Genomic DNA, 115,343 nt, shown 5'->3' on the forward strand with positions numbered 1-115,343 from the left:
TTTATTAGACATTAGAATCAATATTTTATATAACTAGATAGACAATATTTTAACAAAAAATATTCTACTAATGTGAAGTTTCAATAACTAAACTTATTACTGTTGTGAATTAGAGCTAAATAATGCTTTTGTGAAGTTTTTTGCATTAAATACTTGCAGATCATCAATCTTCTCACCAACACCGATAAATCTAAGTGGTAATCCCATTTTCTTAGCTATTGAGAAGACTATACCGCCCTTTGCAGTACCATCAAGTTTAGTGATTGTTATACCCGTTAGGTTAACAATCTCATTAAATGCCTCAGCTTGACTAAGAGCATTACCACCAGTTGTAGCATCTACAACAAGCATTGTTTCATGAGGTGCAGAATCATCGACTTTTTTAATTACCTTAACAACTTTTTTTAGCTCTTGCATCAGATTATCTTTATTATGCAATCGTCCTGCAGTATCTGCTATTACTACGTCGATACCTCTAGATTTTGCAGAGCTTATAGCATCATAAATAACTGATGCGCTATCAGCTCCTTCTTTTTGATAGACAACTTGCGTATTATTCCTATCACCCCATTCTCGAAGCTGCTCAACTGCAGCAGCCCTAAAAGTATCTCCAGCTGCTAATATAACTGATTTACCTTCAGACTGTAGTTTTTTGGTAAGCTTACCTATAGTTGTTGTTTTACCTACGCCATTTACACCGACAATAAGTATTACATAAGGAGTATTTTCATGGTTAATCTGTAATGGTTTCTGACACGGCAAAATAATTTCTGTCAGTTTATCTTGTATTATTTCATTAAGTTTATCTGCTGTTTGAAGTTCATTTCTCGCAACTTTCCCGCGTAAATACTCAACAATTTCATCAGTTGCTTCAACACCAACATCAGAGGTTAAAAGTTGCATTTCGATATCTTCTAAAAGCTCATCATCGACCACCTTTTGACCCATAAGAATGGTGCTTAATCCGCTTCCAAACTTACTTGCTGTCTTTGATAGACCTGACTGAAGTCTTGAAAATAGTCCTTTTTTATTATCTTGTTCCTGAACTCTTTCTATCTCAGAAGATGATTGAGTTTCTTTCTTTTTTTTAAAAAACATCACTATACTCTAGAAAAATTATTATAAAATTTGACTACTCAAAATACTTATCTCTAAGCTTTGCTATTTTTTGGTGTAAAGGATCAAACATACTCACAATATTTTTAGATTTGATAAAGTGAACTTCTCCTTCAAAAGCAATCTCGTCGCCTGCTTGAGCATAAACCTCTAAAAGTTTATAACGTAAATCAATATTATTAGGGTTCTTCTCTAAAGAATCTTGAATTGTTATGCTTGCTTCAACATACTTCTCACTGTCTAAAAATTGCTCAACAAGCTCATTTACATATTGCAGCTCTTGCTCGGCTTGTTCTTTAGCATCTATCTCTTGAATTTCTGAATCACCACTATTACTTAAAAGCGATTCATCAGTACTAGTTTCAAACACAACTCCTCGTTCTGTTTTAACTACAATATTATTATCCCTATCCGTGTATAAATCATTTGCAATTTCAGCGAACTCATCACCTTCATTAATGTCTAAATTATCTTGATTATTATTCTCAGAATCCTCTAGATTAACTCCAGTTTGAGCACTAGAACTAGCCTTGTTAGAACTATTGAAAAAGTCGAATTCTTCCTGAGGGCTATTATGAGATTTTCGAGAGCTATAAAATTCATTACCTGACACAACAGGAGAAATACGTGACATCAAATGATCACGTTTCTTTCTTGATATGATTTCAAGCTCCTGCTCTTTTTTTGTACTTCTTGTTTCCCAAAATCTTCTACCAACAATAATAACTACTGCTAAAACTATAACATAAACTATAAATTTAAATAAAGACCCTAAAAACGAGAACGAACTTTCCTCATAAGATTCATTTTCTTGAATATCTGTTGGATTTATTTGGCTATCTAAATTACTCTTATATGATTGCTGAGTATTTTCTTCTCCAGGGATCAAAGTCGGAATTTTATCTTCACTTAATACATTTGGAGCTGATGAACTATCAGACTCAGAATCGCTTGAAACCATTGTTTGATCGCCAAGCTTAGGCGTAGTTGACACAGAAGAAGGTTGATTATACGAGCCTTGAATCATCTGGTTTCTTGTTAACGTTAGACCGTCCTCTACTTCGCCTTTTGTAGTAGGAATCGCTAGTTTATCACCAACTTTAATTCTATTATCGACAATCCCTGGAATCTCTGATTTATTTATACCCTTGATTGCATCTGTTAATTCCGAAGTACTTACACCATTTATTGAATGACTTTTGGCTATCTTATATAGATAGTCATTTGACTTGACTGTATATATTTCCATAGCAAAAACTGGCACTGCCATAGCTAATGCACATCCAACAGCAATAACCCTATTGATACCCTTAAACATCTAGCACCCTAATAAAATAATGAATAAATACTTGAAAATTATAGCACATTTTTTCTACTTAAAAAGTATATGATTCTAATGCTCTCTTGTAGCACTAAATATAATATCAGGATTTTTATCTTGAGCTAACTGCAAGTTAACTCCCGTTGGAGCAAGATATGTAAGATACCCAGCACCATCGTATGACAAATTAACTTCATATTTTTTCTTAAACTCATTAAGTTTTTTCTCATCATCACAAAAGATCCAGCGAGCCAAAGAAACATTAACACCTTCATAAGAACACTTAACGTTATATTCAGAAGCAAGACGCTGTGCAACCACGTCAAACTGCAATACACCTACCGCCCCTAAAACCAAGTCATTAGAAATCATTGGTTTGAAGACTTGCGTCGCTCCCTCTTCGGAAAGTTGTACCAACCCTTTTTGTAAAGCTTTCATCTTAAGAGGATCATTCAGTTTAACCCTCTTAAAAATTTCAGGCGCAAAGTTTGGGATACCTTTAAATTTAAGCTTCTCTCCTTGAGTAAAACTATCACCTATCTGTATACTACCATGGTTATGCAAACCAATAATATCTCCAGCATAACCCTCTTCAACTTGCTCACGTTCGCCGGCCATAAATGTTAAAGCTTTCGAAACCTGCATCATTTTACCAGTTCGCTCATGATAGATTTTCATGCCTTTCTCATACTTTCCAGAACAAATTCTAAAAAAGGCTATTCTATCACGGTGCTTATCATCCATATTTGCTTGTATCTTAAAGACAAAGCCTGTTAACTTATTCTCATCTGTATTTACAAGCCTTTCATTTGTCTCACGTGGCTGAGGTTCTGGTGCATAAGTTGTAAAGCCATCCATCATCTCTTTCACACCAAAATTTGCCAATGCTGTACCAAAATAAACCGGTGTTAACTCTCCCTTTAAAAAAGCTTCTTGATCAAATTCATGACTAGCACCACGAACCAAATCTATTTCCATTTCTAAATCATCAAACAGATCTGCGCCAATTTGATCTTTGGCATTAGCTAGACCTTTAACTTTCTTGTAAGGGTGAATTTCATGACCATGCCCACCTTCAAAAATGGTAACTTCATCATTATATAAGTCATATACACCTTTAAAAAATTTACCCATACCTATTGGCCAATTCATCGGTGCACACTTAATTTTCATAATATCTTCAACCTCATCAAGAAGCTCCAAAGGATCTCTTGTATCTCGGTCAAACTTATTCATAAATGTTACTATCGGTGTATCTCGAAGACGACAAACATTCATAAGCTTGATTGTTCGATCCTCTATACCTTTAACAGCATCTACAACCATCAAAGCAGAATCTACTGCCGTTAATGTACGATAAGTATCCTCCGAAAAATCCTCATGTCCTGGTGTATCAAGTAAATTTACAACTTTACCATTGTATGGAAACTGCATGACTGATGTCGTAATTGAGATCCCTCTTTCTTTTTCCATCTCCATCCAGTCAGATGTTGCATGAACGCCACTTTTTTTAGCTTTTACTGTTCCTGCTGTTTTAATAGCATTTCCAAATAAAAGCATTTTTTCAGTAATAGTTGTTTTACCAGCATCTGGGTGAGAAATAATTGCAAAAGTTCTTCTTTTTGCAATTTCTTTTAAAATATCATTCATAACTTATATTTTCTTACATAAATAAAACTAACAGAGATTTTACTAGAAATATTTTTATTTAAAACTAAAAATATTTATCTAAGATGGCGTAGATTTCTTTTTCGATAACATCTATAGACTGAGAAGCATCAATTTCATATGCATTATGATTTACTGCTACTAAGCTTTTGAAAGCAGCTCTTGTTCTATCAAAGAATGCTAAACCAGCTTTCTCAATTCTATCAGGAGAGCCTACTTTACCTGCTCTAGCCAATCCAATAGCAGGATCAATATCTAAATATATTATTAAATCAGGCTGACAATCTTTTAAGAATGTCTCATTAAGAACATTTAACTTATCAAAACCAAGCTCTCGGCCTCCTCCTTGATAAGCAATGCTAGACCAATAGAACCTATCTGATACAACATTAACTCCCTTAGTTAGAGCTGGGGCTATAAGATTTCTATAATGCTGTATTCTTCCAGCATAAATCATCAGTAGCTCACTATCCGGATGAATCTCTTCATCATAATCATTATGTAGAACTATACTTCTTAATTCTTCAGCCACTTTAGTACCACCTGGTTCACGTGTATATACTGCTGCTAAAGATTTAGAATCTAAATATTTCTTAATAAAACCAATAGCTGTACTTTTGCCAGCACCATCAAGACCTTCTATAACTATAAATTTTGACATATCTTTTTATATAAACAATCCAACAATCACTGCTGATAGAAAGCTGACTAGAGTAGCTCCATACAACATTTTTAAACCAAAAGCCCCAACTATCTCTCCAGATTTTTTATTCAAAGAATATATTGTACCAACAACTATTCCAATCGAACTAAAGTTTGCAAAAGATACTAGAAATACAGAAATAACCGCTTGAGTATGTAATGATAAATTAACCATATTATCTTTAACCATCAACATCGCCACAAACTCATTTGACACTAGTTTTGTACCCATCACCTTTCCAGCAAATAAAAGCTCACTTGCAGGAATATGTAGAACCCATGCAAATGGATAAAACAAATAACCTAGTAAGTTTTGGAATGAAATACCTAATATACTTTCAAAAACTGAATTTAGTGTTGCTATTAGAGCCATAAAACCAATTAAAATTGCCGCAACTACAACAGCTATTTTAAAACCATCGAGAATGTATTCACCTAATACTACAAAAAAAGCTCTTTTACTGTCTGTATCATAATCAACTTCTAATTCTTCATAACTAGATTCTTTTTTGTAATCATAAGGATTTATAATATGCAGTACAAAAAAAGTGCTTAGCATATTCATAATAATTGCTACACATACATATTTTGCATCTATCATAGTCATATATGATCCTAATATCGACAAAGATACTGTCGACATTGCCGTAGCTGCCATTGTATACAAAACATTTGGTGATAGATGCCCAATAATATTTTTATATGCTAAGAAATTCTCTGCTTGACCAAGTGATATTGAACTTACAGCATTAAATGATTCTAACTTACCCATGCCACTAACCTTGGATAATAAAAATCCAACGCCTCTAATGACTAAAGGTAAAATCTTAAGGTACTGTAATATCCCAATAAGCGCAGAAATAAAAACTATTGGCATCAAAACATTTAAGAATAAAACAAAACCATTATTCTCATTAGTATCAATATTGCCAAAAACAAATCTTACACCTACTTGAGATTTATCGATTAAAAAATCAAAAACATTGGCAAAACCATTCATAATGACAATACCAAAGCGCGTTTCTAACAGAATCACACACATCACTAGTTGTACAGTCATTATTATAAATAAAGAGCGATATTTAATAGCTTTTCTATCTGAGCTACAAATAAAAGCTAATAAAAAAACGACTCCCACTCCAAGAACGAAGAATAAAATTCTTGAGATCACAACGTTACCTTTATACTATTAATCCAACTACACATGCTGATAAAAAACTCACCAACACTGCCCCATAAAGAATTTTTAGGCTAAACTTCGAGACTTTAACTGATGCTTCTTTACTTAGTGCTTGAATCGCTCCTATTATTATCCCAATAGAACTAAAATTTGCAAAGGAAACCAAAAATACTGATATAACCGCTTTAGTATGTTCTGTAAACTGCTGTGATTGAGTACTCATCATCTGCATTGCCACGAACTCATTAGTTACCATTTTCGTACCCATTAATTGCCCTGCAGCGTGCAACTCATCACCATTAATATTAAGTATCCAAGCCATAGGATAAAACAAATAGCCCAACAAATCCTGAAAACTTAGACCAAATAGACTACTAAATATCGCATTTAACATCGCGATTAAAGCAATAAAACCAATAAGCATTGCTGAAACAATAACTGCAACCTTAAAACCATCTAATATGTACTCGGCAAGCATCTCAAAGAAGCCTTGCTTCTCTTCTTCAAATTCTTCATGCAATTTATCATAACTAAACTCTTCGGAAGCTTCATAGGGATTAATAATGTTTAACACAAAGAAAGTACCAAACATATTCATTACCAGCGCAACACATACATACTTAGGGTCTAATAATGACATATAAGCACCTGCAACTGCTAAAGATACTGTAGACATTGCCGTTGCAGACATTGTATACAATACATTTGAAGGAAGGTGGCCAATAATTTTTTTGTAATTAATAAAATTCTCTGATTGTCCAACTGCTAGTGAGCTAACCGCATTAAATGATTCTAACTTACCCATACCTGTAACTTTTGATAGAATCCAACCTATGCCCTTAATGACAAGAGGTAGTATTTTAAAGTATTGTAAAATACCAATCAGTGAAGATACTAGAACAATAGGCATTCCCACATTGAAAAAGAAGATGAAACCATTTTTAGACATATCAGTAAGATCACCAAAAATAAATGCTGACCCTTCATGAGCATAATTAAGTAAATTCTCAAAACCATCAGCAATAAAACCAACAACTTTTATACCTATCTGAGATTCGAGCATAAAAAAACCAAGAGCTATTTGTACGACCAAAATAACTACTAAATTTTTGTATCTGATTTTTTTTCTATCACTACTCCATATATATGCCAATATAAAAACAACAATAATACCCAATATAAAAAACAATATCCTAGTAGCCACTACTAATTTCTCCATTTAAAAGATTATCGAGCAAACCACTAACTCCGAATCTAAAAGTATCTGCTACTACATAATTATTAGACATAATCTCTTCCGCTAGTTTAATATATCCTAAGGCCTGAGCTTCATCTCTAATACCACCAGAAGCTTTAAAACCAGCTTGATACCCAGAGTTTTTTATCGTCTCTAAAATCACTTTAGCTGCTTCTAGGCTCGCTCCGTTTGGAGTTTTGCCTGTAGATGTTTTGACAAAATTAGCTCCATTTACTATCGCATCATGGCTTGCTTTACTGATTAAGTTATCTTCATTCAATTCGCCAGATTCAATTATGACTTTCAAGACACGATCTTGGCATACATTTTTGACTTTCTCGATCATATCACATGATTTTTGTGAATGACCTTTTTGGATATATTCATTATAATCAATTACTAAATCAATCTCATCTGCTCCTAATGATATAGCTTCTTTAGCTTCTGAGATAACTTCTTCAACTGAGCTATTCCCCTTAGGAAAATTAATTACAGTTGCAACTTTGAAATTACTACCTAAAGTTTTTTTAACTACAGGGACAAATTGTTTATAAACACATATTGCAGCAACTTCACCCAAAGAATTTTTAGCTTTTGCGCATAGCTTAACGATATCAGCGTCAGTGTCACTCTCACCTAACTGAGTCAAGTCCATTAATGATACTATCTTCTGTTTAGTTGTCATTATTAGCTCCAAATATTGACTTACCATAGTCTAGAGGCTCTATACCCATATAATCGGCAATTGTTTGACCAATATCCGCAAACGTATCTCTTGCTCCAATGAACTCTGCTTCGATATTTTTGCCCCATAATAAAAACGGCACACATTCTCTTGTATGATCTGACCCTGGTGCAGTTGGATCACAACCATGGTCTGCTGCCAGTATAACAATAGTATCTTCATCTAACTTAGCATCTAAGTCAGGGATCCTTGAATCTAAATACTCTAATGCCTTACCATATCCTTTAGGATCTCTACGATGACCATAGCTTGAATCTAAGTCAACAAAGTTTGTAAACACCAATGTATTTTCTTTTGCTGATTCATACTCTCTAATCGTATCATCGAATAACTCTTCTAACCCAGTTGCTTTTACTTTCTTAGATATACCTTGATTAGCATAAATATCAGCGATTTTACCTATTGAAACAACTTTACCACCTTGATTAGTTAACTTATCAAGTAATGTTGGCGCTGGTGGCAATATTGAAAAGTCTTTACGATTACCAGTACGAGTATATTCATCGGCAGACTCCCCAATAAATGGACGAGCAATAACCCTACCAACTTTCATTCCCATCTCATCAAGAATTTCTCTAGCTATTTTGCAGATATTCAATAATTTATCTAAACCATAATAATCTTCATGAGCAGCTACCTGAAAAACACTATCTGCAGATGTATAAACAATAGGCTTCTTAGTAACACAACTCTCACAACCATGCTCTTTTAGAACTTCTGTTCCTGATGCGTGCCCAGCATCTATAAAACCATCTGTAAGTCCAGCTCTTTCAACCCATTTATCAATAAACTCTTTGTCAAAATAGCCCTGATCACCTTTATTTGTGAAATAATACCAATCAAACATAACAGGCACACCAGCTAGCTCCCAGTGACCACTTGGTGTATCCTTACCTTTGCTAACCTCAGCACAATAGCCATACTTTGCATTTTCAATAACATCCACATGACCAACTTGTTGACTAAATTCTTTACATCTATTGTATTCAGCAGCTTTCAACAACCCTTTTTTTGCTAAATTTGGTAATTTAATACTCATACCATTATTAGTAAAGTAATCAACAATATGACCCAAAGTATCTGATCCCTCATCGCCAAAATCAGCAGCATCAGGTGCTTGCCCTATACCAAATGAATCAAATAATAAAATGACCGCTTTTTTATTCTTTAACATATCACTAAACACCTTTTTTGTTATTCTCTAGGAATGCAATTCTAATCCCGCGCAGAATTAAATCTGGGGATATCTCATCAAAGATTCCCTCATCTTTAAACAACCCAGCAAATCCACCTGTTGCTATAGTGTAAACAGGTGCCCCAAATTCTTTTAAACTTCTAGTTTTAAGCTCTCTTAAAGCTCCTAAATGACCATAATATAAGCCTGAGCGAATATTAGTTTTCGTATCATAACCTATAGCAACTTCTGGCTTGACAATAGTTATTGACGATAACTGTGAAGCTCCTTGACACAAAGCATTCAAAGAAAGTTTAATTCCCGGCATAATTGAGCCACTCAGATATTTCTTATCTTTAGTCACCAAATCAAATGTTGTTGCCGTACCTAAGTCTATAATTAATAAATCCTTATTCGGATAATCTGCTATAGCGCCGATACAACTAGCTATCCTATCAGCCCCAACTTGATGAGCCTCAACAGCTGTCATATCAAGATCAGTTGTTTCCATACTAATAAAAAATGGCTTCATACCAAAATATTTTATAACAGCAGAACCTAAAGAATAATTCAAATGAGGAACTACTGAAGATATCGCACACCCTTTGATCTTACTTAAATCAACTGAGTTCTCTCTTAATGCTTGTCTAAGAAACACTCCAATCTGATCCGACGTCGAATCTACTGATGAAGTTGCATATCTAATCTGAGAAATTATATTCTCACCCTCAAAAACACCAATGTGTATGTGAGAATTTCCCACATCCATTACTAGCAACATAAAACACCCTATAATTAATATACCTAATGTGCTTGATCCCAACTCTCACCCGAGTCGACATTTACCTCTAGAGGAACATCTAGTTTTACAGATGTCTCCATTATATTTTTTATTTTTGTAGTTATTTCATTAAGCCTGGCTTTTCTAACTTCAAACACCAGCTCATCATGAACTTGCATAACCATTTTTATATCATCATTATACTCTCGCAAAATCATTGTGTTAACATCTATCATAGCTTTTTTGATGATATCTGCAGCCGTACCTTGCATTGGAGCATTAATTGCCGCTCTTTCAGCAGCATTTCTTTGGATTACATTTTTAGAGCTAATATCTGGCAGGTATAATCTTCTTCCTAAGATAGTTTCAACATAACCATTTTGCTTTGCAAATTCTTTGGCTGTTGTCATGTACTCTTTTACACTTGGGTAACGATTAAAATAAACATCGATATACTCCTGAGCTTCTCCTCGTGGTATTTCTAATTGTTTAGCTAATCCAAAAGCACTCATTCCATAAATAAGTCCAAAGTTTATTGCTTTAGCCCTTCTTCTTTGTTCACTAGTAACCATATCAAGACTTATACCTAAAACCTCAGCCGCAGTAGCGCTATGAATATCTAAACCTTGATTAAAAGCTTTCAAAAGATTTTTATCCTTTGACAAATGCGCCATAATTCTTAATTCAATTTGGGAATAGTCTGCAGCAACTACACAAAATTCTTGTTCTGCGATAAATGCTTGTCTTATCTTACGCCCTTCGGGACTTTTAATAGGAATATTTTGTAAATTTGGATCTGATGAAGACAATCTACCAGTTACAGTTCCTGTTTGGTTGTACGAAGTATGAACTCGGCCATTCACATCAAGCATTTTCGGCAATTTATCTGTATAAGTATTTTTTAGCTTTGATAAGTGGCGATACTTCATTATTAAGGCTGCTATTTCATACTCTTCGGCTAATTGAACCAGAACTTCTTCAGATGTTGAAGCCTGACCTTTAGCTGTCTTTTTAACAGGAGGAAGACCCATTTTATCAAACAAAATTTCTCTTAACTGCACTGGAGAAGATAAATTGAATTCTTGACCAGCAAGATCATAACACTTAATCTCAAGCTCTTTGATAGAATCTTCAAGATTAGCACTCTGCTCTATAAGTTTAGCAGCATCTATCTTAACACCAATTTTTTCCATATTATTAAGAATAATAGTCAATGGCATTTCAACATTAGAATATAGACTATATAAGACTTCATCATCCTTTTGCATTTTCAAGAAATGATTATAAAGTCTAAATGTAATATCAGCATCTTCAGCAGCATATTTAGCCACTTTTTCTATATCTATTTGATCTAATGTCAATTGATTACGACCAGTTCCAGCTAATGTCGTATATGCGATTGGCTCAATACCTAAATGCTCTTTTGATAAGCTATCCATATCATGTTTACCACTACTTTTTAGCACATATGCCATAATCATAGTATCATTAACTTGATTAACTATCTTAACTCCATATTTTGACAAAACTTTTTCATCAAATTTAAAATTGTGAGCAACTTTAGACTTTTGAGAATCTACGAAAATAGGTTTTAAACTATCTAAAACAATCTCTAGTTCTAATTGCTGTGGAACTCCAAGGTATCTATGCTGCAAAGGAATATAATAAGCTCGACCCTCTTTTGCACAAAATGATAAACCAACAAGATTAGCTTCATAAGTATTCAGTGAATCTGTTTCTGTATCAAAAGCAAAACTACTGCTATTTTTTAACTCTTTGACCAAATCATCAAGTTGTTCTTTTGTCGCAACTATCTTATAGTCAATATCTATATTATCAGCTTGCGGTTTTGTTAATTTTACTGAAGATTGAATACTTAAATCTTTAAGTAAAGATTTAAATTCATAACGTGTAAATACCTCATATAGATACTCTTTATTTGCATTTTTACACTTTAAGTCTTCTATAGATAGATTAAGCTCCACATCGCACTTTATAGTCGCTAATTTATAAGATAATTTGAGTAGCTCGATATTATTGCGTAAGTTTTCACCTACCTTTCCTGTTATTTTATCCTGATTAGCAATTATACCTTCAATGTCTTGATACTCTTGTAACCACTTAATTGCAGTCTTAGGTCCAACCTTAGGTATACCAGGGATATTATCTGAAGAATCTCCCATCAAGGCTAAATAATCTATAATTTGATCTGGTCTAATTTGATATTTTTCCAACACCCCTGCTATATCAATAGTTACGTTTTTCATAGAATCATAAAGAACCACATTATCCGTAACTAACTGTGCCATATCTTTATCGCCAGTAGATATAATGACATCATAACCTTGTTGCTCAAGATCTCTTGCCAATGTCCCTATTACATCATCTGCTTCAACACCATCTTTTATTATCAATGGAAAGCCCATATTCTCGATAATTTGATGTAATGGCTGGATTTGCACCCTTAACTCATCATCCATCGCTTTACGATTTGCTTTGTATTCAGGATACATCTCATGTCGAAAGTTCTTACCTTTAGGGTCAAAGACTACTGCAACATACTCGGTATTATACATAGCAGGCAATTTCTTAAGCATATTAATCACACCTATAATAGCCCCTGTTGGCTCACCTTGACTATTAGTAAGGTTTGGTAAGGCATGATATGCCCTAAAAAGATACGATGACCCATCAACTAAAACAATTTTTTTCATAGATTTTGTAGCTACTTTTTTATCAGGTTAATAGTAATATATATGCTTTGGTATATCAAACTGATTTATACTCTAGACTTCCATTCTAGTGGCAAATTTTCAGCTTAACAGAATAATCAACAAAACTCTAAGGCTATATCAAGATACCACCAATTACTCTTGGCAAAATCTTTACATTTAATGGCATCCTTATAAGTCATAATAACTATCTGTTCAGGATCAAAATGCTCAAAATCCTTAGGCGTATATTTATGATGATCTCTGAAGATATGCTCATGGTAGATATTCACTCCAAGCTCATCCAGCGAGCTAAAAAATTTATCAGGGTTACCAATACCAGCAACAGCATCTATTGATTTACCATAGAAACTATCTATAGGTATGCTTTGTTTTGTTACAAGATTTACAAATTTTATCGCCTTGATTTTAGCTCTGACAATATTAGAATTATAATTTAATAACTCACTATAGTTTTGGTTATCAAGATTACCTATAGCGATTATTTGATCCACTGATTTTAGTCTTTCTACCGGTTCTCTGAGAGGTCCAGCTGGTAGACATAATCCATTACCAAACATCCTACTAGCATCGACTACTACCACCTCTTTAGTTCTAGCTAGTTTATAATGCTGCAAACCATCATCGGATATAATAACATCGGCATCAGGATAATTCTTTTCAATATATTTAACAGAATCAACCCTGTGTGGAGATATTACTATTGGCACCTTACCGCCTAATGCATCAAATAACATTGCCGGTTCATCACCACATACACTTGCAGGTGTCTTTGAGTCGACTTCAAAAGGATATTTTTCTGCCTTAGCGCCATAGCCACGACTGATTATAACTGGCTTCTTACCTTGCTCTAGGTATTGATTAGCAAACATCCTCACTACAGGAGTTTTACCTGTTCCACCAACGGAAATATTACCTACTATAATTACAGGAATTTTTGACTTATATTGATTATTCTGCAGCCTAATTTTACGATTATGAGCAATTTTTGAGAAAATAAAAGCGATAGGACTTAAAATATAACTAAGTATCCCTAGCTGAGGTTTATACCAAATGTTATCTATCATTAGTATTACTGAAGTCCTGATTGATATAGCCTAGTATAAAGTCCACCTTTCGCCAGAAGCTCTTCGTGCTTACCACTTTCAACTATTTTGCCATCATCCATTACTACAATCTTATCAGCATTCTCTACTGTGCTTAATCTATGAGCAATAACTATAGTAGTACAAGATTTAGTCAAGCTTTCTAATGCTTGTTGAACCACTCTTTCGGACTCATTATCAAGCGCACTTGTTGCCTCATCAAATATTAGCACTGGAGCATTTTTCAATAGAGCTCTAGCAATAGATAATCTCTGACGTTGACCGCCTGACAATTTAGAACCATTATTACCAATATTAGTATGAATACCATCAGAAAGCTCTTGAACAAACTCATAAGCATTAGCTCTTTTAAGAGCATCTACGACCTCTTCTTCAGAAACATCTCTTGAAAGTCCAAATGCTATATTATTAAATACAGTATCATCAAATAAGTGAACATTTTGCGAAACCATAGATAGATGCGATCTTAAGTTTTCTAAAGTCAAATCTCTTATATCAATATTATCCAATAATATTTGACCTTGCTGTTGAGTATAAAATCTCGAAATAATACTCGTAAGCGTTGTTTTACCACTCCCTGATTTACCAACAAAAGCAACTGTTTCTCCAGCTTCAATCTCTGTACTTACTCCATTAAGAACCTTATGATCTGCAAATGCAAAACTAACATCTTTTATCGTTACTTTGCCACTAACTTTCTCAATCTCTTTCTTGCCCGTCTCTTTTTCAGATGGATAATCTAAAATATAGAATATATCCTCTGTAGCGGCTACTGCCTTTTGTATAACTACGTTAACCTTAGTAAGATTCTTAATTGGTTTTAGAATGGCAGCAGCAGCAGCGAAAAATGATGCAAAAGAGCCAGCAGTTAACCAAGATGAGCTACCACCCTCATTAGTCCCAAAAATTGCTATTGTAAATAATGAAAAAGCAAGAACTAGTGAAGCAATAATCTGTATAACAGGAGACGTAAGAGCATCTAATGCAATTGTTCTAATTTGCTGAGAGTAAGTATAATCAAGATTTTTGAAAAACTTATTCTGCTGTTTTTGTTGCGCTCCAAAGATTCTAATTTCTTTATAATTCCTTATGGTTTCTTCAGCAATATGAGTCACATTCCCCATTGATGATTGAGTATTTCTACTTAAAGATCTAAATTTCTTGTTTATTATGGAGATAAATAATCCCAAAAATGGTCCTATAATTATCAGAAATAATGACAACTGCCAACTTGATACCACCATCACTATTATTAAACCTATAACAAAAGTACCATCTTGTACAACTGTAATAATAGCAGTTGAAGTAGCCTCTGTAACTTGATCAACATTATATAGAAGCCTTGAGATAATCTGACCTGAAGAATGCTTATCAAAGAAGCTAGCAGGCAGATTCATAAATCTCTTATAGATATCTTTTCTAAACTTATAAACAACCTTTTGCCCCAAAGACCCTATAAAGTATTGAGACAAAAATGACCCGACAGACCTCAAAGCTAGTAAGCCAACCATACCAACACCCATAAGCATAAGTATGCTAGCACTTTGCTTAGTAATATCGCCACCAGGGCCAAAACCATAATTCAATATCGGATTGATCAGATATATCATCGAAGCATCTGCAGCTGAAAAAAATACACTTCCTATTGCTGCGATAACTAGAAAATACCATAAGTGCTTAACCTGAAGCAGCAATCTTTTATAAAGAGTCCCCACCTTTTCTTTATTCACCATTTCTCCACTTAGATTGCCGGAACTTTGGGATTTAAGATCAATTTTGTCAATTAAATTTGCCATAAAATATAAAAAGCCGTTAAAAAACCAACGCGAATAACAAATAATTATACACTTTTTTCTGTTAACATAAAGCAAACAGAAAGATGTTTATTTGGCTATGGAATTTTATTTAGTTGGTGGCGCTGTTAGGGATATACTGCTTGGTATAGCACCAAAAGACAGAGACTGGGTGGTGGTTGGTGCTACAGAAACTCAAATGATCAAAGCTGGCTTCACAAAAATACTATCTAGTTTTCCAGTCTTTTTACACCCAGAAACTAAAGAAGAGTATGCCTTAGCTAGATCAGAAAAAAAAATAGCTAAAGGCTATCATGGTTTTGAAGTTAATTTTTCAAGCAATATCACCTTAGAAGAAGACTTAAAACGTAGAGACTTGACCATCAACTCTATGGCAATAGATAAAAACAATAATATAATCGACCCTTTTAATGGTCAAAATGATATTAAAAATAGAATACTTCGACACACATCAGAAGCCTTTATTGAAGATCCTTTACGTGTAGTTAGATTAGCTCGCTTCAAAGTCCAACTTAGTGCTTTTAATTTTTCAATTGCTGATCAAACAATAAACATAATCAAATCAATTATTAAATCAGGAGAGCTAAACTATCTGACTAAAGAGCGCTTGCACATAGAATTTATAAAAGCACTTAGAAATCCAAAATTTTTTTTTGAGACATTAGATGAGTTTGACTCATTAAGAATAATATTCCCAAGTATTAAAAAATCTTTAAATGCAATCCCAAATAAGAATTTCTTCAGAAATAAAACATACCTAAATTCATCAAATGAAGAGAAAATATGTCTATGCTTGTTAAACCTAGAAGATGATACAATAAACAACTTAAAACTAGAGTTATTACTAACTAATAAGCAACTCAAACTTCTAATTGCCACCTCAGCTGTAAGAAAAATTATTGAATTTAAGAGTATCAATGCAGAAACTGCTCTTAAAATAATAAAAAGAGCAAATCTCTTAAGAGATAAAAAGCTACAACAAAACGCTATAGACATTTTTGAAAAATATTCAGAAATAGATAATTCAAGATTCTCTCATACGATCATCAAACAATTTAAAAGTGCTCTAAATATTATAAATACAACAAATATCGAGACATTAATAACAACAGTACCAAAAGAAAATTTAGCAAACGCCATTGAGACCCTTTATATGGATATTATAAAAAAGCAATTAAATCTATGATACAATTACAAAAATTTCTTTGAATTTAGAAAATTTAATAATGAGATTTATATTTAGACATATTTTTTTACTTAACATTATTGTTTGTTTTTTTGCCTTAATAACGGTCGTATTTACAATAGTTGGCTTAGGATGGAAACCATGTCCAATGTGCCTGATACAGCAGCTATGTGTACTTTGTACAATGATGTTCAGCATTCTAGGACTGATCAAAAATAGTTCAAAAGGATTCAGTACAATAGTGCAAACAGTAATTATCTTGATTATTGCTATAGGCTGCTATATAGCTGCTGATCAAGCTTATTTACAGTACTTCTCCTCAACAATATCTGATGACCCTACAGGCTGTGGCGCTATTAGCAACCCTTTCCTAATTGATGCTACAAAATCATTAACAGGAACCGTCAGTAGTTGTACTAGTATTGCTGAAGAAATCTCTGGTATTAGTTTGGCTGTATATAGTTTAATATTTTTCATTTGCTTATTAGTCATGAATTGTGTCAGTTTATTTGTAAGAATATTTAAAAAATAATGGGATATAACAGTGGATTTTAAAAAAACTTTTTTAGACCTTAAAGAGAAAATTAACTCTAGTAAGAAAAACTACTCGATTTTTGTACTGGCGACTATTGTTGTAGCTTGGCTTATACTAGGTAAGCTCGGAATATCACTAGCAATTGTCTACTTTATTTTCCAAATCAACTACATTAAGACGAAGCTTTCTTTACTTAAAAACAAACGTACCGCCTCAATAGCAGTTGTGGTAGCAACATTGGTACTTTTTGGAGCTATTTTTGGTTTTGCTGAATTTATACAAAGTATGATAAAAAAAGGTATGGCTTCATATGTGCCTCAACCTGTCGCGGTAACATCTTCAGTTGTGGAAAAAACTGATTGGAAACAAGTTATAAACACTATTGGTGAAGCGCAAGCTATTCAATCTACAGAGATATCTTCTCAATCTGGTGGGATCGTGAGTGAAATTAACTTCAAAAGTGGTCAAGAAGTTAAAAAAGGAGATCTTCTATTTAAACTAGATACTAGCCAATTAAAAGCAAGCCTAGAGGAAGCACTATCAAATCTTAAACTTGCTAAAATCACAAAAGATCGTTATAACAAACTTGTAGAACAAAGAGCAACCTCAAAAGAATCTGCTGACAAGGCTAACGCTGATTACTTATCAGCATTAGCACAAGTTCAAAATATAGAATCTCAAATTGGCTTCAAAGAGATTAGAGCACCATTCGACGGCAAGATAGGTATTAGAAACATAAGCTTAGGTCAATATTTCAACAACGGTGATAATGCTGCTACACTTACCAAAATTGATCCTATATTTGTCACATTCCCTGTACCACAAAACAAAGTTAGTATGATTAGCGTTGGACAAGAAATTAACTTCTATTCTGACTCATACCCAGGAGAAACATTTACTGCGAAAATAACAGCTATAAACTCTTTTATTAATAATTCAAATAGATCCATAACTGTTCAGGCAACATACCAAAACTCACACCACAAAATCGTCCCAGGAATGTTTTTAACCGTTCATGTTAGTCTACCTGTTAAGAAAGACTCTATTGTAATTCCTAGAAATGCTGTTTCATATAGCCTGTATGGTCAGTCAGTATTTACACTTGAACCTGTTATGAAAGATGGTAAACCTGTTATGGCATCGTATACGTCAACTGCTGATGGTGGTATGAAAACTGTTAATACTGACAAAACATTATACAAAGTAGGTCAAGCTAATGTTGAAGTCTTAGAAACTAGAAATAACTTAGCTCTTGTTAAAGGCTTGGAGCCTGGTACTACAATTATTACGTCAGGACAAAACAAAGTGCGTAAAGGAATGGATGCAATACTGAACAATAGTGTAAAGATTGACAATAACATATATAATCAGGGAATCCAGTAATGCGTTTAATTGATCTCTTTATTCGAAGACCTGTTCTATCTCTTTCAATAAGCTTTATGATTATTGTTGTAGGAGTTGGTTCATTTTTTCAATTACAAGTTAGACAATATCCATATATAGATAGTGCTACTATTACAGTTACAACAGCATATCCAGGTGCAAACCCTGCCACAATCCAAGCTTTTGTAACTAGACCGATAGAGGCAGCTGTAGGCTCCTCTAAAGGTATTGATTATATGACATCATCATCAGCACTAGGTACAAGTACAATTACGGTATATGTAAAGCTTGGTCAAAATACTAATGATGTACTTTCAGAAGTAGTCCAGAATGTAAACTCTGTACTTAACCAACTTCCTCAAGATGCTTATTCTCCTGCTATTAAATTAAATCCTGCAGATAACTTCCCTTCATTGATTCTAGCTTTCACAAGTAAGACCATGAATACTTCTGAGATATCTGCATATATTAACTCTGAGCTGACACCTAAACTTCTTGCTCAAGGAGGACTCTCATCTGTTGATGTTTGGGGTAATAAGCCTTATGCAATGCGTATATATCCAAATAAAACGCGCATGGCAGAGTATGGAATTACTCCTACAGAATTAGCAACAGCGATAGGTTCAAACAGTTTAGTTTCAGCAGGTGGTCAAATACAAGGACCATACTTAAACTATACACTTAATCCTGAAACAAGTATGTCTACAGCTCAAGAGTATAGAAACTTAATTATCAAAAAAAGTGATAAGCAGGTAGTACGACTCAAGGATGTTGCGAAAGTTGAGCTTGGGGCTCAAGACTACGATTCTTCAGTATATTTTGATGGCAAAAATGCTGTCCTAGCAGGTGCTGTAGTCTCCCCTGAGGAAAACCCTCTAGATGTGGTTGATAGACTAGTTGAAGAGCTACCAAATATTAAAGCTGCTTTACCAAATGGTCTAGATGTCAATATTGCATACAACAGTACTACATATATTGAAGTTTCTATTGAAGAAGTTCTACACACATTATTCGAAGCTGTGATAATTGTATCTGTAGTAATGTTTTTATTTTTAGGATCATTTAGAGCGATTATAGTTCCAGTTGTTGCAATTCCCCTTTCGATTATTGGATCATTCTTTTTAATGTCGCTTATGGGCTTTTCAATCAATCTTCTAACCCTTCTATCAATGATTCTTGCAATCGGTCTTGTAGTTGATGACGCTATCGTTGTACTAGAAAATATCTATAGACATATTGAAGAAGGAATGGAGCCTTTTGCAGCTGCTATCAAGGGAGCTAGAGAGATAGCTAACCCTGTCATATTAATGACACTAACTTTGGTTGTAGTATATGCTCCTATCGGTATGATGGGTGGCTTCACAGGGCAACTATTTACCGAGTTTGCATATTCACTTGCTGGTGCAGTTGTAATATCTGGTATAGTTGCCTATACACTCTCACCGATGCTATGCTCTAAAATCCTAAATAGAGAAATGATGAGCACAAAACTAGTTAAATTCATTGATAAACTTTTTACAGCTTTAACTGCAAAGTATAAAGCAACTTTAGAGTTTGTCTTGGATATCAAACCAGCAATAGCTATTGTAGGGCTTATTGTACTAGCCAGCTGTTTTATAATGGGCAAAGGAATTAAATCAGAACTAGCTCCCAATGAGGACATGGGCTTCTTAGGAATTATGGGACAAGCGCCATCTTCTGCAAATATCAATTATCTAGAAACTTTTGGTACAAAATTAGCTAGCACGCTAGATGAAGTACCTGGTAAGCAAGATACTTTTATTCTTAATGGTGTAATGGGCTCAAATATAATCTTCGGTGGCTTTATTATGCAACCATGGGATAAAAGAGAAATATCTCAACAAAAAGCTGCTCAGATAGCTCAAGCTAAAGTTACAGAACTACCAGGTATTCAAACCTACACATATCAGACTCCAGCTCTACCAGGGATACCTAGAGGAGCTCCATTATCTTTAGTTATTCAAAGTGTTAATGACTATGAAGCTATTAATGAAATTACCAACAAAGTAATAGATAAGATGATGAAAAGCGGATTATTTGTATTCGCTCAAAGCGATCTTAAATTTGATAACCCTGTTGTTGATATTAGTATTGATCGTGAAAAAGCTGGGATATTGGGTATTACCATGTCAGATATTGCCAAAACATTAGGTTACTCTTATGCTGGAGGATATATTAACTATTTCTTCTTAAAGGGATATAGCTTCCAAGTAATCCCTCAATTAGCTCGTAATGAAATGTTAACTCAAGAGCAGTTAGGTAATATATACATCCGTTCAGATGAAGCTAGTGATTTGTTTAATTCAGAACTTCCTTTATCTGCACTAGTATCTTTCAAAACTGAGGGCCAACCTCTCACTTTAAATACATTCCAACAGCTCAATGCATCAACAATTTCAGCAGTTATGGCTCCAGGAGTAACTCAAGGTCAAGCTATTGATTATGTTAAAAATGTAGTTAGAAGTGAGCTGCCGGAAGGATTCTCGTTTAACTTCTCGGGCTCTGCTCGTCAATATATTGAGAATGGTAATACTATGATGGTAGCTTTTGCATTTGCAATTGTACTTATTTTCTTAGCATTATCTGCCCAATTTGAGAGCTTTAGAGATTCTCTAGTAATCTTAGTTACTATACCAATGGCTATATCTGGTGCACTAATACCTTTATATGTTGGTCAGTATATGGGTGCTGGATGGGCATCACTTAATATATATACCCAACTAGGGCTTGTAACATTGATTGGTCTAATATCAAAACAAGGTATCATGGTTGTTGAGTTTGCCAATCATTTACAAAAACATGAACGAATGAATAAATATGATGCTATTGTAACATCATCATCACAGCGTCTAAGACCTATTTTGATGACAGTATCAGCAATGGTTGTGGGTGTCATCCCATTAGTAACATCCTCAGGTGCCGGTGCTATCAGTAGAAACTGTATAGGTGTAGTTATTTCTAGTGGACTGGTAATAGGAGCAATTTTCTCTCTATTTGTACTTCCTGTGGTATATATGTATATCGCTAGTGATAAATCTATTGCTGTGAAAACTGAATCTGAACAACAAAAAATCATCGACAATCTTTCAGAATAATTACTTAATAACATCTTTTGTTATTAGTAAATTTATATTTTTTTTGATAGACTAAAAATTATGTTCAAATTTATAAAATTTCCAAAATGAGCAAAAGTCACCTTCCTCAAACCAAACTACTGGCTACTTTAGCATGGGTAATATGTTTAATCGCGACTCTTAATTATAGTTATGACTTTTTTATTAGAGCAGCTCCCGGTGTAATGGGAGATGACTTAATTCGTGATTTTGGTATCAGCCACACACAACTTGGAATGTTATCCTCAGCATACTTTATATCTTATACGATAATGCAAATTCCCGCAGGTGTGCTTTTAGACAAGTATAATCGTAAAGTAGTAATTAGTATTGCTACAGCATTCTGTGTTCTTGGTAACTACTTATTTTCTGCGACAAATGATTATGAAATTGCTTATATTGGTAGAATATTTATGGGTATAGGCTCTGCTTTTGGATTTATTGGTGCCGCTAAAATGGCTGCAATGTGGCTACCAGAAAGACTTTTTTCAACATTTATAGGTTTTGCTACTGTTGTTGGAATCTTAGGTGGTTTAGTCACTGATACCATGTTATCTAGCTTAGTTTCCGAATTAGGATGGAAAGAAGGTAATTCTGTGTTTACATATATTGGTGTTGGAATATTACTTCTAATAGTTCTATTTATTCGTGATAATCCAAAACATGTTCAGAAATTTACTCACTTAAGTGAAGCTAACTTTAATGAAACTATCGCTAAAGTTTTTAAAATCTTCTGCAATACAAAATTTTGGTCAGCAAGCATAATTGGGGCTGTATTATTTATACCAATTAATGTTCTAGGCTCTTTGTGGGGTGTTGGTCTAATCCAAGCTAAATTTGGTCTTGACCAAGAAACTGCGTCTCATATCAATGGTGTATTATTTATTGGTGCTGCGGTAGGCTTCACAATAGCAGCGATTGTAGCTTCGCTAACAAATAGATATCGTCGTATGCTGATTCTGAGCATAGTATCTCTTGCTGTTATTTTAGCTATCATTCTGTATATCCCTATGAATTTATCAGTATTCACTCTGTTATACTTCTTACTTGGTGCTGCAGCTGGACCTCAAGCGGTTACATTTGGTATAGCTAAAATAATATCTCCAAAAGGGACCGCTGGTTCTGCAACAGCTGGTGTAAATATGATAAATAATTTTATACCTATCATATTACTACCATTAGTAGGATATATACTTACTCATTTTGGGACACTTATTGGAGACTCAACTTCAATATACACAATTACAAGTTATCAAAATGCTCTTGATATGGTAATAGTATTTTTATTAGCTTGTCTTCCAATCGCTATGATTATTCCTAAAGAAATAGATGCTGATCTTAATCACTAATATAATAGCTCTTTAATCTTCTATATAATTTAAATTTTCTGGATACGGGTTTAAGTAGCTCTGCTTCTCTAGATAGGGTATATCTAACTCTATTAGATACATTCTTATTACACTAACAGGTACTTCCCAAGAAATCTTACAATCACGATATTTATTGAGTAATTCCTGTAAATACTGTCTTTGCGCCTTGGAAATTTTTTTATTTATTTCTCTAAGAACATTCTGAAGCGCCATATAGTGAGCCCCTCTTTTAGCTGGCTTAGCTATTGCTTGCATAAAAAGTTCTATATACCTGTATTTAATAGTCTCAATATTAACTTTATTGCCTGCTTCTGAGAGCATATTACCAAGTTCTTTCTTGACTTTGTTATTGTGCATACGCAATAACACTTTATGCTTAGAATGGTATTCCATCATTTGAGTAATATTAGAACAAGCCATAAACTCAGTTTTAAGACTATGGTAACAAAATACCTTACGGAGGAAGTGATCTCGTAATGTTCTATCTGTCAATTTACCATCATCTTCAATCGGCAAAAGAGGATCATACTCTCTCAATGCTCTAACAAAAAGACCATCTGCTTTTATGCCTGTATAACCATGATTTTCGTCAAAAACTCGTGCTGTCTCAACTCCACAACTTGGGGATTTTGCCTTCAAGATAAAGCCATAAACATTATCAAGCTTTGATATAAGCATATCGACAGCTTTCTGTATTTTATCTGTAACATCATTATTAGTCTTATTAGTTTTTACGGATAAAATACTTTTCTGAATATCTTCAACTAAAAACAAAGTAGGTCTTGGAACACCTAAACCTGCAGCAACCTCAGGACATACTATCTTATAATCAAAATACTCAGCATATATGCCAGTAATATATGATTTATGACAATTACCTCCATTATATCGAACATTATTGCCTACTAAACAGCTGCTAACCCCTATTGGTATTTTATTCAAAGCTATCACCAAATTTTGTAAAAGATAGTTAAGATTATAAATAAGATATAGAGATAATAAAGATATTTATTCAAAAGATGTTGCTATGTTAAGAATCTCATTAAGACGTTCATCAGTATCAGCAAGCACCAAAATCATAACTTTGTTATTTAAATCAAGATTGCCAATACAAGTTATAATTACACCTTCACTATCACCATAAGTATAGTCAATACCATTATCTTTAAGATACTGATAATAATCATCTATAGTAGAACCTTTAGGGACAAGTACATTATTATGTCCAACCCAAGGCTTATGCTCACCACTGCGTAATTCATAAGCCAAGAAGCCAGCATATATCGCACCTGTTTGTCTAGCATTAACTTCTAGTACATAAGGAACTATTTGACCATTAATTTCACGAATAAGAAGATCAACACCTACCACCCCTCTAGCACCCATATCACGAAGAATTTCTGTCATTTGATCACAAAGTTCTATAACAGCTGGTTCTTCACTAAACTTTGACTTATATTTATTACCTAGATGTGTCTGACCATCAAGCATTTGATCACTTAGCCCCAAGCAAACATCATCCTCTTTTTTGTCTGCAATACTCACTTGGAATGCTGGAGAACCTAAATTATCAAGCCACGGGTCAATCATAAACACTTCGACTCTATGCATAAGCTTTAGGATATCTCTTAATTCTTTCTCGCTTTCAAATCTATGGATACCATACCCAGAACAAGCTCGAGGCATAATTACAGCACATTCATAGATACCGTTGTTCTCATAATCACGATATATTTCTAACGCTCTTTTCACATAATCATCATCACTAATAGTAGATACAATATTAACACTAGGAACCAATATTCCCTTATCGTGTAACATTTGTCTAAGGAATGATTTATCATTCAAAAACTGTGATAATGCTTCTGATAATCCATAGTTTTTATTGTGCTTGATTCCGATCAATTCGATTGCAGTAGCTGCTGTAAATGGCACAATATGTGTATATTCAGAATCACTAAACTCAGGAATCTGATCAGCATAGTTCATAACTATAGTAGATAATCTATAATGCTCCATCAACTTATCTAAGAATATAAAGTTATCCATAGTTATATACGTAAGACCAATATTATTAAAATAACTAACAATTTTCTCAACTTCACTCTCTGTCTTTTTAGGTAGGATAATTTTGTGATCTTTTGCAAGCAAACATAATGTACGTGTAACATATTTATTTACAAATGAACTTACTAAATCTGCGCCATATATATCTGTTGTATTAGGTATATGAATAGCTTTTTTACCCCATATTCTCTCAGAGACAGCATTTGTCTTTTTTATTGCCATATTTTAAGCTCCTATTAGTTGTTTCTGCCGCTTATACGCTACAGCTTTAGCAAATGCGTCCGCCATCGATGCTAATTTATGTCGATCTAGTTCCAAATTAGCTATATCATAATGCCCATCAGCAGTTGTTGTTTTAGACAGCAGATCTTTTGGTATATCGATACAAACTGCCTCAAGCTCACACACAAGATAATGTGCCACCAAATGCTCCGCTAATATATACGGCTTGTCATACTCTACATCAATACCAATTTGCTTTAATTCATGAGATAGAGATTCAATCAAGTCTTTGGAGGCAAATATCCCATTGCGAGCATCTCCCGTAAAGAGTTCTGTAACTCTTTTTTCACCCTCTTTGTGAGCATTTTTATATAGCTCTATATATCTTTTTAATGTCTCTGGGGTTTCTATAACAGCCTCTGAATACCTTTCTTGTACTACATTTGGCGAATAGCTAGACATCGTATGTAAATCTATTGCAACTGCATTGTAGGTCTTGGCAACAGCTACTATATGACATAATTTCTGCATATACTTATCAAACAGCTTCATTAGCTCTTGTTTTAGCTCAATATGCTGATCATAATCTATAATATTTCTTATACAGTTTGGATATAGTCTTCCTGCATCAAGTATAGAGCGAGGAAAAGAAGGCTCAGCGATAAGGGTATATAGCCCATACTCAGAATACAGTCTTTGTGCTATCGCTTGAGCAAGCTCATGTGTACCAAAATCACATTCTATTGCTAAAAAGTCGTCCAACTCTTCTTTATTAAGTTTAATAAGCTGTCCAATAGCAGGAAAGTCTAACTCAATAAAGTCTTTACCTAACTCTGCATGAGGACATGTAATGACTAAGTCAAACTTCAAATCTTCCTTAGTGTAGAAATATAGAGTAGCTGCCTCATAATACTTAGTATAAAAAGGCTCAACTACTTTATTTATGCTATCCAATAAAACCATATCGCTATTATCTATAAATAATATTCGATTATAACAATTATAAAACTAATAATAAAATTCAAAATTGATTATAATTATTTTACTAAATGTTTAAATTTCTGTTTAGCATGTTTTTTAAGAATAAAAAAGAAAGCTCTATTTTAAGTTTTCTTGTAGTTTCTTTCGCAAGTTTCTTTGCTATTTTTATGCTTGTTATATCTATTTTTAGTTTCTATCAAGTTAAGCATCAGAATAACTCTCTTTTTAACTATCAACTTAAGACAGCTGCTCAAGTTATTGAAACTGTCCTAAAGATATATCCTTTAGAAGATGATGAAAATACTACAGATATGATCGTTAATAAAATATCATCGTCATTTTTAAATATTAAAAACTATAATGAAAGCGTTGGCTTTATTGTTTATGACAGAAAGCATAAGAAGTTACTTTTAAAAACATCAAATCTACCATCATTTCATAAAAACTATGATGGGATTACTTCTACAACAGGCTTTGAGTGGATTTATACTGATAATGATGGTGCTCAAAAACATTGGTATACTTATACGCTAAGAACTGACAATGGCGATGTAATAACCGTATTTGTAAATAATGCAGATAAAGATAAACTCTCTCGTCAAATTATCTTTAAATTTGCAATACTTCTAGCATCAATTTATATAATTCTTATTGGATTTATTTACTATATATTAAAAACAGCTCTCGATCCATTAGAAAGGATAAACAAACGTGTAGCAAAGATTAATCCTCGCAAAAATGAAAAACTTAATGAAGATATCATACCTTTTGAGATAAAATCTATCGTTGAACAAATCAACTCCTTAATAGAAAAATTCCATGCAACTTTAGAAAGAGAAAAACGATTCTCAGGGGATGCTGCGCATGAACTTAAAACTCCAATTGCTGGAGTCAAAACCTTGGTAGAAATAGCACTTGCTTCTGATGATATAAATGAAATCAAACAAAAGCTAGAGAGAATCAAAAGCTCAACAAATAGATACTCTCATATTATTGATCAATTATTAACATTAAGTAGAATCCAGCCAAATGAACAAATTACATTTGGTAAAAAACTTATGATAAATACTGTTCTTGAGACATTTATTGCTGACAATGCCATTAAAGCCATCGAAAAAAATATAGAGATTGCCTTCTACCCTTCACAAGAGCAGTTATATTGTTATAGTAATGAATATCTATTAGGAATAATGTTCAAAAACTTGATATCTAATGCTATTAAATATACTCCCGATGGTGGACTCGTTGAGATACACTCTTTCCAAAAGGATGATAATATCGTTGTTGAAATTAAAGATAATGGTATAGGTGTACCTCCTGAAAATATCGAACGTATTTTTGATAGATTCTATCGAGAAACAGGTACAGGTGAAGAAGGAAGTGGACTTGGATTAGCAATAGTTTCTGAAATCGTAAGACTCCATGATGGTAAGATATTTGCACAGAATAATACTGATGGCAAAGGTATAACTGTTACAGTGAAAATCCCTATTGAGCATAAACAAGAGGATTAAATATATCTTTCTAGAGCCTTTGAGATCTCAGGATCATCAAACTCAAAACCTTTGCTTTGTAACTTTGTTGGTTTTATATTTTGGCTAGATAATAAAAGCTCGTCACCCATCTGACCAAACATTAGCTTAACCATTACGCTTGGAATCTTAATTATACGTTTTTTAGCTAGATACTTACCTAGAAGCTCTATCAACTGTCTATGCTGGCAAGCTTCAGGCGATGTCAGATTATAGACTTCTTTTTTATCTAACTTATTGTCTATAATAAACTCAACGGCTCTCGATAAATCATGGACACTTATCCAAGTCATATAATTATGTCCTTTACCAAACATTGTCAAAAAGCCAAATTTAGCAGGCAGAATCATTTTTTCGAGGACACCGCCATTACCAATAACCACTCCAAAGCGCATAATTGTATATCTAGTTAGTTGAGACTCTATCAAACACTTCTCCCAACTATCAACAACCTGTTGGCCAAAAGTTAAATTATCAAACTTTCTATCATGCTTATCTTCATCTTGTGGTATATCAGAGAAATTATAATATCCAATTGCACTAGCATTAATTAGCCAAATATTCTTATTACCTATTAACTCAACTAATCTAGTAGTCGGTTCAATACGACTGGATATAATTTTGTTTTTGACTGAGTTACTCCAACGCTTCTGACCAATATTATACCCACACAAGTTTATAACAATATCAAACTCAGATATCTCAATCTCATCAAGCTCAGACCAAGTTAATAAGTCATCATAATATCCAATTTTAGACTTTTGCGATCTAGTAAGTAGAGTCAATCTATGTTTAGAGCTCAATTGCTTTGATAGCTCTCTACCTACAAACCCAGATCCACCTGCTATTAATATTTTCATAAGATATCCTCAAATCTTAGATTATATCTATTATTATATTTACAAAATATGGCTAAGTAACATTACAATTTCTTAATCTAGATTATCGTTACTTGAGAATATCAAGCTATTGTGAGATTCTAAGTATATTAGCCTTACAGCTAAAAATCATAATAAAAGCTACTAGCAAGATATAATCTAGCTAGTTTTGACAACAATAAAAACACAGAGGTTCTTCTATGTACTGGGTCGAAATACTATCAAGAATACAGTTCGCCTTTACAGTGAGCTTTCATATTTTGTTTCCAGCCTTTAGTATAGGATTATCAACATTCCTGATGATCTTTGAAGCGCTATGGCTAATTACCAAAAATGATAAATATTTATCTATTGTTAAATTTTGGACCAAAGTATTTGCCCTCACATTTGGTATGGGCGTTGTATCAGGAATTGTCATGGAATTCCAGTTCGGTGCCAACTGGGCTGGATTCGCCGAAAAAGTAGGTCCTGTACTTGGATCACTATTCACCTACGAAGTCCTTACAGCTTTCTTCATAGAGGCTGGAGCACTAGGTATTATGATTTTTGGTTGGGGTAGAATTAACAAATATGTTCATTTTCTAGCTAATTTCACGATATTTGCTGGTGTGACGTTATCAGCTTTTTGGATATTATCAGCTAATTCTTGGATGCAAACTCCTGATGGCGTTAACTATATCAATGGTAAGTTTGAAGTTTATAGTTGGTATCATGTCATTTTTAATCCTTCTGTGATTCCAAGATATATCCATATGCTTATGGCGGCATATCTAAGTACTCTAATGGTCATATTAGGTGTTAGTGCATATTACATTATCAAAGATAAACATCATAGCTTTGCTAAGACATGCATCAAATTTTCAATAGTTTCGATTTTAATCCTGAGTGTAGGCCAGCTTGCAGTAGGCGATGATGTCGGTAGAGAAGTACATGAACATCAACCACTCAAAACAGCAGCTATAGAAGGGGTTTGGGATACGCAAAAAGGTGCTCCTTTTGTAGTCTTTGCATATCCAAGCGAATCACAAGAAAAGAACTTATTCTCTATAGAGATTCCTAAGCTTGCTTCTTTGATAAATACTCATGAATTAGATGGAGAATTAATAGGTCTAAAATCTGTTCCGGAGAAAGATAGACCAGTAGTTGCTGTGGTATTCTACAGTTTTAGAATCATGGTAGGTATTGGTACACTGATGATACTTATGGGTGTGGTAGGAACTATACTCTTAGCTAGAAAAAAACTGCAAACTTCAAAATGGTTCCTAAGACTTTGTACATTAACTACACCACTAGGTTTTGTTGCTATCATTACCGGATGGTTCACTGCAGAATTCGGAAGACAACCTTGGACTGTATATAACATACTAAGGACTGAATATTCTGTCAGTGACATTAACTTCTGGCAAGTGTTTAGCTCATTAGCAGCAATAATCATTGTTTACTTCGTTATATTTGGATTCTTCTATTTTAGATACTTATTTAGAATTATAAATGGTGGTCCAAGTACTGGTGGTGAAGAAAGAATGCCTTACTCATACTTCCAATCAGTTGAGAAGACTACAGGCGAGGAGGAATAATTATGGACTTAGGATTAATTTGGTTATTTATAATTGCTTTTGCTCTACTACTGTATATTGTATTAGATGGATTTGCTCTAGGCATGGGGTCACTATTTCCATTTTTTGATGATCATCAAAAAGATATCGCAGTGAGTATATTACTACCGACTTGGGATGGTAACCAAACATGGCTAGTTTTTGCTTTAGCGTGCTTTTATGGGATGTTTCCTATCGCATTTGCTTACATATTCCCTAAGATTTACTTATCTGCGATACTTTTGGTAGTTATGATACTCTTCAGAGGTATTTGCTTTGAGTTTAGACTAAAATCTCATAAAGGTATCAAAAACTGGGATAAGCTTTTCTTTATATCTTCATTGACGGCTACTTTTCTGCAAGGCTACATAGTTGGAGAATTGATAGTAGGTTTCCCGCATAGTACTTTTTATGGTGCTGGCTTTTCTATACTTACTGGTATTGCTTTGGTATTTGGTTATAGTTTACTTGGTGCAACTCGCCTTATACTTAAGACTGAAGGAGAGCTTTTTGATAAAGCTAAAAGACTAGCTAAATCATGTAGTATAGTACTTGCGATATTAATGTTAATTATTGGAGCAATTACTCCTATATATACCAAACTACCTTTAGATAGCTTCTATAAAATGACTGTTCTTGGTGCACTTTTTGTACTTACCATTATAAGTTTCTTAGTTCTTATCAAAGTGATAGATGCTAAAAATCATGCTTTACCATACTGGTCGGCTGTAGCAATATTTGTCTTTACATATACAAGTATGTTGGCGCTAATATTTCCATATATTATCCCTTATCACATTACATACACTCAAGCACAAGCTAGTGATACCACACTACTATTTACGCTAATTCCAGCTGTAATTATGATCCCATTACTGTTGCTATACACCAGCTATGCTTATTATATCTTCAGAGGAAAGACCAAAGAAAAACTAAGTTACTAGGAGAACTAATTTGAAAAGCTATAAAAATCTAGATATTTATCTCGCATATTTTGGCTTAATACCTTTTGTTTTCTTCTCACTCTGTCTAATACTTGGTTATAACGACTTTTTAATATTTGGCAATATAATTAAAGCTATCTCACTATATGGAGTGGTTATTGCATCATTTATAGCTGGAACCCATTGGGGCAGACAAATTAATTTAGAACCCAGCTCTACAAAAATATTTATACAGCTTACTAGCAATTTAAATGCAATAATTATTTGGTTTGGATATCTAAACTTAGATCCCAAAAATTTTATATTATTACTTATAGCAGAATTTCTAGTATTACTTAAAGTCGATTACTACTTCTTAAAATTAAATCTTATTAGTACAAAATATTTCAAATATATAAGACTACCAATAACACTATGTGTTGTCGTTTCACTAACAATTTCTTGGATTCTTATATGAAGGTAGCAATAATCGGTGCTGGTCTTGCTGGATTGACCGCTGCAAATATTCTAAAAGATTCGGTAGAAATAACTATTTTTGAGAAATCTCGTGGAGTTAGTGGCAGAATGTCAACAAGATATGCTGACCCTTACTATTTTGATCATGGAGCTCAATATTTTACTGCTAAATCCTTTGAATTTAAAGAGTTCCTTAAGCCAATGATAGATCAAGGTATAATAAAAAATTGGCAAGCTAATTTTGTTGAAATCAAAAACTCTGAAATAATAAATCAAAAATCTTGGGATAATGAATATAAACATTATGTTGGCTCTCCTAGAATGAATGCTGTAGCGCAATACTTAGCTCAAGGTCTAGATATCTCTCTAAACACAAGGGTTGGCTCAATCACTAAAGAAGACAGACTCTGGATTGTTAAAGATGATAACAACCAATTTCTAGGATGCTTTGACTGGATTATCTTTGCCATCCCATCAGACCAACTTAAAGATTTACTACCTCAAAATACTTCTTTCTATAACCATATTAGCTCAATAAAAATGGATAGCTGCTTTTCACTAATGCTTGGCTATGATAAAGAGATTAATCTGAATTTTGATGCTGCTCTAGTACATGACGAGATAATTAGTTGGATATCTCTCAACAGCTCAAAACCTGATCGCAATACTCCTAACTGCTTAGTTATACACTCTGCAAATAAATGGGCTAATCAATATATTGATTACGATCGAGAACAAATCCTAGAAACAATTTTTGATAGAGCCAAAGAAGTATTAACTGTAGATCTAAATAAGCCAGACTATAGAACACTGCATGCTTGGCGTTGTGCAAATATAGGTAAACAAAATACATCTGGTTACTTTATTGATACAAACCAAAATATATCTGCATGTGGTGACTGGTGTATAAAGGGGCGTGTTGAATCAGCATTTACTAGTGCCTATATGCTGGCAAATCAAATCAAACAAATCTCTAGTACCGATTCCAATATAAATTCATATTAATATCGCAAGGTAGTTTATGCCTAATTTAAGTTTCCAATGTGTAGATAATCTAGGCTATTAGCAAATATTGAAAGCTATAAAATAGATGTGGAATACAAAGCGAGAATGTATGAGTTTGTGTTGGGATTGGTATAAATCCTATCCAAAAGAATATTTTATCTTACTATTATATATTTAGCTGCTTCTTCAGGAGTTATTGTTCCGGCTTTAAGAAGATTCTCAATACTTTGCTCCATAGTAGCCATACCTTTTGCTGTTCCAGTTTGTAGTGCTGTGTAGATTTGAGAAAGCTTATTTTCTTTTATCATATTTCTGATACCTGTATTAGATATAAGAACTTCATATGCAGCAACACGACCTCCACCTTTTCGCTTAAGTAGACGCTGAGATATAACTATTTGCAATGATTCTGCTAACATATTACGGACTAATTCCTGCTCAGCTGGTGGAAATACCGATATTACCCTATCCACTGTTTTGATTGCTGACATTGTATGTAATGTTCCTAGTACCAAGTGACCAGTTTCAGCTGCCTCAAGAGCCAAACGTATAGTTTCTAAATCACGCATCTCCCCAACAAGGATACAATCGGGATCTTCCCTTAGTGCTGATTTCAAAGCGGCATTAAAGCTTCTAGTATCTCTTTTGACTTCACGTTGATTAACTAGAGCTCTTTGACTTGTATGCACAAATTCAACAGGATCTTCAATAGTCAAAATATGAGAGTCTTCTTTTTGATTTATCTCATTAACCAATGCAGCCAAGGTACTACTTTTACCCGAACCTGTAGGTCCTGTAACAAGAATTAATCCTCCTTGCTTAGCTTGTACGTCTTTAAGTATACGCGGTGCCCCAAACTGATCTAGAGTAGGGATCGTATTTTCTAAACGACGAAATACCGCACCATAGCCACGATTATGAAAAAAAGCATTAACCCTGAATCTTGCATCATTATCTTTATCATCGATCGAAAAATCACATTCATAAGTTTCTATAAGCTCATCTTTTTGATCATCTGTCATAATCTCCAAGAGCATTTGTGAAATCATCTTATCATTTAATACAGGAGATGTTTCGATATCAATCAAGTCGCCATCGATTCTATACTTGGCTTTACACCCAGATGATAGATGCAAATCTGATGCTTTTTTTTGCACACAAAGAGTTAGTAGTTTTCTTATCATATAATAAAAATAAAATTAATAGTGATAATGAAACTTTATCACTATTAAAGAATAAAAAAAATAGAGAACTAAATAATTTTCAGAGATTAATTATTTGAATAGTTTTTTAAAGAAATTAGCCATCTTTGAAAATGGGCAAGAAGACTCTGAAGAATCTCCAGAACAAGTATTAGTATCAGTATTTACTGAACTAGATTTTTTTTTTTGTTTCATGATATCTTTAAGAACTGTTTGTAAAATACCACCATTCTTCAAGTAATCAACATCAACATCTGCATCTAGACGAGCCAATGCTTCAAATGTTGTAGTATGTGCTGTTTTTGGATGCACTGCTTCTACAATTACTCTTTGGCGAGGCTTGATATTGTTTAAATTCTTGATATTAAACATTTCTGAACCATCTAAACCAAGAGTTTTAGCATTTTGACCATCGACGTACTCGAGAGGTAATACACCCATACCTACAAGGTTAGATCTATGAATTCTTTCATAGCTCTCAGCTATAACAGCCTTAACACCTAACAAGAATGTACCTTTAGCAGCCCAGTCACGTGATGAGCCAGTACCATACTCTTTACCAGCCAAAATTACTAAAGGAATATCTTTTTCCTTATATTTCATAGCAGCGTCAAATACATACTGTTGAGAGCCATCAAGATGATACTTAGTATATCCACCTTCTACGCCATCAAGAAGTAAATTACGAATACGAATATTTGCAAAAGTACCTCTCATCATAACTTCATGATTTCCACGACGTGAACCATAAGAGTTAAAGTCTTTTTTCTCAACACCATGAGATTTTAGATATTGTCCAGCAGGATACTCTTCTGGAATTGCACCAGCAGGCGAAATATGGTCTGTAGTTACAGAATCACCTAACATAAGTAGAGTTCTAGCCCCTTTGATATCTAAATCATCATTACCCTCTGCAAACTTCTCAAAGAAGTTTGGACATTGGATATAAGTCGAAGAACTATCGAACTCATAAAGCTTACCTTCAGGAGCATCAAGTTTTTGCCAATCAGCTGTTCCATCAAGTACTGTAGCATAAGCTTTTTCAAACATTGCAGAGTTGATTACATCAGATTGAATCGCAGCGATCTCTTCTGTACTTGGCCAAATATCTGCTAAGTAAACATTATTACCTTCAATATCTGTTCCAATAGCATCTTCAACTGGATCAAAGTCAACTGTACCAGCTAAAGCGTAAGCAACAACATGAATAGGAGAAGCTAGATAGTTAGCTTTAACATGTGGATTAATACGACCTTCAAAGTTACGGTTACCAGAACTTACAGAAGCTACAACTAAATCCGCTTCATTAATCGCATCTACTACAGGCTCATCTAGAGGACCTGAGTTACCAATACAAGTAGTACAACCGTAACCAACAAGGTTAAAGCCCAAGTTCTCAAGCTCTGGCAATAAATTAGCTTTTTCAAGGTATTGAGTAACAACTTGAGAGCCTGGTGCTAAAGATGTCTTAACAAATGGCTTTACTTTAAGACCTTTTTCATTTGCTTTCTTAGCCAACAACCCTGCACCGATTAATAATGAAGGGTTAGAAGTGTTAGTACACGATGTAATTGCAGCAATAGCTAGCGAACCATGAGTAATTCTTTCACCGATGCCTTTAACTTCTGCTGATTTATGAAGCTCTTCTTCAGTCAAACCATAGCCATGCAAACCTTGCTCGTGAACTAAGGCTTCTTCAAATGATTTTTTCATATCATGGAAAGCTACTCTATCTTGCGGACGCTTAGGACCAGCAAGGTTAGATTCAACTTCTGATAAATTAATTTCTACAATACTAGAGTATTCAGGTTCTTCTGCTGGATTTTCTCTAAATAACAATTGCTCTTTATACATATCACGCGCAGCATCAACAAGTTCGCTACGGTTTGTATTGTTAAAGAAGTCTAATGTAACTTCATCAACAGGGAAGAAACCAATAGTAGCACCATACTCTGGAGCCATGTTTGCGATAGTCGCTCTATCTGGTAGAGATAAACTCTCTAAGCCTTCACCATAGTACTCAACGAATTTACCAACAACACCGTGCTTTCTAAGTACTTCAGTAATCTCAAGTACTAAATCTGTTGCTGTAACACCAGTTTTTAGTTTACCAGTAAGCTTAACACCTACCACATCTGGTAAAACCATGTAATATGGTTGGCCAAGCATAACAGCTTCAGCTTCAATACCGCCTACACCCCAACCTACTACACCAACACCGTTGATCATAGTAGTATGTGAATCTGTACCCACTAATGTATCTGGGTAAATAACATCTTCACCATCAATATTTTTTACTAATGCGCCCTTTGCAAGATACTCAAGGTTTACTTGGTGAATAATACCCATTCCTGGTGGTACAACTATGAAATCATCAAATGCTTTCTGAGCCCACTTAAGTAAACTATATCTTTCACCATTTCTTTCAAATTCTTTAGCAACGTTTTGTGCTAAAGCTGTTTTTGTTCCATAGTAATCAACTTGTACAGAGTGGTCAATTACCATAGCTGTATCTACAAGAGGATTAATCTTGTCAGCATCGCCACCAGCATCTTTGATAGCTTTTCTCATCGCTGCCAAATCAACTACAGCTGGCACACCTGTGAAGTCTTGCATCACTACTCTAGCTGGCATATGTGGAATTTCAGGTCTTGAGCTAGCTTTAGCATCCCAATCTAAAACCTTATGCATATCATCTTCTTTTACTTTATATCCATCTATATTTCTTAGTTGGTTTTCAAGTAATACTCTGATAGAGTAAGGAAGACGAGTTACATCTTTACCAAGCTCTTGAGAAAGTTTCTTTAAGCTATACAGAGAGTATTTCTTTCCTTTTTCCTCTATCTGTAGCTTAGTGATATTTTTAATATCAGACATGCTTTAACCTCCGTAGATACTAATTAATTTTTGCATAACACGCGTATATTTTAACCTGTTAATGAGTATTTGTATATAAAATATAATCTTTCAGCTATTTTGCATCACTTTAATAATGAAATATCAAGCCTACCTTTTTTGAAAGGTGGGCACCACAAATAGCTTGTCTCAATAATCTTAGAAAATTTAAAGACTCCGTCAACAATACCATCACTACCACCGAGCATATTACCCATCTGTAAATTAAATGATCTAAATGATAATGCAAACGCAGAGAACATAAACCCTCCATTTAGATTATCATCTGACCAAGGCATTGATCTTCTTAGCAACTCTGCTTCTGGATCAAAGTTTTCTTTGGCAGATCTCTTAACATGAGCGAAGTCTTTCAAATCCTTAAATTGATGAGAATCATCCAAAGACCTACCTATACACTCTTCTTTAGCTGATTGACTTGCATTATTTAACCAATCAAAGTCATGTAACCATTGTTGAAGAACCCAAAAACTCGACCCCTCTAACTTACCTTCTGGTATTACTGATGCTGGAACAACCTCTTCACCCTTAGGATTCTCAATACCATCTTCAAATCCTGATAAATCATACTTGCCATGATAGGTATAACTAGACACTATTTTTTCTATAGTAAAGAAATCTTGCAATGCTTTTCTGATGTTTAGTGCATTATGAAATAGCTCTCCTCGATCATCTCCTCTTAGCCAAAGTACCAAGTCATAACCATCATTATCTGGCATTCTTTCATTATTAAATTTAGCTCTTTTGAAATTATCATCACTAGGAAGATCAAACATTTGCAAAAGATCTTTACCAAATCCAGCAACTACACTCTTACCATCGACAAACTTTTGTAATACCTTTAATCCAAACTTAACATCATTCTCTTTATTGATACTAAACATCATATATAAAGCAGATGATGGTAAGCCTTCAACAATTCCCAATTGATATTTAATTATTTCCATCTAACTTTCCCTTATAAAATTCTCTTTAATAGCTATAATATAAACAACTACTATAAAACTCCACAAACTAATGTTAAAAAAACAACTATCTTATTTCATAATTATAGGTATATTAGCATCAATAACTAACTTTGTTATTGTATGGTTGCTTGTTGAACTTGATATTTTTAAGCCTATGGTCGCAAATTTTTTTGCGTTTCTTATTGCTTTTAATGTCAGCTATTTTGGACATAGATTTTTGACATTCTCCACAACAACTCAATCACATAAAAAGGCTGCCACACAATTTTTCATTAATGTCATGATAGGTTTAGCTCTCAATGAAGGCATATATTATGTGTTGCTTCATCTTCTACATATACAATATTTACTTGCACTATTTATAACGATGGGATTAGTCGCAGTATATACTTTTGTCGTTAGTAAATTTCTCATCTTTAAGGCATAAGATGTTTAATATAAACAAGCAAATAGGAATATATATACACTTTCCTTGGTGTGTACGTAAATGCCCTTACTGTGATTTTAACTCCCATGCAATCAAAGATGATACATATCTCTCACAGGATTATTACAAAAAACTAATTGCCGACTTTGATACTCATCTAACTGATCTACAAGATAGAGAAGTTATAAGTATTTTCATAGGAGGTGGGACACCTTCACTTTTCAAAGCGGATTATCTTGGTAGAGTTTTACAACACATAAAAGATAATTCAAAGCTTAATCCCAATTGCGAAATAACTCTTGAAATGAATCCTGGTACTGTCGAACGTGGATCTATTTCAGACTATGCAAATATTGGTATAAACCGTATCTCAGTTGGTGTACAAAGCTTTCAAAATGAAAAGCTACAGTTATTAGGTAGAATTCATAATTGTGACAATGTTTACACAACGATCGAAGAGATTAAGAATTCAAGAATCTCAAATTTCAATATTGATATAATGCACGGGCTTCCCAATCAAAGCTTTGAGGATGGTATTTTTGACATTTCTCAAGCCATAGCAATGCAACCGACACATATATCTTGGTATCAGCTAACCATAGAACCAAACACACTTTTTGCAGCAAAACCTCCAAAGTTACCAGATGAAGAAACTTTAGAGCAAATTGAAATCACTGGTAAAAAATTACTCCAACAAGCTGGATACTATCAATATGAGATCTCAGCTTATGCAAAAGATAATTTAAGATCTATTCATAACTCAAACTATTGGAACTTCGGTGACTACATTGGTATTGGTGCTGGAGCTCATAGCAAGATTACAAATCTTCAAACCAAAGAGATTAAAAGAACTTGGAAACACAAACATCCCAAAATATATTCACAGGCAGATAACTTTATAAAAGATTCAAATATTGTCAGTCAGGATGATTTAGTCTATGAGTTTATGCTCAACACCCTTCGCTTACGAGATGGTTTCAGCTTTGATCTATTTGAAAGGCAAACTTTTTTATCCAAAGATACTATACAAAACAATTTACAGGTAGCAATAGACAGAGGTCTACTCAAAGTGAATAAAGATAACGTCAAGCCTACAGATAAGGGCTACTTATTCTTAAATGACTGTATAAATACATTTATTTAATCATCATATTCAATTTGAGATATCTTACCACTAATAGCATCAACATATACTTTAACTTCTTTATTAGAACTATCTACACATTCAACCTCATAAACATCACTTTTGTCTTCAACGCTTGTAATAGTTTTACATCTATCATTAGGTATTGCTGCTATAGCTTTGCTCATATTAATTTCTTTTGAGCCATTTTTGGGCAAAGGAACTTTACCTGTATTCGGATCTATATACAAATACTCTTCTTTGCCAGCATCATTGATGACTTTTGCTTTATATACTCCATCATCAAACTCAATTTTATTGATGCTAGGGTATCCTTGAGAGTATATATTTGCAACAACCTTACCAATGGGAACTGCTGTTGATGATGGTATATCATCTGCGTAAATAACTGACGTAGATATTACGATTAATAAAATCATCTTAGCTATTAGAACTTTTCTCATTTTTTGACCTATTTTTTTTAGAGATGGTTTTAAATTACCACTATGAACTTATAATATCAATGATATGAGCACCAACTATTATTGGCCCAAAACAGTGCTCACATAATTTTTAGCATGTTTTCGAAGAAACTCTATTAACTTCGTTCTATTTCCAACATGTTTTGATAGTATTATTACTTGTTTATCATGAAATGTTTCTGTTGTAATTCCATCTATAGCAACAATAGGCGAATTTGATATCTGTGCATAATTATCCAACAAAACACCAGCCCCTAAACCTTTTTCAATCAAAGATACTTTATGCAGATCATCCTCAACAAGATACTTTATCTTTCTAATACGTTTACTTAAATCTTTACCATTTACTGTAATGTTTAAACTAAAAGATGACTGATCTCTCCGCATAATAAAAGGAAGCTCAAAAACTCTCAAGGGGTTTGTGCTTAAATCATACTTATCTAATAGCTCCTGATTAACATAAATCTTAGATGGTAAATTTACCGAATCTATAGTTGCACAAATCATCCAGTGGTCTTGATCTATTTTCTCAAGATCTTTAGATGCTATAAGAGCTATATCATAATTATTTAGTTGATAAATATAGCTATTAGCTTGATACAATAAATAACTATCAAAAGTGAAAGTATAATCATCCTTAGTATCTATATCATGGATATTTGGCGAAATATAATTGACAAATGTTCTAGTACCAAAAATACGTATATACTTCAGCTTATCAACACCCTTATATTTACTAGAAAGAATACTATTTTCTAAATCTATGTACAGCCTATGACACGATGCATAGTATTTTTTACCATATTTTGTTATTTCGACTTTATTGCTACCTGATTGGATTAATTTGACGCCTAGATAGCTTTCCAATAATTCGAGCTTATTCCTAATAGTATTAACTTCAACTGAATAGTAACTCTTAACTGCTGCATAAGACCCCAACTCAACTAAAGATATAAAATATCTTGTACCTTCTATTATATTTTTATCTACAACTTCTTTAGGATTTTTACTCATTGATAATTCAATTAGTTAGATATTTTTAATACACTACTGTTATGTTATCAACAAAAAAAAATATTTAATAGACAATCTTAATGAGATATTACTTAAACAATTAATAATACAAAAGCCAAATCTTATCTCAAGAAAACTATATCTTCAAAACAGTTTTTATATAACTGTCTACTTGTTTTCGGAGAAACTTAATAAGTTTTGTTTTACCAGAAACATATTTTGAGACTATTACCGCAACTTTCTGATGGAAAGTTTCACTTATAATATTATCTAAGGCGATTATGTTTGATTTAGAAATTTGCGAATAATTATCTAATAAAACACCTGCACCGAGCCCATTTTCAATAAGCATAACCTTATAATTATCATCCTCGACAAGATATTTTATATTCTCAATTGTCTTACTTATATCCTTACCTTTAATCCTAACATTAAGACTAAATGCTGTATGATCTTTACGTAAAATAAAAGGTAAATGGAAAACATTTTCTGGATTATTGATTAAATCATATTGATTTATCAATTCTTGATTTACATAAATCTTTGATGGTAAATTAACTGAATCGATGGTTGAACAAACTATCCAATTATCCTGATCTATTTTTTCTAGATCTTTAGCTGCTATAAGAGCAACATCATAATTACACAACTGATATAAATAGCTTATTGTTTGATTAAGTAAATAGGTATCAGATGTAAATGTGTATTCACCTTTATCATCTATTTGATGAATTTTAGGCAAAATATACTCTACAAAAGCTCTTGTCCCAAAGAGACGAATATATTTTAGTTTATCTATACCCTTATATTTACTAGATAATATAGTATTTTGTAGGTCTGTATATAACTTATTACACGATAAATAATATTTTTTACCATCATCTGTTATATCTATTTTATTACGACTTGGCGTTGTTAGTTTAACTCCTAAATAACTTTCCAGAAGCTCTAATTTATTTCGAACTGTACTAATTTCGACCGAGTAATAATTTTTTACTGCTGTGTATGACCCCAAATCAACTAAAGATATGAAGTATCTTGTCCCTTCTATTACATTCTTATCAACAACTTTTTCAAAGGTTTGACTCATATACAAAAAATTAAAAAACAATATGTATTTTTTATATTATCAGAAAATTGTATTTTAAAGAATTCTAGATTTTGGTGCACCGAGCGAGATTTGAACTCGCACGTCCTACGGACACCACCCCCTCAAGATGGCGTGTCTACCAATTCCACCACCGGTGCTAAATAGAGTACTTTATTTCTTCGTACTAGTAGAACTTTGATCTATCTCTTTTTGATATTGATCATATTGGCTAGCTATAGAGTTATCTGTACTAACTGAACTTACACTAGCGGTTGTATTTTGACTTTTACCTAAATATCCTAAAGTAAGACAACATACAAAAAACACTGCAGTAAAGAACACTGTCATTTTAAACAAGAACGAAGCCACTCCCTTACTACCAAAAACAGTATTAGAAGCACCCGCACCAAAAGAGACACCCATATTAGCGCCTTTACCTTGTTGTAGCAACACTAGAGCTACAATAGCGATAGCTGCAATAATATCTATAGTTAAAATTATTCCGTACATATTTTATTTGCTTGATTTATTATTTCGTTAAACTCAGAAGCTTTCAAAGATGCTCCACCAATCAAGCCACCATCAACATCTGGTAAACTTAATATATCTTTAGCATTTTCAGCTTTTAGGCTACCACCATACACTATTTTCATATTTTTAGCAAGATTTTCATCTACTTTAGCTACAAGCGAACGAATAAATTGATGTGTTTCTTGTACTTGCTCTAATGATGCTACAACTCCTGTACCTATAGCCCAAACAGGTTCGTAAGCTATTACAACCCTAGCAAGTTGCTCAATAGACAAATTTTCCAATATTAAACTTAATTGTGTTGTTAGTACTTTTTCTAACCTTCCACCTTGTCTGTCTTCTAAAGACTCTCCTATACATACAACTGGCACAACAGATGTATCTATAATTTTATTAAGCTTTTTGAAAACATCTTGATTAGTCTCACCAAATAAAGATCTTCTTTCAGAATGTCCTATAAGTAGATAATTACAACCAACATCATGTAACATCTCTGCAGATAACTCTCCAGTATATGCACCATTATCATAAAAAGTAATATTCTGCAGACCTACACCAATTTCCTTAGGAAGCTGTGCAAGTACCTCTTTAACATATACACTTGAAGGGAAAACAGCCACAGCAACTTTCTCACTATTGTAATTGACTTCAGAAATACCCTTGCAAAGCTCTTTTATGCTTGCAGAGCTGCCATTCATTTTCCAATTTCCCATTATTAATTTTTGCATATCTACACCAATTTTTGTTTTACTTTCTCAACCAAATACTCTGCTTCTTTTGTAGCTAAATCTTTAGTATCTGCTTCGACCATAACTCTCAGAACTGGCTCAGTTCCTGAGGGTCTCAACAGTACACGCCCTCGACTACCTAATCGCTCTTCCGCTTTAGCAACATCACCAGCTAGCTTAGCTAAATGATCAGATGTTACTTTAAAATTAAGTGGAACATTGATCATAGTCTGTTGCATTAATTCACCAGGTAATTTAAAAGCTGATACAGGTTTATCACTTTGCGAGAAAATCGCTAACAACTGAATAGCTGTCGACAAACCATCACCTGTAGTTCCAAAATTTAAATTAATGACATGCCCTGATGACTCTCCACCTATTTTATAACCATGCTTAACCAAATCTTCTAAAACATATCTATCACCAACTTTAGAACGAATAAATGGTATATTATTTGACTTATAATGATTTTCATAACTCATATTTGTCATCTGTGTACCTACAATACCAGTAGTACCACCACAAATATTACTATATTGAGCAATAATATTTAATATTCCATCGCCATCAATTTCTTGAGCATTCTCATCAACTATAATAATTCTATCTGCATCTCCATCTAGAGAAATCCCCAGATCAGCATTATGCTCTATAACTGCTTTTTTGATATTTGAGGTGCAAGTCGCCCCACAATCAACATTTATATTTAAACCATCTGGATTAGAAGCCACAGAAATATAATCGATACAGAATCTATCAAGCAATGCTTCAAAATGATTCGAGGCAGCACCATTAGCACAGTCTATGACAACTTTACCTTTATAATTGACCAAAGATCCAAATCTATCAAATAAGTTATCAATATACTCATCTATAAAATTTTCAGCAACCTTATAATTACCGAACTTGCACTCTGTCTGATAAATAAAATCCGAATCAATTTTAGCTTCCACTTCTTCTTCTAAAGCATCATCTAATTTAAACCCACTTGACGAAAAAAGCTTAACACCATTATCAGTAAACTTATTATGTGATGCTGTAATTACGAATCCAGCTGCTGCTTTGTATTTGACTGTCATAAAAGCTACAATAGGTGTCGGGACTACACCTAAATCAATCACATCAATACCTGCAGCATTTAATCCAGATACCAAAGCAAATTTTAGGAATTTTCCCGAACTACGCGTATCTTGTCCAATGATAACAAATCCAGGATAACCATTATCATTTATTAACGTGCCAACTGCATTACCAAGCTTTTGCATAAATTCTGCTTTTATTACAGATTTACCTACTTCACCACGAATACCATCTGTACCAAAATACTTAGCCATATTTATCCTTTAGTATTTCACCAATGTCGAGACATTATATCCTTCAAGAACTTTTCTACCATTTAGATCACCAAGCTCTATTACAAATATAAGACCTGCAACACTTGCTTGAGTTTTTTCGATAAGTTGTACTGTTGCTTTTGCTGTACCACCAGTTGCTAATAAATCATCAACAACTAGAACTTTATCTGTAGGCTTAAAAGCATCTTTATGAATCTCTAAACTATCACTGCCATACTCTAACTGATAGCTCACTTTATAAGTTTCTCTAGGAAGTTTGCCTGGCTTTCTAACAGGCACAAATCCTAAACCTAAGACTTCTGCAAGTGCTACTCCAAAGATAAATCCTCTACTTTCAGTACCAGCAATAACTGTTGGCTTTATACCCTTCGATTTCAACTCTTCAGCCATAGCTTTTGCAGTCATTTTCAACCCTTGAGGGTCTGCTAATAATGGAGTGATATCTCTAAACACTATACCTGGTTTTGGAAAGTCAGGTACAGCCACAATTCTGTCTTTTATAAAATCTAAATTCATCGAAATAAACCTTTAGAATAAAGTGAAAGAAAAATAATTATACTTGTAGAAGGATTCTATTTGGATCTTCTAACAATTCTTTAATCATCTTCAAGAATCTTACTGATGTACCACCATCGATAATTCTATGATCATAAGATAATGCCAAATACATTATTGGACGGATTTTGATCTCGCCGTTTACTACTACAGGTCTTTCAACAATATTGTGCATACCCAAGATCGCACTTTGTGGTGAATTAATAATCGGTGTGGATAGCATAGACCCATAAGTACCACCATTAGTAATTGTAAACGTACCACCTTGCATATCTTCTAGACTTAATTTACCATCGCGACCTTTGATTGCTTTATCAAGCACATCTGCTTCAAGCTCTGCCAAAGATTTACCATCTGTATCTCTTAAAACAGGTACCACTAAGCCTCTATCTGTACCAACAGCTATACCAATATCAAAGTAGTTATGATAAACAATCTCATCACCATCAATAGAAGCATTAACATCTGGGAACTTTTTAAGTGCTTCAGTTGCTGCTTTAATAAAGAAAGACATAAAACCAAGCTTTGTATCATGCTCTTTAAGGAATATATCTTTATATTTATTTCTAAGCGCCATAACTGCACTCATATCAACCTCGTTAAACGTCGTCAAGATAGCATTAGTATGCTGAACCTCAACTAATCTATTTGCAATAGTCTGACGTAAACGAGTCATCTTAACTCTTTTTTCGTATCTTGGACCTTGGTTAGCGACTATAGCAGGCTGTTGTGGCTTGCTACTAGATACCGCCTTTTTAACATCTTCAGAAGTTATACGTCCTTTCTTACCAGTACCTTCAATACTTGCAGCAGAATCTAATCCACTTGCATTAAAAGCTTTACGTGCAGAAGGAACTAGATGAGGATCATTGCCTTTATCTTCAGTCTGTATTTTTGCATCTGACTTAGGTGCTGCAGATGCCACAGCACCCTCTATAACTTTTGCTATTAACTCTGATGAAAGAACTGTTTCACCTGCAGGCTTTAATATTTTTGATAAAACACCGTTGGATGTTGCAGGGACTTCCATAACAACCTTATCTGTTTCAATCTCAGCTAAGACATCGCCCTCTGCTACAACATCGCCTTCCTGCTTATGCCACTCAGAAATCGTACCATCTGCAACAGACTCAGGGAAAACAGGTGCTTTAACATCTATTTCTTTACCCAAAGCTTGTGAAGAAGCTTCTACAACGACCTCTTGTTTTGGCTCAGAAGTTGAAGCATTAGTATCAATATTTGCTAAAAATTCTTCAGATAGAACTATATCACCTTCTTGCTTTTTAATTCCTTTAAGAACACCACTTGCAGTAGCTGGAACTTCCATAACTACTTTATCAGTTTCTATTTCAGCGATTATATCACCTTCTTCAACAAAATCGCCTTCACTTTTATTCCACTGAGCTAGAGTGCCATCTGCAACAGACTCTGGAAACATAGGTACTTTTAATTCAACCATTTCTTACTCCTAGTAATAACTTAAATTTTATATTTCTAAAGCTCTATTAATAATTTCTTCTTGCTGTTTAACATATAGTGCATGATACCCTACTGCAGGAGTTGATGATCTCTCTCTTGCAACACACAGCAACTCTTGGTTTTTTAATACTAGTTTTTCTATGAAGTGTCTAATATTATACCAAGCTCCCTTATTTTGAGGCTCTTCTTGTAGCCATACTACCTTATCGGCATGCTTATACTTAGCAAAAATATCTGCAAGTTCCTCTTGCGGGAACGGATACAACTCTTCAAGTCTAACTACAGCGATATCCTCATGAGTATCTTGCTTTTTAGCAATTAGATCATAATAAACCTTACCATTACAAAGTATAAGTTTTTTGACTTTCTCTTTATTAGCACTTGCATCATCTATAATAGATTCAAACTTACCTTTAGAGAGCTCTTCTAGTGTAGACACAGCCATAGGGTTTCTTAATAAACTCTTAGGTGTCATTACGATCAATGGCTTTCTAAGCGGTCTAATAACTTGACGTCTTAGCAAGTGATAGATTTGTGCTGGAGTAGTAGGTGTACAAACTTGCATATTTTTATTTGCACATGATTGTAAGAATCTCTCTAAGCGTGCTGAAGAATGCTCAGCACCAGCGCCTTCTTGACCATGAGGCAAAAATAGTGTCAACCCTGACAAAATACCCCACTTTTCTTCAGCAGCTACCAAAAACTGATCAATAACTACTTGAGCTGTATTTACAAAGTCACCAAATTGAGCTTCCCAAATTACTAGAGAATCTGGACTATAACAACTATAACCATATTCGAATCCTAAAACACCATATTCAGATAACGTAGAATCGATCACATCAAATCGAGCTTTTTCATTAATATGCTGAAGTGGTACATACTCTTTTAACTGCGAACTAGTATCCATATTTTTAACAACAGCATGACGATGAGAGAATGTTCCTCTACCACTATCTTCTCCAGATAGCCTTACCGAATAACCTTCATCAAGCAATGTTGCATAAGCAAGAGATTCCGCAAATCCCCAATTTAATGGAAGCTCTCCATTCGCCATCTTGACTCTATCTGTTATCGCTTTTTTGACCTGCATCTGAGCACTAACCTCTTCCGGTACTTCACTCATTTTCAAAGCCAAATCTTTGAGTTTATTTTCAGGTATTGCATGATAAGTATATTTAGTCTCTTGCTTACCAATATAAGGCAACCAGTCACAAACATTAAGTTTGTCTTTTACAGCCTTTCTATCAAGAATATCTATAGTGACTTGACCATTATCTAGTTTACTACGATAATTAGCATTTAATTGTGCAACAAGGTTACTATCGACGACACCTTCTCTAATAAGTTTTTCACTATATAGTTTTAGTGTTGAAGGAAGCTTTTTAATCACTTCATACATCTGTGGTTGAGTTCCAGATGGTTCATCAGTTTCATTATGTCCATTTCTACGATAACAAACCAAATCAATAACTACATCCTTGTTAAACTTCATGCGGTATTCAAGGGCTATATCAGCAACCTTAAGTACAGCTTCAGGATCATCACAATTTACATGAAAGATTGGTGCATCTACCATTTTTGCAATATCAGTTGAGTAGTTGCTACTTCTATTGACTCCAAATGTACTGCTAGTAGTAAAACCAACTTGGTTATTTACCACAAGATGAACTGTTCCTCCTGTTCCATAAGCTTCTGTAAGTGAAAAGCCAAAAGTTTCCATTACGATACCTTGTCCACAAAAAGCTGAGTCACCATGTATCAATATAGGTAGTACTTTATTATAAACATTACCATCTAATTTATCTTGTATAGCTTTAGCTGCACCTTCGACAACTGGATCTACTGTTTCGAGATGCGATGGGTTAAACGCTAGTGCGATTTTTGCTTCTTTACCATCAATACATCTATAATTTGAATATCCCATATGGTATTTGACGTCGCCAGACAAGCTCTTTTCGCTTCTCTTACCTTCAAATTCTTCAAATAGATCCTTAGGATTTTTACCCATAACGTTCACAAGAACATTTAAGCGACCTCTATGAGCCATACCTAATTGAATAAATCTTGTTGAATGTCTAGATACTGCTTTTTCTATAACGTGTTGAAGAGAAGGAATTAAAGATTCACCACCTTCAAGACCAAACCTCTTCTGGCCCACATATCTCAAAGCTAAATACTTTTCTAACCCCTCAGCCGCAACCAACTGCTGTAAAATCCATTTCTTATCTGACTGCTGTGTGGATAGATTTTTTTCTATCTTATCTTGAAGCCATAACTTCTCTTCTTTATTACCAATGTACCTATACTCATAACCTACACTAGATTCATAAATTGCTTTAGCTTTATCTATTATTTCTTTCAGAGTAATAGCTTTATTATCAGTAAATTCTCCAAGATTAACTTTCTCAGACAAATCTTTTTCTGATAGGCCATGTGCAGACAATTCTAGATCAGAGTCTCTTTGATACTTCATCAGCCCTAATGGATCAATATTTGCTGATTTATACCCATGAGATCGATAAGCTTTTACTAGAGCCTTTGCCTTCAAGCTCACATCACCTTCACTACTGATAACTGTTGTAGCAGCAGATCTATTTTTAGCCAAAAATTTGAACTCATCAACCAAGTCGCGATGCACAGTATCTGTTGAGCTAGCTATAGAATCAAAAAAGGACAACCATTTTGGATCAATATCCTCATAGTTGCCCATAATATAATCATCATATATTGATTCAAGATATTCTAAATTACCTCCGAAGAGCTGGGTTGTTTCCAACCACTGACTAAAATCCGGTTGTTTTTTTTTCATATAAATACCTAAATGTCAGGTTTTAAATTTTACACATTTTTCTTTAATAGTGCAGATCTGATCTTACCGATAGCTTCTGTAGGATTAAGACCTTTAGGACACACAGAAACACAGTTCATAATAGTTCTACATCTAAATAGACTAAACGGATCTTTTAAATCTTCAAGTCTTTGTTCCGTAGCAGTATCTCTTGAATCCGCAATAAATCTATATGCCTGTAACAAACCTGAAGGCCCTATGAACTTATCTGGATTCCACCAAAATGATGGACATGATGTTGTACAACATGCACATAGAATACACTCATAAAGACCATCTAATTTAGCTCTATCTTCAGGAGACTGCAACCTTTCCTTGACAGGAGGCTCTTCATCATTTATAAGATATGGTTTAACCTTTTCATAGTTTTTATAAAACTGCTTCATATCTACAATCAAGTCTCTAACAACTGGTAAGCCCGGTAGAGGATTAACTTTGATTGGTTGCTTTAACTCTCCAATTGAGGTAATACAAGCCAAGCGGTTTTTACCATTAATATTCATACCATCAGAACCGCAGACACCTTCTCTACAAGATCTTCTCATAGCCAATGTAGGGTCCTGTTCTTTGATAAGTTCCAAAGCAGTCAAGACTTTAACTCCCTCATTTTCTACTGTGACAGTATACTCATCATAATATGGCTTTTTATCTACTTCTGGATTATATCTATAAATCTTAAATCTTACATCCATTTATCAAATCCTCGTATTAATACTTACGTTCTGCTGGTTGGAAAGCTTTAACCTTAGTAGGAGACATATTTACATCACGTTGTGATGTTTTATCACCATCTAAGAAATACAACGTATGCTTCATCCAGTTCTTATCATCTCTTTCAGGATAATCTACTCTCGAATGCGCACCTCTAGACTCTTTTCTTTCAAGTGCTAACTTCGCCGTAGCTATCGCAGTCAATACAAGATTATCTAGTTCCAAAGCCTCTATTCTCATCATATTGAAAATTCTAGAATTATCTTCCAAAACAGCATTATCAAGTCTTTCTCTAATTCTGAATAACTTATCAAGACCTTCTTTCATTGTACTTTCTTGCCTAAATACTGAGAAGTATTGTTGCATAGTCTGCTGAAGCTCTTTTCTAAGCACCGCTATTTTTTCTTGACAACCTCTTTGCTCAGAAGTATCCCACTTAGTGATTCTAGCAGTTGCTTTTTCAATACTCTCTTGCGAAACTTCTTTCGAAGGCATACCTTCTTTCAAACTCTGCTCAGCATGCATACCTGCAGCTCTACCAAATACAACCAAATCTAATAAAGAGTTACTACCAAGTCTATTTGCGCCATGTACTGATACAGAAGCACATTCACCAACGGCATATAAGCCACCAATAACCTTATCTTCACCATTCACCTGAGTGATTACCTGACCATGCTTATTAGTTGGTATTCCACCCATTTGGTAATGACATGTAGGTACAACTGGTATAGGCTTCTCAACAGGATCTATACCAGCAAAAGTTCTACCTAACTCTCTAACTGTAGGCAATCTTTCATCAATAACTTCTTCACCAAGGTGAGTCAAGTCTAGCCATACACAACTTGTCCCAGAGAAAGTATCACCACGACCTTCCATAATTTCTTGTTGCGATGCACGCGACACAACATCACGACAAGCAAGATCTTTTGCATTAGGAGCATATCTCTCCATAAATCTCTCGCCATCTTTGTTACGTAACACTCCACCTTCACCTCGACATCCCTCAGTAACCAAAACCCCAGCTCCAGCAATACCAGTAGGGTGAAATTGCCAAAACTCCATGTCCTGAAGTGGCAAACCTGCTCTTAAAGCAAGACCCATACCATCACCTGTGTTGATATAGGCATTAGTACTAGATTCGTATATACGACCTGCTCCACCAGTAGCCAATATAGTAATTTTTGCTTTCAAGAAAACAGTTTCTCCTGTTTCTATGCTAAGAGCTATTACACCGGCTATACTTCCATCATCAGCTTTGACCAAGTCAACAGCAAACCATTCCGTATAAAAATCAGTTTTATGAGAAAGATTGCCCTGATATAAGGTGTGTAAAAGCGCATGCCCAGTTCTATCAGCCGCAGCACAAGTTCTTTCTGCCTGATTAGCAGGATCATAATTTCTAGACATACCACCAAATGCTCGCTGATATATCTTACCGTTTTTTAGTCTTGAAAAAGGCATACCCATATGCTCTAACTCAATGATTGACTGTGGAGCATGTTCACACATATATTCGATTGCATCTTGATCACCAATATAGTCAGAACCTTTAACAGTATCATACATATGCCACTTCCAGTCATCTGAAGGCAACCCGTCATTGAACTCAACATTCCCTAGAGCCGCTGCAATACCCCCTTGGGCTGCAACCGTATGCGATCTAGTAGGAAAAACTTTAGACACAACAGCTGTTTTGAAACCTGATTGCGACAACTGAAAAGATGCTCTCAGACCAGCACCTCCAGCACCAATTACAATAGCATCAAACTCTTGCGTAGCTATACTCATAAAAATAACCTCTTAGTAGAAAAATAAAACTGCGAATAACCAAAAAAAGCAGAACACATAAATTAGCACAAAGCTCAGCATAACAAGAGCTGATGCCCAAGCATACTTAATATAGTCACCACAAATAATCCAAATGCCAACCCAAGCATGGAAAAACATGGCTAGATAAGCCATCAGTGTAGCGACTCTAAAAAACATACTATCTGTGAACAATCCTCTCCAACTGTCATAATTAAGTGTTCCAGCATGAGATAAACACAAAGTTTCCAAAATCAGATAACCAAAGTAAACAGCAATAATCACAGCTGTTACTCTTTGAACAAAGAAGTCTTTAATTCCAGAAGAAGTTAATGAAATTACAGCCATAAGTAGCACCCCCATAAAATAGCAGATAAAACACCTAAAATAATAACAAGCAACGAAGTAATCTTAGCTGCTTTCATACTTTCACCAAAACCCATATCCATAATCATATGTCTGACACCTGCATAAACATGATAGGTTATAGATGATAAAAACAGCCAAAAGAATATACTGCACCATCCTCTAGTCAAAACAGCAACAGTTTGCTGATAGCCATCCGGACCTGCAAGTGTATAATTCATACCAACAACCGCCAGAGGTATTGCAAAAATCAATACCACACCAGATATACGATGCAGTATAGAGCTAATAGCAGTAATAGGAAACTTATAAGATTTAATTGACATCAAATCAACATTAGTAATTTTTTTCATGCTCGACATTCCTCCGAAGCAATTTATGTATATCAGTAAATCGGATGTAAACCAATGTTATACAACAACTCTTAAATAATATATTTTTAGTAAAACAAATTCAAATACTTAAACAAATTTTTGATTCTATTTTACTAGATAATTAAATGCAACAAACTATTAAGCAAAATAAACAATATTCACATCATTGATATCTTATGACTTTTTTATTTGCAAAACAGAAATCTTTAGCTTATTATTCCCCTGTAATGATACCTAAATAAATATGTTTTTTTTAGAAAAGGTATCTTTTTATTGCAAACCTTTTGCATTGTATTTTTTGATCAACTCACTTGGAGGCCTATTAATGAGTAAATATGCAACTCTTAAGTATGCAGATAAAAATATTGAAATAGAATTACCAGTCTACTCTCCTAGTCTAGGTAATGACTGCATAGATGTATCATCTCTAGTAAAGCATGGTGTCTTTACTTATGACCCTGGCTTTATGTCGACAGCTGCATGTGAATCTAAAATCACGTATATCGACGGTGGCAAAGGTATTCTTTTACATAGAGGCTATCCAATCGAACAATGGACGCAGAAATCAAATTACAGAAATCTTTGCTATGCTTTGATTTATGGTGAATTAGGAACAGATTCTCAGATCAAAGATTTTAGAGAAGAGATTATAGCTAAGATGCCAGTATGTGAGCATGTTAAAGCAGCTATTTCTGCTATGCCACAACACACTCATCCAATGTCTGGATTAATTGCCGGTGTCAATGTTTTGGCTGCTGAACATATTCACAAGGGTCAAACTGAAGCACAAGATGAAGTTGCTAAAAATATAGTTGCTAAGATTGCAACTATTGCAGCTATGGCTTACAGACATAACCAAGGTAAAAAATTCCTAGAACCTAAAAAAGAGTATGGTTATGCTGAAAACTTTATATACATGATGTTTGCAGAGGATGAAAGCTTTAAGCCTGATGAGCTACACGTTAAAGCTATGGATACTATTTTCATGCTTCATGCTGATCACGAGCAAAATGCCTCGACATCTACAGTTAGACTTTCTGGCTCAACAGGTAACTCTCCTTATGCAGCTATCATAGCAGGTATTACAGCACTTTGGGGTCCTGCTCATGGTGGCGCTAACGAAGCTGTTTTAAAAATGCTATCAAAAATTGGTAGTGTTGATAATATCGATAAGTTTATAGAGAAAGCTAAAGATAAAGATGATCCATTTAGACTAATGGGATTCGGCCATAGAGTTTATAAAAACACTGATCCAAGAGCAACTGCAATGAAGAAAAATTGTGAAGAAATTCTTGCTAAGCTTGGTCATAGTGACAATCCTCTTCTTGCAATCGCAAAGAAACTAGAAGAAATTGCTCTTCAGGACAGCTACTTCATTGAGAGAAAGCTTTTCCCTAACGTAGATTTTTACTCTGGAATCATATTAAAAGCTATGGGTATTCCAGAAAGTATGTTTACAGCAATATTTGCTCTTGCTAGAACTTCTGGCTGGATATCTCAATGGATCGAAATGGTGAATGATCCAGCACAAAAAATTGGTCGTCCGAGACAGTTATATACTGGCGCAACAAGTAGAGATCTATAATTTAATCAAAACTGCTTTCTTATTTTATTTACTTTTTTCTTTAATTAAACTACGATTCTTTTATCAAAAAATTTCTATTCTATAGATAATGAATAACTCTCTCACATTTAGTGACAAATTGGTTACACCATTTAAACAGCCTAAAATGTTTACTATGCTAATTTTAGGTTATGCCTCTGGATTACCTCTGATGCTTACAGCATCATCATTACTGCTTTGGTATAAAGATAGTGGTATCAATATTCAAAATATAAGTTTTTTAACACTTATAGCAATACCATATACATTTAAATACCTATGGGCTCCATTCCTTGATAAAATTAATATTTTAGGGATTGGTAGACGCAAAGGTTGGATACTTACAACACAGATAAGCCTAATTGTTCTAATAGCTCTTATGAGTCAATTATCTCCCGCAGCTCAACCATTTATGATCGCTTTTATCGGCTTTTTAATATGCTTTACATCTGCAACACAAGACATCGCCATAAATGCATATCAGACTGAGGTTCTTAATGAGAGAGAGAAGGCTCTTGGTAATGCTATAGCGGTTATGGGCTATCGTATTGCAATGCTTGTAACAGGCTCGTTAGTACTAATATTTGCTGATTATTATAGTGGCGGTGCTGAACCTATAGAGATATGTACACCTAAACTTACTGAATACTATGGTAGCAATGTCTTATTTACTAATATTGATATAGTTTCTACTCAAAAACTTATATCTAACAGTTGGAGCCTAGCACTAATAACAATTCTTGCATTTTTCATAATCTGCCCATTATATTGTTTATTTCTAAAAGAACCTTCATCGGCCAAAACTCCAAAAAGTTTTAAAGAAGCCTTCACACAGCCTTTTATTGAGTTTTTTAAACGACAGGGAATCAAAACTGCAATTATAATATTATTGATAATAATTGGATATAAACTTGCAGATGCGATCGCATTTTCACTTAATACAGTCTTTTTTGCTGACTTAGGATTTGATAAAACCACAATAGCAGTTTCGTACAAAGCTTTTTCATTAGCAGCAACTTTAATAGGTCTTATCGTAGGTGGACTAATCGCAAGAAAAATAGGTATTTACAAAAGTTTTCTCTTCTTTAGTATTATTATGGCATCAGCAAATCTAATGTATGTGTTACTAGCAATTGTTGGTAAAAACTACTATCTAATGGTAAGCTCTGTTGCTGTCGAGTATTTTTGTGGAGCAATGGGTACAGCAATACTTGTAGCGATGATTATGAGTCTTGTAAATATAAAATTTTCAGCAACACAATTTGCTGTCCTTAGTTCAATTGATTCACTAGGAAGAGTCCTTGTAGGACCATTTGCTGGATATGTACAAAGCCACTATAAATGGGAAGGACTTTTCATAGCAAGCTTTATAATAGGAATACTTATATCTACTATCATCTACATTTTTAGACAAAGAATTAAACTAATGGCAAATATCCAATAGATACTCAAAGATTTATTTATTTTTTTCTAACAAATAATAGAGAAATAATAAAAATTATCCACGGAAACAAAAGAACTGCTAGTACAATATTTTTTGTAACAGCAGTTATTTGAAGACTTGGAAATAGTATAATCACCACTAAAACAAATACTATAGACAATACTCCAACAATAAAAGAATATAGTGGTATTTTATTTTTATTCACTTGATACAACCTATTTCTTAAACTGCTCAGAAACAAATTTCCAATTTACTATATCCCATAAAGACTCAACATATTTAGGTCTTGCATTACGATAATCAATATAATAAGCATGCTCCCAAACATCAAATGTAAGTAAAGGTTTTTTGTTATCCGTCAAAGGACAGCCTGCATTACTAGTAGTAACAATCTCAAGTTTGCCTTCGGTATTTTTTACCAGCCAAGCCCAACCAGATCCAAATGTAGCTACAGCCGCTTTCGAGAATTGATCCTTAAAGTTATCTATTGAACCAAAAGTTTCAATAATCGCTGCTTTTAACTCGCTTGATGGTTCAGTTTTAACTGGTGACAGGCAATTCCAATAAAATGTGTGATTATACACTTGAGCAGCATTATTAAATATACCGCCTGAAGAAGTTTTTATTATTTCTTCTAAATTTTTACCAGCATGCTCTGTACCTTCAATCAGATTGTTTAGATTAGTTACATAAGCTTGATGGTGCTTACCATAATGATACTCAATCGTTTCTTTTGAAATAGTAGGCTCTAATGCATCAAATGCATAAGGTAGTTTTGGTAATTCAAATTTCATCTCATTATTCTCCCTGAACTAGTTGAATTAATTATTATAGCATCTCGGTACTATACCCGTTTAGTATAATATGCTATCATTTTTTAGATAAAATTTCTAAACTTAGTTGTTTAATCAAATAAAAAGGAAATAAATATGTATACACAAGAAGAACAAAAAGTTGTTGATAGAATAGAAAAGCAACTAAAGGAAAATGATATTATCCTATACATGAAAGGCTCTCCAAATTTGCCTCAGTGTGGGTTCTCAGCCCATGCAGCTTCTGCAATTAGAGCATGTGGAAAGCCCTTTGCGTTCGTTAATATTCTAGAAAATCCAGATATTCGTGCTATTTTACCTAAATATGCTGATTGGCCTACTTTCCCTCAACTATGGGTAAAAGGTGAACTAATAGGCGGTTGCGATATAATCATGGAGATGAATGAGTCGGGTGAACTTAAGGAACTTATAGACTCGGTCAAATAAAAACTACTCACTGAAAATTATTTATTATTCATTTTTGTCCAAGCATCTGTACCATATTTACCCGTTGGCCTATATGCGCTCATGGTACACAAGCTTGACTCAGGGCCGATATTACATCTATATAAGTCCTTATTAACAGCCACAACCGTGCCCCCTTTATAATCCTCTATACCATAAGGGTAGATATAATCAGCGCCACTAGGTTTAACATCTTGCTCTTTGTTCACAAAGTGAGAAATATCATTTGTAATATTACTCCATGCCACAAAACCTTTTTCTTTAATAGGGCTATAAGAAGATTTATTACAATACTCTTCTTTCTGACACTCGAACTCTCTTCCATCAGCAAGCACAATTTGGCCCACCTTATAGCTCCCTATACCTCTTGGATAAGTAGCTACCTCACCTTCTTTCAATTTAAATTTCTTACTTTCAGAATATTTTTTTGTGCTTTGTGGCTTAATCTCTTCCCATGCAAGATCCCCGTATAAGCCATTGGGAATATATGCTTCATCATTACACAGCTTGACCTCTAGCATAGACTTACATTTATACATCTTGCCTGCAAAACTTACAACAGTGTCTGATCCATAAGTGCCTATCTGATACGGATATCTAACAATTCCTGTATCCATAATATATTTTTGCGGTTTATGAGAATCATTTACTTTTTTCAGGTATCTATCACTATCATTCACAATTGAAGCTACTGGAGGTAGTTCGATATTTGCTATATTATTAGTAGAGCTCCAAGGTAAATGCTGATAACCATCACTTAAATCTCCCGACTTAATATTTGTAGCATCAAAATCCATACTCCAAAGAGCAAATCCAGCAAAGGATGCTTTATTTTCTTTCATTAATGAAAGTATTTGCTTTATCTCCGAACTTGATAAAACATAAGTATCTCCTCCATGAACCGCGCCCTTAGTCGCTGGAACAACAAATACGAGTTTATTAGCTGGAATTTTAATAGGCCTATCAACTTCATACTTCGGATGATTTGCTTCAAATCCTTGAGGTGTTGTCAGAGCCCATGCAAGCGAAGCCAAAAATTTATCATAGCCATCTAAAGGAGATATTTTTATAAATTCACCCTTTTGATCCTTGTATAAACCTAAAATTGCATCAGCTGGTCTTTCAGAAAAAGTATTAAGAAAAATATAATTTATCTTACTCATACCAATATTATCTAATAACTCAACATAGCCATGACTAACGTACATATTGTCCTTATTATTCTTAGCTAAAGGGGCTACTATATAATCCCACTCAGGAGAAAATGTTAGCCAAAAGTTCTTATCGCTGTGTCTAAGAGTCATTATCAATCTATTTATTTTTAAAGCGGCAATTTGAGCTTGCTTCTCATCCTTTGGCACTGCTGTTTTTGGCAAATCAAAATTTATACCATTGAAACCAAAATCTTTTACAATATGAATTAAACTATCAAAGTTTACAGTTTGCCAATCGATGTGCGATGACTTTCCTCCAAAAGAAATTAAAACATGTTTTCCTTTTGACTTCATATATCCAATAAATTCTTTAAGCTCATCAGGATCATATAACTTATTCGAGCTACCATTCTCATCATTAAATGACAACTCAAATCCTTTACTATTGGTATACCTAGCATATGCCGCGACTATTACATTGTATTTGCATACATCAGGATTTTTATCACAATATTCTTTATTTTCTGGCATTGATATATCAACTGGAGTTGTATTTATTTGCCTACCTGAAATATTATAAGAGCTACTCTTTCCCCATAAAGGCAAAAATCCCGCAATGACAGGGCCTTTTATTTTATTATCAACTTGAACACATACATTATCATAAATACATGCTCTAAGATTTTTAGCAAAGGAACCAGAACTATGAGATGAATCCCCATATAAGTCAGCGGCATAATCAGTATTTAAAGACCAGCCTGTTACTCCCGCAAATCTCGGTTTAAACTTAAGTTTCTCAAACTGAGGTAACATAAGCTCTACTGCCTGTTCAGTCGTTAATGATAAAGTTGCATTGCCCTCAGGATGATATACTGTATTTGTACCTCCTGAAATTGCATTTGTTGGTTCACCAATTAAAATCTTAGTATGAACAGGAATATTCAAATCATTGACAATTTTTGAATAACTATCTGCTATAAAACCAGGCTCATATTCTGGATATGTATCATACTCTTGGATAAATAAATAATCTATATACCCATTTTGAATTACTTTATCATAGTCATTACTCTTACCCGTTGTTACTAATTTATAATCATTTACCTGAGGCTCTGCAACTATGATAATATTTGGGTCAATTTTTTTGATATCCAAAGAAAGTTGATTAATAAAATCTGCTGATGTGAATTTCCTAAAACTATAAACAATTCCATCAATACTATTTTTATGCAAAAAATTGACTATATTATTTGCTAAGGAATAGATCTGTGTATCTGACATATCTTTGCCAAAAACTTTTGGAGATACATCTGTCTTATTTAGTCCAGGATGAAATGTATTTGGAATGCCTCCAACAGCTAGCAAGACTTCCATACCATTTTTTTTAGCTTGTCTTACTTTATCAATGATTGTTTGTATAGATGTAGGGCTAGAAGTATAAAGTCCAATATCTGTATTATAAACCTCGCCATAAGCTATAACAATAACATTATATCCATCATTCTTTGCCTGCTCAATATCAACTCTAGATGTTGAACCAGGAGTTCTAACATCTAAGAATCCAGCTATAATTCTCTTAGGAAGCAGATGCTCTAAAGAGCTGCTTTTTTGAACTTCAACATCGTTGGATGATTGGGCGATTATATATGTAGGTATTATCGACAAACAAAGTACAATTAAAGTAAAAACTTTTTTCATTATTAAACAATATAAATACTAGTATTATAATTATAAATAATTCTATATAAATATGTTAGAAATAGTCATTTTTTCATAAATCATTACAATAAATTTATAAGCAAATGTAAATCGGATTTAAACTTTTTGAAAATTAATAGAGTTGCTAGTCTTCTTTTGAGTAATACAAGCCTTTAGAAGAATTAAGAGCTTTAAGACGAGCATCAGCCTCACTAAGTCTTTTGCTCGCAGCTTCTATATCAAGTTTTGAAGCATCTGGATTCTTAAGAGCTTCCTGAGCTCTAGCTCTAGCTTTTTCAGCCTCTGCTTGATTTAAGTTTTCTGCTCTCTCCATATCATCTACCATAATTGTAACACGAGTAGGAGTAACTTCTACAATACCACCTGAGACGTATAGTACATCAGTATGTTCATCTTTTCTAACATTGACCACACCAGCTGGTAGAGTGGATAGAAGCTCTGTATGTCCATATGCTATACCCATCTCTCCAGCAGATCCACGTAGACTTACAATATCAGCCTCGCCTTTAAAAACTGAACCTAGGGGACTAACCACATCAACTTTTAGGTATTTTTTTGTCATATCTACACCCAATTATAGAGTTTTTGCCTTCTCGATTGCTTCTTGTATTGAACCAACCATATAAAAAGCTTGCTCTGGTAAATGATCATACTCACCATTAACTATTGCTTTGAAGCTAGCTACAGTGTCTTTAAGTGATACAAACTTACCAGGATTACCAGTAAACACTTCTGCAACATGAAATGGCTGGGATAAGAATCTTTGAATCTTACGAGCTCTATCAACTGTTCTTTTATCTTCATCAGAGAGCTCATCCATACCAAGAATAGCAATAATATCTTTCAACTCTTTATATCTTTGAAGCACCTTCTGAACAGCACGAGCTGTCTCATAGTGATCATGTCCAACAACTAGTGGATCTAACTGTCTAGATGTAGAATCTAATGGATCAACCGCAGGATAAATACCCAACTCAGCAATTTGACGAGATAATACAATCGTTGCATCTAAGTGAGAGAATGTAGTCGCTGGTGATGGATCTGTCAAATCATCTGCTGGTACATAAACAGCCTGGACTGAAGTAATAGAACCAGTTTTAGTAGATGTAATACGCTCTTGTAAGGCACCCATCTCTGCAGCTAGTGTTGGCTGATAACCTACTGCTGATGGCATACGACCTAATAATGCTGAAACTTCTGTACCGGCCAATGTATAACGATAAATATTATCGATAAACATTAATACATCACGCTTCTCATCACGGAAGCCTTCTGCTATCGTTAAACCACTAAGTGCTACTCTTAATCTGTTTCCTGGTGGCTCATTCATTTGGCCATATACTAGAGCCACTTTATCTAGTACATTTGAATCTTTCATCTCATAATAGAAATCATTTCCTTCACGAGTTCTTTCACCAACACCTGCAAATACTGAGTATCCACTGTGTTCTTTTGCAATGTTGTTAATAAGCTCCATCATTGTTACAGTCTTACCAACACCAGCACCACCAAATAGACCTACTTTACCACCTTTCGCAAATGGACAAATAAGATCAACTACTTTGATACCTGTCTCTAATATTTCTGTACTTAATGCTAACTCATCATATGCAGGAGGTGCCTGATGAATAGATCTAGTTTCTGTATACTGAATAGGCCCCGCCTCATCAATAGGTTCACCTAGTACATTCATAATACGACCCAAAGTACCATGCCCTACTGGTACGGAAATTGGTGCGTTTGTATTCTCCACAACCATTCCTCGTCTTAGACCATCACTAGAGCCCATAGCAATAGTTCTTACAACACCATCGCCGATTTGTTGCTGTACTTCTAATACTAAATTTGCTTCTTTTACATTTAATGCATCATATACTTTTGGAGTGTTATCTCTAGAAAACTCTACATCAATAACAGCACCAATTACTTGAATAATTTTACCTGTACTCATTTATTTCTCCTAAACTGCTGCCGCACCTGAACAAATTTCTGCAAGCTCTTGTGTAATCATAGCTTGTCTGACTTTGTTGTAATCTAGTTTCAACTGATCGATTATATCACTTGCATTATCAGTTGCATTTTTCATCGCCATCATACGAGCAGCTTGCTCACATGCTGCATTCTCTAATATTGCCCCTCTTACCTGAGCTTCAATATATCTAATACATAAAGCATTTAAAACTTCTTCAATATCTCTTTCATAAATATAGTCCCAATGACCCTTAGAAGCCTGCTCTTTGTTAGTTTTTAGCTCTTCTTTTGAAAAAATGTCTTGGATAGGTAACAATGTTTGCAATTTTGGTTTTTGTTTGATTGTACTAACAAATTGATTACTACTCATATAAAGTCTATCAATCTCACCATTTGTAAACCTATCTAACATAACTTTAAGTGCACCACGAATAGCTCTAATACTACCTTCATTATCTTTATCATTGTAATGTGCTGTAGCAACTACGTTAACATCTTTAAGTTTTGCAAAAAATGTTGCCGCTTTAGAGCCAATTGCGCAGACATCTACCTCAACTCTATCATCAAGATTCTTTTTGATATCTTTAAGAACGTGCTTAAATAAGTTGATATTAAGACCTCCACAAAGGCCTCTATCTGTAGATGTGACTATATACCCAACCCTTTTAACTTCTCTATCGAAAAGATATGGATTTGGATAATCAATACTTGCCATTGTAACGTTTTTGATAATAGTATTTGCACTTTCAACATAAGGGCGTACATTATTCATTTTGACTATCGCACCCCTCATCTTACTAGCTGCAACTAATTCCATAGCACCAGTGATTTTTTGGGTGTTCTTAACACTCTGTACTTTAGAACGTATCTCTCTAGCATTAGACATAGTCTATACTCCTATTACCAAGCTTGATTTGCTTTACAATCTTCAACAATTGTTTTTAACTTCTCTGCAATCTCAGCATCATACTTGCCAGTTTCATTAATCTCAGCAACAACTTCTGCATATTTATTTTCTGCAAGCGCATGTAATGCTGATTCAAAAGGAATAACTTCTGAAACTTCTAAGCTATCTAGATAGCCATTATCCGCTGCATACAATGATAATGCCATCAAAGCAATTGACAATGTCGAGAACTGCTTTTGTTTCAGAAGTTCTGTAACTCTTTGACCTCTATTTAACTGCGACCTAGTAGCTTCATCTAAATCCGACGCAAACTGCGAGAATGCTTCTAACTCTCTAAACTGCGCTAGTGCCAAACGGATACCACCACCTAGTTTCTTGATAATCTTAGTTTGCGCAGCTCCACCAACACGTGATACTGAGTTACCAGGGTTAATAGCTGGTCTTAGACCCGAGTTAAATAAATCTGTCTCTAAAAATATCTGACCATCAGTAATTGAAATTACGTTTGTTGGTACAAATGCAGAAATATCGCCAGCCTGTGTCTCAATAATAGGCAGAGCAGTCAAAGAACCTGTCTTACCTTTGACTTCACCATTAGTAAATCTCTCTACATACTCTTCATTTACTCTTGCAGCTCTTTCGAGAAGTCTTGAGTGAAGATAGAATACATCACCAGGATAAGCTTCACGCCCTGGAGGTCTTCTTAATAATAAAGAAATCTGTCTATATGCCCATGCTTGTTTAGTTAAGTCATCGTACACAATTAGTGCATCTTCACCACGATCTCTAAAATATTCACCCATAGAACAACCGGCATAAGGTGCTATATATTGCAAAGCAGCAGAATCAGAAGCTGTAGCTGCAACAATAATTGTATGCTCCATAGCGCCGTGCTCTTCAAGTTGTCTTACAATATTAGCAATTGATGATGCTTTTTGACCAATAGCAACATAGATACATTTAACTCCAGTACCTTTTTGATTGATAATTGCATCAATAGCTATGGCTGTCTTACCAATTTGTCTATCACCAATAATTAACTCTCTTTGACCTCTACCAATTGGAACCATCGAATCAATTGACTTAATCCCAGTTTGTAAAGCTTGATCTACTGATTTTCTCCAAATCACACCTGGAGCTATCTTTTCTATTGGTGAAGAATGAGCTGTTTCGATCTCACCCTTTCCATCAATTGGATTACCTAAAGCATCAACAACTCTACCTAGTAAAGCTTCGCCGACAGGAACTTCTAAAATCCTGCCTGTACAATATGCTTTATCGCCTTCTTTAATATGCTCGTAATCACCTAAAACAACTGCTCCAACAGAGTCAGTATTTAAGTTTAACGCTAGACCATATACATCTCCTGGCAACTTGATCATCTCACCAGCAGTTACATCATCTAAACCATATATAGTAACAATACCATCAGCAACGCTAACGATACTACCCTCTGATTTAAGTTCAACTGAATTATCGAACTTTTCAATTCTTTTCTTTATTAAACCACTTATTTCTGATGGACTTAATTGCATAAGCTCACTTCCTATAATTTATGATAACAAAATACTTTTTAATGTCTCTATACGACCAGATACAGAATCATCTATTACTGTATCACCAACCTTAATTACCGCTCCACCTAGTATGACAGGATCAATAATCACATTCATATCTATTGAACAACTGAATTTTTCTTCTAACTTAGTCTTCAAATTAGCCAATGTGTTTTTATCAATAGCATAAGCTAATGTAACATCTGCCACTTTTATATTATTATGAACGTTTCTTATATTTTCAAACTGGAATGAAATTTCAGACAGTATAGATAACTTTTTATTTTCCGCTACTAGTGCAACAAAGTTGAAAAACTTCTCATCAAGCTGATCTTTTACTGTATTTATAATCTCTATTTGAGAGATTTCAGGACTAGAAATAATAGCAGCGATAGCGTCATCTTGAACCAACTCGGCAAACGATTTTAGTTGCTTAGACCATTCTTGAAGTAGATTATATTCATTTGCAAACTCAAATGCAGCTTTGGCATACGGTTTAGCAATCACACTTAGATTTGTCATTTACCTACCTTCTCATCCAAATTTATACTTTCTCTACAAAGTCTTTCAAAATTTTCTTGCTAGACTGCTCATCAACATTTGCTGATATTATCTTACTAGCTGCTGCAATCGCCAAACTAACAACTTCATGCTTAAGCTCTTCTTTTGCTTTCACTTTTTCTTGCTCAATCTCAGCCATAGCCATACTCTTAATCTTATCAGCCGCAGCGATAGCCTCTTCTTTTGCTTGCTCATCAACCTTATGAGCCCTAACATAAGCATTCTCAACTATCTCAGTAGCTTTTGCCTTAGCTTCACGCAAGATTTCTGCAGACTGTCTTTTTGCAACTTCTAACTCTCGAGATGCCCTATCAGCAGACGCCAAACCTTCAGCAATCTTTTCTCTACGCTCGTCTAAAGCTTTGCGCAGTGGAGGCCATACAAACTTCATTGTAAATCCAACAAAGATTGCAAATGTTATCATCTGCCCAATTAGAGTTATATTAATATCCATCTACTTATCCTTTAGATAATAAAATTATGATTTTATATTACTTTATTATGCACCAATAACTTTCTGAGCAGCATCCGCTAGACCTGGAATAGCTAGAGGATTCGCGTACAATACTAAGAAACCAATAGCAATTGAAATAGCAGCAAACGCATCTACGAAAGCAGCCACGATAAACATACGACCTAATAACATACCGCCTAATTCTGGCTGACGTGCTACACCTTCCAAGTACTTGCCACCCAACACACCAAAACCTATAGCCGTACCTAAAGCAGGTAGTGATATCAGTAAAGCAACTGCTATTGCTGTTAAACCATTTAAGTTACCCAAAACTTGTAAAGACATATCCATTTTTTATTTCTCCTGTTTTATTTATTTTTATTTAGGTTGATTTAAAACTTAGTGAGCTTCCTGAGCCATATTTAGATAAACTACAGTTAGCATCATAAATACAAAAGCTTGTATTAAAACTATAAGTATGTGGAATATTGCCCATATACCACCAAGTGTCCACTGGAACCACCATGGTAATAATGCTATCAGAATAAATATAAGCTCTCCTGCAAAAATATTACCAAACAAACGTAGCGACAATGAAACCGGTTTAACTATCTCATCTACAAGCCTAAAGAATATATTTAAAGGGAATAACCATATCCCAAAAGGAGAGCTTAAAATTTCTTTCAGCAAACCAAAACCCTTAGCCTTGAGATTATAAAAAATCACCAAGAAAAACACTGCAATAGACATCGCAAAAGTAACATTTGGATCTGCTGTAGGCACAACTCTAAAATACACTTCATGACTATTAGTAAAGAAACTAATTATCCAGCCAAAAAGATCTACAGGGAGTAAATCCATCAAATTCATAAGCACAACCCAAACAAAGATTGTCAAAGCTAGCGGTGTAACAAAGTCTCTTTTATGATGGTAATTTTCTGCAACCATACCATCCATCCACTCCCACACTGCTTCGATCATATTTTGAAACTTGCCAGGAACGCCTGCATTAGCTCGTCTTGCAGCCATAAACATAGCCAAGATAAATACTATACCTAAAACCCCACTGACTAACAGTGAATCTACATTTAGCTGCCAAAAAGAACCCTCACCTAGGCTTATTTGCCAATGATGTAAGTGATGCTGAACGTATTCTGTAGCTACTTGAGAACCCGCCTCTGTATTTGCCATTACTTATTCCACCAATAATTTAAATAAATTAGTATTTACAACCCTAAAATACACCTATCTTACCCTTTTAAACAAAATAGGCACAAAACACACGACTAATTGTAACAAAAGTAATCCGAAAATGTAAGAAAATAATTTTGGTTTGACATAAACTGCAAGCAGTATTGTAATCAATGCAACAATGCTTAATTTCAGGAGTTCGCTCAAATAAAAAATAACTATCTCAATCCCTGGATTAAACTGTTTTTCGACAAATAATCTAAAAAAAAATACAAAATTAGCTAAAAACATTGTTAATGCTCCAAGTGCAAATGAATTAGCATAAGTATATCCATAGACCATGAGCACAATAACATAACCCACAAAGCCTAAAAGAAATTGCATCAATATAAACTTCTTTTCATCAATTCTAATATTTGCCAACATATCTAATATTAATATAAGTAAATTTGTTGAGCCTATAATATCAAAAATGCTTATATTAAACAAAGAAAAGCTTTAGGCTTGATTTATATATTTCAGAAACTTAAAATTATACTCTTAAGCTATAACAAAACAAACGCCGTATGGAACAAAAAATTCACAACATTCGCGGATATGCATGGATAATTATTATTCTCAGTTCTTTCTTGCTTTTTGATAAGTATATTATGCAAGTATTCCCTAGCCTGATTACCGATGATATGATGTCTAGCTTCCACACTAATGCTACCCAAACAGGAGCTTTAGGCTCGGCATTTTTCTGGTCAATAATTATTTGTCAGCTATTTCTTGCTGGCCCTATTATAGATAAATTTGGTTTTAGACTAATTAGTCCTATATCCATAACTATTTCTGCGATGGGAGTTATTCTATTTGTCGTTGCCTGTAATCTCGGTAGTTTGAGTATGGCTTATATAGCTAGAATTATTACAGGCATGGGCGTCTCTTTCGCTACCATCTCTTATCTTAAGGCTGTTTCAGTTTGGTTTGAGCCTCGTAAATTTGCTTTTGCTGCTAGTTTTTTAGCAACTGCTGCTATGATAGGAGCACTTTGTGCACAAGCTCCATTAGCATATTTGATAACTTTATGTGGTGATTGGAAAATGGCTATGCTCTTGTTTGCGGTAGCTAGCTTATTGATTGGTGTACTTTATTATATAGTTGTACGCGACTTCAATCCAAAACAACCGGAAGCTAGCTCACCAAGCAATCAGCTAAAAACTCTAGAAGCACTTAAAGAAGTCGTCAAAAATAAAAACAACTGGCTTTTGACTTTCTATGTTGGTTTAAGTTTTACAGCAGTAGATGCCTTTGCTGGATTCTGGGGTAATGCTTACTTTAGAGAAGCCTATCACCTATCACGTGAAGAAGCTGCCAGTATTATATCAATGATATTTATTGGCATGGCAATAGGCTCACCAATCATAGGAAAACTATCAGAAATCCTTGATAGTCGAAAAGGAGTAATGATTTTCTTTCACATAATAGGCTCTATTGCTTTAAGCTTTGTTTTACTTACTAAAACAAGTGCAACACTCTCAGCAATTCTACTTTTTATTTTTGGATTATGTCTTGGAATATACATGCTCTCATTTGCCATAGGAAATCGTATAAATCCAATAGTCATAACTGCAACAGTAGCGGCGTTTATTAATACCGGAGAGCCTATATTAGGAGCGATATTCGATCCTTTAATCGGCTATTTCTTAGATTGGTCGTGGACTGGGAAATACTTAAATAAAGCCGGAGAAATTGTTTCACAACACACAAGTCCTAACGATATTAAATATTTTGATTTAAGTTCTTACCATTTTGCATTTACGACCCTTGTAATAAGCTTGGTAGCATCACTAATAGTGTTATTAATGATAAAAGACAGTAAAGATTAAAACAAAACTATTCTGTTTTAACAAACTCATCAAACCTTGAATCTAATTTTGCTTCAATAGATATCAGCTTCTGCTGCTTCTCATCATAAAACTCTAATTTACCAGCATGAAGTAATAATTTATCAACTCCTTTAGCAAGTAGTTTTTCATCATCAATCATATAACCATATTTCTTATCAGCAACAATCGGATGCCCCATTGCTCTTGTATGAACTCTAATCTGATGTGTTCTACCGGTTTCTAACTTGATTTCTAGTAAGCTGTAATCACCTATTTTTTGCACTGCCAATATTCTTGTAAGAGCTCTTTTTCCTTCTCGCTTGTCAACTTTAACTATTCGTTGGCCATCTTTAGTTTCTGTACGACTTAATGGTAAGTCAATCGCATCTACCTTTTCATCCCAATGACCGTGAACTAAAGCATAATAAATCTTATTTACTTTACGCTCTTTAAAAATATCAAAGAAATATACTAATGAGCTATGCTTTTTGGCTAGTAGCACACAGCCTGATGTTTCTTTATCAAGTCTATGCACCAAATCTAAACGCCTTACTTTAGGACGTAGTTGTCTTAAACGCTCCACCAGACCTGAATTAACTCCGGAACCACCATGGACAGCCATACCTGATGGTTTATCAACAACGATATAATCATCCGTCTCGTATAAAATTCGTTGTTCCAAAAAGTCCAAATGAGATTTCGATACTTTTGCTATCTCTAAATTTTCTTCTAGACTAAATGGTGGCACTCTAACAATATCTCCCGCACTTACGCGAGTTGTTTGCTTAACCCTTTTTTTATTAACTCGTAGTTCACCTTTACGAATCCAACGGTAAATTAATGATTTTGGTAGTCGTGAAAACTTACTTATCAAAAAGTTATCGATTCTTTGCTCTATAACATCATCAGTAACTTCAATCAATTGAACTTTATTCATTTAAAACACCAAAACTAGAATTCTGCATATCATTAAGTCGGCTTATTGTTCGCTGAAATTCAAATTTCAAGCGCTCACCTTCATACAACTCTGTAAAATCATTATTAGCCAAAATTACAACTTTCTTATTTTGATCATAAAACTCATCAATCAAAGCAATAAACCTTCTTGCCATATCTTCATTATATTGATCAAATCCTGTCAGATTATATATAAAAATTTGTTCATACTTACTACAAATATCAATATAGTCATAAGAACTACGCCCATCACCACAAATGACTCTAAAATCGAAACATATATCTTTATGGCTTACAAGCATAGCAAAAATCTCTCTGCCCAAAACTTCTATATTAATATCTTTATCAAAGTGATGATTTCTAAGGAAAAATTTATCAAAAAAATTTTTACGGTTCTGCTCGTTATATGGATAGATATAATTTAAATACTCATTTGGCAAACGAAATCTATAATCAACCCCAGAATCTAAATTTAAAACATTTACATTTTTAATCAAAACATCAATCGCTGGTAAAAACAACTCTCTCTGCAAGCCTCTCTTATACAAATTTTCTGGCTCAATATTTGAAGTTGCAACCAGTGTCACACCAAGCTTAAACAATTCCGTAAAAACATTTCCCAAAATCATAGCATCAGCTATATCTTCGACAAAAAACTCATCAAAACAAATAACTCGCATATCTTTTGCCATATCATAGGCCACTCTTGATATAGGATTCTTATAACCTTGGTACTTCCTTAATTCAGAATGAATACCTTTCATGAAGTGTGAAAAATGCTGTCTTCTTTTCTGCTCTATCGGTAGATTATTATAGAAAATATCCATAATAAAAGTCTTCCCTCTACCGACACCTCCCCACATATACAATCCCTTTACAGATGGATATAGTGACCTTTTAAGAAAGCCAAATTTTGTTTTTTTATTTACTAATATCTGATCTATTATTTCTTGCAAACCTCTGATGGCTTCAAGCTGCAAAGAATCAACCTTCAAATCAAGCTCGCGAACCTTTTGGAGATAAATATCATCTAAATTCATTATTCAACTTCTTTATCTTTAACTAAAACAAGTAGAAAAAAGGATACAATCATGCTAAACACTAAAATTAAGAAAGCATTATGGTAAGCACTTATGTGAAAATATCTATGAGCTCCTTCTGCGGCTACATTCGTAATCTGATTATGAACATCTATATATTGACCAGTCCATGTTAGATCAAGCAAATGCCCTATCAAAGGATCAAATAACGCCCCAAGCAATGGTTCACCAGTATTAATCAGCGCAGCTACAGTAGCAGCCACAACTATTGGATTTATACGATTACCTATCGCAAAAGCAAGCATATATACTCCTAAACAAAACCCAAATATAAACAATAGTGCTCCTGAAACTCCAGGCGTAAGCTTAAATTGTAAAACCAAAGCCAAACAAATTGTAGCAATTATATGAAAAATTATCATAATTTTAACTCTATTATCAAATTTTTCAGATAGCTTACCTATTACTGGAGAGCCTATGGCAAGTCCAAGAAACATCATTGATACAATAAATGAAGCTTCTTTTGCTGGAATACCATACAACTCTCTAAAGTAATTATTACCCCAAATACCGCCAAAAACATCTATCGTTGTAAAGGTTAGTCCTGTATATAAAGTAAGATACCAATTGTTCTTGTTCATAAGTACCTTTTTTATACCTGCAAGAGTTCCAGTATTTCCTTTTGAACCATTTGCAAATGATGCCTCAGGATTATAATCTCTTACTAAAGCCAAATATAATAAGGCCATTACAATACTAAAACAAGCATAACCAATTAATGCTCTATGCCATGACCCTGTAATTTCAATAAGATACACAAGTGGAACTTGTCCAAGCAAAGCCCCCAGCATTGCAGCAGTCATTAAAAAACTACAAACAAAAGCAAATTTACGTGGATCAAACCAAACTGCAGCAGCTTTAATATAACCAACCGTGGCAAATGAAGCACCGATTCCAATCATTAATCGAGAAATACAACCGAGCGCAAAGCTATGAATGTCTGCGGAAAGAACAAACAGTATCAATCCTATTGCAGAAAGAATTAGTGAAAAAAAACTGACCTTTCTAAATCCCAGCTTATCTATAATTGGCCCAGCTACAAAAAACTGACAAAACACTACTGACCATAAAAATAATGACACCATAGCGCTCATTTCAGTAGCATTTATCGAAAAACTAGTCATCAACTCATTTGCTATCAGACTAGGAGAAACATTCATTATATATTTATCAATCAGTAAAAATGAGCTCAGACCTACAACTATCCAAGCATAACCTTTTATATCATGTAACTTCATATAGCTATTTTTTCTAGAAAATTTATTAATTTATTCAAAGGAATTTGTTCTTGTTGCTTATCTTGTTGTAAATATTTTACACCAACAGCCTGTTGCAATAATTCATCTTGACCAATTATTACAGCTATTTTAGCATCTGATTTATCTGCCTTTTTGAACTGTGATTTAAAGCTACCAAATTTCAAATCCATATCTATTTTTAATGCCGGTAATTCTTGACGAACATTTTCAACTAATAGTAACGATCTATGTAGCTGATTATTATCTAATATGAAAAAAACATCACTTTTATCATCTTCAATTGGAAGCTTACCTTCACTCTCAAGCAAAAGTAATAGACGCTCTAAGCCAATAGCAAAACCAATAGCTCCGGCTTTTTGACCACCTAAGCTTTCTATTAAATTATCATAACGACCGCCAGCACATACTGCTGCTTGAGCTCCTAACCGATCTGTGACCCACTCAAAAACTAGTCCACTATAATAATCCAAACCTCTAACTAACTTTTGATTAACCTGATAGTTAACTCCTAAGTTATCAAGATACTCACATGTCTGCTCAAATCTCGCCAATGAATCTTCATCAATAAAATCAATGAGTTTAGGTGCATTGGCTAATACCTGCTGAGTTTGTTCATTCTTAGAGTCAAGTATTCTCAGAGGGTTTTTGTCTAATCTTTTGATTGAATCTTCATCAAGCTGAGCATGATATGGTTTTAGATACTCTAACAATGCCTTCGTGTATTCTTGTCTGTTAGAACTTGATCCGAGACTATTTAACTCTAATTTTAGACATTCAGAAATACCTAGTTCTCTAAATAAGTTCCAGCTAATAGTAAGAATTTCTAGGTCTATTGCAATATTATCATAACCATAAGCTTCAACACCAAGTTGATAAAATTGTCTATACCTACCTTTTTGAGGTCTCTCATAGCGAAACATAGGACCAGAATACCAAAGCTTTTGTGTTTGTCCTCTATTAGCTAAACTATTTTCAATTACCATTCGCACACAGCCAGCCGTTCCTTCAGGCCTGAGCGTTAAACTTTCTCCACTTCTATCTACAAAATCATAAGTTTCTTTAGAAACTATATCCGATGTTTCTCCTACGCTTCTATGAAATAGTTCACTCTTTTCTAAGATGGGTAGCCTTACTTCATCATAATTATACTTATCTAGAATTGATTTTATTTTTGACTCTAAAAACTGCCACTTACAGCTCTCTTGAGGAAGAATATCATTAAAACCACGAATAATAGTAAGTTTGCTCATAAGCTACCTACCTTAATTTTTCAACTTTAGTTTCTTTATCACTATCTTTATAGTTTTCTTGTAACGAATTATCATCTTGCTTGATTATCTTAGAATCAGCTTCTAGAGCCTGTTGGATTTTTCCTTCCATTTCCATCCCATAATCAAGAGACTTATCATAAATAAACTTAAGATTTGGAACTATTCTAAGATTTAATGATTTAGCTATAGATGATCTAAAAAAACCCTTTGATTTTTCAAAGGCTTTAGAGATATATTGAGCTTCTTGAATATCTAAGCATGTGTAATATACTTTTGCATAAGATAGATCTTTAGAAAGCTCAACCTCAGTAATAGTTGCAGTAGCAAGCTTACTATCTTTTATTTTTGTACGTAGTAGCAAAGATATCACCTTTTGAAGCTCACTTGCTACTCGTTGCACTCTACCTTCTGCTGCCATAATTATAGCTCCTTAGCAACTTCAATAACTTCAAACACTTCTATTTGGTCACCTTCACGCACATCATTATAGTTTTTGACACCTATGCCACACTCCATACCTTTTTTGACTTCACTTGCGTCATCTTTAAATCTCTTTAAGGACTCAAGTGTGCCTTCATATATCACAACGTTATCACGTAATACACGAATAGGATTTGTACGCTTTACAGCTCCTTCAACAACCATACAGCCTGCGATCGAACCGAACTTAGAAGATCTGTAGACCTCCCTAACTTCAGCTATACCGATAATTTGCTCTTTCATATCAGGAGATAATAGACCAGTCATTGCTTTTTTAACATCATCTATCAGATCGTAAATAATATTATAGTAGCGAAGCTCCACACCATCAACTTCCGCAAGTTTCTTAGCTGCACTATCTGCCCTAACATTAAAGCCAATAATTACTGCTGTCGAAGCAACCGCTAAGGTTACATCAGAAGAAGTAATAGCTCCGATACCACTTGCAATTATATCAACCTTTACCTCATCAGTGGAAAGCTTAAGTAATGACTCTCTAATTGCTTCAACTGAACCTTGTACATCACCCTTAAGAATAATTTTAAGAGTTTGTTGCTCACCTTCTTTGCCCATGTTGCTAAACATATTAGAAAGTTTAAGAGACTGTTCTTGTGCTATCTTAGCTTCTTTTTGTCTTTGAGATCTTTGAGCTGCTAACTCTTTAGCTTTTTTCTCATTCTCAATAACAACCATATCATCACCAGCTGCTGGAACACCTGATAAACCTAGTATTTCAACTGGAGTTGCTGGCCCTGCTACTTTAATCTGTTTACCTAGATCATCATGCATTGCTCTGACTCTACCATACTCAGTACCACACAAGATATTATCACCCTGTTTAAGACTACCATTCTGAACTAGTACTGTTGCAACTGGACCACGTCCTTTTTCTAGACGAGATTCAATAACAACCCCTTCAGCTAAACCTTCAGCAAATGCTTCTAGCTCTAGAACTTCAGATTGCAATAACACAGCATCTAACAACTCTGCAACGCCTTCACCAGTTTTAGCAGAAACATTAGCAAACATAACATCCCCACCCCAAGATTCTGGAATAACATTACGTTGAGCTAACTCACCGACAACCTTATCAGGATCGGCATCTGGCTTATCAATTTTGTTGACAGCCACAACGATTGGAACACCTGCTGCTTTAGCATGCTGAATAGCTTCCTCAGTCTGAGGCATAACCCCGTCATCTGCTGCAACCACAAGGATTACGATATCTGTACTTTTAGCACCACGAGCACGCATTGATGTGAAAGCTTCATGACCAGGAGTATCTAGAAAAGTAATAGCTCCTTTACTTGTTTTAACAGAGTATGCACCGATATGCTGTGTTATACCACCTGCTTCTCCTGCTACAACCCTTGCTTTACGTATATAGTCTAATAGGGAAGTCTTACCATGATCTACGTGACCCATAATAGTTACAACAGGCGCACGAGATATTTTCTTATGTAAACTTCTATCAACAGTAGTCACAGCTTCTTCAAGAGCATTTTCATTATGTAATGTATATTTATGCCCCATTTCCTCAACAATCAAAACCGCTGTGTCTTGATCTAATGATTGGTTAATTGTAGCCATTACACCCATATTAAATAATACTTTAACAATCTCAGCGCCTTTGACTGCCATTCTATTAGCCAAATCACTAACTGTAATACCTTCACGTATTTCAATTGTTTTAACAGCACTTTCGACAGGCATTGTAAACTCTTGTTTTTTAACCTTAGGTGCTTTTAACTTACCTTTCTTACTACCAAACTCATCAAATGATTCCAAATCACCCGCAAGTTGTGACAATTGTCTTGGATTAGCTTTTTTGAAGCCTTTACCACTAGCCTTTTTAGCTTTGGACTTCTTCTCTTCTTCTTCTCTTTTATATTTAGTATTAGTGTTGTTACCACTTTCAGTGAAGACTTTCTTCGGAGACTTTTTCTTATTATTTTTAGATTCTGTAGATTTATCTTCAGATGACTTTTCTTCATCCTGAGAATTATTTTCTTGAATTTTGACTTCAGGCATAGCAGTTATCTTAAAACCATTATCTTTTATAACTGGTTTAGTAACAGGCTTTTCTTGCTGAGGTTGTACAAGATTAACAGAATTTCTCTCTACACTTTCAACAGCTTTATTATCTTTAACATCAACTGCTGCTTGTGGCTTTTCAACTATAGACTCTTCTACTTTAGCTGGGGATTGTTCTTCTACTTTTTTTGCAACTCGTCTTTTTTTCTTGACCGAAACATTTATCTTATGCTTACCATCAAGTTTAAGAGAAGTTACTTTTTTTCTAGTAACAGTATTTTTAGCACTATTAATCTTATCTAAAAGAGTTTTCATTTCTTCCGGAGTTAAAGTATCTTTTTCGCTACTTTTTTCTATACCAAAAGACTTAAGTTGTTTTAGTAATGTGCTTACTTCTTTATTTGTTTGTTGTGCCAGTTGGCCAACCGTAATCTCTGCCATTTCCCTCTCCTTTGTACTATTTTGATTCGTACTTTCTATTCAAACCAAGGGGCTCTTGCTTGCATTATCAAATCTGTTGCTTGTTTTTCATCAATAGCAACAATGTCAAGCAACTCATCCACAGATAGTTCCGCCAGATTTTCCATTGTCACTATATTATTTTGAGCAAGCTTATCCGCTAACTCCTGATTCATACCTTGCATATTAAGTAAATCTTCAGCTGGCTTTTTACCGCCTAATGCTTGAGATAAAATCACGGCCTTTGCTCTTTCTTGAAGCTCATCTACAATCTCTTCATCAAAGCCTTCAATTTCCAAAAGCTCATCTCTATCTAAATATGCTAAATCCTCTAACGTTTCAATACCCTCTTCTATTAGCACCAAAGCAAAATCATGATCGATATCTAATGCTTCAACAAATTTCTCAACTATAGACATCTGCTTTTCTTCTTGCTCAGTATCAGATAAAACATTTATCTTCCAACCGATTAAAGCACTAGCTAATCTGACATTAACTCCATTCTTACCAATAGCTTTTGATAAACTTTCTTGTTTAACAACTATATCCATTGAATTAGTTTCTTCATCAACATTTACTTCTAAGATATCTTCAGAATCAACTGGTGATAAAGAGTTGATCGCATATTGAACCATATCTTCATCCCATAGAATAACATCGACTTTCTCACCATTTAGCTCGCTCATAATAGAGTGTATTCTTGATCCTCTAACACCCACACAAGCACCGCATGGATCTATCCTCTGATCATTGCTCTTAACAGTAACTTTTGATCTAAAACCAGGTTCACGAACAACATTTACAACATTTATAAGCTCCTCTTCAACTTCAGGAACTTCTAATTTAAATAAAGCTTTAAGCATCATATTACTAGCGCGACTAAGCATGACCGTGCTTGGCTTACCAAACTCATCAACCTCAACACTCTCAACACATGATCTGATCTTATCACCAACACGAAATCTCTCTCTAGAAATCAAATCTTTCTTTGGTAGGATACCTTCAGCATTATTACCAAGATCAATAACCAAAATCTCGTAAGTTGCTCTTTTTACCTCTCCGTAAACAATATCTCCAATCTTACTTTGATAAAATCTAGCCGTCTTTTCTCTTTCGAAATTTTTAATCTTTTTCATTAAGATCTGTTTTGCCATAGTAGCAGCGATACGCCCATACTCTTTGACTTCTACAGATTCACGGATCACATCGCCAGCTTTGACATTGTAGCCCTTTTCTTGCGCGACATCCTCATAGAGTTCTTTAGAATAATCAATCAAATCCTCATCTTCTGACACAATATGCCAAACTCTATCTGCTTTAAAGTCACCTGTAACCCTATCGATTTTAACTTCGATATTCATATGCTCGTCAAGCTCTTTTTTAGTTATAATAGCTAACGCCTCTTCCATAGCTTCGAACAAAAGGTCTTTTGAAATATCTTTCTCGTTTGCTACAGTTTCTAATACTAACAATAATTCTTTGCTCATACCTAATCCCTCTATCTAACTAAAATCTGGCGAAACTCTAAATTTCTTAAGCTCATCAAAATCAAAACTGACTTCTCTGCCATCATCAAGCTTTAGAATAACGTTATTGCCTTCAACTCTCTCAAGCACACCTTTAAATTTTGTTTGAGACTCAACTGGCGTCAAGGTAACTGCCTTAACATTAAATCCTACCAAAGCTTGCGCCTGAATAATATTAAAAATTTGGCGATTCATCCCTGGGGAAGACACTTCTAGAACATACTTATCTGAGATAGGATCTTCCACATCAAAAATTGCACTCACCTCTTTACTTACAACCTGACAATCATCAACCGAAACACCATTCTCATGGTCAATGAAAATACGTATAGTAAGCTTGCCAGCACCCACGACCTCTATTCCCCATAAAATATAGCCTAAATCAGCTGTGATGGGTTCTACTATTTCATACAAATCATCTAGTAACATTTTCACCCCTTAGATTTTGCATACCCTCTAGATAGCAAAAAGGCCCTTGAAGGGCCTTTATAAAATAAAAACTTTTGGTAGCGGGGGCAGGATTTGAACCTACGACCTTCGGGTTATGAGCCCGACGAGCTACCAAGCTGCTCCACCCCGCGTCTATGACAATATATAATAACAACATTTTAACAGATGTCAAGCTTTATGACAGTTTGTTTTTTTAAACACTGAATTCTCTTATTGCATCTACCATAATTTTAACATTATCAGGATTAATATCTGGGTAAATGCCATGACCTAAATTAACAATATAGTTGTTTAGCTTATCAGACTGAATAAATTCCATGTTTTTCTTAACTGTGTTTCTAATACTATCAGATGTGCCATACAAAAATGCTGGATCAAAATTACCTTGCAGAACTTTACCTACGCCTACTCTATGGCGAGCTTGATCTAGAGTTACATTCCAATCAACACCAACTCCATCACATGATTTATCTTTCAACTCCTCAAAAAAGTTTGAGCCACCCTTTGTGAAGAAAACCACAGGAACATCGGATTTCTGCTTCACATTTTTAGCAATATACTCCATATACTTTAATGAAAATTCCTTATACTGCTCTAAAGGTAGAATTCCTCCCCAAGTATCGAAAATCATTAAAGAACTAGCACCAGCTTTGACTTGCTCAAGTAGATAAATCACTGTTATGTCAGCCAACCTTTGAAGAAGTGCGTGCATCAATTGAGGATTTGCATACATCATTTTTCTTAGTTTACTGAATTGTTTTGAGCCAGATCCCTCAACCATATATGCAGCAAGTGTCCATGGACTTCCAGTAAAGCCTATAAGGGGTACATTTATAGCAGCCTTCGTAGTTCTAACCGCATTATAAACATACTCCAAATCGCCAACACTATCTTCTGCTGACTTTAACCTATTTAAATCCTTTTCTGACTCAATAGGATCAGAAAATACAGGGCCAACTCCCTTGATAAATTTCAGATCCATACCCATTGCTTCAGGAATAGTTAAAATATCTGAAAATACAATTGCAGCATCAAGATCATATCTTTCTAGCGGGTGTAGTGCCACCTCACAACAAGCATCTGCATTGCGACACATATCCATAAAGTTCTCAAACTTTGATCTTACTGCACGATATTCTGGTAAATATCTACCAGCTTGACGCATTATCCATATCGGTGGTTTTTCTAATTTCTCATGCTTAAATGCATCTAAAAACAACTCTCTCATACTTAACATACCTTTAAATTTATTATGAAGGACTATTTAAAAAACTTGTCCATTTTTCTGTAACCTATAGCTTCTTGAATTGCTAGTTTTTCAATTTTCTTGCATCCGCTTAAATCAGCTATTGTTCGAGCAACTTTGAGTATTTTATAGTACCCTCTGGCAGATAGTCCAAGCTTTTCTATAGCTAGTGCTAGCATTTTTTTACTTTCTTCATCAAGGTCACAAACCTCGTCTAACTCTTTACTTGTTAGCATTGAATTTATTTTACCTTGCCTAGTGATCTGGATATCTCTCGCTTTTTTAACTCGCTCCCTAATTATACTACTTTTTTCACCTCTTAATTCTTGATTTGTTAGATCCTCTTTTGCTAGCTCAAGAACCTCAACTTGTAAATCAATTCTGTCTAAAAGAGGTCCTGAAAGCTTACTTTGATACCTTTTAATTGATTGAATTGAATCTGGGCACTCTTTATACTGCGATCCTAAATACCCACACGGACAAGGATTCATAGCAGCTATCAATTGAAAGTTAGCTGGATACTCTACCTGACACTTTGCTCTAGAGATATTTACAACTCCCGTCTCAAGAGGTTCTCTTAAAACTTCTAGAACCTTACGGTCAAACTCTGGTAACTCATCAAGGAATAACACGCCATTATGAGCTAAAGATATTTCACCGGGCATAGGGTTGCTACCACTGACAATTCCAGAAACTAATGCTAATATACTTCTATATAAACCAATGCATTTGTTAGCCACAATTCCAACAATTAATGATAACCTATGAAAGAATATGCTAATTATCCAAGAATTATCGCTAACTGATAACATATAAAAAAACATTATGAAAATAAAATCTAATTATAGAGATATACACTATACTTATTCAAGTGTTTCAGGAAATTATCCTTTTAGATTAGAGAAAACAATTTGTTTTGAGTCTACTCTAGAAAGAGATTTCATTACTCTTATGGAATTCAACCCTCTTGTATTAGATTTGACTGAACAACCCATAACATTTGAATATAAAAATTTTAATAATAGAAAAGCTTCATACACTCCAGATTTCAAAGTAGATTTCTCTGCAGATACTAGTTTACCCTCTTCATACATTGTAGAAGTTAAACCTAGAAAGTTTATAAAATCAAACTGGGATAAATTACGAGAAAAATTTAAACTAGCAACTAAATATGCTAGAGAAAATGGATACACTTTTAAAATATATGATGAAGGCAAGATTCGCTCACAGTATTTGGACAATATAAAGCTAATTAATAGTAGAAAATATATTGAATACCCTCTCGAAGAAGAAATTAGAATTCTAGAACATTTATCAGCAAGTGGACACCTACCTATTGATGAAATCCTAGAATATCTATATGTTACTAGAGAACAAAAAGGTATTGCTCTTGGTCATATACTTAGTCTAATAGCTAAACATCAGATTAGTTGTAACATGAATTTACCAATAAACCGTAATACAATCATATGGTCTAAAACAGAAGAGAATAGTAATGAGCCAGCACACTATAGATAGAAGTAAAATAGTAATAAAACCGAATCAATATGTAAAAGTTAAAAATGATATTTTTAGAATAACTCAAACAATTGATTTTGAAACAGTTGTTGGAGTAAATACTAAAACAGGAAAAGCTAAATCAATATTGGTTAGTGAAGTAAAAAATATTTTAGACAAAAATGAAATAAGTAATAATGAACAAGATATTTCTTCATATACAGATAAACAATGGCAAGAAATAGAAAGACGCTTTGAAATAATTAAACCTTTACTTGGAGTATCAACAACGAAAGATGATATAGAAACTGTAGCAGAAAAAAACAATATTCATTTTACAACCATATATAGATGGTTACGTAATTACCGAAACACTGGAGCTATCACAAGTCTTTTAAAACAAAAACCTGGAAGTAAAACTGGCTCTAGCCGTATCTCTCAGATAGCCGATTCGATCATAGAAAAAAATATTCAAGAACATTATTTGACCAGGCAAAAGCCCTGTGTACAAAGAATTATAGAGCTTATTCATATAGAATGTTACAACAAGAACATAACGCCTCCGAGTAAAAATACTATTAGATCAAGAGTTGCAAAAATAAATAATGAAGAAAGATTAAAGAGACAAGGCAACAAAGATATAGCAAGGAATATATATTCACCTGCAGCTGGAAGCTTTCCTCATGCAACAAATCCACTATCAGTAGTCCAGATAGATCACACTCTTATGGATATAATTTTAGTTGATGATGAAAATAGGTTACCAATAGGAAGACCATGGATAACTCTTGCTATAGATGTATACAGCAGAATGATAACTGGTTACTACCTATCATTAGAACCTCCAAGCGAAGCATCAGTAGCTTTATGTCTTACATGCTCAATGTTACCTAAAGATAAGCTACTGCTACAATATGAAGTTGATGCTGATTGGCCTGTATGGGGAATAATGAATACTATTCATGTCGATAATGGTGCTGATTTCAGATCTGATTCACTAAGAAAATCTTGTTTATCTTACGGTATTAACATTGAATTTAGACCTGTCGGAAAACCAAATTTTGGTGGGCATATAGAAAGACTTATTGGAACTATAGTAAAAAAAGTTCACTCATTGCCAGGAACTACATTTTCCAATATCTCTGAAAGAGGTAATTATGACTCAGATAAAAATGCGTGCATGACATTCAAGGAGTTTGAAAAGTGGTTATTATTATTTATAACCAAGGTATACCATCAAAAGAAGCATAGTTCTTTAGGGATGTCTCCATTACAAAAATGGGAAGATGGAATATTTGGGACAAGCGAACATACCGGTTGTGGTTATCCTACAAAACCGAACAATCAAGATACCTTATTAATAGATTTCTTACCAATATTCAATAGAACAATTCAAAGAGCTGGGGTTAATATAGATGGATTAAACTACTACGATAACTGTTTACGCCCTTGGATTAATTATGTTTCTCAGCAAAGCAAACAAAAAGAAAAATTCATTTTTAGAAGAGATCCTAGAGATATTTCATATATCTGGTTTTTTGAACCGCAACTAAAACAATATTTTAAAATTCCTTTAGCAGATCAATCCATACCTCCTATTAGTCTATTTGAATATAAATCTGTAAAGAGTACTCTAAAAACTCAAAGAGCTAAAATAACCTCTTCAAATGTATTACTAGCTCTAGAAGAAATGCAACACCATGTGAAAGCAAGTGCCTCAGCATCAAGAAAGATAAGAAGACAGAAGCAAAGAAAGGATAATATAAAAGAACAACTAACCATAAACAAGACCCCTATTACTAATAGCACAAACCATAAAGATGATTTATGGGATGATGATGTTGAAGCTTTTGATTAGAGAAATTTGAGCGATGTCAGAATATTTACATTTGGATGAAGAAACAAAGAAGATTATAGATGAAAGCACCGATAAAAGAATAGACTATCTCTACAGACCTGTTTGGATTAACTACCCTAAAACTATAGATATAGTAAAACTGCTTAATAGCCTTTTAAGAAGACCTAAGCAACCAAGAATGCAAAACTTACTACTTATTGGTGAGTCAAATATAGGAAAAACATCCTTAATTAACTATTTCCATTCACTGCACCCTAACTATACATCAGAAGATGAAGAAGGAATGTCTATAGCAAATAAAACTTTAGTCATTGCTCAATCTCCAGCGACAGCTGATGAAAAAGGACTTTATATGTCTATACTTGATACATTTTGGACTCCTTTTAGACCTACTGATACAACAGCTAAACTTAGATACCAACTCATTCATCTAATGAAGTTATGTAACGTTAAAATGCTTATTATTGATGAAATACACAATCTTCTAAGTGGAACAGCTGCTAAGCAAAGAGCTGTAATGAATGCTATCAAAAATTTAGGAAATGAATTACTTATTCCAATTATCGGCATTGGTACTAAAGATGCAGCCTTAGTTTTGCACTCAGACCCGCAACATGCAAGCAGATTTGATATTGTAACTTTACCCAAATGGGACTTAGATAAAGACTTTAGATCATTACTGAAGTCCTTTGAAATGAAACTACCTCTCAAGGAAGCATCTAATCTAGCATCAAAAGAAAAAGCAACTTTATTGTATACAATATCTGAAGGTAATCTTGGTGATTTACATAAATTATTAATAGAGTGTTGCATTACAGCTCTTGAAACTAATGTTGAATCAATAACTGTTGATACCATTAAGAAACATAAATGGGTTAAAAAAACTCATGGACTTAGAAAAAGAAAATAGATGGCCCATAGTATTACCTTTATATGATGATGAGGTATTAAGTTCTTGGATAATTAGAAACTCTATAGCAAATGGTTCAGACCCTATTAGCTTTACTGGCGCATTATGGAATAACTGGAGATGCTGGTCTATAGATATAGACATGAGCATTTCTATTACACAACTCTCAATATTATCAAAAACGTCCAACATTAGTATCAAAAAGCTTTATATGGCAACCCTAAAACCTTTTAAATCTGATACTAAGAAAACAATATATCAATCATGGATTATTCCTTTAGGGTCACGAAACAGAGTAAAAACTAATGGCTATTTTTTTTGTAGCGAATGCATAAAAGAAAATAGTTTTTATATGAAAAGAGGATGGAGGTTTGCATGGTCAATATCTTGCTCAAAGCATAAAATACTACTTTCACAAGCATGCCCCAAATGTAATTTTCCTTTTTCTCCACACTTAATAAAATATTATGCTACGAGTACACGACATTGTCAGCATTGTGGATATGATTTAGCTAATTCAAAGAAAGTAAGAGTAAAAAACTCTCTTTTTAATTTTCAAGAAAATTTAGATAATGCTGCTACCCCTTTTTTATTAAATACTAATACTTATAACGAGCAACTTTTGTTATTAAGAACTCTTATAACATTTATACAAAGATCCATCTCTAGACCAAAATCATTTAATAATTTCTTAAAGGAAATGTCTATTTCTGAAAAAATAGATTTATCACACTTTCCTTTTGAAAGAAAAAGTATTGAAGAACGGTATTTAATCCTTAATATTTTAACAAAAATATGTTTAATGACATTAAACGAATTAATCTCCACTTTAAAGAAAAGTAAAATAACAAAAACTATGTTTATCCAACAAACCGTAAGCTGTCCAATTATTGAACACATAGTAAGAAAATTAAACCATTCGGGTAAACCTAGAAAAGTAAAAGCTTTTATTAAAAATCAGTCATGTCCAACTCCTGAACATATAGTTGATGATATGATGACAGAAATATTGGACATGTTATGATAGTAAAAAAGATATGTTTCCATTGTAAATACAGGAGACCTGTTTATAAATATAGCGCAAGCAAACAACCCATATGCAAAATATGCTCAATAGAAATATATAGACATTGCAAAAAGTGTAACATATTAATTCCCGCTGGCTCTGGAAACTATTGTAAAAAATGCTCTTCTCTAAATGCCATAAAGAATAAATTAAACTCTAATGGGATATCTCTAATATACACAGAGAATATTTTTAGAGAATTTTGCTACTGGCTAGCACAATATAGAGATCCTCATTTTTCTAGTATTAATATGCAACACTTCTTAGAGCACTTTAAATTAATAGATAAACTTTATATCAAAAACAACAACTTCCCTTCTTATAGGGATATTCTATTTGAATATCTCATACAAGAAAAAAACTATAGCAATATTATTTTTAGTTTCTTACAAGAGAAGAAGGCAATAGAAAAATCATCTATAGATAAAAAAGCATACCAAAGTTTAAAGACAATAAGACTTTATCTAAAAAAGCATAAAAATTCTGACTCCTTACTATCAAAAACTTTCATGAACTATTATTTATATCTTCTAAACAAACCTAAAACATCAACCACTAGCGTTAGATTAGCTCTTACTCCTGCTAATACGCTTATTCATGTCCACATCTTATTTAACCTAGAAACTTTCAATGAAGTAGCCATCAGCTCTTTTATTTTTATGTATCCTGGCTATAAAGCATCTATAACAGGATTTATAAACTACCTATATAAAAAAAGGTTTATTAAATATGGAATGATTGATATACCAAAAGCTAACTTAGTAAAAACTCGCAAATCTAAGGCATACTTAAAACTACAGCTAGTTAAAATATTAAAAAACAAAGACCCTTCTTTAAAACAAAGATTACAAACTATTTCTCTATGTATGGAGTATTTTCATAAATTATCACTACCTAAATACACATATATAACCAATAAAATAATAACTAAAAAGCAAAACAAGTATTTCCTAAAAGTACAACATGAGAATTACTACATACCTTTGAATAGAAAAGAATTTACTCATTTTCATAACGTTTTAGCTTTGAGATGAGGATATCGCCTAAACGACCATCTTTAAATGAGTGAGAAAATATATAACTTCCATTTATAGGAATTTCTTTATCAACTAACCTACCATGCACTCTCTCTCTAAACCTACCACTAAATTTTGTAACAAACTCTAAAAATATATTTAGCTTTCTAAACAAATCTGGGAGTTCAGCAAAAATGATACCACAAAATGCCTCATTAGATTTTCTCTTTTCTATCTCAAATAATACAACATCTTTACCACTATTGAGAGTCACCCTAGCTAGCAAGTACCTTCTTAAGTTACCATCATCCTTGAGTAGCCAACTATTTTTTCTATTTGGTAACAGTTTTTTAGGAAAAGTATTCAGATAAAAACCATGTTTTACTTCAAACCTATCACTCAAGCAATTAACATTGTCAATATAAGATGCTCTTTGAAGCCTCAATAATGTTTCATATATAAAAACCAACCCTCCATCCAAATCAGCATTACTAACTTCGTAATCAAAGCATCTTGCTGTATTCCTACTACCGCAAGCATTACTTTCATCCCCAAAACTTACTGCTACAGGATCATTTTCATCTAAAAAACTTTTATCTACATTTCCCTTAGATTTTTTTTCCAAAAAAGAGTTTAAAATACTTATATTTGTTTGGACAATCACATTACTTATAACTTTTTGTAATCCTGCATTTGCTCCAGGATCATTTAAGTTATCATATGGCAGATCATTCTCATGAATATTCATCTGTCTATTGAACGATTTACTTAAATTACCAGAAGGATTATTTGTATAATCATCATGTATCTCACTTAGTTTAATTTTTTCACCTAAGTGTATTGCTTTTATATTCAACACTAAAAAAACATTCTCATCTAGCCATATACCTCTTGCTGTGATATCCATATCAGTATATGGTTCTACTTCTGGCATAATCGAGGTATTACCATCATAATTGCTTTGCACATATGCAAATATATTATTTACAAGTCTTTCTGTTTGCTTATCAAAACGCATACAAGCGATAAAATGTTTAGATGCTTCTTTTAATCCTTCACGTTTTTTCTTAAATTGTACTTTATAAATATTATCATCTGTTTTCAAACAGTTCTCTAAAACTAAGTATTCTTTGGTTATTTCATCAATATGGGATACTAAGATTTTTCTCTGTATTTCTTTATTCTGTGGTACCAACATTTTCTGAAAAACTTCAAAAGTTGGAACGTATATAATCTTACCATCATTACTAATCAGCTGAGTTATTTGACTTGCCTGAGAACCTTCTTTAGGAAAAAAGTGTCTTTTTACCGAGGGTCTTAACATTTCTAACGGAAGAATATATTTTTTACTCTCAGCTAAGCTTGTAGAATAATGTCTCACAGGATCATTATAATCAATGTGAAAGGAGGCCTCCTCTACGTAATAAGTTTCACCATCATAAAATGAAAATTTTTCTAATTTGCCATCCTTGGTAAGCAAAGGAATTTCGACAGGCTCTCTGCCTCTATACACCTGACCAGCTATGCAAATACACATATATCTATATGAAACCACGTGTGTCTCAAATCCGTATATTTTACCTTTATTTAAATATCTAAAAATAAGTGCTATATTTGGCGCTGATCGACCACTTTTTAAAAGGCCCTCGACAGTCCATATAACTCTATACTTCTTATCGTCCGGTAAAAAATCTAATTCCCTCTTATTCTTTAATTGCTTCATTTAACATAAATAAAGATTGAAACATCTATAATAAAGACATTAGCACAATTCATTGGAATTTAAAATTATAAGTATTTTATTAACTTTGATTTGTTAAAATGGTAAAAACAACTTTTACAGAGATAATTATGGAAAAAGAAAAAACGTGGGAAGATATATTTGAAAATCTATCAAAAATTGGTGAAGAGTTAGAAGACAGAAAAGATCTTCCTATTCAGAAACGTGAAAATATGGATACAAACTTAGAAGAAATATTGAATAGCCAATACTCCGAAGCAAATAATGAAATTGATATACACTCGAAGATTTCAACTTAGATGGAATTAATAAGCTAGATTTCATTAGAATCAAGGAGAATAAAGCAAGTGTTAGTCGTATATTAGAAAGAGGAGATACTTTAACTCATTACCAAACTAGATAAAATAGCAGGTAATACATTAACATTTAGGTCAGATAGTCAAGCTATTACATATAATGATAATATTGGCTTTATAGTAATCTGACACAACTGATAATTAAGGCAAACTAATGATTCACCATATGAGCTTTCTATATTTGCCAATTTCGAAAGAGCATATAAAATAACTTATGATCATTATTTAAAATTAAGAGCTTCATCATCTTAAAAGGAGTTGAATATTTCTATGAATACTATCAAAAAACTATTGATATCAATTTTTACAATAATGCTTAGTTATACATCTATTCAGGCTAAATATTCAATAAAAAACTCAATTTCACCATCGAATACAACAAACATTGGATTCATGAATAATACTGCCAACATAGATAGTATAATTAAAGCAAGTTTTGATATAAATACTAGAGTAAAATATAAGAGTGTAGATTGTCTTACTGAATATGGTTTAGATATACCAAAATTTATTTTAGATAAAAGTACTCAGCCTTGTTTTCCACCTATAGTACATACATTAATAAAAACTGAAGCAAGCCATACTAAAGAATCATGGTTTAATGAAGGATACAGCATACATTCGTACATATTAAGAATTGGAAATCAACATATTACAGATAACATATACCCTATGGTTGAGGTTATATTTGATGATAATGTCACTGCAATATTATCAGATTGTGATTATCGTATGGAACTCACCTATAATATAGGGAACGCTGATATATTTACCATTGGTGAGATAAAGAGTGGTACGGCTAAATCATGTACTATAATAACTAAATCAAACCACCGCATGTTTCCCACTCTTCAAATATTTGTAACATATGCTTACGGAACATCTACATATATCGATTATGATATCTGGGGGGCAGTATTCCCTGTTAAGAGCAATTACTCATACAAAATATCTCATAAAGTATTTAATGAAGCAGTTAATCATATAAAGTGATATTTTATTTATTATAGAGTTTTAAATTTGATAGACAATACAAAGCTGATGCTTTCATTGAGGATATACAATTTCTTTAGCTCTTCTACAATTATTTGATCTTTACTCATTTAATTCTCGCCTAAATATTATTCTTTCTCATGTGGTCCTAAAAACCTATCACCATTAAAATGTATCATATGGCTTGGGTTATCTGCTATCCAAACTTCAGTTTCCCATGCTATATCTGCAGCATTTTTTCTAAACTCTGTCCTATCTGGAAATGCAGTAACATAAACTAAACCTACTTTACAGTTCTTAAAAGCTTCCTCTAATTCAATACAACGCTTAGGTGACATAGGTCCATGGCTTGTAACAGCCTCTATCAAAAAAAGCCACTCCCTCTTTTCATCGTAAACAACAATATCTGGTAATTTCTCATGAGCCATTGGAGGAACTCCCAAAGAAAGTAAATACTCATCCTCCAGCACCATCAATTTACCCCCCTCTTCCCTACTACTAGCTGTATCTCCAATGTACAGTACCTTACCTCCCTTACCTATAAAGCGAGGACAAAATTCATGAATTATATCTGCATGTAACTGATTGTGTTTACCAGGAGATAGTTTAATTTCTGTTCCATCAAGCAATGTTATAGGAATCTTGTTTTTCTCAACTTCTTTAGCATACTGGTCTATTAGATTTGTTAAATTACCTTTATATTCATCTAGTTTTTTCTCCCAACCATCATTGGGATACAACTTTAAGATTTCTAATATTAGAGGATTAATAGAATAATTATTATCTTTACTATTTGTTGCCCTTAAAGGGTTATCTCTATTTCTATCTATTAACCTTGCCTGTTCAAACTGATGCAATGTCTGTCTTCTTATAGTCTCACGTGAATTTGGTTTATAGTCCTTACCATAGTGAAGTCTTATAAACTCCATAATTTCTACTGTAGGAAGTAGAGGGTTATTAACTTCATTCCAATTACTATCTGGTTTAATATTGGCTAATGCCAAAAAGACCCAAGCAGATCTATCATTGTATTGAGCCTTTGGTAGTCCCATTTTTTTTAGTATTTCTTTTGCTTGATTTAATTTATCTTCTCTTTTTTCTTCTAAATTCATAATCGAAACCCATTATATTTCTAGCACTTCATTAATAATTTGATCAACCATTTGATTAGTATCAGCATTGTCATTGACCTTGAGTAAAAATATCTTTCCAATCTCTACTATTTTCTCTCTAGTTGGGAATTTCATAAGTCTTATTTCTGTAGCATTTACCTGAGTATTTCCAGATATACATCTAAAATAATTATCAAAAAGTGTAGAGTTAAAAATCACATTTAAGCCATATAATTCCTCTATAGATAGTTCCTCATGCTTTGAACTTATATAATTAACTTTATTATCTATAGCTAAAAACTTTTGACTATTATCTGGAATGTAAATACCTGCTATCAACCTTCTTCTATCTTCTTTTGTTGAAAATCTTCTTACAAAAAGATACCTTTGATTACCTATTAGTGGTTTCATGCTATTTTCATCAATAAGATATCTCAAATCCTTACTATGCTTACCACTCCAGCTAACAGTGCCTTCGATAATATTATGTGCTTTAAACAAGGGTATGGTATTTTCAGCATTATTTGTTTTGACTATATTTGCTTTAGACCTATACTCAACAACAGGCCCAGTTGATATGACATAATTATCTTCAAAAAAACTCTGCATCTTTGCAATTCTATTTAATACTATTCCTTGAATATCATTTTCTGGTATTAATAGCATTTTATATCCATTAACAACATTAAACAAAAGACTAGCATTATATCTTGCAATAAGAACTTCTCTAAAATTAACTGCAGATGAGGCTACACATATAACATTTGTTTGTTCTTCTTTTCTAAGAAACTTACAAATGACATTTTCCTGCAATACTTCTTTGGATTTATCTTTAAACAATCCTTTTCTTTTATTAAATACATGAATAAACTCTAATGAAAGTTTTGAGAAAATAAAATCTCTAAAACCTTTGTAATATAGACCATTTGTAAAGCTTCTTGGAGTAATACTAACCATCTGGCCATTCAAAGATAACATATTAGAAATAATAGCCATAAAAGATGCATATATGTTAGGATCTCCTTTATATAAATCAGAAACAGCTTTTGCATATTTAGAGTTCTTTACATTATATTTAAAATATGGGGGATTAACTATTGCTATATCTATAGATAAATTTTCTTTATCTGGTCTTGAAGTAACAAAATCATTATCTAAAATTTTATACTCCAATATAACTTCTCTGACTATAAGCTCTTGCTTCAACTTTAGTACTAAATTTTCTAAGAAAGTTATTGCCTCTGCATCAACCTCATATAATATTAAATTTATAAACTTGACACCAAAACCTATGACTCTTCTTATAGACTCCAATGCTAAGATACCTGAGCCAGCACCCGCATCAAGTATTGTGACTTTAGTTTTCTTAGGATTAGTTATTTGTTTAGCCATATACACGGCTATATTAGATGGCGTATAGTATTGCCCAAAAATTTTTCTTTCTTCTAATTCTTTACCTTCTAAAAAGGTAAAAGCATCTTTTATTATATTATCTACGGACATTACTCTATTAATCTTTACAGTACCCCTGCTTTATTTTATAAGTTCAAAGAAATTTAACTAATCGCATTAATTATATAGTGATTACAGATTATTGAATAGTAAGATTTAATATATAAGATGCCAAATTGATAAAACATATTGTATTGGCTTTATAATATAAATACATAGCGTAATAATTAAAATGTTGAAAAATATATTTCCAAATATAAATAAGTTTATTTCACACACTGCTTTTTTTATATAACTTTTAATTTTACTCTTATATATGCCTGTTATTGGTTCTATTTCTGTTTCTTTTAGAAGGCTAGATATTTTATTTAAGATTTCTTCAATATTATCACTATATGCTTTTAGTAAAAACTTTTTATTAAACGCTGAGTAAGTTGAGAAAAAAGTCCAGGCTATAGAAGTAATTATGGCAAAAAATAATATAAAAGCATCATCATTAAATTTAGTTATTAAAAATAAAAAACCAAGTAACTGAATTGCTGAAGTGAGTGATCTTTTAAGAGTGTCATTAGATGATTCAACTATTGAGCTAATATACTTATCAACTTTAGTATTTATTTCAGAATTCAGGTTTTCAAAATTGTGTCTATTTTGAAATATCGCAAATTCTCTATCTGTCTTTTTTAAGATTTGTTCAGAATACAGAAGACCAACAAAAAACTTTTCAGCACTTGATAAGGTTTTTACATCAGTAAATCTTATGAAATTATCTTTAAAATAATTGATATATTCATTATTATTAAATTTATCTACCAGTATGGAATATAAATCTAAGTTAGTGTTATTTAGGCAAAACTCTTTACCATGATTTGTAAAGCCAATATCTACACAACCTAAAGTATTTGACAAGAAAAAGAACTCTTTTTCAGATCTTCTCATGGATATTTTTTCATCAAAAAGTTTTGTTAGCTTTGGAATGCTAAAGATATTTGTGAAAAAACGATTTGATTCTTCATTATTACAAGATTCGCTTGAATAGATAAATTGATTCTCCAAAATTAAAATGTTTTCTGGCTTACTTATATTTAAAAGCTTATTATATGCTTCATCTAAAGTTTTATATATCTTTATACTCGGGTTTGAATCAAGTATGATTTTTTTACCATCTCTTGATTGAATCTGTTCAATTCGTAGTTGTGACAATACACTTATATTAAATTCTTCTGAGTTTTCATTAGATACTATAAACTCTAGGGGTTCGCTAGAACAATCATTATATTTTTTAAGTTCTTTCGCTAATTTAATTAACTTTTCGACATTATTACTCATTTTAATCTTTGCTTATTTCAAGCAATTTCAAAACTTTGTCAACTAATCCTTGAGATTTTATCTTAATTATATCATTTTCGATATATATTTTATCTTCGTCCATATTAGATGCCTGAATTTTCTGGTCTAACTTATTAAATGAACCTCTACTTCCAGATAGTACTAAACCTTTATACTTTGCTGAAATTTTATATATTTTATTTAGATCTGTTTTACTAATACTAAACTCACCACTAATATCTATTGATTCTTTTCTAGCATATTCTGATATTGTATCTTCATTATTAAACAGATGTTTACTTAAATCTCTTAAATCAACAGACCCACTTCTGTCATTTAAGAAGTCATGGGCTTTTTTTTGAAATTCAACAGACGTCTCATTAGGATTAGGAAGAGGTATATTTTGTAATATGTATATCAAATGCTGAGCATCTCTTTTTTCGGCTTTTTTATCTTCCTCATTAATTCCAATCCAATTATAAAAATAGTTAGATGTTTCATTTTTACCACTAAAAGTAGATATATACCTATATTCTTGATCTTTTATCTTTGATAAGTTTATGCAAGAACCCATTGCAAAGTTATCATATGAAAAATTAGGCTTTTCTCTACCTGTGAACTTCTTATTACCTTTTTCATCTTCTATTAAAGTCAAATCAAAGCCATCTTCTTCTCGTAATATAAAAATAGCGATATGATTGTGCACATCTTCAAACTCTGTAAATAAAATATGTCCACCTTTAGCAAAATTAACATTTTTTATTTGATCAGTTAACTTTTCAGTTAATCTCTTAGAGATCTCTATTAAACAGTATGAATTTATATCAATCTTATTTAAAAACTTATAGAATAAAGAGGTTTCTTTTTTATTATCTTTATCATTTTCTTCAGCTATTTCAAATCGTGATTTTTTTGAATTTTTTCTTGCGAAGCTTTTATATAACGAAGGAACTAATTGTTTAATAACTTCATCATTTGAATAGATATCACTTAATTGATGATTAGCATCATTAGAGTTCTGTTTTTTATCTATCTTATGGATAACTATCTTTTTTACTATAATTTCGTACTCACTCATAAATATTCCTATTAAATATAATAATATTAATACTTCCTAAAACTGTTGCTTCTTTAAATTCTTCTTAATTTGTTCAGTCGGAAACATATCAGTAACTCATTATTTCTATTACTTTGTTGTCTATACAACTAAGCATAAAAGCTGTCATTTCAGCGTAATCATGAGATTCATAAAAATTCAATATTTTCTGGTTAAACTCTAATTTTCTCTTAGCTGGAACACTAATTACAGGATAACCATGTTGCAACAAATTACCATTCATAATGAACGTACCCATTCTTCTATTAGCAATATTAAAAAATTTGTATCTTATCATCTCAAGAAAAATGAATATAGATTGATTGTAAATGTCATTTATTTCTCTTGCTTGCTCTATCATAAATTCAAAACAATTATTTAGCTCATGAGCTTTTGGTGGTAAGTAATCAGTACCAGCAATAGTTACACCACCATGTCTAAAACAACCACAATCTAGCACTTCGTCCTTACCAGCTAAATCATGCAGAGAAACTACATATTCTTTAGTTAACTCAAATCTATCATCATCAATATCAGAAAAAAGTTTTTTCCATGTCTTCGACTGATTAAGAGTTATTTCTTGATCATGAAGTCTATGTCCACCTACAGTGATTCCATCAAGTAGTGTTTGCACCTCTGCTAAAGTAAAACTTATTCCTTCTAGATTAACATCATTACAAACCAATTCAGGCAAAGACCTCTTTGCAAGCATAAGAGCTATTTTTTTATTTGGTGCTAATAGTCTGTTATCAACAATTTTTGGAAAAGCGCTCATTTATACTCTCATTAGCATCATTTAATGGAATTTAGCATTATTTGTTGGAATTGACAACCACCTCCGACCAAAGAAACACCTGAAGAAGTATGGTGAGGATGACGAAATGGTCTTTTATAAAAACTTTCCGCTATCCCTGACTCACCTTTAATTGAAGCAATCATCGCCGATGAAAGGGCTTCTTTCTTGTCTAATGGTGGCAAAATAGAATTAAGCCTACTAGCAAGCATGGTCTTACCAGTACCAGGTGGACCAACTAAAAGAATATTATGACCACCTGCTGCTGCAATTTCCAAAGCGCGTCTAGCCTGATATTGTCCTTTTACATCTTCTAAATCAGAATACAATCTCTCAAAGTCAATTTCTTGTAATTGCTCTACCGAAGCTTTATCATCGCCAGATAAAAAATCTACGATTTCTTTTAGAGTCTCAAAAGAATAAGCACAAACATCTTCAACTAAAGCAATCTCTTTTTCATTATGAATAGGTATCACAAGTTTTTTGTTATTCGCAACACACTTAATAGCCATCGGTATCGCACTAGAAATTTTCCTAAGCTCACCACCTAGAGACAACTCTCCAGCAAACTCGAAATCTTCAACATCTCTAACAATATTTATTTGTCCCGATGCATATAAAATACCTAATGCTATAGGCAAATCAAATCTTCCACTACTCTTAGGTAAATCTGCAGGGGCAAGATTAATTGTGATACGTTTATTTGGAAAATTAAATCCCGAGTTTATGATAGCACTTCTAACACGATCTTTGCTCTCTTTGACAGCTGCCTCTGGTAAGCCTACTATTGATAAGCCAGGCAGACCATTTGACAAATGAACTTCTATCGAGACAAGCGGTGCTTCAATACCCAATTGAGCTCGACTTTTTAGAATTGCTAAAGACATCTCACTCTTTCTCAGCTATTAATTTATCCAACTTAGCTTCGATCTGCTCTAATTTTTGACGTGTTTTCAAAAGAATTTTTTTCTGTATTTCAAACTCTTCTCTACTCACCACATCAAGTTTTTTTAAACTTTTATTAATAATATTATCTTTCGAGTTTTTGATTACATCATTAATTGGACCTAAAATTTCTTTCATAGAAAAATAGTATTAAATTATCTTTACATAAAAGTATAAAAGTTATGACAAGAATAGGCAATAAACTATTGAAACTTAAATAACGTTAGTAACTTGAGTAAGAACCCCAAGAAGAAGCATTGGCATAATACCTAAGAATAAAAGAACTAAACCGTTGATACTTAGTGCTATAAGAGATGTCATTGGAGGCTTAACTGTCTCATTATTCTCTGGCTCATCAAAATACATAGTTCTAATAACTCTTACATAATAGAATGATGCCACAACAGCCATAAATAGCACAAAACATGCCAATACATAACTGCCATCATTAATTAAGCCCATAATAACAAATAATTTTGCTATGAAACCACCGAATGGAGGAATCCCTGCCATAGAGAACAAAACTATCAGCAGTATAAATGCTAACCAAGAGTCTTTTGTATTGAAACCTTTTAGATCTTTAAGATCTTGAACTTCATAACCGCCAACAGAGATTGTAGTTAATACCCCAAATGCTGCTAGAGTAGTAAAAACATAAACTATTACATAGAAGCTAGCTGCTGTTAAGGCATAACCTTGCGGATTAAGTGTAGTAGCTAACAAAACAAAACCTATTTGCGATACTGTAGAATAACCCAAAAGTCTCTTAACGTTTGTTTGCGATAAAGCCACTAAACTACCAAAGAATATCGACAATATACCTATAACTCTGAATAAGTATATCCAAGAATCTTTAAGCGATGGAAAGCCTACAAATAAAATATTAACAAGCATAGCAAATGCTGCTACTTTTGGAATAGTCGCAACAATATTGGCAACGGCATTTGGCGCGCCCTGATAAACATCCGGCAACCACATATGAAATGGGAAAGCTCCTAACTTGAATAAGAAAGTTGCTATCATCATAACTAAACATACAAGTAAGAACTGCTGCTCTAAGCCTGTGAAATTTCCTTGTGAAAGTGCAGTTGCAATATCAGTAATATCAAGTTGACCTGTCATACCATATACAAATGACATACCAAATAACAATAAAGCTGAAGCAATAGCTCCTAATACGAAATATTTAATAGCAGCTTCAAGGCCTGTACTAGAATCTCTATAAATTGCTATTAGTGCATACATTGGTAATGACAATAACTCTAAACCAATATAGATTGTAACCAAACTATGTGCAGCTGTAAGAACCATCGCACCTAAAACACACAGCATCAAAAGTGTATAAAAATCACCATCTGATATTTTTCTATCTTTTACATACTCTCTTGAATATAGCGCCACGAATACTGCCAATACAAGTATCACTAACTGTAACGTATAAGCAAAACCACTGAATACAACTTGCCCCTCAAAAACAGAGCTACTATTTTGGATTAAGTATTCTTTAGCAAAAGTAGCAACAAGAGCAAGTAGCGTAAATACTTGAAAGAATATGTAGTTAATATTCCTAATTTTACCGTGTAAAAAAAGCCCAGAAAACATTACAACTATCACACCTAGTGCTAATAGTATTTCTGGCAATATATAAAGAATTGATAAACTCATAATCAAAACACCACCCTATAGAGATAAACCAACAATATTAGCCGAAGCAGCTTCTGAAAGATGCAGTATCGGCTCTGGATAAAAACCAAACAATAAAGTTGGTACCGCTAACAATATAAATACAAATAGCTCCATCTTATTCAAATCAGTCAGGTTCGCTACTTGCGTAGATACCACTTCTCCAAAAAACACCCTCTTATACATCCATAGAGTATAAATTGGCGCTATAACCAAAGTTAAACCAGCAATTAATGCTATTAATGGAGAGTACTGAAATACAGCCAACAAAATCATAAACTCACCGACAAAGCCACTAGTGCCTGGTAAACCTACATTAGCCATACAGAAAAGTAAGAAAAACATTGCGAATATTGGCATAGTCTTAGCCACACCTGAGAAATCTGATATTTCTCTTGTATGCATTCTTAAATATAGATAGCCAATACCAATAAACATACCACCAGAAGAAAACGCATGAGCAATCATCTGAAATACAGCACCCTGTAGTGCTAATTGCGCATTAGTTGTACCAAGTACAGGATCGGCACTCTTAAGTATGAAAATAGAGAATAAACCTAATGTAACAAGACCCATATGAGAAATTGATGAATATGCTATCAGTCTTTTGACATCAGTCTGAGCAACTGCAACCACACCAACATAGACAATAGCTATCAAAGACATAATTATCAGTACGTACTCTAATGATGCTGTAACTTCAGGTAGCATCGGTATTGCGAATCTTAAGAAACCATAAGCACCTAGCTTAAGCATAAGTGCTGCAAGTATAACAGAACCTCCAGCTGGTGCCTCTGAGTGAGCATCTGGCAACCATGAATGGAATGGCCACATCGGAATTTTAACTGCAAAAGCTAAGAAGAAAGCACCAAATATTAGCCATTGAGCAGTAAGTGTAAACTTAACAGAGTCTGCCAAACCATTTGATTGAGCAGCCCATGCGATAAAGTTTTGGATTGAATATGTATCTGCACTTACTAGTAAGTCAGCTGGAGATGCTGCCACTCTTGTTTGAATATATAAAATCGCAGCTAGTAAAAATACTGAACCAAAGAAAGTATACATAAAATATTTAACAGCTGCATACGCTTTGTTCTTACCACCCCAAATACCTATACCCAAGCAAGTTGGAATTAATAATGCTTCCCAAAAAACATAGTAAAGTATAGAGTCTGTTGCACAGAAAACACCATTTGTCAGACCACAAGTAATCAAAAATATTGCCATGTATTGTCTAACTTTTGTTTTGATAGAAGTCCAAGCTGCTAGAACAATAACTAAAGTAGCAAAACTTGTTAAAACAATAAATAAAACTGAAAACCCATCAACGCCTAGACCATAATAAATATCATGCATGCCAAATACCTTGAACCATTTTGCTGATTCTTGGAACTGCATCGCAGAACTACTATAATCAAAAGATGCTACCAAAGGTATGCATAAAGCCAGAGTTAAACAGCTAAATACTAAAGCTACCCAACGTGCAGCATCACCATGCAACTCTTTTGTTCTTGTCGCTAATACAACAAAGCCACCAACTATTGGAAGCCAAATTATTAAACTTAATAAGTAATTACCTAAATTCATAATACTAGTTTACCCTCTACCTATACTGATATTAGCAAAATCATAAATAACAACACACCGACCATCATTACAAAAGCATAGTCAAACAGATATCCACGTTGAATTTTTCTAAAACTATCACCAGTATGATAGATCAGACTAGATGTGCCATGTACAATAGTTTTATCTATGATAAAGATATCTACTGCTTTCCATAGGAAAGTACTAATAGCCAAGAAGATATTAACAAATACAACATCATAAAGAGTATCAATAAAGTATTTCTTAACTAAAATATGATAAACAATACCAAACCCAGACTTAGCATTTGCAAGAACTCTTGGTATAACTGGCAACCATATATACAAAATATAAGCCAAAACTAAAGCACTGAAAGCTAACCAGAATGGTACTGTTGATATTGAATGTTTTATGAATGCTATAGAACTAACTGTAGCAGGTTCACTAGCAAGATGAGCTGTAACAGATTCTCCACCTAGTCCTGCCTGAATATATGAAGTTATAGTATCACCAAATAAACCATGATTTTGCGATAAAATACTTGTGAAGAAATACTCTCCAACAAATACTGAAGGTATAGCTAATAATACTAATGGAATTAGTATACTAAACGGCGACTCTTTGATATGAGACCTCTCTTCTTCTGACATTCTCTCTTTACCATGGAATACCAAGAAAAACATTCTAAAAATATAGAAAGATGTCACAAATGCACATGCTAATACCATGTAGTATGCAAACTGGTGACCATATACAGTCGTAGACTGCGCCGCTTCAATAATTAAATCCTTTGAAAAGAAACCTGAGAATGGCGGTAATGCTGCAAGTGCCCAAGCACCTATAAGCATACATAAATATGTAACAGGCATATACTTTCTCAAGCCACCCATTCTACGAATATCTTGCTCGTGATGCATTGCAACTATTACAGAACCAGCCGCCAAGAATAATAATGCTTTAAACATAGCATGCGTCATCAGATGGAACATCCCAATAGAAAATGCTCCTGCGCCCTGAGCTACCATCATGTATCCAAGCTGAGAAAGTGTACAATATGCAATTACTCTTTTTATATCTGTCTGTACTATCGCAATCAAGCCCATAAACAAACATGTAATTGCACCAATAATAAGTACAAAACTTAGTGCTGCAGGTGATAGTACAAACATTGGAGAAAGTCTAGCAACCATAAATACACCCGCTGTAACCATTGTTGCAGCATGGATTAGTGCCGAAATAGGTGTCGGACCTTCCATCGATCCTTCTAGCCATGAGTGTAAAGGAAACTGTGCGGATTTACCCATCGCACCAATAAATAATAGCGAACACATCAGTGTAACAGGGCTAAAGCTCATACCTAAGAAGTGAATAGTTTGAGTATTATCAATATTTGATAAAGCTGCAAACACCGTTGTGTAGTCAACAGATCCAGTGTATAAAATAACCGCCCCAATACCTAACAAAAAGCCTAAGTCACCAATCCTATTTACGATGAACGCTCTCAAGCTAGCAACGTTAGCCTTATCTCTATTAAAATAAAAGCCAATTAATAGGTATGAAAATAAACCAACACCTTCCCATCCAAAAAATAGCAATAAGAAGTTATTGCCCATAACTAGGCAGAGCATTGCAAAGGTAAATCCTGAAATATATGCAAAAAATCTTGCATAGCCTTCTTCACCTTTCATGTAACCAATAGAGTAAACATGTACTAATGTTGATACAAAAGTTACTATCAACATCATGTATACAGTTATCTTATTAACAGTAAAACCAACATCAAATGTAAACTTATCTGAAATCGGAGCCCACTGATAATAACTTACAGAATAAACTTCTGATCCAGCAAAAACACCATAGGCTAAAATTACACTAAGGACAAAAGAAAGACCACATAAAGAAATTGTAAAAAAGTTAACACCAGCATTCTTTACAGACTTGCCACCAAATCCAGCAATCAGAGCACCAAGCAATGGTGATAACACTATGACTGCTATTAGTACAGCTGCTACTTGAGTATTTATTATCATAGCTTGCTCTTAACCTCTTAGTGTATTGAGTTTACTTAAATCAATAGTTTTACGTTTTCTAAATATTGCCACAACAATTGCCAAACCAATTGCTGTTTCCGCTGCTGCCACAGCCATTATAAAGAAAACAAAAACGCCACCCATCGCTTGATGGTGCATATTAGCAAATATCAGAAAGTTAGTATTAACTGCTAGAAGCATCAATTCTATCGACATCAAAAGTATAAGAATATTTCTTCTATTAATAATTATGCCCGCAACACTTATTACGAATAACAATGTACTAAAAATCAAACCATTCGTAACTGAAACTGAAATACTATTCATCTCTAGCGCCCTCTCTATTACTTGGTATCTTAACCATAGTTAGACGATCTTTTGCTCTAACTTTGACCTGTTGCGCAGGATTCACAGACTTGTTACCTTTACGCTTAGATCTCAATGTTAATGTAATTGCTGCTGTCATTGCTGCTAATAAAATGAAATCAACTAATTCAAACACATATAAATTGCTATTATCAAACATTGTTAGACCTATGATTTTAAGTCCACCAACACCGCCCTGCATAGAGTCTCCCGCGAATACTTTAGTAGCAGCATAGCTAATCACTGTAGCAAATATTGCACAAACTATTATAGCTGCAAAAGCATAGAAGAATCTTCCGACTCTACCTTGCTTCTCAACATGTAGATCCAGCATAAATACTACGAACAAGAACATTACTAAAACTGCACCAACATATACAACTATAAGCAACAATGCTAAGTATACTTGTTGAAAAATTATCCACACAGCTGCTGTAAATACGAATGTAAAAATCATTGCTATTACAGAATTTACTGGATTATTCGCCAAAACTAACACTAAAGCAGAAATAATAGCCAGTGATGCAAATATGTAAAATAAAATATCTGTTACTACCATTTCTCTACCTAAAATCCTTATCTTGTAATCTATCTGCTGCTATCTGTGCCTCATATTTATCACCAATAGCTAAAAGCTTAGCTTTTGTCATAATATTTTCACCACGCTCTTCAAAGTGATACTCAAGAATATTGGTTTCAACAATAGAGTCCACTGGACAAGACTCTTCACAATAACCACAAAAAATACACTTAAATAAATCTATTTCATAACTAGATGTTCTACGTGATCCATCTTCTCTTTCAGTAGAGTTAATTGTGATTGCTAATGCTGGACATACAACTTCACATAGCTTACAAGCAATACATCTTTCCTCACCATTCTCATAACGTCTTAAGGCATGCAACCCTCTAAATCTATTAGATATAGGAGTTTTCTCATCAGGATATTGCACAGTAACCTTACGTGTGAAAAAGTGCTTACCTGTGACCTTCATCCCTTTTAGAAGTTCCCAAAGTAGAAAGGTTTTAAAAAAACTTGTTATATTTCTCATAATATTATCCTTTTTACCACCAAGGTCCTACGCCAAACCTAACCATACAAGCTACTACTACAACCCAAACAAATGTTAAAGGTATAAATATTTTCCAACCTAGACGCATGATTTGGTCATATCTATATCTAGGGAATGTCGCACGCACCCACAAAAACATAAACATAAATATACCAGTCTTAGCAAACAACCATACAACACCAGGAACAAAGTTAAATACGGCTTCTAAGGGAGTCGCCTCAAACGGTGAGCACCAACCACCTAAGAACATAATTGAAGTTAAAATACTAATTAAAATCATATTTGCATACTCTGCTAAAAAGAATAGTGCAAATCTAGATCCTGTATACTCAATATGGTGACCAGCAATAATTTCTGACTCACCTTCAACCACATCAAAAGGTGCTCTATTGGTCTCAGCAATACCTGCTATGAAGTACACTACGAATAGCGGGAACAAAGGTATAAAGTACCAATGCCACAGACCTCCAGCCTGAGATTCAATAATCCCAGTTATGCCCATAGAACCAGCTGCAATTACAACTCCAACGATTGCAAATCCCATAGCTAATTCATAAGATACAACCTGCGCACCCGCTCTAAGAGCACCAAACAAAGAATATTTACTGTTAGATGCCCATCCTGCAATTACAATCCCATATACTGAAAAGGATGTCATTGCTAATATATATAGAAGCCCTAAATTCATATCTGACAATACTACACCTTTTGAAAAAGGAATAACTGCCCAAGCAGCATAAGCAGGAGCGAATGCTAATATCGGAGCTATGAAAAACAAATACCTATTTGAATTTGTCGGGACAATAATCTCTTTAAGAAAAAGTTTTAGAGCATCAAATATCGGCTGTAGTAAGCCAAATGATCCTACTCTATTTGGACCTATTCTATCTTGCATATAGCCAATAACTTTACGCTCAGCATATGTATAATAAGCAACTACAAGTATAAGAGGAATAACAATTAACAACACATAAAGCGCTGTCCATAATATATACTCTAACATATTACTTAACCTCCCTCACCAGCTTAATATTCACACTATCGCCTGACAAAAATGATTTATACAACGATCTTGGAATCATAATATTCTTAGCCTGCAAACTAGAATCAACTGATACTTCAGGTGTTATTTCATTGTCAATATCGTAGATTTTAACGATACCGACCTCAGCTTTCAGACCGATTTCATCAGCTATTTCTTGTGAAATCCTAACTCCAGAGAAACGCTTGGCATCATGAGTTTTCTGTAAAGGTTCTGCCCTTCTGAGTAAGCTACTAGTACTATACATAGAATTTGATGCAACAAATGCAATATCTTTTTGATAATCTAGATTTGCATTAAGAATTTGCACTACATGATTAATACCAACTCTAGCTCTATGAGCATAAGTATCATTAGTAACTTCTGATATTGAATTATACTCAAAACCTTCTAATCCCAACAGATTCCCAACAACTCTTAATACACGCCATAGCTCTTTATTATCAGCATATGGTTTTACTACTTGCTTAAACTCTTTAGTATTGCCAAATAAATCAACGAAACTTCCGCTTGTTTCATAGTGAGTAGCTACAGGCAAAATAATATCTGAGACATCTTTTGTAAACTTATCTGCAAATGCAGTAAAGCTAACAACGATATCGATATTATCAAGAGCCTCTCTTAGCTTCTGCTCACCATATAAACAATCTTTAGATAACTCAGTATGAGCAGTAAATAAAAGCTTAGTAGCTGTTTGACCATTCAAACATTTATATGTACTAAATTTAGATTTAGAAGAGCTAAATATTCTCTCAGCTGCCACCGAATTAACATCACTAGCCAGCACACCACCTTTTACACCAATAACTTTTTCTAATATTTCCAAAATACTAAATACTGTTTCAAAGCCACTACTGTTAACAATATCTTGGCCAACAATGATTTTTGGACTATCTGATGCAACAATTCTATCTGCAGTTTCTCTAACTTCCGCTGCTGGATCAACTTTTCTCAAAATTTCATCCAAGTCACCATATGGCAAATTTGCTCTTACAAAGATCGCTTTTAATAAAGATAATGCAATATATTGAATATTATCAGCAGCTAGTTTGACTTGTTTAACATCATAGTTAAAATCATAATCACAAATATTCCAAGCTACTACTTTAGCATTATTTTTTTCTGCGGCATCTTTAACCGCAATATTAACTAATGGATACTCTTTTCTAATATTTGATCCAAAAACCAAAATAAAATCACTTTCACGAATATCATCTAATGAACAATTAAAGCCTTTACCAGCACTTATCCCCGGTATATCAGCATACTGTCTTACTCTACCATCAATATTAGTTGATCCAACACTAGCTAAGAGCTTTTTCATTAAATACATCTCTTCGGATGTTGCTGACTCTGATACAATAGCTGATATAGCATCAGCACCGTCTTTTTCTTTGGTTTTCTCAATTGCTACCTTAACAAAATCAAGCGCCTCTTCCCAAGATACTTCGACCCAACCACCAGACTTTTTAATCATTGGCTTTTCAATTCTTTCTGGGCTATATAATCCAGAGTATTCAAACCTATCTCTATCAGCTATCCACGTACCAGTTATTTCGTTCTCTCTAGGAACAGTTCTGACAATTTTATTTTGATAGACATGTGCATTAATATCTGTAGCCAAAGCATCGCCTGACGATACCGTAGGGAACTGTTTTAGTTCCCATGCTCTTGCTTTGAATCTAAAAGGCTTAGATGTCAAAGCACCGACAGGACAAAGATCAATAATATTGCCTGAAATTTCTGAGTCGACCATATCTCCTGAAATATATGTGCTGATAGCAGAATGATCTCCTCTCCCCATAACACCTAATTCTTTGACGCCGGCTACTTCCTCACCAAAACGAACACAGCGTGTACATAAAATACATCTAGTCATATCGGTAGCAACCAAAGATCCTAGCTCAGGATCTTCAACAGCTCTTTTTGTCTCAAGGTACTCAGAAGTCGTATTACCATATCCCATAGCAATATCTTGAAGCTCACACTCTCCACCCTGATCACAGATCGGACAATCTAATGGATGATTTATCAATAAAAACTCCATTACGTCTTTTTGCATCTGTAAAGCCTTCTCCGAACGAGTTTTGACCTTCATGCCATCCATAATGGGAGTAGCACATGCAGGGGAGGCACGTCTTGCACCTTCCACATCAACTAAGCACATCCTACAATTAGCAGCTACAGATAGCTTTTTATGATAGCAAAATCTAGGAATATAGATACCATTAGCATCTGCCACTTCTATTATTGATTGATTTGGCAAAGCTTCATAGCTTTTACCATCAATCTCTATACTTATTTTTTTGGATTCTTTATTGTCTGACACTGAACTACCTCAATCAACTATTGATCCACAATACTCTTACCACCATTCTCAATCATATAGACAAATTCTTCTCTGAATTTATTTATATAACTTTGGACTGGCCATGCTGCAGCATCTCCAAGACCACAAATAGTGTTACCTTCTATATTTGTTGCTACTCTAACTAGAGTATCGATATCTTCGGGTTTTCCTTCACCAGCAACAATTCTATGCAATGTACGCGCTAACCAGCCAGTACCTTCTCTGCAAGGAGTACACTGACCACAAGATTCCTCATAATAGAAATCTGCTAATCTAGCCAATGTTTTAACCATGCAAGTTGTTTCATCTAAAACAACTACTGCGCCAGATCCTAGCATAGAACCCGCTTCAGCTATAGACTCATAGTCCATAGTAACCTTAAGCATCTCTTCACCAGTAAGAATCTTAGAAGAGCTTCCACCTGGTATCACAGCCTTTAGCTTATGGCCATTACGAACACCACCACACATCTCTAAAACATCTTTGAAAGGAGTACCTAAACCTATTTCCATGACTTTTTGATGCTTAACATGACCAGAAATACAAAAAAGCTTAGTACCGCCACTTTTTTCAGTTCCAAGATTTTTAAACCACTGCCCACCATGCTGTAAAATTACTGGTGCCGATGCGTAAGTCTCAGTGTTATTTATGTTGGTTGGTCTACCATAAAGACCTTTGAAAGCAGGAAAAGGTGGCTTAAATCTTGGGCGACCCTTTTTGCCCTCCAACGAATTAAGCAATGCTGTCTCTTCACCACAGATATATGCCCCTGCACCAATTGCAGAATACAAATCAAATGAAATGCCTGAAGATTTAATATTTGATCCCAACAATCCTGCTTGATAAGCCTCTATCAAGGCATCTTCAAACCTTGCAATAGGTTCGTAAAACTCTCCTCGTGTATAATTATAACCAGCCGTAGCGCCTACCACATATCCGGCAATAGCCATACCCTCTATTAATTGATGTGGATTATTACGCATTATTTCTCTATCTTTACAAGTACCTGGCTCCCCTTCATCAGAGTTACAAACCACATACTTCTGACCTGGAGTATTACGCGGCATAAAGCTCCACTTAAGACCAGTAGGGAACCCAGCCCCACCACGACCTCTAAGCCCTGATATCTTGAGCTCTTCAATAATTTGCTCAGGCGGAATCTTCTCTGTTAAAATTTTATTCCAATAAGAATAACCTCCCACAGATAAGTAAGACTCCAAGCTGTACGGCTTATCTAAATGCAGGGTACGAAAACAAACTTCATTTGCCATATATAACTACTCCAAAGAATCAATTATTTGATTCACTTTTTCTATAGTTAGATTTTCATAAAAAATCTTATCAACCTCAAGCATAGGCGAGCCACAACAAGCTCCCTGGCATTCAACTTCTTTTAGAGTTATGCGACCATCTTTCGTAGTCTCTCCAGGTTTGATTCCTAGTTTTTTCTCAATATGCGCCAATATATCATACGCGCCATTTAACATACACGAAACATTCGTACATAAATTCAACTTATGTCTACCCACGGGCTTCAGTTCATACATACAGTAAAACGTAGCAACCTCATAAACATCAACCTTACTAACTTGTAAATATTCAGCAAGAGCTGTTTGTAAATCATCAGTTAAGTAGCCACCATTTTGATCTTGTAAAATATGCAACCCTTCCAAAATCGCAGATCTACGCTGATCCGTTGGAAATTTACTCAAAACCCTGTCTATATCTTCTTTCGCTTGTGGCGATATCAAATCTACTAAAGACATCTTTTTCCTCTATCTATCTACATCACCAAACACAACATCTATTGTAGAGATAATCGCTGGAGTATCTGCTAACATATGTCCTGACAACAACTCATCCATAGCACTTATGTGAGTAAATCCCGGTGCTTTCATCTTAAGTCTATAAGGCTTATTTGCTCCATCAGACTTAATATATACACCAAACTCACCTTTAGGATGCTCCGTACCAACATAAACCTCTCCCTCAGGAGTACAATAACCTTCAGAAAAAAGCTTAAAATGATGAATAAGCTCTTCCATATTATTTTTCATCGCATTTCTTTTTGGAGGTGCTACTTTGTGATTATCCGAAAGGACAGGCCCTGGATTAGCTCGCAACCAATCAACACATTGTTTAATTAGCTTATTTGATTCGCGCATTTCTGCCATTCTGACAAGATATCTATCATAACAATCGCCATTAGCACCAACAGGAATATCAAAATCAAGCTTATCATAAACCTCATAAGGTTGAGATTTTCTAAGATCCCAAGCCACACCACTACCTCTCAACATTGGTCCAGTGAAGCCAAGCTCAACCGCTCTTTCTGCTGTAACAACACCAATATCCACAGTTCTTTGCTTCCAAAGCCTGTTATCTGTTAAAAGTGTATCTATCTCACCTAGAGATTTATCAAAATCAACAACAAAAGAATCTAAAAAGTCCAACATACTACCTTGTCTGTTAGCATTGATTTTTTTGGTTTTTCTTTTGCTTGTAAATCTAGTTTGCTTATATTGTGGCATTTGTGTTGGTAAATCTCTAGCAACGCCTCCTGGTCTAAAATACGCAGCATGCATACGAGCACCAGAAACAGCTTCATAACAGTCAAATAAGTCTTCTCTAACCCTAAAAGCATACAAAAATACTGTCATAGCACCTAAGTCGATACCACACGCAGCAACCCAAAGCAAATGATTAAGAATCCTTGTCATTTCAGCAAACATCACACGAATGTACTGAGCCCTTTCAGGAACCTCAAGTTCCAAAAGCTTCTCGATCGCCATCACGTAAGCATGCTCATTACACATCATCGAGACATAATCCAATCTATCCATATAGCCAATACTTTGATTATATGGTTTAAATTCAGCAAGTTTTTCTGTTCCTCTATGAAGTAAGCCAACATGCGGATCAGCCCTAACAACCGTCTCTCCATCTAGCTCTAAAATAAGCCTAAGAACACCATGCGCAGCAGGATGGACTGGACCAAAATTTAGTGTATAGTTTTTATACTCTGCCATTGTTACAAACCCATAATTTTATTGATTGCGAATTACTCTTGGTGCATTGACCCTATCATCGATCTCTACAGGCTCATAAACAACCTTACCAAGATTTTCATCATAACGCATCTCCACATAACCTGTCTGAGGAAAATCTTTTCTCAAAGGATGCCCCACAAATCCATAGTCAGTAAGCACTCTACGTAAGTCTGGGTGATTATTAAAATAGATCCCAAACATATCATAAACCTCTCTCTCAGCCCAATTAGCCGAAGGCCAAAGATCCTCAACCGAGTCAACCATAATAATCTGAGCATCTTTTAATTTACATTTGACACGAACTCGAACATTATTAGCCATACTTAGCAACTGATAAATAATCTCAAATCTATTATTAACATCAGCAGTTTTAAAGTCCTGTTGCCTCCCCCTTGAAAAACCTGTTTGAGAAACAACCTTACCCACTTGCCAATCAGACTGACCATAAGTCAAATAATCAACAGCCGTAATATCAGTAAGTTGCTTGAAGTGATACTCTTTCTTAAGTTTTTTTAGCACAAGATGTATGTCACGCTGATCTTTAATAGAAATATTAATCTCACCATATGCAACATAACACTCAACACCAAAACCGTTCAATATTTTTTCTACATTATTAAAATGATCTTGTAACCTAGCACTCACGATCACTTCCTCGCTATAGTATCTTTTCTAATAATTTTGTTCTGCAGTTGTATTATCCCATAAACTAAAGCTTCTGCAGTCGGAGGACACCCTGGAACGTATATATCCACAGGGACTATTCTGTCACACCCTCTCACCACAGAGTAAGAGTAGTGATAGTATCCACCACCATTTGCACACGAACCCATAGAAATCACCCACTTAGGATCTGGCATCTGATCATAGACTTGACGTAGTGCTGGAGCCATCTTATTACAAAGTGTACCAGCAACGATAAGAACATCTGACTGCCTAGGAGATGGTCTAAAAACAATACCAAATCTATCTAAGTCATACCTAGCAGCACCAGCATGCATCATCTCAACCGCACAACAAGCCAAACCTGTAGTTACAGGCCACAATGAACCAGTGCGCACCCAATTTATAAGTGCATCAGCACTTGCAGTTATAAAACCTTTATTCTCGTTACCTATTCCCACTCTAAAGCTCCTTTTTTCCAGGCATATATCAAGCCCAAGAATAGTACCACCAAAAATATAATCATCGCAAAAAAAGCATGATTTGAAATAGCAGGCATTCCAGCACTAGCCTTTAAATTTATACCCCAAGGAATAATGAACGCCAACTCCAAATCAAATACCAAAAACAGTACCGCTATTAAGTAAAAACGGACATCTAACTTTTCTCTAGCATCTCCGAAGGTTGGAAATCCACACTCAAAAGTCTCACCTTTTGTTGCATTCGGGTTATTAGCTCCAACAATCATCGATAAAATTTTACCGATCATTGCAAATGCTGCTCCCAAACCAAAAGCTATAATAAGGAATATCAATATTGGTGCAAATTCTGCATAAACATTAGCGCTCATAGAAAAAGATTGATAAAAATAATTAGTTCGTTAATGATAGCACAATTAGAGTTTAAGTACAAAGTCATAAGAAATTTAAAAGCTTATAGATACTATAAAATAATTATTAGAACTACAAAAACCTAAAATCGTAAAACACTATAGCCTCTAAAGGCTTTACTTAGTCAAGCTTTTCACATAATCTTTAATATTAGAATTTTATAAAAAATTTATAAACAACATAAGATGAACTCAAATAACTTTGATCTAAAACAATATGGCTTTAAGATTACTCAACCACGAGTTGAAATACTTAAACTTTTTGAAGAAAATAAAGACAGACATCTTAGTCCTGATGATGTTTTTTCTAAGCTTAAATCTCAAGGAAGTAGTACAGGCATAGCTACAGTTTATAGAGTGCTTAATCAGTTTGAATCAGCAGGAATAATAAGCCGACTTAAGCTAGACTCTGATCAAGTTATGTATGAGCTAAACCAAGGAGATCACCACGATCATATTATCTGTGTCTCATGTAACAAAATACAAGAATTTTATAGTGAAGAAATCGAAGCCATGCAGAAAAAAATAGTTGAATCTCTTGGAGCTGAAATGGTTGACCACAGTCTAAATATATATATTAAATGTAAATCTTGCTTAAAAAAGTGACTTCTAATTTTTGAAAATTTCATCATACACTCTTTGCAAGAGAGTATTATCGCTCTCTGTTAGAAAATATAAGCTATTACCTTTAGCTCCATAACCAACTAACTTACTACTTGAGATGCCCAGCCTATCCGAAAGGTCCTTAAACAACTGAGGTATCTTATCTAAACCATTTCCAATTAAGGCGGTTAAAGATAAATTACGCTCAAATTCAAAACAATCAAGATGTAAGACAGTTAAATCACTAATTACAGAATTTTCTATAAATTTATCAAGTCTATTAATAACAAATGAGAATTCTTTGTCACTCAAACTAACTATAACTGGCGTTACTCCATATTTTTTTAGCAGAGAAAAAATATCAGGAGCCACATCTGATATATCTCTATCTTGAAGTTTTATTTTCATCAGAATTTGTTCATGCTTTTCTGTAATAGCTCTCACTCCATCTCTATTAACTAACTCTTGATTATCTACAATATAAGTTCCTCCTTTATTAGGATCAAATGTTGACCCGACAAATACTTTTGTTCCACATCTTATTACAGGCCAAAGTGTATCAGGATGTAAAACCTTTGCACCAAAGCTTATCAGTTCAATAGCCTCTTCAAAATTTATCTGTCTTATTACTCGAGATTTAGGTATCAATCTTGGATCAGCTTGATGTATACCCGCAACATCTGTCCAAATATACAGCATATTTGCATTTATAGCCTCAGCAATCAATGCAGCTGAATAATCACTCCCTCCTCGGCCTAACAATATTGTTTCATTATCTAAATTTGAACCAATAAAGCCGCCCATGACATATATCTTTTCCGAATCAGAAAGATATTTCCTCGCCTGATTTTTTATGTTTTCTAATAAAGGCTTAGCCTCAATATAACCACCATCGGCTTTAATAATTTTTCGAGCATCTATATGCTCACAATTTATGCCTTGCTCCCTCAAAACATGATTAAAAATATATGCTGAAACCCTCTCTCCAAAAGATAAGATCTGTGATTGTAATCGTAAATCTAATTCTTGACTTATTTGACTTATTTGACTTATATATAGTCTCTGACAAAACTCCTCGAGCTCACTAAATAGGCTCTCTACATTAGAACTCTCTGCTGGCAGAACAGATTCAACAATAGGATCTATGATAAGATGAAGGTCTTTAAATATTTTTTTATAGCCATAAATATCACTTTTTATAAGCTTCTCTAATAAATTAGTAACTCCAGCTTGCGCACTGACAACAACAACTTTTATATCTTTATTGTTTTTGACTATGTCAACGCATTTATATATAGCTGCGATAGTTGCGACACTAGTTCCACCAAATTTTGCTACACTGATTTGTTTTTTCATAATTTTTTTGCTGATTCATGTTGCATTTAAATATAATGTAAATGATAATCATTATCAATAAATAAACAGCAGAGATAAAATATGAATTTACAATCACAACAAACGATGTTAGAAAATCAAGCAACTTGGGAGTCTAATGCTAGAAGCTATCCTAGAAAAAATCCTTTAGTTATAAAAAAAGCTCAAGGTGTTTATTTAACAGACATTGAGAATAAAAAATATATAGATTGCCTAGCAGGAGCTGGAACTATTGCTCTTGGACACAATGATCCTGAAATTACAAATGCCATATCACAAACTCTAAACAAAGGGGTTCCGATACATACATTAGACTTACTTACAGAAGAAAAACATAGCTTTATGGAAGAGCTACTAAATACTCTACCCCAGTCTTATCATGGCAAAACAAAAGTTCAATTTTGTAGCCCAAGTGGTTCTGATGCAGTTGAAGCAGCAATCAAACTATGCAAAACGGCAACAGGTAGAGAAAATATAATTGCTTTTCATGGTGCCTATCATGGTATGACTCATGGAACACTTTCTCTTATGGGTAATTTAGAACCAAAACAAGATATTGCCGGACTTACTCCCTATGTACATTTCCTACCTTATCCTTATTCATATCGTTGCCCTTTTGGTCTAAAAGATGAACAAAGCATAGACATAAATATTCAAATGATCTCTCGCTTATTAAAAGATCCTGAAAGTGGTATAAAAAAACCAGCCGCAATCATACTGGAACCCGTCCAAGGTGAAGGAGGTGTAATCCCAGCTCCTGTAAAATGGTTAAAGGCAATAAGAGAGCTAACTAAAGAGCTAGATATACCTCTAATTGTTGATGAAGTTCAGTGTGGTATTGGCAGAACGGGATACTTATATGCTTTTGAAAAAGCTGGTATTGATCCAGATGTAATTGTTCTATCTAAAGCACTTGGTGGAGGATTGCCAATATCTGTAATACTATACAAAAGTTATTTAGATACTTGGAAGCCTGGTGCTCATACAGGAACATTTCGTGGTAACGTGCTTGCAATGGTTGCAGGAAGCGTTGTTCTAAAAAGAGTAAACAATACTGACTTCCTAGAACAAGTAAGTAAAAAAGGTAATTATCTACTCGACAAACTCCATAGCCTAAAAAACAAATATAACATTATTGGTGATGTTCGCGGTTCGGGCTTGATGATTGGTATGGAAATAGTTGATATATCTTCAAAGCCGGACTCAATCGGTAGCTTACCTGCTGATGGAAAAAAAGCTCTAGCAATCAAAAAAACTTGTTTTGATATGGGATTGATAGTTGAGTTAGGAGGTCGCTTTGGAGGAACTATTAGACTATTACCTCCTTTAACAATAACTATTGAACAAATCAATGAAGTAGTTCAAATATTAGAAGACTCGATTAAGGAGAATATATGAGTCTAAATCTTGATAACTACTTTCTAAACAGCTCTATAGAAAGTACTAATGCATATAAACAAAGTATAAAAGATACGTTAGAAATAATCACAGCTAACTTAAAGAACTCTAACATTTTTAGTGGGCAAGAGGCAAGGCAACTAGGAGGATTAACTGCTCAATATAAGATAGATAAAGAACCTAAAAAGTTAGAGAGTATAATTCAGAATCAGCTTAGCGAGTTTTTTAAACATTCGCTGAATGTTAATTCTCCAACTTCCATGGCTCATTTACATTGCCCTGTAATGTTACCCTCATTAGTTGCTGAAATATTTATCTCAGCTCTAAATCAATCTATGGATTCATGGGATCAAAGCCCTATTGCCACATATATTGAACAAGCTGTTATTAACTGGTTTAGCTCTTTAATTTACAAAGATAATCCATGCTCAGATGGTATATTTACAAGTGGTGGAACTCAATCAAACCTAATGGGACTACTTTTAGCAAGAGATCATTATTGTGAAAATGTTCTAAATCATAAAATAGCAGATTTAGGTTTGCCAAATATTGCTAACAAATTTCGTATCTTATGCACAGAAAAAACGCACTTCTCTGTGCACAAATCTCTATCAATATTGGGACTAGGTAAAAACTCAATCGAACTAATAAAAACAGATGAGAATCTTAAATTAGATGTTAAAAATTTAGCCTCAAGAATAGACTCTCTGAAAGTACAAGACTTAATTCCGATATGTATAGTTACAACTATTGGAGATACTGACTTTGGCTGTATTGATAATATCAAGTCAATAGCAGAAATAGCAAATAAACATAACATCTGGCTTCATGCAGATGCCGCTGTTGGTGGAGCTCTAATACTTTCAAATAAACACAAAGATCGACTAGTAGGTCTTGAACTTGTTGATTCTGTAACTATTGATTTTCATAAGCTATTTTTCCAACCTGTAAGTTGTGGGGCTTTTTTCTGTAAAGATAGACAAGCATTCAAGCTTCTGAGCTACCATGCTGATTACTTAAACCCTGATGAAGATGGCTTTGATAGTATAAATTTAGTAGATAAATCGATACAAACAACTCGTAGGTTTGATGCTTTAAAGATATTTATCTCATTGCAAAATAGTGGTACTGAATTATTTGCAAAATGGATTGATCATATTATTGAGATTACAAATATAACAATTACAACTATAGAAGAAGATAATAGCCTACAACTAGCCTTTGAAGAGCAACAACACTTAAACAATCATCTAAATACAATTGTTTTTAGGTATTATGATAAAAATTTGAATTCTAACACTCTAAATTTGATTAATAGAGAGATTCATAAGCTTATATTTCATAGTGGCAAATTTGCTATAGCTCAGACAAAAATAAATAAGAATATTTACTTAAAAATCACCTTAGTTAATCCAATGATAACATCAGAACTGATAAGTGCCTGTCTCAAGCAAATAAAACACTATGGCAACTTAGTCAAAAATCAAATAGAGGCAAGCCAACAATGAATAAGTACGCAAATAGAATAACTCTAAAAAATTTTTTAAATTGTTACTACCGTGAGTTTAACAATTATGAATTATCCCGAAACAATGATGGTGGTTATAGGTTTAATATCTTTTTGAAATCTATAGATTCTAGTTTTGAAACTAATGTAAAAATTTCTCCAATATTGAAATCACCAATATGGGAGTTACCATGCTATTTAGTAAAACAAGATGAAAAAATAAAGCTCGATC

104 protein-coding genes and 2 tRNA genes (2 of these 106 only partly in view) are annotated in these 115,343 nt (G+C 33.9%); 27 read left to right on the plus strand and 79 right to left on the minus strand.

The features are described 5' to 3' along the window. The 13 genes from IMS64_RS08135 to msbA all read right to left on the minus strand — a co-directional run. A protein-coding gene (locus IMS64_RS08135; protein ID WP_211490390.1) for a UvrD-helicase domain-containing protein crosses the window boundary here: on the minus strand, positions 1–12 show its 5' end (the start). Its footprint begins 2,217 nt before the window's first position; the window shows 12 of its 2,229 coding nt (coding positions 1–12); it begins with the start codon at positions 10–12; the stop codon falls past the left edge of the window. Positions 13–96: 84 nt separating this feature from the next. Continuing rightward, complete coding sequence (gene ftsY / locus IMS64_RS08140) at positions 97–1,098, minus strand: signal recognition particle-docking protein FtsY (RefSeq protein ID WP_042524067.1); 1,002 nt, start codon at positions 1,096–1,098, stop codon at positions 97–99. Positions 1,099–1,132: 34 nt separating this feature from the next. Further along, the gene (locus IMS64_RS08145; protein WP_211490391.1) at positions 1,133–2,434 is read right to left on the minus strand and encodes a LysM peptidoglycan-binding domain-containing protein; all 1,302 of its coding nucleotides are present in this window, start codon (positions 2,432–2,434) and stop codon (positions 1,133–1,135) included. Between the two features lie 75 nt (positions 2,435–2,509). After that, the gene (locus IMS64_RS08150) at positions 2,510–4,087 is read right to left on the minus strand and encodes a peptide chain release factor 3 (protein ID WP_211490392.1); all 1,578 of its coding nucleotides are present in this window, start codon (positions 4,085–4,087) and stop codon (positions 2,510–2,512) included. 64 nt (positions 4,088–4,151) lie between these two features. Beyond that, entirely contained in the window at positions 4,152–4,766 is a 615-nt protein-coding gene (gene tmk, locus IMS64_RS08155) for a dTMP kinase (RefSeq protein WP_211490393.1), read from the minus strand. Positions 4,767–4,772: 6 nt separating this feature from the next. Continuing rightward, positions 4,773–5,978 carry a NupC/NupG family nucleoside CNT transporter gene (locus IMS64_RS08160; protein WP_004287032.1) on the minus strand — a complete coding sequence of 402 codons (1,206 nt, stop codon included), beginning with the start codon at positions 5,976–5,978 and terminating at the stop codon, positions 4,773–4,775. A 10-nt stretch (positions 5,979–5,988) separates the two neighbouring features. Then, a complete protein-coding gene (locus IMS64_RS08165) occupies positions 5,989–7,191 on the minus strand; it encodes a NupC/NupG family nucleoside CNT transporter (protein WP_035737838.1) in 1,203 nt (400 codons plus the stop codon). Continuing rightward, the gene (gene deoC / locus IMS64_RS08170) at positions 7,181–7,936 is read right to left on the minus strand and encodes a deoxyribose-phosphate aldolase (protein ID WP_211490394.1); all 756 of its coding nucleotides are present in this window, start codon (positions 7,934–7,936) and stop codon (positions 7,181–7,183) included. The genes IMS64_RS08165 and deoC overlap by 11 nt, the downstream gene beginning before the upstream one ends. Beyond that, complete coding sequence (locus IMS64_RS08175; RefSeq protein ID WP_088821682.1) at positions 7,899–9,143, minus strand: phosphopentomutase; 1,245 nt, start codon at positions 9,141–9,143, stop codon at positions 7,899–7,901. The genes deoC and IMS64_RS08175 overlap by 38 nt, the downstream gene beginning before the upstream one ends. 4 nt (positions 9,144–9,147) lie before the next feature. After that, positions 9,148–9,924, minus strand: coding sequence for a type III pantothenate kinase (locus tag IMS64_RS08180; RefSeq protein ID WP_211490395.1), 777 nt, complete (start codon positions 9,922–9,924; stop codon positions 9,148–9,150). A gap of 23 nt (positions 9,925–9,947) precedes the next feature. After that, positions 9,948–12,638: a DNA polymerase I gene (gene polA, locus IMS64_RS08185; RefSeq protein ID WP_211490396.1), complete on the minus strand. Its 2,691-nt coding sequence runs from the start codon at positions 12,636–12,638 to the stop codon at positions 9,948–9,950. A gap of 116 nt (positions 12,639–12,754) precedes the next feature. Next, on the minus strand, positions 12,755–13,723 hold the full coding sequence (gene lpxK / locus IMS64_RS08190; RefSeq protein ID WP_211490397.1) for a tetraacyldisaccharide 4'-kinase: 969 nt from the start codon (positions 13,721–13,723) through the stop codon (positions 12,755–12,757). Between the two features lie 5 nt (positions 13,724–13,728). Then, complete coding sequence (gene msbA, locus IMS64_RS08195; protein ID WP_088821685.1) at positions 13,729–15,558, minus strand: lipid A export permease/ATP-binding protein MsbA; 1,830 nt, start codon at positions 15,556–15,558, stop codon at positions 13,729–13,731. Positions 15,559–15,655: 97 nt separating this feature from the next. Between msbA and IMS64_RS08200 the strand changes: the two genes are divergently transcribed. The 5 genes from IMS64_RS08200 (at position 15,656) to IMS64_RS08220 (ending at position 23,163) form a co-directional block, all read left to right on the plus strand. Then, the gene (locus tag IMS64_RS08200; RefSeq protein WP_211490398.1) at positions 15,656–16,762 is read left to right on the plus strand and encodes a CCA tRNA nucleotidyltransferase; all 1,107 of its coding nucleotides are present in this window, start codon (positions 15,656–15,658) and stop codon (positions 16,760–16,762) included. A 40-nt stretch (positions 16,763–16,802) separates the two neighbouring features. Beyond that, positions 16,803–17,294 carry a disulfide bond formation protein B gene (locus tag IMS64_RS08205; RefSeq protein ID WP_088821686.1) on the plus strand — a complete coding sequence of 164 codons (492 nt, stop codon included), beginning with the start codon at positions 16,803–16,805 and terminating at the stop codon, positions 17,292–17,294. Between the two features lie 12 nt (positions 17,295–17,306). Beyond that, positions 17,307–18,680: an efflux RND transporter periplasmic adaptor subunit gene (locus tag IMS64_RS08210; protein WP_211490399.1), complete on the plus strand. Its 1,374-nt coding sequence runs from the start codon at positions 17,307–17,309 to the stop codon at positions 18,678–18,680. Beyond that, positions 18,680–21,796 carry an efflux RND transporter permease subunit gene (locus tag IMS64_RS08215; protein WP_211490400.1) on the plus strand — a complete coding sequence of 1,039 codons (3,117 nt, stop codon included), beginning with the start codon at positions 18,680–18,682 and terminating at the stop codon, positions 21,794–21,796. Before IMS64_RS08210 ends, IMS64_RS08215 begins: the two co-directional genes overlap by 1 nt. An 86-nt stretch (positions 21,797–21,882) precedes the next feature. Further along, complete coding sequence (locus IMS64_RS08220) at positions 21,883–23,163, plus strand: MFS transporter (RefSeq protein ID WP_211490401.1); 1,281 nt, start codon at positions 21,883–21,885, stop codon at positions 23,161–23,163. 12 nt (positions 23,164–23,175) lie between these two features. Here IMS64_RS08220 and IMS64_RS08225 read toward each other — a convergent pair whose 3' ends face one another. Genes IMS64_RS08225 through IMS64_RS08235 form a run of 3 tightly spaced genes read right to left on the minus strand, consistent with a single transcriptional unit; the run spans position 23,176 to position 26,436 of the window. Next, complete coding sequence (locus IMS64_RS08225; protein WP_244972902.1) at positions 23,176–24,135, minus strand: YbgA family protein; 960 nt, start codon at positions 24,133–24,135, stop codon at positions 23,176–23,178. 57 nt (positions 24,136–24,192) lie between these two features. Next, positions 24,193–25,473 (minus strand): ATP-grasp domain-containing protein, encoded by a 1,281-nt coding sequence (locus IMS64_RS08230; protein ID WP_211490402.1) that lies wholly within the window; start codon positions 25,471–25,473, stop codon positions 24,193–24,195. Positions 25,474–25,476: 3 nt separating this feature from the next. Then, positions 25,477–26,436, minus strand: coding sequence for a hypothetical protein (locus IMS64_RS08235; protein WP_211490403.1), 960 nt, complete (start codon positions 26,434–26,436; stop codon positions 25,477–25,479). Positions 26,437–26,543: 107 nt separating this feature from the next. Here IMS64_RS08235 and IMS64_RS08240 point away from each other — a divergent pair, with 107 nt between their 5' ends. Next, complete coding sequence (locus tag IMS64_RS08240) at positions 26,544–27,968, plus strand: sensor histidine kinase (RefSeq protein ID WP_004287016.1); 1,425 nt, start codon at positions 26,544–26,546, stop codon at positions 27,966–27,968. Here IMS64_RS08240 and IMS64_RS08245 read toward each other — a convergent pair. Further along, positions 27,965–28,846, minus strand: a complete 882-nt coding sequence (locus IMS64_RS08245) for a TIGR01777 family oxidoreductase (protein WP_211490404.1) — start codon at positions 28,844–28,846, stop codon at positions 27,965–27,967. The two genes, IMS64_RS08240 and IMS64_RS08245, sit on opposite strands and share 4 nt — an antisense overlap. 218 nt (positions 28,847–29,064) lie before the next feature. Between IMS64_RS08245 and IMS64_RS08250 the strand changes: the two genes are divergently transcribed. The 4 genes from IMS64_RS08250 to IMS64_RS08265 are packed head-to-tail and all read left to right on the plus strand — an operon-like array spanning position 29,065 to position 32,864. Further along, positions 29,065–30,441, plus strand: coding sequence for a cytochrome ubiquinol oxidase subunit I (locus IMS64_RS08250; protein ID WP_012280397.1), 1,377 nt, complete (start codon positions 29,065–29,067; stop codon positions 30,439–30,441). 2 nt (positions 30,442–30,443) lie between these two features. Then, positions 30,444–31,403 (plus strand): cytochrome d ubiquinol oxidase subunit II, encoded by a 960-nt coding sequence (locus IMS64_RS08255; protein ID WP_004287013.1) that lies wholly within the window; start codon positions 30,444–30,446, stop codon positions 31,401–31,403. Positions 31,404–31,413: 10 nt separating this feature from the next. Next, on the plus strand, positions 31,414–31,860 hold the full coding sequence (locus IMS64_RS08260) for a DUF3429 domain-containing protein (protein WP_004287012.1): 447 nt from the start codon (positions 31,414–31,416) through the stop codon (positions 31,858–31,860). Next, the gene (locus IMS64_RS08265; protein ID WP_211490405.1) at positions 31,857–32,864 is read left to right on the plus strand and encodes an NAD(P)/FAD-dependent oxidoreductase; all 1,008 of its coding nucleotides are present in this window, start codon (positions 31,857–31,859) and stop codon (positions 32,862–32,864) included. The genes IMS64_RS08260 and IMS64_RS08265 overlap by 4 nt, the downstream gene beginning before the upstream one ends. 155 nt (positions 32,865–33,019) lie before the next feature. Here IMS64_RS08265 and IMS64_RS08270 read toward each other — a convergent pair whose 3' ends face one another. From IMS64_RS08270 to IMS64_RS08280, 3 genes are all read right to left on the minus strand, one after another. After that, positions 33,020–34,048 (minus strand): type IV pilus twitching motility protein PilT, encoded by a 1,029-nt coding sequence (locus IMS64_RS08270; RefSeq protein WP_004287009.1) that lies wholly within the window; start codon positions 34,046–34,048, stop codon positions 33,020–33,022. A 90-nt stretch (positions 34,049–34,138) separates the two neighbouring features. Further along, the gene (gene acnA, locus IMS64_RS08275) at positions 34,139–36,943 is read right to left on the minus strand and encodes an aconitate hydratase AcnA (RefSeq protein ID WP_211490406.1); all 2,805 of its coding nucleotides are present in this window, start codon (positions 36,941–36,943) and stop codon (positions 34,139–34,141) included. Between the two features lie 104 nt (positions 36,944–37,047). Further along, on the minus strand, positions 37,048–37,926 hold the full coding sequence (locus IMS64_RS08280; protein WP_211490407.1) for a Dyp-type peroxidase: 879 nt from the start codon (positions 37,924–37,926) through the stop codon (positions 37,048–37,050). A 70-nt stretch (positions 37,927–37,996) separates the two neighbouring features. Between IMS64_RS08280 and IMS64_RS08285 the strand changes: the two genes are divergently transcribed. Together IMS64_RS08285 and hemW are read left to right on the plus strand one after the other, a co-directional pair. Then, positions 37,997–38,374, plus strand: coding sequence for a GtrA family protein (locus IMS64_RS08285; protein WP_004287006.1), 378 nt, complete (start codon positions 37,997–37,999; stop codon positions 38,372–38,374). Position 38,375: 1 nt separating this feature from the next. After that, on the plus strand, positions 38,376–39,518 hold the full coding sequence (gene hemW / locus IMS64_RS08290; RefSeq protein WP_211490408.1) for a radical SAM family heme chaperone HemW: 1,143 nt from the start codon (positions 38,376–38,378) through the stop codon (positions 39,516–39,518). Here the strand turns inward: hemW and IMS64_RS08295 are convergent. The 14 genes from IMS64_RS08295 to sdhC form a co-directional block, all read right to left on the minus strand. Next, complete coding sequence (locus tag IMS64_RS08295) at positions 39,515–39,961, minus strand: PepSY domain-containing protein (protein ID WP_211490409.1); 447 nt, start codon at positions 39,959–39,961, stop codon at positions 39,515–39,517. The two genes, hemW and IMS64_RS08295, sit on opposite strands and share 4 nt — an antisense overlap. A gap of 78 nt (positions 39,962–40,039) precedes the next feature. After that, complete coding sequence (locus IMS64_RS08300; RefSeq protein WP_211490410.1) at positions 40,040–40,993, minus strand: LysR family transcriptional regulator domain-containing protein; 954 nt, start codon at positions 40,991–40,993, stop codon at positions 40,040–40,042. 136 nt (positions 40,994–41,129) lie between these two features. Beyond that, positions 41,130–42,083, minus strand: a complete 954-nt coding sequence (locus IMS64_RS08305; protein WP_211490411.1) for a LysR family transcriptional regulator — start codon at positions 42,081–42,083, stop codon at positions 41,130–41,132. Positions 42,084–42,155: 72 nt separating this feature from the next. Beyond that, positions 42,156–42,241 (minus strand) — tRNA-Leu (locus IMS64_RS08310). 13 nt (positions 42,242–42,254) lie between these two features. Continuing rightward, the gene (gene secG / locus IMS64_RS08315) at positions 42,255–42,593 is read right to left on the minus strand and encodes a preprotein translocase subunit SecG (RefSeq protein WP_211490412.1); all 339 of its coding nucleotides are present in this window, start codon (positions 42,591–42,593) and stop codon (positions 42,255–42,257) included. Then, on the minus strand, positions 42,581–43,342 hold the full coding sequence (gene tpiA / locus IMS64_RS08320) for a triose-phosphate isomerase (protein ID WP_200148108.1): 762 nt from the start codon (positions 43,340–43,342) through the stop codon (positions 42,581–42,583). The genes secG and tpiA overlap by 13 nt, the downstream gene beginning before the upstream one ends. Before the next feature lie 2 nt (positions 43,343–43,344). Next, a complete protein-coding gene (glmM, locus tag IMS64_RS08325; RefSeq protein ID WP_211490413.1) occupies positions 43,345–44,676 on the minus strand; it encodes a phosphoglucosamine mutase in 1,332 nt (443 codons plus the stop codon). Positions 44,677–44,685: 9 nt separating this feature from the next. Then, positions 44,686–45,213 carry an adenine phosphoribosyltransferase gene (locus IMS64_RS08330; RefSeq protein ID WP_042516983.1) on the minus strand — a complete coding sequence of 176 codons (528 nt, stop codon included), beginning with the start codon at positions 45,211–45,213 and terminating at the stop codon, positions 44,686–44,688. A gap of 37 nt (positions 45,214–45,250) precedes the next feature. Beyond that, positions 45,251–46,711, minus strand: coding sequence for a 2-oxoglutarate dehydrogenase complex dihydrolipoyllysine-residue succinyltransferase (gene odhB / locus IMS64_RS08335; RefSeq protein WP_211490414.1), 1,461 nt, complete (start codon positions 46,709–46,711; stop codon positions 45,251–45,253). A gap of 27 nt (positions 46,712–46,738) precedes the next feature. Next, complete coding sequence (locus tag IMS64_RS08340; protein ID WP_211490415.1) at positions 46,739–49,543, minus strand: 2-oxoglutarate dehydrogenase E1 component; 2,805 nt, start codon at positions 49,541–49,543, stop codon at positions 46,739–46,741. Positions 49,544–49,572: 29 nt separating this feature from the next. Then, positions 49,573–50,274, minus strand: a complete 702-nt coding sequence (locus IMS64_RS08345; RefSeq protein WP_004286995.1) for a succinate dehydrogenase iron-sulfur subunit — start codon at positions 50,272–50,274, stop codon at positions 49,573–49,575. A gap of 16 nt (positions 50,275–50,290) precedes the next feature. After that, a complete protein-coding gene (sdhA, locus tag IMS64_RS08350; RefSeq protein ID WP_211490416.1) occupies positions 50,291–52,084 on the minus strand; it encodes a succinate dehydrogenase flavoprotein subunit in 1,794 nt (597 codons plus the stop codon). Between the two features lie 12 nt (positions 52,085–52,096). Continuing rightward, the gene (gene sdhD, locus IMS64_RS08355; RefSeq protein ID WP_004286993.1) at positions 52,097–52,465 is read right to left on the minus strand and encodes a succinate dehydrogenase, hydrophobic membrane anchor protein; all 369 of its coding nucleotides are present in this window, start codon (positions 52,463–52,465) and stop codon (positions 52,097–52,099) included. After that, complete coding sequence (gene sdhC, locus IMS64_RS08360) at positions 52,441–52,821, minus strand: succinate dehydrogenase, cytochrome b556 subunit (protein ID WP_035722250.1); 381 nt, start codon at positions 52,819–52,821, stop codon at positions 52,441–52,443. Before sdhC ends, sdhD begins: the two co-directional genes overlap by 25 nt. Before the next feature lie 346 nt (positions 52,822–53,167). Between sdhC and IMS64_RS08365 the strand changes: the two genes are divergently transcribed. Beyond that, positions 53,168–54,427, plus strand: a complete 1,260-nt coding sequence (locus IMS64_RS08365; protein WP_004286991.1) for a citrate synthase — start codon at positions 53,168–53,170, stop codon at positions 54,425–54,427. A gap of 88 nt (positions 54,428–54,515) precedes the next feature. Continuing rightward, positions 54,516–55,889 (plus strand): AmpG family muropeptide MFS transporter, encoded by a 1,374-nt coding sequence (locus IMS64_RS08370; protein ID WP_211490417.1) that lies wholly within the window; start codon positions 54,516–54,518, stop codon positions 55,887–55,889. Between the two features lie 215 nt (positions 55,890–56,104). Here the strand turns inward: IMS64_RS08370 and IMS64_RS08375 are convergent, their stop codons facing one another. Beyond that, complete coding sequence (locus tag IMS64_RS08375; RefSeq protein WP_004286988.1) at positions 56,105–56,683, minus strand: superoxide dismutase; 579 nt, start codon at positions 56,681–56,683, stop codon at positions 56,105–56,107. 135 nt (positions 56,684–56,818) lie between these two features. On the opposite strand from IMS64_RS08375, the gene grxD reads away from it, so the two are divergent. Next, positions 56,819–57,148 (plus strand): Grx4 family monothiol glutaredoxin, encoded by a 330-nt coding sequence (gene grxD / locus IMS64_RS08380; protein ID WP_004286987.1) that lies wholly within the window; start codon positions 56,819–56,821, stop codon positions 57,146–57,148. Positions 57,149–57,165: 17 nt separating this feature from the next. Here the strand turns inward: grxD and IMS64_RS08385 are convergent, their stop codons facing one another. The 10 genes from IMS64_RS08385 to IMS64_RS08430 form a co-directional block, all read right to left on the minus strand. Next, on the minus strand, positions 57,166–60,018 hold the full coding sequence (locus tag IMS64_RS08385) for a glycoside hydrolase family 18 protein (RefSeq protein ID WP_211490418.1): 2,853 nt from the start codon (positions 60,016–60,018) through the stop codon (positions 57,166–57,168). Positions 60,019–60,163: 145 nt separating this feature from the next. Then, the gene (locus tag IMS64_RS08390; RefSeq protein WP_004286985.1) at positions 60,164–60,601 is read right to left on the minus strand and encodes a F0F1 ATP synthase subunit epsilon; all 438 of its coding nucleotides are present in this window, start codon (positions 60,599–60,601) and stop codon (positions 60,164–60,166) included. Positions 60,602–60,613: 12 nt separating this feature from the next. Continuing rightward, positions 60,614–61,990, minus strand: coding sequence for a F0F1 ATP synthase subunit beta (gene atpD, locus IMS64_RS08395; protein WP_004286984.1), 1,377 nt, complete (start codon positions 61,988–61,990; stop codon positions 60,614–60,616). 9 nt (positions 61,991–61,999) lie between these two features. Continuing rightward, positions 62,000–62,896, minus strand: a complete 897-nt coding sequence (locus IMS64_RS08400) for a F0F1 ATP synthase subunit gamma (protein ID WP_004286983.1) — start codon at positions 62,894–62,896, stop codon at positions 62,000–62,002. A 14-nt stretch (positions 62,897–62,910) separates the two neighbouring features. After that, the gene (gene atpA, locus IMS64_RS08405; RefSeq protein WP_200165731.1) at positions 62,911–64,452 is read right to left on the minus strand and encodes a F0F1 ATP synthase subunit alpha; all 1,542 of its coding nucleotides are present in this window, start codon (positions 64,450–64,452) and stop codon (positions 62,911–62,913) included. 18 nt (positions 64,453–64,470) lie between these two features. Further along, the gene (locus IMS64_RS08410) at positions 64,471–64,995 is read right to left on the minus strand and encodes a F0F1 ATP synthase subunit delta (RefSeq protein ID WP_211490419.1); all 525 of its coding nucleotides are present in this window, start codon (positions 64,993–64,995) and stop codon (positions 64,471–64,473) included. 22 nt (positions 64,996–65,017) lie between these two features. Next, the gene (locus IMS64_RS08415) at positions 65,018–65,488 is read right to left on the minus strand and encodes a F0F1 ATP synthase subunit B (protein ID WP_211490420.1); all 471 of its coding nucleotides are present in this window, start codon (positions 65,486–65,488) and stop codon (positions 65,018–65,020) included. 45 nt (positions 65,489–65,533) lie between these two features. Continuing rightward, positions 65,534–65,839 carry a F0F1 ATP synthase subunit B gene (locus IMS64_RS08420; RefSeq protein WP_004286979.1) on the minus strand — a complete coding sequence of 102 codons (306 nt, stop codon included), beginning with the start codon at positions 65,837–65,839 and terminating at the stop codon, positions 65,534–65,536. A gap of 48 nt (positions 65,840–65,887) precedes the next feature. Next, the gene (gene atpB / locus IMS64_RS08425; protein ID WP_004286978.1) at positions 65,888–66,679 is read right to left on the minus strand and encodes a F0F1 ATP synthase subunit A; all 792 of its coding nucleotides are present in this window, start codon (positions 66,677–66,679) and stop codon (positions 65,888–65,890) included. A 54-nt stretch (positions 66,680–66,733) separates the two neighbouring features. Beyond that, positions 66,734–67,105, minus strand: coding sequence for an ATP synthase subunit I (locus tag IMS64_RS08430; protein WP_211490421.1), 372 nt, complete (start codon positions 67,103–67,105; stop codon positions 66,734–66,736). 140 nt (positions 67,106–67,245) lie between these two features. Here IMS64_RS08430 and IMS64_RS08435 point away from each other — a divergent pair, with 140 nt between their 5' ends. Next, positions 67,246–68,550 carry an MFS transporter gene (locus IMS64_RS08435; protein ID WP_088821710.1) on the plus strand — a complete coding sequence of 435 codons (1,305 nt, stop codon included), beginning with the start codon at positions 67,246–67,248 and terminating at the stop codon, positions 68,548–68,550. A gap of 7 nt (positions 68,551–68,557) precedes the next feature. Here IMS64_RS08435 and IMS64_RS08440 read toward each other — a convergent pair whose 3' ends face one another. The 11 genes from IMS64_RS08440 to IMS64_RS08490 all read right to left on the minus strand — a co-directional run bounded on the left by IMS64_RS08440 (position 68,558) and on the right by IMS64_RS08490 (position 80,144). Next, positions 68,558–69,487 carry an RluA family pseudouridine synthase gene (locus IMS64_RS08440; protein ID WP_004286975.1) on the minus strand — a complete coding sequence of 310 codons (930 nt, stop codon included), beginning with the start codon at positions 69,485–69,487 and terminating at the stop codon, positions 68,558–68,560. Beyond that, the gene (zapE, locus tag IMS64_RS08445) at positions 69,480–70,547 is read right to left on the minus strand and encodes a cell division protein ZapE (protein WP_200148985.1); all 1,068 of its coding nucleotides are present in this window, start codon (positions 70,545–70,547) and stop codon (positions 69,480–69,482) included. Before zapE ends, IMS64_RS08440 begins: the two co-directional genes overlap by 8 nt. Next, on the minus strand, positions 70,547–71,845 hold the full coding sequence (locus tag IMS64_RS08450) for an MFS transporter (RefSeq protein ID WP_211490422.1): 1,299 nt from the start codon (positions 71,843–71,845) through the stop codon (positions 70,547–70,549). Before IMS64_RS08450 ends, zapE begins: the two co-directional genes overlap by 1 nt. Beyond that, entirely contained in the window at positions 71,842–73,116 is a 1,275-nt protein-coding gene (hisS, locus tag IMS64_RS08455) for a histidine--tRNA ligase (protein ID WP_211490423.1), read from the minus strand. The genes IMS64_RS08450 and hisS overlap by 4 nt, the downstream gene beginning before the upstream one ends. Before the next feature lie 7 nt (positions 73,117–73,123). Beyond that, complete coding sequence (rbfA, locus tag IMS64_RS08460) at positions 73,124–73,555, minus strand: 30S ribosome-binding factor RbfA (RefSeq protein WP_004286971.1); 432 nt, start codon at positions 73,553–73,555, stop codon at positions 73,124–73,126. A 2-nt stretch (positions 73,556–73,557) separates the two neighbouring features. Then, positions 73,558–76,092, minus strand: a complete 2,535-nt coding sequence (gene infB, locus IMS64_RS08465; protein ID WP_012280356.1) for a translation initiation factor IF-2 — start codon at positions 76,090–76,092, stop codon at positions 73,558–73,560. Between the two features lie 35 nt (positions 76,093–76,127). Next, positions 76,128–77,597 carry a transcription termination factor NusA gene (gene nusA / locus IMS64_RS08470; protein ID WP_012280355.1) on the minus strand — a complete coding sequence of 490 codons (1,470 nt, stop codon included), beginning with the start codon at positions 77,595–77,597 and terminating at the stop codon, positions 76,128–76,130. 15 nt (positions 77,598–77,612) lie between these two features. After that, positions 77,613–78,065: a ribosome maturation factor RimP gene (gene rimP / locus IMS64_RS08475; protein WP_012280354.1), complete on the minus strand. Its 453-nt coding sequence runs from the start codon at positions 78,063–78,065 to the stop codon at positions 77,613–77,615. Between the two features lie 75 nt (positions 78,066–78,140). Continuing rightward, positions 78,141–78,217, minus strand: a tRNA-Met gene (locus IMS64_RS08480). Between the two features lie 62 nt (positions 78,218–78,279). Then, entirely contained in the window at positions 78,280–79,314 is a 1,035-nt protein-coding gene (hemE, locus tag IMS64_RS08485) for a uroporphyrinogen decarboxylase (RefSeq protein WP_211490424.1), read from the minus strand. 32 nt (positions 79,315–79,346) lie between these two features. After that, positions 79,347–80,144, minus strand: coding sequence for an ATP-binding protein (locus IMS64_RS08490; protein ID WP_244972903.1), 798 nt, complete (start codon positions 80,142–80,144; stop codon positions 79,347–79,349). A gap of 13 nt (positions 80,145–80,157) precedes the next feature. Here IMS64_RS08490 and IMS64_RS08495 point away from each other — a divergent pair, with 13 nt between their 5' ends. The 5 genes from IMS64_RS08495 (at position 80,158) to IMS64_RS08515 (ending at position 85,697) form a co-directional block, all read left to right on the plus strand. Continuing rightward, positions 80,158–80,850, plus strand: a complete 693-nt coding sequence (locus IMS64_RS08495) for a TnsA endonuclease N-terminal domain-containing protein (RefSeq protein WP_211490425.1) — start codon at positions 80,158–80,160, stop codon at positions 80,848–80,850. Then, positions 80,828–82,687 carry a Mu transposase C-terminal domain-containing protein gene (locus tag IMS64_RS08500; protein WP_211490426.1) on the plus strand — a complete coding sequence of 620 codons (1,860 nt, stop codon included), beginning with the start codon at positions 80,828–80,830 and terminating at the stop codon, positions 82,685–82,687. Before IMS64_RS08495 ends, IMS64_RS08500 begins: the two co-directional genes overlap by 23 nt. A gap of 13 nt (positions 82,688–82,700) precedes the next feature. Next, positions 82,701–83,597, plus strand: a complete 897-nt coding sequence (locus tag IMS64_RS08505; protein WP_211490427.1) for a TniB family NTP-binding protein — start codon at positions 82,701–82,703, stop codon at positions 83,595–83,597. Next, positions 83,575–84,621, plus strand: a complete 1,047-nt coding sequence (locus tag IMS64_RS08510) for a TniQ family protein (protein WP_211490428.1) — start codon at positions 83,575–83,577, stop codon at positions 84,619–84,621. Before IMS64_RS08505 ends, IMS64_RS08510 begins: the two co-directional genes overlap by 23 nt. A 293-nt stretch (positions 84,622–84,914) precedes the next feature. Next, positions 84,915–85,697: a hypothetical protein gene (locus IMS64_RS08515; protein ID WP_211490429.1), complete on the plus strand. Its 783-nt coding sequence runs from the start codon at positions 84,915–84,917 to the stop codon at positions 85,695–85,697. Here IMS64_RS08515 and IMS64_RS08520 read toward each other — a convergent pair. Beyond that, a complete protein-coding gene (locus IMS64_RS08520) occupies positions 85,663–87,402 on the minus strand; it encodes a hypothetical protein (protein ID WP_211490430.1) in 1,740 nt (579 codons plus the stop codon). The two genes, IMS64_RS08515 and IMS64_RS08520, sit on opposite strands and share 35 nt — an antisense overlap. Before the next feature lie 128 nt (positions 87,403–87,530). On the opposite strand from IMS64_RS08520, the gene IMS64_RS08525 reads away from it, so the two are divergent. Both IMS64_RS08525 and IMS64_RS08530 read left to right on the plus strand, forming a co-directional pair. Beyond that, positions 87,531–87,719, plus strand: coding sequence for a hypothetical protein (locus IMS64_RS08525; RefSeq protein ID WP_211490431.1), 189 nt, complete (start codon positions 87,531–87,533; stop codon positions 87,717–87,719). A 327-nt stretch (positions 87,720–88,046) separates the two neighbouring features. Further along, complete coding sequence (locus tag IMS64_RS08530; protein ID WP_211490432.1) at positions 88,047–88,769, plus strand: hypothetical protein; 723 nt, start codon at positions 88,047–88,049, stop codon at positions 88,767–88,769. A 128-nt stretch (positions 88,770–88,897) separates the two neighbouring features. Here IMS64_RS08530 and IMS64_RS08535 read toward each other — a convergent pair whose 3' ends face one another. The 21 genes from IMS64_RS08535 to ndhC all read right to left on the minus strand — a co-directional run bounded on the left by IMS64_RS08535 (position 88,898) and on the right by ndhC (position 110,190). Further along, positions 88,898–89,881: a BsuBI/PstI family type II restriction endonuclease gene (locus IMS64_RS08535; protein WP_211490433.1), complete on the minus strand. Its 984-nt coding sequence runs from the start codon at positions 89,879–89,881 to the stop codon at positions 88,898–88,900. Between the two features lie 12 nt (positions 89,882–89,893). Beyond that, entirely contained in the window at positions 89,894–91,384 is a 1,491-nt protein-coding gene (locus IMS64_RS08540; RefSeq protein ID WP_211490434.1) for an Eco57I restriction-modification methylase domain-containing protein, read from the minus strand. A gap of 105 nt (positions 91,385–91,489) precedes the next feature. Beyond that, positions 91,490–92,662: a hypothetical protein gene (locus IMS64_RS08545; RefSeq protein ID WP_211490435.1), complete on the minus strand. Its 1,173-nt coding sequence runs from the start codon at positions 92,660–92,662 to the stop codon at positions 91,490–91,492. A gap of 1 nt (position 92,663) precedes the next feature. After that, on the minus strand, positions 92,664–93,740 hold the full coding sequence (locus tag IMS64_RS08550) for a nucleoid-associated protein (protein ID WP_211490436.1): 1,077 nt from the start codon (positions 93,738–93,740) through the stop codon (positions 92,664–92,666). An 88-nt stretch (positions 93,741–93,828) separates the two neighbouring features. Further along, positions 93,829–94,533, minus strand: a complete 705-nt coding sequence (locus tag IMS64_RS08555; RefSeq protein WP_211490437.1) for a Fic family protein — start codon at positions 94,531–94,533, stop codon at positions 93,829–93,831. Positions 94,534–94,550: 17 nt separating this feature from the next. Then, complete coding sequence (locus IMS64_RS08560; RefSeq protein WP_244972904.1) at positions 94,551–95,438, minus strand: YifB family Mg chelatase-like AAA ATPase; 888 nt, start codon at positions 95,436–95,438, stop codon at positions 94,551–94,553. A gap of 1 nt (position 95,439) precedes the next feature. Then, positions 95,440–95,634, minus strand: coding sequence for an accessory factor UbiK family protein (locus IMS64_RS08565; RefSeq protein ID WP_012280351.1), 195 nt, complete (start codon positions 95,632–95,634; stop codon positions 95,440–95,442). A gap of 75 nt (positions 95,635–95,709) precedes the next feature. Further along, positions 95,710–97,161, minus strand: a complete 1,452-nt coding sequence (locus IMS64_RS08570; RefSeq protein WP_004286964.1) for an NADH-quinone oxidoreductase subunit N — start codon at positions 97,159–97,161, stop codon at positions 95,710–95,712. Between the two features lie 15 nt (positions 97,162–97,176). Next, entirely contained in the window at positions 97,177–98,766 is a 1,590-nt protein-coding gene (locus IMS64_RS08575; RefSeq protein ID WP_004286963.1) for a complex I subunit 4 family protein, read from the minus strand. A gap of 20 nt (positions 98,767–98,786) precedes the next feature. Continuing rightward, positions 98,787–100,796 (minus strand): NADH-quinone oxidoreductase subunit L, encoded by a 2,010-nt coding sequence (gene nuoL / locus IMS64_RS08580; RefSeq protein ID WP_200165763.1) that lies wholly within the window; start codon positions 100,794–100,796, stop codon positions 98,787–98,789. 9 nt (positions 100,797–100,805) lie between these two features. Next, positions 100,806–101,123, minus strand: coding sequence for an NADH-quinone oxidoreductase subunit NuoK (nuoK, locus tag IMS64_RS08585; protein WP_004286961.1), 318 nt, complete (start codon positions 101,121–101,123; stop codon positions 100,806–100,808). Beyond that, on the minus strand, positions 101,116–101,721 hold the full coding sequence (locus tag IMS64_RS08590) for an NADH-quinone oxidoreductase subunit J (protein WP_004286960.1): 606 nt from the start codon (positions 101,719–101,721) through the stop codon (positions 101,116–101,118). Before IMS64_RS08590 ends, nuoK begins: the two co-directional genes overlap by 8 nt. A 4-nt stretch (positions 101,722–101,725) precedes the next feature. Then, complete coding sequence (gene nuoI / locus IMS64_RS08595; protein WP_012280348.1) at positions 101,726–102,214, minus strand: NADH-quinone oxidoreductase subunit NuoI; 489 nt, start codon at positions 102,212–102,214, stop codon at positions 101,726–101,728. A 13-nt stretch (positions 102,215–102,227) separates the two neighbouring features. Continuing rightward, on the minus strand, positions 102,228–103,238 hold the full coding sequence (nuoH, locus tag IMS64_RS08600; protein WP_012280347.1) for an NADH-quinone oxidoreductase subunit NuoH: 1,011 nt from the start codon (positions 103,236–103,238) through the stop codon (positions 102,228–102,230). A 1-nt stretch (position 103,239) separates the two neighbouring features. Then, positions 103,240–105,606, minus strand: coding sequence for an NADH-quinone oxidoreductase subunit NuoG (nuoG, locus tag IMS64_RS08605; protein WP_211490438.1), 2,367 nt, complete (start codon positions 105,604–105,606; stop codon positions 103,240–103,242). A 17-nt stretch (positions 105,607–105,623) separates the two neighbouring features. Further along, positions 105,624–106,898: an NADH-quinone oxidoreductase subunit NuoF gene (nuoF, locus tag IMS64_RS08610; RefSeq protein ID WP_012280345.1), complete on the minus strand. Its 1,275-nt coding sequence runs from the start codon at positions 106,896–106,898 to the stop codon at positions 105,624–105,626. Between the two features lie 6 nt (positions 106,899–106,904). Continuing rightward, positions 106,905–107,393, minus strand: a complete 489-nt coding sequence (locus IMS64_RS08615) for an NADH-quinone oxidoreductase subunit NuoE family protein (protein ID WP_042517001.1) — start codon at positions 107,391–107,393, stop codon at positions 106,905–106,907. Positions 107,394–107,402: 9 nt separating this feature from the next. Further along, on the minus strand, positions 107,403–108,656 hold the full coding sequence (locus tag IMS64_RS08620; RefSeq protein ID WP_200148976.1) for an NADH-quinone oxidoreductase subunit D: 1,254 nt from the start codon (positions 108,654–108,656) through the stop codon (positions 107,403–107,405). Positions 108,657–108,674: 18 nt separating this feature from the next. Further along, positions 108,675–109,322 carry an NADH-quinone oxidoreductase subunit C gene (locus tag IMS64_RS08625; RefSeq protein ID WP_035737077.1) on the minus strand — a complete coding sequence of 216 codons (648 nt, stop codon included), beginning with the start codon at positions 109,320–109,322 and terminating at the stop codon, positions 108,675–108,677. 2 nt (positions 109,323–109,324) lie between these two features. Continuing rightward, positions 109,325–109,801, minus strand: coding sequence for a NuoB/complex I 20 kDa subunit family protein (locus tag IMS64_RS08630; protein WP_003017394.1), 477 nt, complete (start codon positions 109,799–109,801; stop codon positions 109,325–109,327). Continuing rightward, positions 109,792–110,190: an NADH-quinone oxidoreductase subunit A gene (gene ndhC / locus IMS64_RS08635; RefSeq protein ID WP_004286950.1), complete on the minus strand. Its 399-nt coding sequence runs from the start codon at positions 110,188–110,190 to the stop codon at positions 109,792–109,794. Before ndhC ends, IMS64_RS08630 begins: the two co-directional genes overlap by 10 nt. 225 nt (positions 110,191–110,415) lie before the next feature. Here ndhC and IMS64_RS08640 point away from each other — a divergent pair, with 225 nt between their 5' ends. Next, on the plus strand, positions 110,416–110,835 hold the full coding sequence (locus IMS64_RS08640; protein WP_012280340.1) for a Fur family transcriptional regulator: 420 nt from the start codon (positions 110,416–110,418) through the stop codon (positions 110,833–110,835). Positions 110,836–110,838: 3 nt separating this feature from the next. Here IMS64_RS08640 and IMS64_RS08645 read toward each other — a convergent pair whose 3' ends face one another. Further along, entirely contained in the window at positions 110,839–112,188 is a 1,350-nt protein-coding gene (locus tag IMS64_RS08645) for an aspartate kinase (protein WP_211490439.1), read from the minus strand. Between the two features lie 81 nt (positions 112,189–112,269). On the opposite strand from IMS64_RS08645, the gene IMS64_RS08650 reads away from it, so the two are divergent. The 3 genes in view from IMS64_RS08650 to IMS64_RS08660 are tightly spaced (each overlapping or abutting the next) and all read left to right on the plus strand, a layout consistent with a single transcriptional unit that may run on beyond the window. Further along, the gene (locus IMS64_RS08650; protein WP_004286947.1) at positions 112,270–113,604 is read left to right on the plus strand and encodes a diaminobutyrate--2-oxoglutarate transaminase family protein; all 1,335 of its coding nucleotides are present in this window, start codon (positions 112,270–112,272) and stop codon (positions 113,602–113,604) included. Continuing rightward, positions 113,601–115,112 (plus strand): pyridoxal phosphate-dependent decarboxylase family protein, encoded by a 1,512-nt coding sequence (locus tag IMS64_RS08655; protein WP_211490440.1) that lies wholly within the window; start codon positions 113,601–113,603, stop codon positions 115,110–115,112. The genes IMS64_RS08650 and IMS64_RS08655 overlap by 4 nt, the downstream gene beginning before the upstream one ends. Continuing rightward, positions 115,109–115,343: the 5' end (the start) of an IucA/IucC family protein gene (locus IMS64_RS08660; protein ID WP_211490441.1), read on the plus strand. 1,475 nt of this gene lie beyond the right edge of the window; the window shows 235 of its 1,710 coding nt (coding positions 1–235); its start codon is at positions 115,109–115,111; its stop codon lies off the right edge, out of view. The genes IMS64_RS08655 and IMS64_RS08660 overlap by 4 nt, the downstream gene beginning before the upstream one ends.

This window comes from Francisella philomiragia (assembly GCF_018135955.1).
GTDB lineage: Bacteria > Pseudomonadota > Gammaproteobacteria > Francisellales > Francisellaceae > Francisella > Francisella philomiragia.

What these genes read in the sequence shown, in the direction of transcription:
- IMS64_RS08490 (WP_244972903.1), bottom strand. Translation starts at nt 80,144, where the DNA reads ATGTTATCAGTTAGCGATAATTCTTGGATAATTAGCATATTCTTTCAT.
- hemE (WP_211490424.1), bottom strand. Translation starts at nt 79,314, where the DNA reads ATGAGAGAGTTGTTTTTAGATGCATTTAAGCATGAGAAATTAGAAAAA.
- IMS64_RS08620 (WP_200148976.1), bottom strand. Translation starts at nt 108,656, where the DNA reads ATGGCAGAGTATAAAAACTATACACTAAATTTTGGTCCAGTCCATCCT.
- nuoF (WP_012280345.1), bottom strand. Translation starts at nt 106,898, where the DNA reads ATGGCAAATGAAGTTTGTTTTCGTACCCTGCATTTAGATAAGCCGTAC.
- IMS64_RS08235 (WP_211490403.1), bottom strand. Translation starts at nt 26,436, where the DNA reads ATGGTTTTATTGGATAGCATAAATAAAGTAGTTGAGCCTTTTTATACT.
- acnA (WP_211490406.1), bottom strand. Translation starts at nt 36,943, where the DNA reads ATGTCTGATATTAAAAATATCACTAAGCTACAGATAGAGGAAAAAGGA.
- atpB (WP_004286978.1), bottom strand. Translation starts at nt 66,679, where the DNA reads ATGGCAAATACAGAGGCGGGTTCTCAAGTAGCTACAGAATACGTTCAG.
- nuoI (WP_012280348.1), bottom strand. Translation starts at nt 102,214, where the DNA reads ATGAGAAATATAACAAGTTTTTTTAAAACCTTTCTACTTTGGGAACTT.
- IMS64_RS08180 (WP_211490395.1), bottom strand. Translation starts at nt 9,924, where the DNA reads ATGTTGCTAGTAATGGATGTGGGAAATTCTCACATACACATTGGTGTT.
- IMS64_RS08420 (WP_004286979.1), bottom strand. Translation starts at nt 65,839, where the DNA reads ATGGATATGTCTTTACAAGTTTTGGGTAACTTAAATGGTTTAACAGCA.
- IMS64_RS08565 (WP_012280351.1), bottom strand. Translation starts at nt 95,634, where the DNA reads ATGAAAGAAATTTTAGGTCCAATTAATGATGTAATCAAAAACTCGAAA.
- IMS64_RS08540 (WP_211490434.1), bottom strand. Translation starts at nt 91,384, where the DNA reads ATGTCCGTAGATAATATAATAAAAGATGCTTTTACCTTTTTAGAAGGT.
- IMS64_RS08495 (WP_211490425.1), top strand. Translation starts at nt 80,158, where the DNA reads ATGAAAATAAAATCTAATTATAGAGATATACACTATACTTATTCAAGT.
- nuoK (WP_004286961.1), bottom strand. Translation starts at nt 101,123, where the DNA reads ATGAATAGTATTTCAGTTTCAGTTACGAATGGTTTGATTTTTAGTACA.
- rimP (WP_012280354.1), bottom strand. Translation starts at nt 78,065, where the DNA reads ATGTTACTAGATGATTTGTATGAAATAGTAGAACCCATCACAGCTGAT.
- IMS64_RS08340 (WP_211490415.1), bottom strand. Translation starts at nt 49,543, where the DNA reads ATGAAAAAAAAACAACCGGATTTTAGTCAGTGGTTGGAAACAACCCAG.
- IMS64_RS08440 (WP_004286975.1), bottom strand. Translation starts at nt 69,487, where the DNA reads ATGAATAAAGTTCAATTGATTGAAGTTACTGATGATGTTATAGAGCAA.
- IMS64_RS08300 (WP_211490410.1), bottom strand. Translation starts at nt 40,993, where the DNA reads ATGAGTAAAAATCCTAAAGAAGTTGTAGATAAAAATATAATAGAAGGT.
- IMS64_RS08560 (WP_244972904.1), bottom strand. Translation starts at nt 95,438, where the DNA reads ATGTCTTTAGCAATTCTAAAAAGTCGAGCTCAATTGGGTATTGAAGCA.
- IMS64_RS08415 (WP_211490420.1), bottom strand. Translation starts at nt 65,488, where the DNA reads ATGGATATTAATATAACTCTAATTGGGCAGATGATAACATTTGCAATC.
- IMS64_RS08175 (WP_088821682.1), bottom strand. Translation starts at nt 9,143, where the DNA reads ATGTTAAAGAATAAAAAAGCGGTCATTTTATTATTTGATTCATTTGGT.
- IMS64_RS08345 (WP_004286995.1), bottom strand. Translation starts at nt 50,274, where the DNA reads ATGGATGTAAGATTTAAGATTTATAGATATAATCCAGAAGTAGATAAA.
- IMS64_RS08330 (WP_042516983.1), bottom strand. Translation starts at nt 45,213, where the DNA reads ATGAATTTAGATTTTATAAAAGACAGAATTGTGGCTGTACCTGACTTT.
- IMS64_RS08525 (WP_211490431.1), top strand. Translation starts at nt 87,531, where the DNA reads ATGGAAAAAGAAAAAACGTGGGAAGATATATTTGAAAATCTATCAAAA.
- IMS64_RS08575 (WP_004286963.1), bottom strand. Translation starts at nt 98,766, where the DNA reads ATGAATTTAGGTAATTACTTATTAAGTTTAATAATTTGGCTTCCAATA.
- IMS64_RS08265 (WP_211490405.1), top strand. Translation starts at nt 31,857, where the DNA reads ATGAAGGTAGCAATAATCGGTGCTGGTCTTGCTGGATTGACCGCTGCA.
- IMS64_RS08645 (WP_211490439.1), bottom strand. Translation starts at nt 112,188, where the DNA reads ATGAAAAAACAAATCAGTGTAGCAAAATTTGGTGGAACTAGTGTCGCA.
- nusA (WP_012280355.1), bottom strand. Translation starts at nt 77,597, where the DNA reads ATGAGCAAAGAATTATTGTTAGTATTAGAAACTGTAGCAAACGAGAAA.
- IMS64_RS08385 (WP_211490418.1), bottom strand. Translation starts at nt 60,018, where the DNA reads ATGAAAAAAGTTTTTACTTTAATTGTACTTTGTTTGTCGATAATACCT.
- nuoL (WP_200165763.1), bottom strand. Translation starts at nt 100,796, where the DNA reads ATGATAATAAATACTCAAGTAGCAGCTGTACTAATAGCAGTCATAGTG.
- IMS64_RS08285 (WP_004287006.1), top strand. Translation starts at nt 37,997, where the DNA reads ATGTTAAAAAAACAACTATCTTATTTCATAATTATAGGTATATTAGCA.
- IMS64_RS08295 (WP_211490409.1), bottom strand. Translation starts at nt 39,961, where the DNA reads ATGAGAAAAGTTCTAATAGCTAAGATGATTTTATTAATCGTAATATCT.
- IMS64_RS08215 (WP_211490400.1), top strand. Translation starts at nt 18,680, where the DNA reads ATGCGTTTAATTGATCTCTTTATTCGAAGACCTGTTCTATCTCTTTCA.
- IMS64_RS08270 (WP_004287009.1), bottom strand. Translation starts at nt 34,048, where the DNA reads ATGATAAGAAAACTACTAACTCTTTGTGTGCAAAAAAAAGCATCAGAT.
- IMS64_RS08245 (WP_211490404.1), bottom strand. Translation starts at nt 28,846, where the DNA reads ATGAAAATATTAATAGCAGGTGGATCTGGGTTTGTAGGTAGAGAGCTA.
- grxD (WP_004286987.1), top strand. Translation starts at nt 56,819, where the DNA reads ATGTATACACAAGAAGAACAAAAAGTTGTTGATAGAATAGAAAAGCAA.
- IMS64_RS08200 (WP_211490398.1), top strand. Translation starts at nt 15,656, where the DNA reads ATGGAATTTTATTTAGTTGGTGGCGCTGTTAGGGATATACTGCTTGGT.
- IMS64_RS08520 (WP_211490430.1), bottom strand. Translation starts at nt 87,402, where the DNA reads ATGAAGCAATTAAAGAATAAGAGGGAATTAGATTTTTTACCGGACGAT.
- IMS64_RS08570 (WP_004286964.1), bottom strand. Translation starts at nt 97,161, where the DNA reads ATGAGTTTATCAATTCTTTATATATTGCCAGAAATACTATTAGCACTA.
- sdhD (WP_004286993.1), bottom strand. Translation starts at nt 52,465, where the DNA reads ATGGGGGTGCTACTTATGGCTGTAATTTCATTAACTTCTTCTGGAATT.
- sdhC (WP_035722250.1), bottom strand. Translation starts at nt 52,821, where the DNA reads ATGAAAAAAATTACTAATGTTGATTTGATGTCAATTAAATCTTATAAG.
- IMS64_RS08615 (WP_042517001.1), bottom strand. Translation starts at nt 107,393, where the DNA reads ATGTCTTTAGTAGATTTGATATCGCCACAAGCGAAAGAAGATATAGAC.
- IMS64_RS08515 (WP_211490429.1), top strand. Translation starts at nt 84,915, where the DNA reads ATGCAACACTTCTTAGAGCACTTTAAATTAATAGATAAACTTTATATC.
- IMS64_RS08400 (WP_004286983.1), bottom strand. Translation starts at nt 62,896, where the DNA reads ATGTCTAATGCTAGAGAGATACGTTCTAAAGTACAGAGTGTTAAGAAC.
- IMS64_RS08145 (WP_211490391.1), bottom strand. Translation starts at nt 2,434, where the DNA reads ATGTTTAAGGGTATCAATAGGGTTATTGCTGTTGGATGTGCATTAGCT.
- secG (WP_211490412.1), bottom strand. Translation starts at nt 42,593, where the DNA reads ATGTACGGAATAATTTTAACTATAGATATTATTGCAGCTATCGCTATT.
- IMS64_RS08305 (WP_211490411.1), bottom strand. Translation starts at nt 42,083, where the DNA reads ATGAGTCAAACCTTTGAAAAAGTTGTTGATAAGAATGTAATAGAAGGG.
- hisS (WP_211490423.1), bottom strand. Translation starts at nt 73,116, where the DNA reads ATGAGCAAACTTACTATTATTCGTGGTTTTAATGATATTCTTCCTCAA.
- IMS64_RS08240 (WP_004287016.1), top strand. Translation starts at nt 26,544, where the DNA reads ATGTTTTTTAAGAATAAAAAAGAAAGCTCTATTTTAAGTTTTCTTGTA.
- IMS64_RS08500 (WP_211490426.1), top strand. Translation starts at nt 80,828, where the DNA reads ATGAGCCAGCACACTATAGATAGAAGTAAAATAGTAATAAAACCGAAT.
- sdhA (WP_211490416.1), bottom strand. Translation starts at nt 52,084, where the DNA reads ATGAGTATAGCTACGCAAGAGTTTGATGCTATTGTAATTGGTGCTGGA.
- tmk (WP_211490393.1), bottom strand. Translation starts at nt 4,766, where the DNA reads ATGTCAAAATTTATAGTTATAGAAGGTCTTGATGGTGCTGGCAAAAGT.
- IMS64_RS08220 (WP_211490401.1), top strand. Translation starts at nt 21,883, where the DNA reads ATGAGCAAAAGTCACCTTCCTCAAACCAAACTACTGGCTACTTTAGCA.
- IMS64_RS08280 (WP_211490407.1), bottom strand. Translation starts at nt 37,926, where the DNA reads ATGGAAATAATTAAATATCAATTGGGAATTGTTGAAGGCTTACCATCA.
- IMS64_RS08390 (WP_004286985.1), bottom strand. Translation starts at nt 60,601, where the DNA reads ATGACAAAAAAATACCTAAAAGTTGATGTGGTTAGTCCCCTAGGTTCA.
- IMS64_RS08590 (WP_004286960.1), bottom strand. Translation starts at nt 101,721, where the DNA reads ATGGTAGTAACAGATATTTTATTTTACATATTTGCATCACTGGCTATT.
- IMS64_RS08375 (WP_004286988.1), bottom strand. Translation starts at nt 56,683, where the DNA reads ATGAAATTTGAATTACCAAAACTACCTTATGCATTTGATGCATTAGAG.
- hemW (WP_211490408.1), top strand. Translation starts at nt 38,376, where the DNA reads ATGTTTAATATAAACAAGCAAATAGGAATATATATACACTTTCCTTGG.
- IMS64_RS08230 (WP_211490402.1), bottom strand. Translation starts at nt 25,473, where the DNA reads ATGGCAATAAAAAAGACAAATGCTGTCTCTGAGAGAATATGGGGTAAA.
- atpD (WP_004286984.1), bottom strand. Translation starts at nt 61,990, where the DNA reads ATGAGTACAGGTAAAATTATTCAAGTAATTGGTGCTGTTATTGATGTA.
- IMS64_RS08505 (WP_211490427.1), top strand. Translation starts at nt 82,701, where the DNA reads ATGTCAGAATATTTACATTTGGATGAAGAAACAAAGAAGATTATAGAT.
- IMS64_RS08435 (WP_088821710.1), top strand. Translation starts at nt 67,246, where the DNA reads ATGGAACAAAAAATTCACAACATTCGCGGATATGCATGGATAATTATT.
- IMS64_RS08530 (WP_211490432.1), top strand. Translation starts at nt 88,047, where the DNA reads ATGAATACTATCAAAAAACTATTGATATCAATTTTTACAATAATGCTT.
- nuoH (WP_012280347.1), bottom strand. Translation starts at nt 103,238, where the DNA reads ATGTTAGAGTATATATTATGGACAGCGCTTTATGTGTTGTTAATTGTT.
- odhB (WP_211490414.1), bottom strand. Translation starts at nt 46,711, where the DNA reads ATGGTTGAATTAAAAGTACCTATGTTTCCAGAGTCTGTTGCAGATGGC.
- IMS64_RS08545 (WP_211490435.1), bottom strand. Translation starts at nt 92,662, where the DNA reads ATGAGTAATAATGTCGAAAAGTTAATTAAATTAGCGAAAGAACTTAAA.
- infB (WP_012280356.1), bottom strand. Translation starts at nt 76,092, where the DNA reads ATGGCAGAGATTACGGTTGGCCAACTGGCACAACAAACAAATAAAGAA.
- IMS64_RS08650 (WP_004286947.1), top strand. Translation starts at nt 112,270, where the DNA reads ATGAATTTACAATCACAACAAACGATGTTAGAAAATCAAGCAACTTGG.
- IMS64_RS08250 (WP_012280397.1), top strand. Translation starts at nt 29,065, where the DNA reads ATGTACTGGGTCGAAATACTATCAAGAATACAGTTCGCCTTTACAGTG.
- IMS64_RS08205 (WP_088821686.1), top strand. Translation starts at nt 16,803, where the DNA reads ATGAGATTTATATTTAGACATATTTTTTTACTTAACATTATTGTTTGT.
- IMS64_RS08550 (WP_211490436.1), bottom strand. Translation starts at nt 93,740, where the DNA reads ATGAGTGAGTACGAAATTATAGTAAAAAAGATAGTTATCCATAAGATA.
- IMS64_RS08450 (WP_211490422.1), bottom strand. Translation starts at nt 71,845, where the DNA reads ATGAAGTTACATGATATAAAAGGTTATGCTTGGATAGTTGTAGGTCTG.
- tpiA (WP_200148108.1), bottom strand. Translation starts at nt 43,342, where the DNA reads ATGCAAAAATTAATAATGGGAAATTGGAAAATGAATGGCAGCTCTGCA.
- IMS64_RS08255 (WP_004287013.1), top strand. Translation starts at nt 30,444, where the DNA reads ATGGACTTAGGATTAATTTGGTTATTTATAATTGCTTTTGCTCTACTA.
- IMS64_RS08655 (WP_211490440.1), top strand. Translation starts at nt 113,601, where the DNA reads ATGAGTCTAAATCTTGATAACTACTTTCTAAACAGCTCTATAGAAAGT.
- IMS64_RS08365 (WP_004286991.1), top strand. Translation starts at nt 53,168, where the DNA reads ATGAGTAAATATGCAACTCTTAAGTATGCAGATAAAAATATTGAAATA.
- IMS64_RS08150 (WP_211490392.1), bottom strand. Translation starts at nt 4,087, where the DNA reads ATGAATGATATTTTAAAAGAAATTGCAAAAAGAAGAACTTTTGCAATT.
- IMS64_RS08510 (WP_211490428.1), top strand. Translation starts at nt 83,575, where the DNA reads ATGGACTTAGAAAAAGAAAATAGATGGCCCATAGTATTACCTTTATAT.
- glmM (WP_211490413.1), bottom strand. Translation starts at nt 44,676, where the DNA reads ATGGCTAAGTATTTTGGTACAGATGGTATTCGTGGTGAAGTAGGTAAA.
- ftsY (WP_042524067.1), bottom strand. Translation starts at nt 1,098, where the DNA reads ATGTTTTTTAAAAAAAAGAAAGAAACTCAATCATCTTCTGAGATAGAA.
- IMS64_RS08430 (WP_211490421.1), bottom strand. Translation starts at nt 67,105, where the DNA reads ATGTTGGCAAATATTAGAATTGATGAAAAGAAGTTTATATTGATGCAA.
- lpxK (WP_211490397.1), bottom strand. Translation starts at nt 13,723, where the DNA reads ATGATAGATAACATTTGGTATAAACCTCAGCTAGGGATACTTAGTTAT.
- deoC (WP_211490394.1), bottom strand. Translation starts at nt 7,936, where the DNA reads ATGGTAAGTCAATATTTGGAGCTAATAATGACAACTAAACAGAAGATA.
- IMS64_RS08535 (WP_211490433.1), bottom strand. Translation starts at nt 89,881, where the DNA reads ATGAATTTAGAAGAAAAAAGAGAAGATAAATTAAATCAAGCAAAAGAA.
- IMS64_RS08640 (WP_012280340.1), top strand. Translation starts at nt 110,416, where the DNA reads ATGAACTCAAATAACTTTGATCTAAAACAATATGGCTTTAAGATTACT.
- msbA (WP_088821685.1), bottom strand. Translation starts at nt 15,558, where the DNA reads ATGGCAAATTTAATTGACAAAATTGATCTTAAATCCCAAAGTTCCGGC.
- IMS64_RS08410 (WP_211490419.1), bottom strand. Translation starts at nt 64,995, where the DNA reads ATGACAAATCTAAGTGTGATTGCTAAACCGTATGCCAAAGCTGCATTT.
- atpA (WP_200165731.1), bottom strand. Translation starts at nt 64,452, where the DNA reads ATGCAATTAAGTCCATCAGAAATAAGTGGTTTAATAAAGAAAAGAATT.
- zapE (WP_200148985.1), bottom strand. Translation starts at nt 70,547, where the DNA reads ATGAATTTAGATGATATTTATCTCCAAAAGGTTCGCGAGCTTGATTTG.
- ndhC (WP_004286950.1), bottom strand. Translation starts at nt 110,190, where the DNA reads ATGAGCGCTAATGTTTATGCAGAATTTGCACCAATATTGATATTCCTT.
- IMS64_RS08370 (WP_211490417.1), top strand. Translation starts at nt 54,516, where the DNA reads ATGAATAACTCTCTCACATTTAGTGACAAATTGGTTACACCATTTAAA.
- polA (WP_211490396.1), bottom strand. Translation starts at nt 12,638, where the DNA reads ATGAAAAAAATTGTTTTAGTTGATGGGTCATCGTATCTTTTTAGGGCA.
- IMS64_RS08555 (WP_211490437.1), bottom strand. Translation starts at nt 94,533, where the DNA reads ATGAGCGCTTTTCCAAAAATTGTTGATAACAGACTATTAGCACCAAAT.
- rbfA (WP_004286971.1), bottom strand. Translation starts at nt 73,555, where the DNA reads ATGGCAGCAGAAGGTAGAGTGCAACGAGTAGCAAGTGAGCTTCAAAAG.